We start from the raw sequence: 115,343 nt of genomic DNA, 5'->3' as shown, positions 1-115,343 counted from the left end.
GCATTCCGCCTGCGATGGTCGAGCACATGCAGAGGTGCACATGGCTTTGATCCACTCCATCCTGATGGGCGTCGTCGCCGGCATGCGGTCGATGACGCCGCTGGCGGCCGTCGCCAATGCTGCACGCACCGGCAAGCTGCCTGCCGACAATGGTGCGCCGGCACTGCTCGCCAACCCACTGGCATCGGCCGGCATGTTGGCATTGGCTGGCGGCGAGCTGGCCGGCGACAAGATGAAGACCGCGCCCGACCGCATCGTGCTGCCCGGCATGATTGCGCGCATCGCCACAGGTGTGATCGTCGGCACTGCATTGGCGCCACGCGAACAACGCGGCATCGCCGCGCTGCTCGGTGCGACGACCGCCGTTGCCGCCGCCTATCTCACCTTCAATGCACGCATGCGTGCGATCGAGCGCTATGGCCAAACCAGCACCGGCGTGGTCGAAGACGCAATCACGGTAGGCGCGGCGACGCTGATCATGCGCGATGCGGCCAAGCGATAACGCATCTCCACGGATCCATGCATGATGCTTGAAGGCCTGCCACGGGTTGTGCAGGCCGTGCTCGCATAGCGCTCCGTCGCCGCTATCAACTCAGCAAATTATGCCTGTGACAGACCGCGTAACAGACCTTGCTCACGCCGGGCGATAGATCGCACACAGCTTGTTTCCATCAGGGTCGCGCACGTACGCCAACCACGTCGGCCCCATGCTGCTCTCACGCAAACCGGGCGGTCTTTCGATGGAAATGCCGCCGGCAGCGACCGCGCTGTCATGAAAGTGCTGCACTTGCTCCGGCGAGTCGCACTTGAAGCCAACCGTTGCACCGTTACCCGGGCTGGCGGCTTCGTCGTTGATCGGCTCGCTCACACAAAAAGTGCTGCCTGCATGCCGGTAGAACAGGCGCGTGTGCCCGCTTGCTGCCTGATTGACGAACGACGCAGGCGCACCGAAGACACCTCCTAGCACTGCATCGTAGAACGCTCGCGCACGCGCGATATCGTTCGTTCCTACCATGACATGATTGAGCATGACGTCGCCTGTTGATCGCGCGGGTGCGCAGCATACGCCACCATACCCGCTGTGCCATGTCGACCATGCGAATCAGTCGCCACGCCCATGAGGCGCATCCAGATCCAGTAGCGGCCCCATCGGGACGATACCGGTGGGGTTGATGGTGTCGTGGCTCTGGTAGTAATGCCCCTTGATGTGCTGGAAGTTCACGGTGTCGGCAATCCCCGGCATCTGGTAGAGCTCGCGCAGGAATCCAGACAGCTGCGGGTAGTCGGCAATGCGCCGGAGATTGCATTTGAAGTGCCCCACGTACACCGCATCGAACCGCACCAGTGTGGTGAACAGGCGCCAGTCGGCTTCGGTGAGCCGGTCGCCGCAGAGATAGCGTTGTGCGCTCAGGCGCGCCTCCAGCCAGTCCAGGCTTTCGAACAACGGCAACACCGCTTCCTCATAGGCCGCCTGGGTGGTCGCAAAGCCCGCCTTGTAGACCCCGTTGTTGACGGTGTCATAGACACGCGCGTTCACCGCATCGATCTGCGCGCGCAGCGGCTCCGGATAAAAATCACCGTCTGCAGCGCCAATCGCGTCGAAGGCGCTATTGAACATGCGGATGATGTCTGCCGACTCGTTGCTGACCACGGTCTTGCGCTCGCGGTCCCACAACACCGGCACCGTGACCCGGCCCGAGTAATGCGGGTCGGCCTTGAGGTACACCTCGTACAGATATTGCGCGTGATTCTCGGTGTCGCCGACCACGCCTGGCCCATCGGCGAAGGTCCAGCCGTTTTCGCGCATCAGCCAGTGCACGATGGACACGTCGATCATCGACTCCAGCCCTTTCAGGCGCCGGAAGATCAGCGTGCGGTGCGCCCATGGGCAGGCGAGCGACACATACAGGTGATAACGCCCCGAAGCCGCCTTGAACCCGCCCTGGCCATGCGGCCCGGCGCTGCCATCGCGCGTGACCCAATTGCGAAACTGCGACTGCGAGCGCTCGAACCGCCCCTCGCTCTTGCTGGTGTCATACCACCTGTCCTGCCATTTCCCATCGACCAACAGACCCATCGTGCTTTCTCCCGCCGCGACGCTCACTGGCGACCGTAGCCCAGCGATGTTGCAGGCTGCGTGAGCAGCGCGATGGTGCGCGAGCGTGGCACGCGATCACCGTGGAAGAATGCAGGCAGGCGCATCGCCCGGTGCGTGCGCCTGGCGGCCGGCAAGACGCACCTATCTTGCAATCACCGCCGTTCCCGATGGCACCATGTAGCACGCCTGCGCTTTCTTGCAGGCCTCGGCATTGAGCTCGGGGATCTGGCTGGCCAGGTACTGCTCCGGCGTCAGCCCCATGCGGTTGCGGTACGCGTTGTCGGCGTCGGCCTTGGCCTCTTGCTCCTGCTCGCGCTGCCGTTCTGCGGTGGTCGCCTCCACCAGGGTCTTGACCCGCTGTTGCTGCGCGGCAGTCAGATTCATCTGTTGCAACACATCCGGATTCGGACGTGCGCGGCCCAAGGTGATGTTCTGGATCTGGATCGGCAGGCCTTGTTCCTTGACCAAGGCACTGACGTTTTGCGTCACCGAATCGTCGATCTTCCTGGCGGTGTCCGGGTCGCTCATCATCTTGGTCATGTCGTAGCGCTTGACCTGGTCGCGCACGATGGACGCGTACTGGCTGGCCACGTTGTTCTTGAACCAATCCTGCCCAAACCTGGACAACAGCAGCGCCGGCGCAGTAATCCTGTATTGGATCTGGGTGGAGAAGTCCAACAGGATGTTGTCGCTGGAGGAAAAATCGTCGAATGCCACCTGCACGGTTTGCGGCGTCACATCCACATAGCTGGCCGACGTGGTCAGCCAAGTGTAAGTGCGCCCGGGATCGCGCACATCGTCCAGGCGGATGCCGCCCTTGCCGAAGAACAAGGGCTTATCCACCAACACGGCCTGCTGCCCCGGATCGGGCGACACAACGGTGCACGCACACAGCAAGCCGGCCAGCCCGATGGCCAGCATGGAAGTCTTCATCGATGTCCCCTTGAATGCCCCGGGCGCCAATTCGCGCCGGTGTGGCGGAAGATTACCCAAACATCCGGCCAGTCGCATCCTGCCCGCAGCTGGGGGACGTTCACCGACAGCTCGTCGCTCATGGAGCGCCCAAGGCCGCCAGCCGAGCGCGCGGCAACAGCCTGGCTGACCCGCTCAGCCGCCCGTATTGGCGCCAGCCACCCACAATCGGCGAAAATGTCCGCCTGCCGACATCCCGCCCAGCGGCCAAGCGCAGCGGCGCCCTGCCCGCCTGCTCCTGTCATCGTCTTCGCCTGCTGGCTGCCGGCCATCGTGCCTGCGTTGCCAGCCGCCCATTCCGGATCTGCCTTGAACACCAACGCCCCACCCGTGCCCAACGACGAGCTGCCCCTGACCGACCGCCTGCGCGCGGCCCTGGACGTGCTGGAGGCCATCGACGCCGACCGCAGCGTACTGGACACCCTGCCCGAAGCCGACCGCGTGCGGCTGCATCAAGTGGTTGCCAAGGTCTATCACCCCGAGCCGAAGGCGCGGCGGCAGTTGCTCAAGCAGCGAGAGCGAGAGCGCCACCAGGAAAAGGTGCGCAAGGCCGAAGCGCTGCTGGAACAACGCGGTATCCGCGCACTACGACGCAAACCGGTGTTCAGCACGCCAAACTATTTCCCGCCGCATGCCGCCGGCCTGCACGACGCCCACAACGGCGAAAACGCCACTGCCGCGGCAGAGCCCACGCATTCGCCCGAGCTGCGCCATTGCTATGTCTGCAAGCAGAAGTTCACCGAGCTGCATCATTTCTACGACCAGATGTGCCCCACCTGTGCGGAGGTGAACTTCTTCAAGCGCACCGAAACCGCCGACCTGCGCGGGCGCGTCGCCCTGCTGACCGGCGGGCGCGTCAAGATCGGCTACCAGGCGGGGTTGAAGTTGCTGCGCGCCGGGGCAGAGTTGATCGTCACCACGCGCTTCCCGCGCGATTCGGCCGCGCGCTATGCGCAGGAACCGGACTTCGCGCAGTGGGGTCATCGCCTGCAGGTGTTCGGCTTGGACCTGCGCCATACCCCCAGCGTGGAAGCGTTCTGCAATGAACTGCTGGCCACGCGCGAGCGGCTGGACTTCATCATCAACAACGCCTGCCAGACCGTGCGTCGCCCGCCGCAGTTCTACGCCCACATGATGGCCGGCGAAACCGCCGCATTGCACGAACTGCCGGAGACCGTGCGGAATCTTGTCGGTCATTACGAAGGCCTGCGCACCCCGGAGTTGCTCCGCGATGCCTCGGCCACCGCGTTACCCGCGGTGCATGGCCGTGGGCTCGACAGCGCCGACGGCCTCACCCGTGCCGCCGAACTCTCGCAGATCGCGTTGCTGGACGACGAGCTGGTAGGCCAGCAGCATCTGTTTCCTGATGGGCGACTGGATCAGGACCTGCAGCAGGTCGATCTGCGCGGCCGCAATTCCTGGCGCATGCTGATGGCCGAAGTGCCGTCGGTGGAGCTGTTGGAAACGCAGCTGGTCAACGCCATCGCGCCCTTCATCATCAATGCGCGTCTCAAGCCGCTGATGCTGCGCACGCCCGAACGCGACAAGCACATCGTCAATGTCTCGGCGATGGAAGGCCAGTTCTATCGCAACTTCAAGACCACGCGCCACCCGCACACCAACATGGCCAAGGCCGCGTTGAACATGATGACGCGCACCTCGGCGGCCGATTACCAGAACGACGGCATCCATATGAACAGTGTGGACACCGGCTGGGTCACCGACGAAGACCCGGCAGAGATCGCCGCGCTCAAGGTGCAGCAAGAACGTTTCCACCCACCGCTGGATGTCGTCGACGGCGCCGCGCGTATCGTCGACCCGATCATCCACGGCTTCAACACCGGCGAACATGTGTGGGGGCAGTTCTTGAAGGATTACGCGCCGACCGATTGGTGAGGCGCGATGACGGGGCCTGGCGATCCATACCGGCATGCGCATTCCTCACCACCAGCAAAAACGGTGTTCGGTTGACGCTGTCGGGCATCCGGCGCTGTTGGCGCGATGCGCAGTGACACAGACTGCAAGTGCGTGCAAGAAACGCGTCGACCATATCGTCAGCATATCCGTGCAGAGGCGGCAGACAGCATCAACGACTCGTCGTCCATCTAGCCACGTCTGTCGTCAGGGATGCCATTCCTGCTTTTTTGCCCGCGTGCTGCAATCACGCAGGCCAACGTCTCGTCATTGGCCTGCATCATCGCTGGCCACATCCTGAGCTGATGCAACGCGAGAGATTATTTGCAGTCTTTGGAGACGGGCGCCACATCGACAGGAGTTACCTGTCCATCAACGGCAACCCGTTTGACCGCCAAGGTGCAGACCGAGTTGCGAAAGTCCAGGTCCAACGCAACCTCGTAATCGGCACCCGCCTCCGGAACAAAGGTGGATGCCAGCAACGGCCCGCATGTCCAACCGCTTTTGAAGCCCGGCGTGCTGGTCCAATGCGCCGGCGAACTGGCACCGGCTTCCACCACCACCGGCTTGCCAGCTTCGATCGCATATTCCTTGTAGAACGGCTTGGAACCGATCATCTTGCGCTCGTGCAGGTTGCGCGTGTTCTGGGTCTCCGGGATGCCGATCGCCTGGTTCTTCACCGATCCCATCAGCGAGCCGAACGCGCTCCCCAACGAACCGGACGCACGCACCTTCTCGCCATACGTGGCGGTACACACAGCGTCCTTGTACAACACGATTCCCACGCCGTTCTGACCAAACATCCGGATGCGCGCACCCGTGCCATCGATCTGCGCAGGCGCTTGTTCGGCAGCCAGTACGGGGGCGACACACGCAGCCGCCAAGGACACAACGAGCAATCGAATCATCACGTTCAACACAGCCTCCACAGTTCCATCGAACCTTCTGGTGAGCGTGGATTAACGGCAGGTTGCGTGAAGTCTTGAACTCCGGTGCAAGTGCCACGCCCAAAGTGAGGCACATATCACCGAAGGCATCACATCTGCCTGGCCGAGCGATGCGCTTTTGCCCGCGATGTGGCCGCAACGCTCTGCATCCTTCGACACAGAAACCGGCCATGTTCGCACCGTCTCCAGACAGCCCTCGCTGTTGAGCGGCATCTGACGATGTAAAGCGGGGACAGAGGTGTTCCGAACAGCCGGGCGCGCCTGCATTGGCATCTACGCAAGAAGGAAGAAGCTTCCTTCCAGTGGCAGAGCAGATGAACCCGCGCCTTGTGCAGTTTTTGCCGCGCGGTGGTTGGCCGACTCACGCTGCAATCGTCCCGGCAGGCGTCGCGGGCTCTGCGCTATCGCCGATCCGCATCCTTGATGGCTTGCGCGCGCGCAAGCGTGTTGGTCAAGGCCAAAACCTCCGGCAATTCGTGCCGAAAGGCATCTACCTGCCAGGCTGGCACGACACCTTCGAAGTTTGACTGGTCGAAGATGGGGCGGCCTTCCATGTAGAACCCATCGCGGCCCTGCACGACGAAGTGGAAGCACGATTGCCACCGCGGATCAGGGCGCGCCGACAATTCCACACTGACTTTACTGTGCGCGCGCCCGGTGTCGCCCGAGGTGACGGTCACGGTGCGCGCCGTGATCTGGTTCCCGATATTCATGCAGGCAATGATCGGCGCTAGGCCGTCGCCGCGCTGTGATCCACGAGGCTACGGATTCTTTCAAGAGCACGCAACCACGCACCCTTCACGTCATCACGACACACCGTTGAAGACGCGATTTCCAGCAGGTAAAGCCAATGCCTGTTAGCGGCCTTGCACAGAGCTAGCGACAACTCACATGGGCACCAGAGGCGGACTTAAGTGCACTCGCAAAATGCTGCAGGCCGGCGAAGTCGTTGATCGGTTGTCGCGAGCCGCTACGATGGTGCGTATTGTCGCGGCCCCCAGCAAGGACGTTGCCCATGTCACAGCACGCGATCGAGGACGTGATCGAACGCGCCATCCACCTGGTCGATCGCAGTACGCAAAACGCCGCGCACCAGGCCGCGCTCATCCACGCCTTGCTCCACCTGCAGGCACGCTACGACACCGGCCTGACCTGGCTGCGCATGCATGAGGTGCTGCTGCGCCACGACGTGCTGGTGCGCACGCCGGTGGAGGCCATCGACGATGCGGCGCTGCGCGCCCAAGCGAGGGCTGCCGAGACATCGTGCTGGTTGGAGAGCGATCGTGGCACGGGCTATCTACACCTGGAAGAAAACGCATCCGTGCTCTACCAGCAAACGGGAACCGGCCACGCCATGCCGGTTTCCGCCTTGTTCCGTGCCGTGCTGACGCTTGCCGATCAGGCCGACGATGGCGAGTTGTTCACCAACTTCTATGGCCTGCTGGTCAACGGCTGGCTCGACGCCACATTCACCGCCGAGGACGGCCTGGCGTCGTCGCTGGACGGTCTTGTCGCCTGCGACGACCTGCAGGCGATCCGTGGCATCGCCGCGCGGCGTGGACTCAAGCGCCGGCGCGGCGTGTCGGAAGATCTCGCGCTGCCTCACCTCAGCGAGAGCCAGGAGCCTGGCGAGATCGAGCAAAACGCCGGCTTGCGCTTCTTCCTGCAGCCCAAGCGCACGCCCACTGCCTTGCTGGCCGCACGCAACAGGACCCGGCGCCAGCTCGCACGCGTGCAGGAACTGATCCCGATGCTGGTGGAGCAGCGCCTGAGCGCCGCGCTGCAGCAGGCAGGTTGGTCGCCGGTTGCCGCGCCACCTGAGCATCCATGGTGCTGGACCCGCGACCGCGACGGCAGCCGCCAGTGTCTGTGGGCCACCCACGACGCGACGTGTGGGGAGTTGATTGTCCAGGCAGGCCTGCAGCACGCCCGGCTGCTGGACTGGCAGCAACGTTCGGCAACCACCGAGCTGTACGACCTGCACATATACGATCGCGCCGCACCGCTGCTCGGCAAGCATGCGCTCAACCCCAAGGACATCGGCACGTATGGCGGCGTGAGACTGGACCCGGCTCGCAGCGATGCGCAGCTGGGCAACGCCTTCGACCATCTGGCCGCTGCCCTCCCTGCCCTGGACGCGTACTACTTCGATGTGATCGCGCAGCAGTTGTCCGGGCCATTCTTCGATCGCGACCTCGAGATGGTCATGCGCATGATGGAGGAAGGCCACAGCACCGGGGCAATCGCCCAGGATGTACTGCTTGCCAGTCCCGACAGCACATTACTGGCGTTTGTGTTCCGCCATCTGGAACATGGGGACGACGTCGCTGCGGCAGCGGTGGTTGAGCGCGTGCGCGCACGCCATGCCGCGCGTACGCGTCTAAATGCCTGGAATCGTGCGTATCTGAGCCCATTCCTGCAGCAATGGGACCAGGGGCGGCGCGATATGCCGATGCCGCCAGTGCAGCACATCCTCCTGCTCACTCACCTGCGCGCATGTGAATCCGTCTGAACATGGTCGCCGCCACGACCGCGCTTGGCACCGTTCGAATTGGTGACCTCGGCCATGGCTCAGCCCTCCTGCTTCGCCTTTTGAAACTCGATACGCCCGTGATCGCCCGAGTATTTTCTCTTGACCAGGATGCGGTCGGCCGGCGTGATGCAGCTATTTTCCAGCGAATTGGCTACATGGGCTTCATCAACGAAGAACTCTTCGTAAGGCAACGACAGTACGGATGTCTCACCGCCCTGATCGAACGTGAGCAACAAACTGTCCTCGCGCTCGAAGCACAGCCTACTCCAGGCAAAATCGGCCAGTTTCCCGGCTTCGACAACAGCCGATTCCTTACCTGCAAGCAGTGCCGCAACATTCTGCGGAAACTGCTTTTTTGAAATCGGGGGCTTGGTCATGCCGCATCCTGAAATAGTGGCAACGGCAACGGCGGCCGCGAACGAAAGGTAACGACGGAAGATGGCCAATGGCATGGGGGCGCGGCTCCTTGCTGCGGGCTGGTAGACAGGTGGACCAGGATCAAGCGCTGCACGGCGCTCCATCAGCGAGCAGTCTGGCCCCAACTGGTGTATTGCGGCTCTGGTCGCATCTTGCCGCTGAGCCGGATCGACAGGACAGCCTCAGCGCAACCACTCAGCCGGCAGCGAGGACGGTGGCAAACGGGTCGTCGCCGGCATCTTCGTTCCAGACATACTCCGCGATGCTGGCGACTTCCTTGGCAGCGTCGTGGCCGAAGATCTTCGCAATGAGCGCCAGCGCCATGTCCGTTCCAGCGGACACGCCTGAGGACGTGAATAGATGTCCATCCTCCACCCAGCGCGCACGCTTCACCCACTCCGCCTTCGGGCCCTGCGACGTCACCCAGGCGAAGGCGCGCTTGTTGGTGGTGGCGCGCCGCCCATCCAGCAGGCCGGCGCGCGCAAGCAATGCTGCGCCAGTACAGATGCTGGCCACATGCGGCGCTGTATGCGCCAGGCGCGCAATGCCAGCAACCAACGCGGCGTTGTGCACCTCGCGGCGCGTGCCCATGCCGCCCGGCACCATCAGGATGTCGACTCGGGGCGCCGAATCCAGCGCGTATTCCACCGCAACCGTTGGGCCGGCGCTACTGGCGACTGCGCCGACACGTTCGCCGAGCATCACGATCCTCACCTTGCCTTCAAGATTGCCGAACATATCCAGCGGCCCGAACACATCCAGCAGTTGGAAGCCCTCGAACACCAACATGCCTAGCGTCAGTTGCGCTGTAGCTGAGGCCACCTTGTCGCGCCGCGCGCTTGCCGGACGCGCATCGTTGGCCGTTGCGCCGGCGCAGATCATCGCAGCGCTGCCCAGCAGTGCGGTGCGTAGCACCAGACGGCGCGAATGGTTGGCATGGGTCTGCTCCCGTTCGATAGACATGGCAGTTCCTCTGTATGAGACCAACAGTGTGTTGGCGTCGCGCATGGATGAGCCCGGGTAATCCCCCCGCCCATTAGCAGACGCCAGAAGTGGAATTTTCTCGTACCCTTTCCCGAGGAGGTTCCATGAAGAAGTCCCGCTTTACCGACAGCCAGATCATCGCCGTGCTCAAGCAGGCCCAGGCCGGTGCGCCCGTGCCGGAGCTGTGCCGCGAGCACGGCATCAGCTCGGCCACGTTCTACAAGTGGCGTAGCAAGTTCGGCGGCATGGACGTGTCCATGGTCGCACGCATGAAGGAGTTGGAGGAGGAGAACCGCCGGCTCAAGAAGATGTACGCCGAGGCGCAGCTCAGTACCGACCTGCTGAAGGAAGCGCTCGCAAAAAAATGGTGAGGCCATCTCAGCGACGCGAGATGGCCCAATCGGCAGTCACGAGCGGGCGCACGAACATCCGCCACGCCTGCCAGACCTTCGCGGTGAGCCAGACCTGCTTCCGCTACCAGGCCAAGGCCAGCGAGCAGAACGCCCGGATCGCCGACTGGCTGGTCCGCCTGACGACCGCCCATCGCGACTGGGGCTTTGGCCTGTGCTACCTGTACCTGCGCAACGTGAAGGGCTTTGGCTGGAATCACAAGCGGGTCTACCGGATCTACCGCGAGCTGGAGTTGAACCTGCGGATCAAGCCGAAGAAGCGGCTGGTGCGTGAGCGGCCCGAGCCTCTGGCGGTGCCGGAGGCCATCAACCAGGTCTGGTCGATGGACTTCATGCACGACCAGTTGGCCGACGGCCGCAGCTTCCGGCTGTTCAATGTGCTCGACGACTTCAATCGCGAGGGGCTGGGGATCGAGGTGGATCTGTCGCTGCCGTCAGCCCGGGTGATCCGATCGCTGGAGCAGATCATCGAGTGGCGCGGCAAGCCCGCCGTGATCCGCTGCGACAACGGCCCTGAATACATCAGTGGCGCGTTGCTGTCCTGGGCACAGCGGCTTGGCATCCGGGTCGAGCACATCCAGCCGGGCAAGCCACAGCAGAACGCCTACGTTGAACGCTACAACCGCACCATCCGCTACGCCTGGCTCGCCCGCACCCTGTTCGACACCATCGACCAGGTGCAGGACAAAGCCACCCGCTGGCTATGGACGTACAACCACGAGCGCCCGAATATGGCGCTCGGCGGCATCACGCCTGCCATGAAGTTGGCGATGGCCGCTTAGCTCCACTTCTGGCGACCGCTAGAAGTGGGGGGGTTACCCCCGCACTGCAGCGCGAGCGATTGCGGTGGTGCGCGGGCCACTGTATGCACCGCTGCGCAGTGCGGTGTGAGGACGCCCCGCATCAGCGTGGCGGCCGCCAGGCATGCTCCACGCGCATGCGTTGACGCGCGCAAGGCCTACTTCAACGGTCGCCTCTCCAGGCAGCGCCGCAGGACAGGCAAACAAGGCTCCGGATGATCGCCACAACCGGCTGCTTGCTGCGCTATCTCTCGCCCGGCCTCACCAAGCGCCTGGGTGCCGCCCCGAACATGCGCTTGAATGCATGGCTGAACGCGCTCGGCGACTGGTAACCGACCGTGAGCGACCCAACGCTGCGGCAAACCCTGCAGGCGCAGTCCGAGGCAAGCGGCCTGCCTGCCAAGGCCATCGCGCACGCCATCGCCGATGCGATCGATCAGCCAGAGGATGTCGAGGTCGGCAGCCTGGTGATTCGCCCTACGTCGCAAGCGTAGTGGGCGTCAATCCATTTACGCGCTGGCATGTCATTTTTTAGCAGCGCTTGAGGGTTTGAAGGCCAACCGGGCGCACTCAGCGCTGTAAGCATGCTCAGAGTCCCCGCCCTATGCGTGCACATGTGTCGGCTGGGATCTGCTGTAGCTGGGCAGCAGGACGCAATGCAACATCTCGTTAACCCCTACCAGCCGAATTTCTTGATTTCCCAGGAATCGATTCTAACGAAGACGGAATTTGCGCACCGTTACCCGCAAATGTGGCGCCAGTGACACATACGATTCCTAGACAAAAACTGCCATGCCAATGGCTGATCCCCAGATGCCGAAATTCGCTTGATCGGATGTGGGCGAACGGTCGCAGTGGTCCACGCTGACACTGAAGCAAAAGCATATCGGCCCGGCAAGCCGCGCCGTTGATCAATAAGTAGACAGAGTGCTGGAATGGCGGACTAGCCCCTGCACGTGGAGCTAATCCGCCAGATGACTACTTAACGAGATTTGTTACGAACCTTACAGTTCCGTTTTCTTCTACGACGGCGCCCAGCGGGCCGTTGCCATTATTGGCACCAGCACCGGTGCTGCTAAATTCAATCGGTACGTCCATCGCCCCAAGGGTTGCCTCAATGGCTTGAATCTTTGAGACGCTTGAGCGAGAGCTACTATCGCCTCCATGGATTGCTGCTTTAGCGGCATACCCCTGCAAACGAAGACTCTCAATATAGCTTTTAATTTCCCACTGCGCTCTGCGATTTTCGGGCATAACATGGAACACCCGCGCCTTGCCTGCATTCTGGGAGGGTTTTTCTCCCCCGACCGCAACCCCAACGCAAAGGTCCATCCCGTCAGTCATGCAGAGAACCCCAGGCTTAGAGGTCCCGGTTGAAGCTGTTACAGCAGGCTGGGTCGAGTAGCCAACGCCCTTGATCGGCTTATTTCGGTTCAATGCGAACTCCCGACCTGCTCCGGAGGATCTCTTTATCCGTGTAGATGCCAGGCGCACGGGAAACGCTTCTTCATGACTGCGATCCTTGAGCGGAGCGCTAGGATGGCTTCGCTCGGCCTGGTTCTGGCTGGCAGACAGTTGCTCAAACTGAGGGAAATTAGTTGGGTTATATGAGTAACGATTGATACTACTTGTCATGGAAATTACCTCTATCGATCCACAGAGAAATTCTTACAAAATACGCACTCGCCAGTGGACGTGGCCGCGAACTTATCTGCAATAATCCGAAAAACGCCGCATATTAAACGAGCGAGTTAAAACAGATGAGACAATCGAACCACCCGAATCTCTTACCCTAGGACACCCACGCAGACGACATGTACTTGGTCTGCCCAGCACACCTTCAAACCTACCCGGTGACCCAGATCGTGCGTGGCATTTTGGTGATGCCGGTGATCATCAGCCAAGAAGATCCACAACGATCCCCACCCTGCTGGATGACGCGCATCAGGTACGGAAAGGTCCGGACGCAGCTGACGCGACGTCGCCAACATCTCGCATTCAAGAAGAAATTATCGTGACGGAAGCGAAGCAGGCACGCTATTGCACAGCGTCGCACGGGCTTGCATGAGTCGCTCGCTTAATTACTTCCCTGCCGTTTAAGCAGCGTATCGATCGAAACCCAAGGAGTAAGTGCGTCGTCGGCGATCCATCTGTCCGGCATCGGCCAGCGTGGCGGCAACCGACGCGTGCAAGGCTGCAGTGGCAGTCACCCAAGTGCGATCTCCCAACCCGACGGAAGCGATGCAAGCCCACGACCAGAAGTCGCCGCGTGGCATGACGTTCAGCGCGTCATTGATGGACCGGTTTGGCTGACGGGTTGCTGCGATTGCTCCAGCGCCTGCTGTTGTTCGCGCGCCTGGGTCTGGTTGATTGCCTGCAGGCGATCAAATGACTGGATCTCTGGCGTCTGCACGGCTTCCACGGTCGGCATGTGTGCGCGCTGGTGTGCCGGGTCGTTGATGGCACCTTGGACAATGAAGACTTGCTGGTAGTTGATGACAGCCGGCTGCATCGACAGACGGTACACGCCATCCTCCTGAAGCGGCTGGTTATCTGCGCCTCGGAATCCCTCAGCATTCTATGTGCGCTGCACATGCCGCACGATGTCAGACGATTCGCCAATGCGGATGGTGCCATCGTCCACAATTGGCCTTGGCTCGATGCCACCACTCCGTGTCTGGGCATCAACCGATAGACGCCCGCTCGCGGGTCTTCCATGTAGTCTTCGGATTGCTGGTAGTAACGCTTGTCCATCTCCATATGGACATGCTTGCCGGCGTTAGGGAGCCCCTTGTTGCTCTGCGTACCGAGCAACTGACCGTATTCCACGCTGTCTCCTACCGAAACACCGACTGGATCCAGATGCAAGATGCGCGCGACCAATTCGCCGCCTTTGCGATCGTAGATATCTACGGCACCAAACCGGCCGGCATCAACACGGGCTACATAGCCTGCAACAGGCGAAGGCACATCAACGGCGCGAACGTTGGCACCACTTGGCGGGATCCGGCTATTTTCAAGCAAGAAATCCTTGGTCAAGAGCATCTGATCCGCGCCCAGAGCGCTGGAAGATCCGCCGTCAGTTCTACGTGTCTCCAGCTCCTGAATTTCCCCGCCAATCACACCCTAAGACCGGGTACGCGGGTTTTCGACATTGACAGGAATGCCGTCCACCACTTGAGCACGCGCATTTGCCCCTGGATGATGGGTGACCAAACCTTCGAAATCTTCGACACGCTGATTGCCGAGCCTGGGGCTATGAAACTGCTGCAGCCTGTACGGCGCAGGTTGAACGACATTCCCGTCTTCACCTGCCATGACGTCTCTCCTTGATCATGCGATAACTTTTTAAATTATTTACACCGACGATACTGCTTCACTGATTCACCGTCGGAAATCACTAGATGCTCGCCCTTCAAAATGTACAAGTCATCAGTTCTTATATCTGGCGCAATATCCGACTTGGCGGAAACAACCCAGGCGTGCGGGCCGGTGGAAACAAGCTTGATTGCTACCGGAACCTCCTCGTGCTCGTACCCACGCAGCCGGGTCTTCTCGATGCGTATGGGTGAATCAGAATCAGGATTCAAGGGTAGCTTGCACGATTGTGGCCCCAGATCCCACATCCCCTGGAGTTCTGTGGGATATGCAATGGAGTGCCGCGCCTTGGTGGCTGACACCGCACTGCAGCTAGGCAATAGAAGGGAAACTGAAAGGAACGCAGTCAACATCCGCATACTTACCTCTACTCAGTAGTCATGGTCGGCGCGCAAGCCTGATAGAAGGCGCGCGACCACTATAGCTAAGCACTAATCAGGCAGAGACATCATTACGCAGTACGTGTCTTATGCCTCTGGACGGATTGTCTTGCATGCTGCGTGGGCAACATCTAGCACCGCGGCTACAGCGGCACCTCCACCGGTGGCAACACCTCCATCAACAGCTGCCCCGCGCTGGCGGTGATACGCAGCTTGGTGCCGATGGCAAAGCCCAGTTGTTCCAGCCATAGGCCGCTGAGGCGGACGTGCGGTACGTGCTGGTCGCCGGCGTGGTCGTGGGCGCCGGGGTAATGGGTGTAGCTGACGGTGCATTGGCGCGGGCGGCGGGCACGGCGGGCTGCGCGTAGCGTGCCGGGGCCTTGCGGAGAGACGTCCGGGTCGGGCGGCAGCATCGGTGGCAGCTTGGTGCGGTCGGGTTCCACCACGACCCACTGCACGCGCTTGGGCGGCGTGGGGCGCGCACGCGTGCGGGTGGGCCGTGCGCTGGCAGATGCCGTGGGTGGGCGGCGGCGTGTCATGGCACCTCCGGCTGGTGGTTGGTGGATGCGGCAACGCGCTGCTGCACCCCCCAGCACTGCACGCGACCCGGCGGCGCAAGGTGTGCAGCAGCGCACCAAGCTGGCGACTCAGCGGATGCGCGGGATGGATGCTCGCCTGCTCAACAGCTGCGCGTGCGACGAGCCGGCGTAGCACCTCGGCTACATCCCAACGCAGGCGGTGAGCGGAAGCTGGCAACAGATCAACCGGTACAGATGCCGGCATGGATGGTGCGGTAGACATGGCAATGCCCTCCTGGAACAACCCAAGAACCGCCGCCAACGGCGACGGGATGTCGGGAGGTTCGAAACCGCAGAGAGCCGGCGGGCATATTTCCCCGAAGGGTGTTGTATTAGCCGCCCTCCCGACGCAGGCATTGCGTCGGCTTGTACCTGCAGGACGCAGGCACAAAAAACCCACCGGTTTGACGGAGGTGGGTACCGCTCTCTGAGGAGTTTCGACGCTCCTTGGTATTAGATTGCGAGCGCGGCGTGCGTGTGTCAATAGCCGCTGACGAGGATGTTTGACGCGTTTTAGTAGCCAGCTGGCGCACCACCTGCGGCTGAGGAATACTGATCGTCAAAGACGTTGGTTCGACGCGTAATCGCCGAGGGAAGCTAGATGAGTTCAATGGATGAAGTAGCAACGGAACGCAGCGCCGCCGTTGATGGAGAGGCAATCACGCTCACAGACCCTAGCTTTCCCTCGCTCTCTGCAGCAATTGCTCACTACACCCATATGACCGAACAGGGTCGCGCCGGTCCGGTCGAACGCTGGAGCTTGGCGATCGGCTTGATCGGTGCGGGCGTTGGGATCTTGGCCGGCACATTGCTGAGCGGCAAGGTAGGTGTGTACTTAGCCGCCACAGGCCTGGCGGTTGAGTTGGCAGGTTTTCTGGTCTACGGCGTGCTCTCGTTCAAACGCGAGTGGCCGAGCTTCCGCCGCCCATACGCGGATCACGCAGAGCTGATGGAGCGGGAGTTCCATCAGTATCAATCGATCGTTGCGTCGCTTCGCAGATTTCCGCTGGAACAACGCCGCCGGCGCGAGGCATTCATGCGTGACCGTCGCACCAACATGCACGACCGCTTGGGGCTGTTTACCGGTGGAATGGAGAAGCTTGGCTTCATGCCTGTCCTACTTGCCCTGTATCTTCAGCTGAAAGATTGGCGCATGGGAGACTGGACGGTGTTGAGCAAGATCACCCTGACGCAGGGCGTGCTGGCTTTCATACTGTTGTTTGCCTTTGCGATGTCCTGGCATCTTGTACGCTTACGTATACGCGTGCAGTCGTACGAGCAATTATTGACTGAGGCAAATCGTCAAGACAGCGCCCCCTAACAAGTAGGTTACCGTCAAGCGATGCGGCTCGAGTCTTGGCGTAGTGATGAGCTCACCCGCATGAAGACATCGGCTATTTATTGGCTTGCTGTTACACCCAAGCGTGGCTGCGAGCGAGTTTCGATAGCCTGACTTCTAGCTTGCCGAGGTAGCAGGTGCTAACGTACCTCGTCAGATCCCATGCTGGGCATGAACATGGATATGAAAATTAGACTGATGTTTGCTACGGGATTACTCGCACTCTCAACCTTGGCTGCTTGTGCAGGAGGAAACATGCGCTCTGATTACAAAAAGAATGATGTTCAGCCGGTCAAGATCGAAAAATCAGGCGATTCACTTCAAATCACGTACCACATGCCTGCAGAAAGCCTGTTTTATTCTCCCGGTATTGATTTCGTAAATGAGGGCGGCGTATTGCGTATCGCCATCCGCAGATGTGGCATCAAAGAGAAGTGTGATGCCATGGCGAAGGCTGCCTTGCCACCCGCTGAGCCTTGGACACCCAAGGTCACCGTACCGTACGCAGGCGAAAAGGTCGTACTGGTATACGCAGACACTGAAGAAACGTTGACTCCATAATTCCAGTCAAGGAGCGATGCAATGGGCACCGAACCGGCTAGTGAGCGCGTTGTGCTTGGAATACATAGCAGGGGTGGACAGGGTGGCCTGACCGATGGCCATGCCTGGATTACGGTCAAACGGGGCAATTCGCCCATAGAGTATTATGGATTGTGGCCCGACGATCATCCGATGGTGGAGGATAACGGGGCTGGCACCGATATTCGCTCCGGAATGGAAAAGACACAGCGTTCTGATGCAGACCGCTACTACGACCTGTCACCGGCTCAAACCAAAGCCCTCGACCAGTCGCTTCGCGAGAATGTCACCTGGGAGCTAAATAACAATTGTTCGTCGTGGGCTAGCGAAACGGTGTCTCGCGTCACCGGAAAGCAGATTGATGCAGGTACATGGTTGCCCACCGTGGAAACGCCCAACGCGTTGATTGACACTATTCGCGAGCTGGAGTCTCGACATCCGACGTCCCCGTCCACGCCAGAAGTGAATGAGCCCGCGCGCGAAGTACGATCAAGTAACTCACTTGGGCAGAATGACTCATCACAAGAACGTAGCAACCCTCCGACCAATGCGATGACTGATCCAGGGCACGCCGGAAATCGTCTTTTCGCTGGACTACGCGAAGGGTTGCCTCAGCACATCTCCGATGAACGAGTCGCCTTCGCTGCTCAGCGTGCGACGTCCCCCCGCCCTGAGTAGCGGTCGGGTTTAGAGTCCGGGGTTGATGATATCGGTGTTTGCCAGATGTTGGGCATAAGCGGACGGCGTCATGCCGCCAATTGCTTTCTTCGGTCGGTCCTCGTTGTATTCGCGTCGCCAGCGTTCGATCTCGGTGCGCGCGTGCAGCAACGTCGGGAACCAGTGCTCGTTGAGGCATTCGTCGCGTAGTCGGCCGTTGAACGATTCAACATAGGCGTTTTGATTTGGCTTGCCGGGTTGGATTAGCCGTAGTTGCACACCACGGGCATGTGCCCAGACGACCATCGCTTTGCCGCAAAACTCCTTGCCGTTGTCGGTGCGGATCACCTTCGGTAAACCGCGACTGTGTGCCAACCGATCCAGCACGCGCGCAACGCCGTGCCCGGAGATCGCGCGTTCCACCTCGATGGCGACCGCTTCGTGCGTTGCGTCGTCCACGATCACCAGACACTTGATCACTCGGCCGTCGGCGGAGCGGTCGAACACGAAGTCCATCGACCACACCTGGTTGGCCTGCGCTGGCCGCAGCAGCGGCTGACGCTCGCCAACCGGCACCTTCTTGCGCTTGCGGCGCCGCACTTGTAGCTGCTGCTCGCGATACAACCGCTCCACGCGCTTGTAGTTCACCAGGCGTCCTTCCTGTCGCAGCTTGAGATAGATCATCCCCACGCCGTAGCGGCGATGGCGATGCGCCAACGCAAGAATGCGCTCGCGCAGTTCGCCATTGCGGTCTTGGCGTGGGCAATAGCGCAGCGCGCTGGCGCTCATGCCGATCGCCGCCAAGGCGCGACGCTCGCTGGCACCACGCCCGATCCACTCGCGCACCAGCGCACGACGCGCCGGTGCGCTCACCACTTTTTTCGCAACGCATCCTTGATCAGGTCGTTCTCGAACAACTGCTCGGCCAGCAACTTCTTTAGCCGCGCGTTCTCGGCCTCAAGATCCTTGAGCCGCTTGGCGTCGGGCACGCTCATTCCGCCGAACTTGCTGCGCCACAGGTAATACGAGGCCTCGCTGAAGCCATGCCGCCGGCACAGATCCTTGATCGCCACACCGGCATCAGCTTCGCGCAGGAAGCCGATGATCTGTTCTTCAGAAAAACGCTTCTTCACGTCCAATCTCCTTGGGGTAGGGAATTGGACTCCAAACTGAGGTGCTACTCAAAATTGGGGGGACGTCGGGTTTGAAACGACGGGAACAAGTAATCAATCTGAATTTCTCCGGCGGGACGACCACGCGGACGGCCCGTCGTTGGCCTGCCCAATCACGCTCCACCATGGCCTGGAAGCGCGAGTCGCCCAAGGCGCGCTCCTGAATTGGCCGCTGAGCCGCATCGCCGAAGACACCGTGCCCGCCTTATCAGCCTAGACCATTAGGTGCACGAGATGGTCCATCAGCACAGACGCATGCGCTCGCAGGCCACGCGTAGTAGCAGGCAGTGGTAATGCCGATCCTCATCGTCCAGGAAGACCGCTCATCGGTTCACGTCGCTCTGGACGACATGCAGCGGAACCCCGGGCAGTTCCAGACGCGGCATGGCGGGGCCTCCTGCTCAAGAAGCAGACCTCAGCTTGACGGCGGTGACACAGCCCCTGCTATCAGACATCACCGGGCCGGCCTGTACGACCGGCTCGCTAAATTACCTCCGTCCCCTTTTGTCAACCTGACCCAATTACTTCATGATCACCGAATAAGTCAGTCCGACCACGCCGCCAATTCTCTTGCATCAATCGATGTAGTGTGCTATCCAAAGTTCAGTCGCAACCGGTGCGACTCATAGGTTGTTGTATAGGCCATCTCAGCAGTTGAATCACCTCATCCACGGAGAGCATGCTTGGCAACCGTTAGGGAGATAGAAATGATCCGGTCGTTTAGAATTGAATCCAGTGACCTTCCAGGAATCGAAGAGTCCGTAAGGGAATGCATTAATCGAGGGCAGTGGCTACTATTTAGATCAGGTAGAGCCGGTGTCGTAGACGGCTCTCCCTACTTCTTAAAGGCTGGCCGTGAAATATTTAAACTCGACAGCCGAGGCAGTCTTCTGGAAAAAATAGTGGACAGCGAATTTAACTTAGGAGTAGATGAGGTTTTTTATTTTTCGGATATTCCTCAACCAGATTCCCTAAGCAATGGCCGTCGCAGGTCGCTATAGCTCTCAGGAAAATTAATGGGATTACTTACTGAAAGGACTAACTGGGTACTATTCCTAGCTTCAAATGGAGAACCTGAAGACCGCCATATCAGGGACCTCGCCTTTGGAGTTTTCTGCTTAGAGATTTCAAGAATTTCCCCTTCCGATATTTCGATCTATATAGATGGCAGCAATCGCAGCCTGATCAGCCAAATATTTTCGAGCGGAACGGGTAATAATTATTTAATCAAAAAGTCCGCCGATTTCTTTGTAGATCTAGGTAAAAACACCCACACTAATATGGTTTTATTTGTAACCGGCCACGGGAGCATAGAAGGTTTAGATGCGCCTTCACCGATTACGCCATCTCCGTTATTGCAAGCAATCAGATCAGCACCCGGGCTTAGCAAAGCGGTGTTATACCTAGGCCAATGTGTTGCCGGCATCTTTAACTATGTTGGTGCAGGCACTAAAGTAGCCAAAGAGCCCGGAGCTGATGTAATTATCATTGGCGCGACCAACCTACATTCAAGCATTAGCGCACCTACCACTGAAAATATTCACTCAGGGCCTACGCCGTGGGTAGCGAATCTTTTCCTACTGCACGTTTTCAAGTGGATTTCAGCACCAATGGATGTCGATGGCGACGGTGCAATGACGGTGATGGATTCATATAAATATGCGGGCGTCATGTCCAATAATGCCAATAAAGACATAAAGGTCGTATCCTTCGTAACATCGATGGATTTACACCAAAAATGGCTGAACGCAAGAGCGACATTTGCAGCAAATCCAACACTGGCGAACAGCTTGGCGTATCAGGCAGCAACAGACCTACACCAGAGCAATTTAGACGTTAGATATACACACCAGGAATGTTGGATACTTAATGCCATTCCCGCCCAAAAATTAGAGTTCTGATTACATCAGACTGTATTAGCACCCTAGGTTCTTTTATCTGAACTCATCCCCGACATCAGCAACCTAAAATTAAGAAACAGACATAAAAATTAAAAATATAAATACTGTAAATACATGGGCGCGAAGTAAGAAGAGATAAACGCGCAAGGAGTAATTTTTTTAATGTTAACCCAACTTAACTATAGAGCGATTTAATTTAATCGTGCTACTAAGCAACCACTAGATATGGTCTATTCCATAATAAAAGACGGGTATAATCGCAATTATAAAGGGAAGTCTACATTCAAAAAATGGCGCGGACCTCATAATCATAGCAGTCTGCATCCGAATAAACAGGGCAGCGCCATGGAAATAGCCTACTCCCACTTTAGCGACCATCTCGAGAGGCATCTTACCCGCCCCCCCAAGACTTCTATCAGTTACTGTCCAGACAACAATTCGCCACGCGTCGCCTTCACCGTAAGACTCATACCGTGCCAGTCCAGAATAACGTAGCTTTGGCTTGCGCAAGAGATTTATACGCGACCTTTTTCGGTAATATTTCCGTCTTGCAAGATGCATAATGTACTTAAAATCAGAAACCACTCGCTCAAAAAGGAAATGCGGGCGGAAAACTAATTTGTACTTGTGAAACCTTTCCATCTCTTCATAGAGCGCCATTTCGTGCTCGTCCGGAATCCCTATACCCGCAACCGCCCTATGCATTAGAGGTGCAGAGAGTTTCTGAACTGAACGCTGATAATCCAACTTCAAATAATATGAGTAGTGTTGATATGCTCGCAAGAGGAAATACAGCCACAGGACCCACACAGCATGAATTATAGCCGCAGGATTTCCAATTTGTATTTTCAGAAATGATATATTTGCAGAACTATTTATTTCAGCATCTGCATATTTAATAAAAACCAGGAAGAATGAGACTAATATTAAGTTTCTTCGCTTGGCATCAAAACTTTTCTCATCCATCGCACCGTCCTTGCCTACTATTAATCGCAGACTCCCACCCCCCTTAAAATCGAGGCGGCCAGTGGCCGCCTCGATTAAAAAAGCAATTCCACTAAACCTCAAACCCCAACAGGATTCGCCTTCTCAGGATCAATCTTGTACTGCTTGATCGCCCGGGCCACATCCTTGCCCGTCATCTTGCCATCCTTCGCCAGCGCGGCAATCGCCGCATGCGCGATGTAGTAACGGTCGACCTCGAAGAACCGGCGCAGGTTGGCACGCGTATCCGAGCGGCCGAACCCATCCGTGCCGAGGACGGTGTAGGTCATCGGGACGAAGGCGCGGATCTGGTCGGCGAAGGCGCGCACGTAGTCGGTTGCGGCGATTGCCGGGCCCTGGCGGCTTTCCAGCAGCTGGGTGACGTAGGGCTTGCGCTGTTCGGCTTCCGGGTGCAGGCGGTTCCAGCGTTCTACGGCGTAGCCGTCGCGGCGCACTTCGTTGAGGCTGGGGCAGGACCAGATGTCGGCGGTGACGCCGAAGTCCTTGTCCAGCAGCTCGGCCGCGGCGATGGCCTCGCGCAGGATGGTGCCGCTGCCCAGCAGCTGCACGCGCAGCTCGCCCTTCTTGGGCTTGCCGGCGTCCTTGAGCAGGTACATGCCCTTGATGATGCCCTCGGCTGCGCCTTCCGGCATGCCGGGGTGGGCGTAGTTCTCGTTCATCAGGGTGATGTAGTAGTACTCGTCCACCTGGTCTTCCATCATCGCCTTCATGCCGTGCTGCATGATGACGGTGACTTCGAAACCGAAGGTCGGGTCGTAGCTACGCACGTTCGGGATGGAGCCGGCGATGACCTGGCTGAAGCCGTCTTCGTGCTGCAGACCTTCGCCATTGAGCGTGGTGCGGCCGGCGGTACCGCCGAGCAGGAAGCCACGCGTGCGCATGTCCGCTGCCTGCCAGGCGATGTCGCCCACGCGCTGGAAGCCGAACATGGAGTAGTAGATGTAGAACGGCAGCATCGGCACGTCGGAGACCGAATAGCTGGTGCCGGCAGCCATCCACGAGGCGATGGCGCCGGGCTCGCTGATGCCCTGCTGCAGCACCTGGCCGGTCTGGTCTTCGCGGTAGTACATCAGCTGGTCGGCATCGACCGGCTTGTACTTCTGGCCAAACGGGGCATAGATGCCGATCTGGCGGAACATGCCCTCCATGCCGAAGGTGCGCGCCTCATCGGCCACGATCGGCACGATGCGCGGGCCCAGTTCCTTGTCGCGCAGGGCGATGTTGAGGCTCTGCACGAAGGACATGGTGGTGGAATAGCTGCGCTCGCCGCTGTCCTTGAGCAGGCGCTCGAACTTGTCGAGCGTGGGCGCGACGAAGGACTTGCTGGCCTTGGGGCGGCGCGAGGGCAGGAAGCCGCCGAGCACGCTGCGGCGTTCTTTCAGGTACTGCACTTCCGGGGAATCTTCGCCGGGGTGGTAGAACGGCACCTGGCCGTCTTCCAGCTGGGCGTCGGTGACCGGGATGTTGAAGCGGTCGCGGAAGTGCTTGACCGCCGCATCGTCCAGCTTCTTGGTCTGGTGGGTGGGGTTGAGCGCCTCACCGGCCGAGCCCATGCCATAGCCCTTGACCGTCTTGGCCAGGATCACGGTGGGCATGCCGGTGGTGTTCACGGCCTGGTGGTAGGCGGCGTACACCTTGTGCGGGTCGTGGCCGCCACGGTTCAGGCGCCAGATGTCGTCGTCGGACAGGCCGGCCACCATGGCCGCGGTCTCCGGGTACTTGCCGAAGAAGTTGGCGCGCGTGTAGGCGCCGCCGAAGGCCTTGCAGTTCTGGTATTCGCCGTCGACGGTTTCCATCATCAGCTTGCGCAGCACGCCGTCGCTGTCCTTGGCCAGCAGGGCGTCCCAGTAGCCGCCCCAGAGCAGCTTGATGACGTTCCAGCCGCCGCCACGGAACACGCCTTCCAGCTCCTGGATGATCTTGCCGTTGCCGCGCACCGGGCCGTCCAGGCGCTGCAGGTTGCAGTTGACCACGAAGATCAGGTTGTCCAGGCCTTCGCGGCCGGCCAGCGCGATGGCGCCGAGGGTTTCGGGTTCGTCCGATTCGCCGTCGCCGATGAAGCACCACACCTTGCGGTCGGACTTCTCGATGAGGCCGCGGTTTTCCAGGTAGCGCATGAACTGCGCCTGGTAGATGGCGGCCAGCGGGCCCAGGCCCATCGACACGGTGGGGGTCTGCCAGAACTCGGGCATCAGCCACGGGTGCGGGTAGGAGGAGATGCCCTGGCCGTCCACTTCCATGCGGAAGTTGTCCAGCTGGGACTGGCTGATGCGGCCTTCGAGGAAGGCGCGGGCGTAGATCCCCGGGGCGCTGTGGCCCTGGATGAACAGCAGATCGCCCGGATGGTTGTCCGAAGGCGCACGCCAGAAGTGGTTGAAGCCCACGTCGTACAGCGTGGCGCTGGAGGCGAACGAGGCGATGTGGCCGCCCAGGTCGCCCGGCTTGCGGTTTGCGCGCACGACCGTGGCCATGGCGTTCCAGCGGATGATCGAGCGGATCTTCCACTCCAGCGCGGAGTCGCCGGGGTGCTTGGCCTCGTTTGCCGGGGAGATGGTGTTGACGTACTCGGTGGTGGGCGAGAACGGCAGGTAAGCGCCGGCGCGGCGGGTCTGTTCGACCATGCCTTCCAGCAGCTGATGGGCGCGCTCCGGGCCTTCGACGTCGATGACGGCCTTGATCGATTCGAGCCACTCCTGGGTCTCGAGCGGGTTCGGATCGTTGTGCAGCACTTCGTTCAACCAGTTCATTAGCGCTCCCGGGGGGACACACCCCGCGGGTGTGTCGACATCGTGAATTCGTGAACCCCCAAGTGTACCGCACGCACCTGTTGCCATTCCTCGCTACGGGTGCGTATGGAATGGGACGCTGTTGTGCGCTGCGTGGAGCCTCGGTGCCTGTTGGAACGCCGATGCGGCGCAGCGGGCGCGGCCGGTGTACGACCAAAGGATGAGGGCCAGCGGCAGGCGATGGCCGGGCGCTGCCGTATCGAGTGGGCCGCTGTGCATGCCCGCCCGTAGGAGCACCTGGGCGCGAGAGGCTTTCTCGGTGAAGCCCGTCGCGCCCGGGGGCGCTCCTACGCGATGGCGTGGTCTTTGGGTTTGCGCAGGACATCGCCCCGCGGCGGGCGCCGCCCCGTGGCAGCGTGCTGGTCAGAATGCTTGCAGCGCTTCGGTCAGTTGGCCGTTGTTGTTGACTGCGCCCATGGTGTAGCCCTGCCAGCCCGGGTAGGCGTTGGGCTCCCAATAGAACACGCCGAGGACGCGGGCGCCGATGCTGCTGCTGCGGCTGAGCAGGTTGCTGAGCATGGCGCGGGTGGTGGCCGCCTGCTGCCAATCCATGCCGACCTCGGAAATCACCACATCGCTGCCGTAGCGCGCAATCATGTCGCGCATGTTGGTGTCCAGGCGGCTGTTGTAATCCTGCCAGCTGCCGACGGGGGGGTAATGCGACATGCCAATGACGTCCCACTTGCCGCCGGCCGAGCGCAGGTTGTCGAAGAACCAGCGGAAGTTGGCGTTGTCGTAGCCGTTGGCCAGATGCACGACAACCTTGGCGTTGGGATACACCGCCTTGGTTGCGGTGTAGCCGCTGTTGATGAACTGACCCAGGGTGGCGAAGTTGGGCGTCTTGCCCTCGTTCCACAGCATGCCGCTGTTGATCTCGTTGCCCACCTGCACCCAGCTGACGGTGATGCCGTTGTCCTTGAGATATTTGAGGATGCCCTGGGTGTGGCTGTAGACATCGGTATTGAGCTGGGCAACGGAGTGGCCGGCCCACGCCGCCGGTTTGGTCTGTTTGCCCGGGTCGGCCCAGCTGTCGCTGTAGTGGAAGTCGATCATGATGCGCATGCCTTGCGCGGCGGCGCGCTTGGCCTTGTCCAGGGTGTCGCGGCCATCGTTCCAGCCGCCGGACGGGTTGACCCAGACGCGCAGGCGAATGGCGTTGCCGCCGACATCCTTGAACAGCTTGATGAAGTCGGTGGTGTTGCCGGCTGCATCGCGAAAGACCTGCGGCGGATTGTTGGCGGCCTGTTGATTGAGCCAGCTGACGTCCGCGCCTTTGGCGATGCCTTGCGCGCTGACGCCGGCGCTGCACAGACACAGCAGCACGATGAGCCATACACGGTGGTAGTGCCTGCAAAAGATGGTCATGAAACGCTCCCTCGATCGATGGATGTCGCGCCGGTTGGCGCCTTGCTTGATCCCCTGTCTTGCCTGGTGCGTGAGCGCGGCGTGGCATGTGCCTGGCCGTGCATTGCTGCAAATCCGTGGCGATTCAAGCACGGCCGTACAGCCCGGTTGAGGCCGCTATAGGTGCGGGGAGTTGTGGCATAGCTCGATGCAGGAAAACCTTGCATTTGCACGCCTCGCGCGGGCCGGTTGTTGTGCAGATGCAGCAGCAGTGGTGCGCATGACTGCGCGAATGAACGCAAAAACGCCGGGCAGGCCCGGCGTCTTGATGCAAGGTTCGATGGTGGCGATGTGCAGTCCGGACGGCGTGCGGCATGGGCCGCAGCGTGATGTGTCACTTCACACCTAAACGCGGCAGCGCCACACGCCCCTCAGCCCATGGCGCGTGCGCCCTGCTGCTGTTGCTGGGTCTGCGACTGTTGCTGCTCCAATGCCACCGACTGACGCGCCGCGTTTTCGGCGACGCGTTGGCTGCTTTGTTCCAGCGGGGTATTCATTGCCGTCATGGTGTCCACGCTCACGCGCAGCTGTGCCGGGTCGTCGACACGTCCTTGCACGGCGAAGGTGCGTGCGGCATCCGGGCTCATCATCACCGCATCGATGCGCTGGCCACCGGCGGCGTGCATTTCCGATGCGAGCGAACCGGATAACTGCGCGCTGTGCTGGTCGGGCGTGCGCCCAGCACGTGCGTCCTGCGCATGCACGCCGCGCTGGGCATCCTGGAACAGGCCATTGCCCACGTGCCCGGGTTGATCGATCCGCAGGGAGGTATGGCCGTTGCCATGCTCGCGTGCGTCGCGTTTGGCCGGCTCGCCCGGCGCGAGCGGGCCGCGGATGGCATCGATGGCATCCTGGCCGAGGCCGCGCGCGCTACGCGTAAGGATAGTGGTACCGGTGCGCAGCCCATCGATATCGCTGCGGTACTCCTCGATCATGCGCTTGTTCTGCTCGGCAAGTGGGCGCGCGTTGGGGTCCCTGAGCGCAGAATGTTCGCCCAGAAAGTTGCCCAGCTTGTGCGCTCCGAGCGACCCGCCGGCAGCAACCAGCGGGTAGTCCGGAATCAGAAAGTTTGCCTTGCTATTGCTGTAGCCGGCACCACTCAAGGTGGTAATCTTATCGGGCTTGGCGTACATGCGCACCTGCCCGAAGTGCGGCGATGCCGCGCTGACCGGGTCCGATGCCATGACGTGATTGATCACGCTATTGCCACCTTCCGGAATGCGATAACTCAGACTGGCCGCGCCATACGCGTTGAAGGTTTCGCCCTTGAGGTCGTAGTGGTGTGCGGAAACCTGCGCAAGCGCGCCGCCGAGCGAATGGCCGGTGACGGTCACTTCCGGTTGATGACCGGTTCGCTTGCCGACATCCTTGGCGATGTCCATCGCATGCTTGGTCAGCGCAAGCGCATCTGCAGCCTGTGGATTGGTCCGCGAGGTGACCATAGTGGCATCGGTGAGCACGTCATTGACCGCGCCCTCGGTGCCTCGATGCGCAACCACGATCTCGCCACTGGTTTCACGGCGGTAAACCGTGCCCTGGTAACCGTTGGATTGATTGTTGACGTGATCGAGAACGGCATAACGCTCTCCCTCGATCGTGACGATCTCTTCGTGCCCCGGTGCACGCCGACCGACGGCGCGATCCTTGTAGGCGTCCTCGGATAAACCGGCATATTGCGGTGACGGAATACTCATGGCGCAACTTCCTTGGCAGCCAGCGTGATGGTGAAGAGATTGTCGCGGATCTCAGGCTTGAAGTTCTCCGGGCTGCGCTCGCCGGTGTCCGGGAAACTCTTGGATTCCGAGCGCGGATAGCCGTCTTTCCAGTAGTACTTGGTCACCGCCTGCTGCGCGGTCACCGTCTTGGCTTCGATAAACGACAAGAACCGCGTGTCTTCTTCGGCACCGGTGGCCTTGAGCAACACGCTGGCGCCGCTGAATTCCCAATGGCACACGCCGCGACCGTAGTAGTCCTCGTCCTGCATCAGATCCAGATACACGGTGCCGCGGTATTCGGTCTCGGAAATCTTCTTGAGCGCGACATTTTCCTGACTGGTGATGCGGCCGGCTGTGCCGGTTTCGGGCTGGATCTTGCCGCATTCCTGCTCATTGCTGACGTCGTATTGCGCCGCAGCCTCCACCAGGCCAAACGCGCCAGGCGCCTTGTCCACGGTGAGCGTGACCTCGTAGGCCCTACGCGGACTCGGATTCACCTTGGCAAGACCGCGGCCGCCGGCCTGGACGTCGGCTGCTGCAGTTGCCTCGGTGGCGGGGGAATGGGTCTGGGTCATGCTGGTCTCCGGGGGGTGACAGGCCGTAAGCAAAAGGGCCAGCAGGCTTGGGGTCAACATCTGGCGCAAGGCCGGCCTCCGTGGCAGGTGGGCGGCCAATCTAGTCCGCTCGCGTTCGGCCGGTCAATCGAGACCTCGTGAGGATGAGGCTGCCAGGGAGAGTTGTGCGTGGCAGCAAAGCTGCCATGATCCAGCGCAGCCGCTGCCACGAAGAATGCGCCATGCGCAACCGCCCGCGATCACTGCCACCCCAGACATCGGTCGCCGCGCGCATGCCCTGGCGCCGCAGCTTGCGCATGCGTGTGCTGCTGGCGGCCACCGCAGTGCTGGTGGCCCTGCTGACGGTGCTGGGCACGGTGTTCTACCTGGGCGCACGCGCCGAGCTGGTGGAGGCGGCGCGTACCGAGGTGGATGGCCTGACCGAACAGACCGCGCGCAGCCTGGCGGCCTTGCTCGATTCGGTGCAGGTGAGCGGGCGCACGCTGGCCGCCAGCAGTAGCGGCGTGGGGCTGCAGCCGTTCAATCTGCGTGCGTTGCTGCTGGCCACGCTCACCGGCGACCCGGATATCGGGGCGGCGCGGCTGATCATCGCACCGCGTACGCAAAAGGCCGGCGACAGCGGGTTTGTGTGGTACGTGCACCGCAGCGGCACGCGCATCGCAGAAAAATCCGCGCTGGAACTGGGTTATGACTATCGCGCGATGCCCTGGTATCTGCGCACCCAGCGCGAGGGCCGCGCATGGTGGTCCGAGCCCTACCTGGATGCCAACGGCGGCGGCCTGTACACCAGCTACAACCTGCCGCTGCGCCGGCCTGGCGATGCACCGGATACGGCGCCGGTCGGCATGGTGAGCGTGGATCTGCCGCTGCAGCATCTGCGCGAGATCATCGATCAGCTGCCGCGCGATATCGGCATCCAGACGATGCTGCTGTCGCCGGAAGGCCTGCTGGTCTTCAGCCCCGACCCGGCACTGAATCTGCGCCATTCGCTCACGGCCTACGTGGCCCGGTCGCGCCCGGATCTGCGGCCATTGCAGCGCGCCGTCGCTGCCGGCCAGCCGATCTCGTTTTCGCATACCGCGCCCGATGGCGAGCGCTTTCTGACCCACAGCGCGGCGGTGGGGCGCAGCGGCTGGACCTTCGTGCTGTCGGCCTCCGAAGGCTACGTGCTGGCCGGCCTGAACTGGCTGGCGGCGTGGGTGGCGCTGGCCGCGCTGCTGGGCGCGTTGGTGTGGTGGTGGTTGATGCGGCGGATCACGCGCAAGTTGACGCGGCCGATCGAAGAACTGACGGACACCGCCGAGCACTTCCGGCGCGGCGAATTCGAATACCCGTTGCAGCACATCGAACGCGACGACGAGGTAGGCGTGATGGCACGCGCCTTCGACAGCGCACGCGATGCGATCCGCCACCACATCGCCGAGATCGGCGAGATGACCGCCGCGCGCGAACGCATGCACAGCGAGCTGCAGATTGCGCGCGAGATCCAGCAGGCAATGCTGCCGTCCGGGCGCACCTTCGACCGCGCCAGCTCGCATCTGGAAACCTGCGCATGGCTGGAGCCGGCCAAGGCGGTGGGCGGCGATTTCTACCACTTCGTGGAAACCGAACCGGGCCTGCTGTGGTTCGTGGTGGGCGATGTCTCCGACAAGGGCGTGCCGGCGGCCCTGTTCATGGCGCGCGCGGTGAGCGTGCTGGAGATTGCCGCACGGCGGTACACGCGCCCGGACGCGATTTTGATTGCCGCCTCCACGCGGTTGGCCGAAAACAACGAGACCTGCATGTTCGCCACCGTGCTGTGCGGCCTGATCAACGTGGTCAGTGGCGACTACTGGCTGGCCAGCGCCGGGCACGAGCCGCCGTTGTTGATCGATATCGATGGCAAGGCGCGCCCGTTGCCGCTGGAAACCGGTGCACCGCTGGGGATCGAGCCGCAGGAATCCTACCCGGTGCTGCAGGGCCGCATGAGCGCAGGGCAGACCTTGCTGGGCTACACCGATGGCGTAACCGAGGCGATGGACGAGCGCGGCGCCAGCTACGGACTGGAGCGGTTGCTGACGGCGCTGCACCCGCGCCGCAGCGCGGCGGCGCAGTGCAAGGCGGTGATCGCCAATATCGCCCGTTTCACCGGCACGGCCGATCCGTACGACGACATCACGCTGCTGGCGATCCGGCTGCGCCAGGAGCATGCTGGGCGGGTCGCACACGCTGGCCGGGACGCGCCCGGAAAGGCAACGACTGCATGAAGCTCGATTTGGCCATCGCGCCATCGCTGGCCCAGCTGGCGGGCGCCAACGATGCGCTGGAACAATCGCTCACGCTCGAGGGCCTGCACGCCGAGCGCATCGGCCAGGTACGGCTGATCGTGGAAGAGCTCGGCTGCAATGCGCTGACCCACGGCCAGTGCGCGGCACAGCCGCTGCGTTTGCAGCTGCAGCTGGACGCGCAGGCGCTGGTATTGGAAATGCACGATGCAGGCAGCGCTTTCGACCCCTGCGCCGCGCCCATGCCCGAGGTGACCGACGAGCTCGACGACCGCGCCATCGGCGGGCTGGGGTTGTTTCTGGTCCATCAGTTCGCCGATCACATCGACTACCGCCGCGATGGTGCATATAACGTCGTGCGCGTCACCCTGCTGCACCCGTACGCCCCTGTCCCCGAGGCCCTGTCATGACCACGCTCGCCATTCAGATCGACCCGCCGCAAGACACCCGTCAACGCGTCATTCTGACCGGGCGGCTGGACACCCACACCTAACAGGACCTGGACGCGGCACTGTCGCCGTTGCTGGGCACCCGCATCACCACGCTGGTGCTCGACCTGAGCGCACTGGAATACATTTCCAGCGCCGGCATCCGCTGCATCTTCAAGGCGCGCAAGGCGCTGGCCACGCGCCAGGGCAAGGTGCTGGTGAGCAACCCGCAACCGCAGATCCGCAAGGTCTTCGACATGGTCAAGGCGGTGCCGTTGAGCGACGTGTTCGCCTCCACCGAAGAGCTGGACGCGTACCTGGCGGCGATGCAGCGCAAGGTGATCGAACAGAGCGCGCAAAGCGATACGCCGATCGTGCCGCACTTCGCCGAAGCCTGAGCGCAGCTGTACTACCGACGGGGCCCACCGCCGGGCGCGGCAAGGCACGTTGCGGCTTGTACGCGCGCTGTGCGGTCGCTGCGGGCTTTCCATCGGGGCTGACGACTGCGCGCCACATCGATGTCGCCGCCGACGTCGCCTGCGCGCACATGTGGGGACCTGTGCGCGTGGGTGCCGGCACCACCTTGGTTAGGCTATGACGCCCTGCCCTGCGCGTTGCCATGCCCGCACTGATCATCTTCGATTTCGACGGCACGCTTGCCGATTCGTTTGGTTTTTTCCTGAGCACCCAGCGGCTGCTGGCCGAACGGCATGGCTTTCGCGCCGCGCAAGCGCATGAAGTCGACGATGCACGTCGCCTAAGCACGCGCGAATTGCTCAAGGCATCGGGCCTGAGCGCGTGGCGCGTGCCATGGGTGGCGGCCGACTTCATCCGGCTCATGCGCGCCGCGCCACCGGTGGCGTTGTTTCCCGGCATTGCCCACACCGTGGGCGCGTTGCATGCCGGCGGCAGCCGGCTGGCCGTGGTGTCGTCCAACTCCGTGGAGAACGTGCAACGCGCGCTAGGCGCAGAGCTGAGCGCCACATTTGCCGTCATCGAAGGCGGCGCGCATCTGCTGGGCAAACAACGCGCCTTGCGTCGTGTGCTGCGTGCCACCGGGCACACTGCGTCGCAAGCGGTCTACGTGGGCGACCAGGTCGCCGACTGGGAAGCCGCACAGCTCGTGGGTCTGCCGTTTGCCGCAGTGGCCTGGGGCTATGCGCATCCGGACGTGTTCGCCGGGTTGGCCGGAACGCGGTTGATCGAACGCGTGGAAGACTTGCTTGCGTTGAGCGGGGATTAGGCGGCGGAACTGCGCATTGGCAAGCGCTGGGCATTGCCGGTGATGCGTGTCGACATACCCTCATCCGCCCGTCGGGCACCTTCTTGCGATGGGAGGAAGGAAGGCGGGATCTCGGGGCGCCTGGCGCTGCGCCCGGACCGTGCCAATCTCTACACCCCACCTACCCGCGGCAACGGCGCCGGTACGTTCAGCATGCCACCGGCCGCGACATACGCTGCCAGGGCCTGGCCCTGGCTCAACAGGTGCCCGTGCATGGTGCGCTCGGCGCCTTCGGCATCGCCACGTCGCACGCAGTCCATCAGTTGGCGATGTTCCGCCAGCGATTGCGCCATGCGTCCGGGCGTGAGCAACTGACGGCCGCGGTGCATCTTCAAGATGCGGTGCAGATCGTGCGTCACCCGGATCAACCATGGATTGCCGGCGTACTGCTGCACGGTTTCGTGGATCAGGTAATTGTTGCGGTAATACTCGGCCACATCGCCGGCCGCCGATGCGGCTTCCATTGCCGCGTGCAGCTCTTCCAGGCGCTGCACGCCGGCCGCATCAATGCGCTTGACCGCATCGTGCGCGCAGCGGCCTTCCAGCATCGCCATCACAGGAAACAGCTGGTTGAGGTCTTCCAGCGTCAGCCGGGTGACCCGGCTGCCGCGGCCGGCATCCAGTTGCACCAGGCCTTCGGCCGCGAGCAGCTTGAGACTTTCGCGCAGCGGCGTGCGGCTGATGCCCAGCTCTTCGGCCAGGGCCGGCTCGTCGATCCACTCGCCCGGCGGCAGCGCGTAATCGTAGATCTTCTGACGCAGGCGCTCGGCCACTTCCTCGTACAGCGGCACGCGCTTTTTGGAGGCGCGCGAATCAGGAGCGAGGGTCATGGCGGGCAGGCTGTCGGCATCGGGTCGGGGCACCCATTCTACGTGGGCGCCCCGCTGCGCTGTGGCGCGCGGACCGCATCACAGCCAGCCCGGCACCACGAAGACCAGCCACGCCGCCAGCGGCCCCAGCAACACCACCAGGCCGCTATAGATCAGGAAGCGGCGGAACAGGCCGTCGCGCTCTTCCTTGGCCGCCGAGGCCACCACCAGCGCGCCGTTGGTGGAAAACGGGCTGACGTCGACGATGGTGGAGGACACGGCCAGCGCGCAAATCACCCCGGCCGCGCCCAACTGGCCCTGCATCAGGAATGGCACCGCCAACGGAATGGTGGCGCCCAGTACCGCTGCCGAGGAGGCGAATGCAGAGACGATACCGCCGACGTAGCAGACCAGCAGCGCGCCCAGCAGCGGCATGCCGATGTGCGACACGCCGGTGCCGATGTAGTCCACCGCACCGGATTTTTCCAGCACGGCGATATAGGTCACCACGCCGCTGATCAGCAGCACCGTCGACCAACTGATGCCGTCCACCGCGCCCTTCTGTGCGTTGGGCGAGATCAGCGCCAGGGCCACCGCCACCGTGATCGAGACCAGGCCGACGTTGAGGTTGTAGATCAGCGCAGCAACGCCCAGGCCCAGCAGGCCGATCAAGGTGATCACGCGGTCGCGGGTGATGAACACCGCCTCCAATGCCAGCGGGTCGGTGGACAGGGTGCCGCCGCCCGGCGCCACCAGCGCGCCATGCCCTTCGATCGCGAAGCCGCGGTGCGATGCCTGGTCGCCGGCAACCGCCACGTACTGCGCATCGGCCAGCGACAGCTCCTGCCGGCGCATCAGCTTCAACCCACCGAAGGCGCAGAAGCAGATGATCGCCATCATCAGGTTGAAGCCCAGGCTGGTGAGGAACACCGCCATCTCGCTGACGTCCAGCCCGGCCTTTTCGACCACCTTGTTGGTGATGCCGCCATACACGCTGATCGGCGAGAAGCCGCCGCCCTGTGCACCGTGGATCACCAGCAGGCCCATCATCAACGGGTTGATGCGGTACTGCTTGGCGAAGCGCAGCGCCACCGGCCCGATGATGGCCACCGCTGCCGGCCCCAGCGCACCGAATGCGGTCAGCAGCCCGGTGATGACGAACATCACCCAGGGGATGGCGACGATGCGCCCCCGCACCGCGCGCACTGCCCAGTGCACCAGCAAATCGATGGTGCCGTTTTTCTGCGCGATGGCGAACAGATAGGTAATGCCCACCAGGGTCAGGAACAGGTCGCCGGGAAAGCCGGCCAGCACTTCCTTGCCCTCCAGCCCCACCCACACGCCGCCAATGATGAAGGCCAGCGCGAACGCCACCGCCCCCATGTTGATGGGCAATGCGGTGGCGACGATGAACATGATCACCAAGCCAAGAATCGTTGCAATTTGCGGGGTCATGCGCCCTCCCAGACACCTGATACGCGTACAACACGGATGGCCGCCCGCCACCCTGGGGTCACACCGTGTGCAGCACCTGCCGGACCGTCATGCCGCGCGCTCGCACGCAGCCGTGACCCATTCGAGAACACCCTGAGTGCTGTGGAATTCGTCCACCGAGCGCGCTTCGCATGCCGGCAGCACCTCGCGCGCCATCCGCGCCAATGCGCTGCCGGGGCCGAGTTCGAGAAACACGCGTGCGCCGCGCTCAGCGGCTTGCACCAGCACGTCGTACCAACGCACGGTCTGCGCGATCTGCCTGGACAGCGTGTCGATCACCAGGGCGTGCGTACCGACCGCACGCGCATCGATGCCTGCCAAGACGCGCAACTTGGGCGCGACGAGGTCTGCGGTTGCCAGTTCAATGGCAAAGCCTTCGGCAGCCGCGCTCAACCACGGCGTGTGCGCCGGCACGCTGACCGGCAGCAGCGTGACGCGCGCACCTTGTGCGCTGGCAGCCTCGCCAAGCGCCTGCAATGCAGTGCGCGGGCCGCCGAGTACGGCATGATCGTCGCCGTTGACGATGGCGAGCGCTGCGCCGTGCGTCTGACACAGCGTTTCCAGGCCGCGCAAGGGCACACCGACTACCGCCATCAGCCCTGCCTGCTGCGGGCTGGCCGCATCCATCAACCGGGCGCGCGTCGCTGCCAGCTGCAGGCAGGTGTCGATGGACATGCTGCCGGCCACCGCATGGGCGGCAAGCTCGCCAACGCTATAGCCGAGCACCATCAGCGGCGTGGGAAGTTGCGCATGCAGCACCTGCCAGTGCGCCAGCGTACCGGCGCAGACCAGTGGCTGTGCGATGGCATTGGCGTAGCGGCCCGGATCTGCGGCCAGTGTTTGTGGTGCGGCGCCAAGCACGCGCTGTGCGCTGGCGAGGACGGCGGCTGCCGCAGGCGCATCGCCGACACGCGCGAACATCTCGGCATGTTGGCCGCCTTGGCCCGGGCAGAGCACGGCCAGGCTCATGCGGTAGCCTGACCGTGTTCGCAGAAATGCCTTGCGCGCACGCTGCCGTGTTCCGTATTGCAAGCAATGTGGCGAGACACCTGGATGCGAAGGTCGACTGAGGAGCAATGTGCGAGGTGTGTTGCGACGGCGGGCAGGCCAGCCGGCGTTGCGCCGCTGAGCAGAACGCCGCGGCAGTGCGCCTGCGCATGCACCACATGTTCTGCAGCCAGCGAGCAAACGCGGCTCATGCCAGCTCCTGCCGATGCAAGAACCATGCACAGGCCAGCAGATCCGCGCTGCCGCCAGGGCTCAGGCGACGCGCGACAAACTGCTGGCCGATGGCATGCAACTGCACGCGCCACTGCGGGTGCGCAACGCCGCCGTCGGCAAGGAAGGCTGCCGCCTGCGCCTTGGCGAATGCCAGGCCCTCCGCCCCGCCACGATGCAACAGATTGAGATCGTCCACCTGGGCGATGAGCTGCATCAAGGTCTGTGCCAGCGCCGCTTCACGCGTGGCGCCCCCCGCAAGCGCAGTACGCAACGCAGGCAGGGCGATCTCGCGCAGCACCGGATACCCTGCCGCGGCGTGTTCGCGCACGCCACTGATGCGGTACTGCGCACGCACCCGTTGGCCGTGGCTGTGCGGATCCAACGGTGCAGCCTGCAATGCATCGCGCCAGGCGCGTACGCTATTGCAGACCTGTTCTGCAGTGGGTCGCCGCCGCTGCGCAACCCACAGGCGTGCAGCCTGCGCAGTGAGCAGGCCAAGGCTGAAAACCGCGCCGCGATGCGTATTGATGCCACAGGTGGCGCGCAACATCGCGGACTCGGCCCCGATACCCAGGTCGCGGAGCCGCTCGAATGGCGCATGGTCGATGCCGGCCTGGGCAATGGCGACAAAATAGCCACGCAAGGCGAACAGGCTACGCATGAAGGTGGCGGCATCCATGTCGGTGTGGCTGCCGCTGTCGAACGGCGTCACCAAGCCAGGCTTGGGCGCGCAGGCCAGCTCTGCATGCAGGGCGCCAACCGCCAGACGTCCGAGCTGGTAGGCAGCATCGTGCGGTGGTGCAGGCGCACCGGCAACCCAGGTTTGCTGCAGCTGTGCGCTCATGCCGCACTCCGGACCGGAAACAGCGCAGCACGCGGCAATAACCGGCAGTCCTGGTTGGATTTCACCAACACCTGTTGCGCAGTGCCGGCGTACTCGCGCCAGTTCACCGCGTTGTCTTCGGGCAACAGCAGTTCGCCATCGGCACGCAGCCCGTGCTGCTGCTCGCAGCGCTGCAGCAGCGTGACCAGCGCGCACGCTTGCTCTGGCGTTTCGATGGGCCACAGCAGATCCAGATCCGATTGCGCGTGCACGTACGTCAGGCCGGTCAGGGCTTGCCAGGCAAAGCTGCCGAAGACGTGCGGGTGCAACGCATGCGTGTGCGCTTGAGCGAGCAGGGCCTGCAGTACCGGCTGCACCGTGACAGGCGCCTGTGGCGTCACCGCATCCAGTGTCAGCGGGGCAGTGCAGCGTGCGATATCGGCCACGTGCGCCTGCAGGGCCAAACGCTGCTTGCCTTCGCTGGGCGGCAGCGGCACGCCAAGCCGAACGCTGCCGGGTGCCTGACTGCCATCGCCACGCGCCACTACCGCTGGCAGGCCGGCCGCGAACCACTGCCGCAGCCGTGGCTGCGCGCCAGGCGTGACGGCCTGCCACTGCGCATCTTCGCGCAACCACACCAGAGCGTGGCGGCCGGCCACGCTCAGGCCTCGCCCGCAGCCACGGCGCTGGCGACATCGCGCGCCAGCGTGCGCCCGCCGCGTTGCGCGCCGCGTGCACGGCGCTGGTCGCCGTCGACCGGCGCGGCCAGTGCGTCGAGCAGCGCCTGCGCCAGATCGCCTTCCCACAGCGATTCCACCGCGCCCATGCGCACGTAGTTTTCCACACCCGGCGCAAACACCGGCGAGCTCTTGCTCAACGCCTGCAAGGTGTCGACCGATTGCTTGGTCACGCGTGCCATCGCACGCAGATCCATGACCCGGATCTGCGCATCGGGCAATGCATGGATATGGTCGGCCATCAGCCCGAACGACAGGAATCCACCGCTGACCGATTCGCCATAAACCAGTGTGACCAGCCGCGCACCGCGCGTGCGTGCCAACTCCAGCGCACGCGCCAGGTGCGCGAAATACCCGTTGATGCCGAGCAGCTCGTCGCGCCGTGCCAGCCGCTGCCCGGCGGTGTCGGCCAGCATCACGATCGGGCGCTGCGGGTATGCGCGGGTACTCGCCAAGACAGTGGCAGCCAGGGCCAAGGCGTGATCGACACCGACTTCGAGCTTGTTGGCGGTACCGATCACGGTGACATCGCCGGCGGCGGTGGTTGCGCTGCCGGTCAGCACATCGTCGTTGCGCGCGATGGCGTGACCGAGCGGAAACAGCTGATCGAGCAAGTGACTCAGGTCCATGGAAGGCTCCGATCTGCGGTCGCGGCAAGAAAGGCCTCGGTATCGAGCAGCGGCAGGCGCTGCGCATCGACGATGCCTTGGCGCTTCCAGATCTCCAGCCCGTCGCGGCAATCGCCGTAGGCATCGATGCGCGCCGTCAACTGCTGCTGCGCATGCTCCAGCGCCTGCAATGCGGCCTCACCCGTCGCTTCGGCGAGTGCATCGAGCGTGGCCAGCGCTGCATCGGCGAAGGCATCGATGCGATCGGCCACCAACGTGTGGGCTTCGCCAAGCAGGTAGCGGTGTTTGCCGCCGGTGATGCGCCACACCAGCGCACGGTCGCGCGCGTCGAACTCTTCCACCCCGCGCACGGTTTCGATCACGTCCGGGCCGGACAACGACAGGCGGCCTTCTTCGGACATGATCACCGCGCTGCAGCAGCGCGCCACGATGCCCATGCCGCCGAACGCACCGTTGCCGCTGCCGATCAAGGCCAGCACCGGCACACCGGCGGCACGCGCGCTCAAGGTGGCACGCATGATTTCGGAAATGGCGATGAGCCCTGCATTGGCTTCGTGCAGACGCACGCCGCCGGTGTCCAGCAGCAATAGCACCGCTGCCGGCTGCGTGTTTGCGGCGCGCTCCAGCAGGCCGGTGAGTTTGGCGCCATGCACTTCGCCCACGCCGCCGCCCATGAAGGCGCCTTGCTGCGCAGCGATCAACACGTTGCGGCCGCGCAAGGTGCCTTCGCCGACCACGATGCCGTCGTCGAAGGCGCCGGGTGTTTCCAGTTGTGCCAGGTGCGGGCTGATCAAGCGACGCCGCGGGCCAACAAATTCGCGAAAGCTGCCGGCATCCAGCAGACCCTCGAGACGTTCGCGGGCATCGGCTTCGTAGTAGCTGCGCTGGGCCATGGGAACGGTGGCACTCATCCCTGTCTCCAGACGGCATGCGTAGGAGCGCACCTGGGCGCGACCGGGGTATTACCGGCAATGCCCGTCGCGCCCGGGTGCGCTCCTACGCATTGGAGCGGGCGGCTCATGCGTCAGCTCCCTGCAGCACTTCCAGCGCTTGTTCCAGGCGCAGGCTCACCACCGCCGGCGTGGCGCCCACGTCGTTGATGCTGATGCGTACATCGCGCAGTGGATGGCGTGCAGCGAAATCGTCCAGCACTGCCTGCCAGATTGCGCCAAAGCCGCGTGCGGCGGTGAGGATCTCGATCTCCATGGCGCCCTCGAGCGGCACGCGCTCGACCAGCACTTCCAGATTGCCGGAGGCCACGACACCGACCAGCGCGTGTTCCAGCCCGGCGCGTGCACCGCGCTGTCCATCAAAGCGATATCGCAGGGTTTCCATGCTGTGCCCTTACCAATTGCGAAAACGTTTCGGCGGGTCGTACAGGCCGCCGGACCAGCGCACCAGGTCCTTGACCGTGCGCGCTGCAAGCAGGTCGCGCGTGGCATCGCGCGGGCGAATGCCCAAATCGTCCGGCCGCTTGATGACGCCGCGGTCGCGCAGGTTTTCGACCATGCGCTTGTCGCGGCCCAGGCCCACCGCGGTATAGCCGGACACGCCGCGGATTGCCTGTTCGCGTTCTTCCGGCGTGCGACACAACAGCAGGTTGGCGATGCCTTCTTCGGTCAATACGTGGCTGACATCGTCGCCGTAGATCATCACCGGCGGCAGCGGCATGTTGGCGCGCTCGGCCAGTTCCCAGGCGTCGAGTCTGTCGACGAATGCCGGCGCCATGTGTTCGCGGAAGGTCTCCACCATCTGCACCACCAGCTTGCGCCCGCGCGGCATCTCGCCCGGCGTTGCCGCTTCGCGCCCGGCCTTGAGCCAGGCAGCACTGGCATGCCGGCGACCGCGCGCATCCGAGCCCATGTTGGGCGCGCCGCCGAAGCCGGCGATGCGGTCACGCGTGGCGGTGGAGCTGTTGCCCTGCAGATCGATCTGCAAGGTGGAGCCGATGAACATGTCGCAGGCATACAGCCCGGCGGTCTGCGACAGCGCGCGGTTGGAGCGCATGCTGCCGTCGGCGCCGGTAAAGAAGATATCCGGACGCGCGGCGATGTAGTTCTCCATGCCCAACTCGGAGCCGAACGAATGCACCGATTGCACGAAGCCCGATTCGATGGCCGGGATCAACGCCGGATGCGGATTGAGCGCCCAATGGCGGCAGATCTTGCCCTTCAGCCCCAGCGATTGGGCGTAGGTGGGCAGCAACAGTTCGATCGCGGCGGTGTCGAAGCCGATGCCGTGATTGAGCCGGTCCACACCGTATTCGGCATAGATGCCCTTGATGGCCATCATCGCCATCAACACCTGGATCTCGGAAATCTGCGCCGGGTCGCGGGTGAACAACGGTTCGATGTAATTGGGCTTGGGCGCCTGGGTCACGAAATCCACCCAATCGGCGGGAATATCCACGCGCGGCAGGGTGTCGAGAATTTCGTTGACCTGCGCGATCACGATGCCGCCCTTGAACGCGGTGGCCTCCACGATCACCGGCGTGTCTTCGGTATTCGGGCCGGTATAGAGATTGCCGTGACGATCGGCCGCCTGCGCGGTGACCAATGCGATGCGCGGGGTCAGGTCGATGAAGTAGCGGCCGAACAATTCCAGGTAGGTGTGGATGGCGCCGATCTCGATGCGACCTTCGCTCACCAGCCCGGCCAGACGCGCGGCCTGCGGGCCGGAGAACGAAAAATCCAGGCGCTTGGCGATGCCGCGTTCGAATACGTCCAGATGCGCGGCAAGCGACAACACCGATTGCACCATGTGCAGGTCATGCACGCGCGCCGGATCCACCTCGGTAAGGCACCGCGCCAGGAAATCGGCCTGCTTCTGGTTGTTGCCCTCCAGGCACACACGGTCACCGGGCTCGATGACCGCTTCCAGCAACGCCACGACATCCTCGGCAGCCACCACGCGACCCTGCGGCGCCAGCGCGGCGGCCCGCTGCAGACGCTGACGCCGGCTTTCGGCCTGGGTGTCCCACTGTCGACTCATGCCTCTGCCTCGCCGGGGTCGAGCCCGTAATGTCAAAGTAATTATATCGTAATTATGAACTTCACGAGTGTCTAGACGCGTTGCAGCATCGGCGTTCGTCACCAGGCAGGCGTCAGCCGCCTGCAAGCCGCAGCGCTTGCGCATCAGCGCACTTCGATATATCGTTTCTCCATGCTTCGATATATCGAATGAAACAGCGCCCTCCCGTCAGCCCAACGGCCGATCTCGATGCGGCATCTGCCCGCGCGCGCGGTGCCGGCGCGCGCGTGCGCCCGCTGGAGCATGGCGATCTACGCCTGCTGCTGCTGGCGCTGATTGCCGAGCGCCCGTGCCATGGCTATGAGCTGATGCGGCAGATCGCCGCCCTCTTCAAAGGGCTGTACACGCCCAGCGCCGGGGCGATTTATCCGGCGCTGGCGCAACTGGAGGCCGCCGGCTGGGTGCACACCGATCTGGATGCCGGCCGCAAGCGCTATCAGGTCACTGCCGCTGGCAGCGACTACGTTGCACAGCAACGCGATGCGCTCGATGCCGCACTGGCCCGCACCCATCGACGCGCGCGTGAGCTGATCAAGTCGCAAACGCCGGCCCCGATTCGCGAGGCGATTCATCGCATCAAACATGGCTTGTTCGCGCGCCATGGGCAATGGAGCGAGACAGTAACCGCGCGAATTGCTGCATTACTCAACGCCGCCGCCGACGGCATGGAGCGCGACGACGACTGAGCGGGTGTGCGGTAACGCCTGGGCTCGGCCCGACAGCGATCTGCGAACCGCGCAGGGCGATACAACGCCCCCGCTGCCCCGATTCGAGGTGAAGCGATGCAATTGCATGCAGCTTCACACGCCCCCTCATCTGCCCCTGCGGGCACTTCTCCTGCAGAGCTGAAGACCACGCCGTTGCGCTGGATGACAGCACACCAGCATGGCCGATCGCCACTCACCACGTCATTGACTGATCACGCATTGATTTCGTAACGCTCCCTCTTCCCCCGCACCGCCGCGCATCCGTGCGGCACTCCAGGAATTGCATCCCATGGCTGCACACACCAATACCCAACTCCGTCGCGACCCACGCCTGCGTTCCGTGCAGGTGCTGCGTTGCGAAGCGATCACCCCGCACATGCGCCGTATCGTGTTCGGCGGCAGCGACCTGGCCGGCTTTCAAAGCGATGCGCCGGACGATCACGTCAAACTGTTCTTTCCCAACGCCGACGGCGCCTTCGTCCTGCCGACCATGACGCCGGAAGGCCCGCGCTACGAAGAAGGCGCGCTGCCTTCGCCGGCGCGCGACTACACGCCGCGCGATTTCGATCCGCAGAGCGGCGAGTTAAGCATCGACTTCGTGTTGCACGGCGAGGGCGTGGCGTCCAGTTGGGCCGCGCGCGCACAGCCCGGCGATCCACTGAAACTGGGCGGCCCGCGCGGCTCGTTCCTGGTTGCCGATGACTATGACCACTACGTGTTGATCGGCGACGAAACCGCGCTGCCGTCGATCGGCCGCTGGCTCGAAGCGATGCCCGCCGACATGCACGCGCAGGTATTCATCGAGATCGCCGATGCCGCCGAGCGGCAGGAACTGCTCAGCGCGGCCGAGGTGCGGGTGAACTGGCTGGAGCGCAATGGCTTCGATGCCGTCAGCAGCACCCTGCTGGAAGACAGCCTGCGCGACTACGAGCCAGAGGATGGCGACACGTTCTACTGGATCGGCGCCGAATCGATGCGCGCGCGCGCCATGCGCAAATTCCTCGAAGACCACCTGGGTGTGGACAAGGAATGGGTGCGCGCAAAAGGCTATTGGAAGGCGCGCGGCGAGCACGGCGAGGAGTGATTGCCCTGCGTGCACGCAAGGCGCGTCGGCTCTCAACGCGTCACTAAGCCGCTTCTTGCGCACTCGCCGCGCATGACATGCGCTACGGTGACGCCGGCCAGGACTGCATGGCCGGCAACGCCACTTGCACCTGGGCCGGATCGATGCGCGTGCGCAGCCAGGCCAACGCAACCGGCAATGGACACAAGGCCTGACCGTGGCAACCGGGCAATACCAGTGTGGACGAGGCCAGCGCATCGCCGTCGAAGCGCCCGCTGCGCAACGCCGCCAGGCTGGGCATCAAGGTCCGCACGCGCAGCAACGGCATGCCGTCGCGTTCGAACACATCCAGCACCAGCGCACCGCCGGGTGGATAGTCGTCGGGACGATCGCTGCGATGCCACTGCACGCCGAGCAGTCCACCGAGCGTGGCCAAGGTAGTGTCGTGTCCCACCAGCACCAGCAGCCGCGTGGAAGGCGGCGCCAATGCCGCTACCGACGGCGTCTGCCCGACCGCGGCCTGCACGGTGGCCAGAAGATGCGCGAGCAGGTTGGATGCCGCCGCCGTGGCAACCGGCAACGGACGCTTGCTCTGGGCGAACGAGGTGTTGTGCAGGGCAATCAATTGCGCCACTGCGGCGCGATCCACCCGGCCCCAGCCCAGCTGCGCCGCATCGAAGCCTTCGATGTCTTCCAGCATCAGGTTCTCGGCCAGTCCGCCGGCCAGCTTCAGGGTGCTGGCCGCGGCCGGCGAGCCATCGCGCGTAGCCGGCTCGTAGAGCAGGCGGGTAGGCGGCGGCGTGGCGCAGCGTCCGTGCTGGCAGGCACTCAACACCGCCTGCAAGTGCGCCAGCTGCGCGCGCGTCTCAGCTTCCAGCCGCACCGGCGGCGTGGGCGCCTTGCCGCCATCGAACAATACAGTGCGCTCGCCCTCCGGCAGGGCCTGGTAGTGCACTGCGCAGCCCGGCGCCATGCCCTGCAGCAGCGCCTGCGCGCTGGCGTGGTTGCGGGCGGTACTGTCGGCGATGGTGACGATCTGTTCGGTGCCCGCGCAGCCACTGGCCGCCAGTCCGAGCGGCGGCGCGAATAACGCGCGATAACGTGCGCCCAGCGCCTGCATGCCGGCTCGTCCGTGCGGCGTCAGCTGGCCCGCGGCCACCGGCCAGTGCGGCCATGGCTGCGCGCTGTAGCGATCCAGCTCGCTGCCGGGCTGGGTCGGTGCACGGATGCCATGCCGCACCAGCACGATGGTCAGGCGCAGGTGCGCGGTTGCAGCGGCGGTCTCTTTTGCCACGACCGGTTTTGCCATCGGCAGGCAGAGCGCCAGACCGAGCAGTGCGTGCCGCATCGTTCCGGCAAAAGAGCGATTGTGCATGGCTTGCCTCATAACGTTGCCGACAACGCGAGCACTCTCCCGCGTCCAGGCTGACCGGCATACCGCGGTGCATGGATGGAACGCGCGCCAACGGTGCGCGTGCCGCGAGGCCGGACATCGCGGTGGCGCAATGGCTGCCCTTGCCGGAACAGCGGCAACAATCTACCCAAGCGCACGACAGACATCACCGCTCCAGAAAAATGCGCCCAGCCTGCGTGGACCGGATGACGCGTGGATGACAGCCGCAACTCCGTTGCCGCGCGTTGCGCCCGGCCGTTGATTCGCGGCGATGGCGATGGCGCGATCTGTCGAGACAGTGCAGCGGCGCCAGGTTTGCCAAACGTCGCGACGGCCACCTGTTTGCCGATGCCACGGTCACGCAGTCCACGCTGCCGGCGATGCCGTGAGCGGCGGTGTTTCCCAGGATTCGCCCCGGCACGCAGGCCGCCCCAACATGACGTGACCACGCCCGACGGCATCTCACTTGGCCGTTACCCTCAACGACAAAGGCCCGCCGAAGCGGGCCTTTGCCTGGACAGCAGCCAGACCGCTTACTTGGCAGCGGCATCCTTCGCCGCAGCATCGCCCGCCTTGGCCTGCAGGGCTTCGGTGGTGATGCGGATCTTCACTTCGTCGCTGACGTTCGGGGCGTACTGGCCCAGGCCGAAATCGCTGCGCTTGATGGTGGTGGTGGCGTCGAAACCGGCGGCCGGCACCTTCTTCATCGGGTGCTCGCCGGCACCGTTGAGGGTGACGTCCAGCACGACCGGCTTGGTCTGACCCTTGATGGTCAGGTCGCCGGTGACGGTCAGCTTGTTGGTGCCGGCAGCTTCCACCTTGGTGCTCTTGAAGGTGGCGGTCGGGAACTTGGCCGCGTCGAAGAAATCACCGCTCTTGAGGTGTTCGTCGAACTTGGCGGTGAAGCTGTTCAAGCCGGACAGCGGCAGGGTGACCTGCACGGTGGACTTGGTCACGTCGGCCGCGTCGTACACCAGGGTGCCGTCGACATTACCGAAGTGCGCGCTCGGGTTGGAGAAACCGAAATGGCTCCACTGCGCCAGCACGTCGGTGTGCGATGGGTCCAGGGTGTAGGTGCCCGACGCCACTTCCACGGCCGGGGCGGTCGAGGCGGCAGCCGCCGGTGCAGGTGCCGGCGCAGCAGCGGCGTCGGCCGGTGCGGTGGCCGCCGCCGGGGTTTCAGCGGCCGGAGCGGCAGTGTTCTCGGCCGGCTTGGAGCAGGCGGCAATGGCCAGGGTCAGGGCGAGCGGCAGCAACAGCTTGTGGGTGGTCTTCATTGGAACTCCATGGGATGAGAGACGCGTTGGATCAACGCGGGTGGGACAGATGCAGACGGACGAGGACTGCAGGAAACGCAAGACACCATGTACGTCGACACGGCGAGCCAGATCAAGCGATCGTCAGGCGAACGGCCAACTGCGTCGCTTGACGCGGCAGGCACACGCGGTGTGCCGGGCCGACGCACGCCGTCCACGGCGCTGCGCGGCAGCCGGCACGCATGCATCGCCTTACTCGAAGCGCGCCGCTTCGTCGAAGCTCAGGCGTGGCGAACGCGGGAACAGCCCGGCCGGGTCGCCATAGCCAAGATTGACCAGGAAGTTGGACTTGATCGGCGTGCCGGCAAAGAACGCCGCATCCACCTTGGCGTTGTCGAAGCCGGACATCGGGCCGGCGTCCAGTCCCAGCGCACGCGCGGCCAGGATCAGGTAGGCGCCCTGCAGCGAGCCATTGCGGAACGCCGATTCGGTGCGGCCCTCGCGCGGGCCGTCGAACCAGCTCTTGGCGTCGGCATGCGGGAACAGGTACGGCAGCTTCTCGTGGAAGTCTTCGTCGTGCGCCACGATCACCGTCACCGGCGCGGCCAGGGTCTTGGCGGCATTGCCCTCCGACAGCGCCGGCTTGAGCTTGGCCTTGCCTTCGGCGCTGGTCACGAACACAAAGCGCGCCGGGCCGCTATTGGCCGCGGTGGGTCCCCACTTCACCAGCTCATACAGCTCACGCAGCACCTCGTGGCTGACCGGCGTGTCGGCAAACGCATTTTGCGTGCGGGCGGTGCGGAACAGCTGATCCAGTGCGGCGGCATTGAGCGAGTCGGACATGAGCACTCCAGAGGAAGGGGTGGTGCGACGGTAGGCTGCGGCGTCGGCGCCAGTGTGAAGACCCGCAGTGTAGAGTGGCGCGATTGCCGCCACACGCGTTCAATCTGAAACAAATCTATGTCGGATCTGAAACGATGGGGCTGACCTGGGCACTGAGCGACGGCCGTGCCGGCAATGCGCGCCAGGCCGAGGCGCTGGCGCGTGCATTGCACCCCGCTGCCTACCAGCCACTGCACCTGCAGACCAACGCGCCGTGGCGTTGGGCGGCGCCGCGGCGGCTCCCCGGCGCACGGCAGGCGTTTGGCGCGGCATTTGCCCGGCAACTGCAGCAGCCCCCGGCGCTGGCCATCGGCTGCGGCAGGCAGGCGGCGCTGGCCACCCGGTTGCTGCGTGCCCACGGCAGCCGCAGCGTGCAGATCCTGGATCCGCGGCTGGACCCGCGGCACTGGGACCTGCTGGTGGTGCCCGAGCACGATGCACTGCGCGGCAGCAACGTGCTCACCCTGCTCGGCAGCCTGCACCCGGTGGACGATGCGTGGCTGGCGGCCGGGCGGGCCGCCTTCCCCGCCCTGGGCGGCTTGCCGGGCCCGCGGCTGGCGCTGCTGGTCGGTGGCACCACCGCCCAGGTGCCGTGGACGCCACAGGCGCTGGCGGCGCTGTGCACGCGCGTGAGCGCCCAACTGCGCGCGCTGGGCGGCAGCCTGCTGGTGACCACCTCGCGCCGCACACCGGGCGATGCACTCGCTGCGTTGCGCGCGGCCTGCGCCGGCCTGCCGCATCTGCTGTGGTGCGATGAGCGCGATGGGCCGAACCCCTACGCTGGACTGCTCGGCTGGGCCGATGCCATCGTGGCCAGCGCCGATTCGGTCAATCTGCTCTCCGAAGCCTGTGCCACCCGCGTACCGGTCGCTGCCGCGTTCGGCGAGCAGGCACGTGGGCGCGTTGACACCTATTTGCAAGCGTTGCGGCAACGCCAGCGCTTGCACTTAGTCGATGAAGTTCTCGCCAGCGCTGTCGATATCGTTCCTGTGCGCGAAACCGAGCGCATCGCCATGCAGGTACGCGCGCGCCTGCTGCCATAACCCAACGCCCGCCAGCGGGCCAGCGAGACAAGGACGATGTGCATGACAGGGACGATCCACGCGCGATGGATGCGGCAAACCCGGCGCAAGGCAATTGCGCTGCTGGTACTGGCCGCATTACCGCTGGCGTCCAACGCAACAACACCGCGTTGCGTGCCGCGTTATCCCACGCCGCACGCCGCTGCCGCGATGTTCGACATGGCCACCTCCACCGCGCAGGCGCTGGATGCGTTGCCCGATGCCAAGGTGGTGCTGCTGGCGCGCGGCGGCCAGGATCTAAGCCGCTACGGCCTGAAACATAGCCACCTGGCATTTGCCGTGCGCGACGATGATGGCGGCTGGCGGGTGCGCCACCTGCTCAATCGCTGCAAGAGCGATGCGTCACAGCTTTACCAGGAAGGCCTGAGCAACTTCATCGGCGAAAGCGCGTTGAGCAGCGATCTGCGCGTGGGCATTCCCACCCAGGCACTGCAGCAACGTCTGTACGCGCGATTGACTGGCAGTGGCGATCTTGCGCACCGCCTGCATGAAACGCGTTACAGCATCGTGGCGTATCCGTTTTCCACCGACTATCAAAACTCCAACCAATGGGTGCTGGAAGTGCTGGCCGTCGCGCTGGCGGCCGACGCGCAACCGGCGGTCGCGATTGCCAACCGCCGTGATGCACAGGCATGGCTGCGCACCGCGCTATCACCCCAGCGCTCTGCATCTGGACCTGAGCCAGCGCATCGGCGCGCGCTTTGTCGCCGCCAATGCGGCGGTCACCGATCATCCTGTGAGCGAACGTGTGTCCGGTAACTATTCGGTGGTCACGGTCGAATCGGTATTCGACTTCCTGCATCAGCGCGACGCGGTGGACAAGGAACTGTCGATTGCACGCGCCGCCCCTACTCCTGGAGCAACACCATGATGCACGCCCGTTCCTTTCTCGCTGCCAGCGCATGCCTGTTCGCCGCCTTGACATTGCCCTGCGCACACGCCGGTGAAGCGACCACACCCGGCGAAAAATCCAAGTTCTATTCGGCGCTGTCGCTCGCCATGCCAGTGCTGATCGCGTCCGGTGTGGCGGGCTCTGTGTTTTCCGCACCCGTTGCTGTATCTAATGCAGTGGCCGAATCACGCCGCGAGGCACGTGCAGGCAAGCTGCCGCCAATGCGCGTGCAAGCCGTCGACACCCTGCCTGCGGGTGCACGCCAAGTGCGCCTGCAGGACCCGCAACATGCCGAGAACACCGCAGTGCTGCAATGGCAGGCACGCCAGGACGACCCCGTCGCAGGCTTCCACGTCGGCGAAATGGTGACGTTCCAACCTAGCCCCGCAGGCAGCGGCTGGACCGTGCATGCGGAACAAGGCCAGGCGTTGGCGTTCGTACCGACAGAAGCGGCCGCCGCATACGGCAGCAGCCAGACCTGGTGACGTGCACGCCCTGCGCCGCAGGCCGGGGCCACCTCTGATCGACCGCAGCGCGATCGTCGTTGCATCGGCGGCGTTGCCACGACGCCGATGCCTCCAACCGCGCTGCGTTTACGGATTGCTGGGAGAACGCGGAATGCCGGCAGGCGCCGCATCCAGCGCGCCGATCATCAGCCGCACGACCGGGGTTCCCAAGCCGGTGGTGTAGTTGTACTTGCCGGCGATCGGCACGTCGTTGCCGACGACCCCGTTGTTGCCGGGAATGCCGCGGTGATAGGCCTGCGGGCCGTTGGCGGCCAGGCGATACAGGTAATCGTTGAGATTGCCCTGCCGGCCCTGCTTCTGCACCAGCAACGCGGCCACGCTGGCGAACTCCGGCGCCGCCACGCTGGTGCCGATCACCTTGGTGATGGCACCGGCCACGTAGATGGACACCGAGCTTGTGCCCTGCTGACAGGGATGCACGGCGATTCCCGGGCAGCCGCCGACCAACATGCCGACATCGGGCAATGCGCGCATCGAGGTGCGCGTGCCGCCCAGCGCGCGCAGCTGATATGCCGGACGCTGGAACAGCGTGCTGACGCCGCCACCGGCACCCCAGTAGCCGCCGCTGAGCAGCGCGCCGACGCCATACGGGTCCTCGGCCTGCAACGGGTCGGCAAACGCGCTTTCGCTGAGGTAGCTCGAATCCAGGCTGCCCTTCTTGTAGGCAGTGAGCAGGTTGCCGCCACCGACCGCGGTGACATGCGCATCGGCGGCGGGCCAATGCACGCTGGGGACGTACCGGCCGTTCTTGCCTTCCACCAGGTATTGCGTGTCCGGGCAATCCAGGCCGGCATTGTCGCCGCTGGAGGCGACGAAGCTGATGCCCTGCGCATTGCCTTGCTTGAAGACCGAATCGAACAAGCCAAGGATGGAAGTGGCGTCCTTGCCGTTATAGGCCGCGGTGAAGATCTGTTCGCAGAACCCGAACGAGGAGCTGACCACGTCCGCCTCATTGTCCTGCACGATCTGCCGGTAGCCGGCCAGGATGGAATCGATGGACAGATCGGGGATCACGTACAGCAGCACGTGCGCGCCCGGTGCGCCGCCGAGTGCCATGTCCACATCGAGCGTTGCCTCGCGCACCGCAGCGCGATTGCCGTCCTGCACCCCGGGCTTGGCCCCGGCCACATAGCGGCGTGCATACAGTGTCGGGTTGGCATGGTTGCCGGCATAGCGGCTGAAGCGCTCGTGGTCGAACATCGCGGCAATGTCCGTATCCAGCACGTCGCTGCCGATCAGGACGGCGATCGTGCTGCCGCTACCGTCGAGCCGCTGTTGCTTGCCTGGCGCACCGATCATCGTCTGGTAGGAAGGATAGCCGTAGGCCTGCTTGAGATCGTTGTACCAATAGCTGGTGGTGCCATCACCGGTGCGGTTGCCGGGCGTGCCGGCCAGCATGCGCGAGTCCATGCGCGCCGCCGGCAGCCCGCGGCTCAGGCCGGTGACGGTGACACCGTTGGCACGCAGCGCGGCCGGCAGCTGCAGCGGAGCGGCAGCCGCCAGGCGTACCTGCTGGCCGGCGTTCAGATCAGCCACCAGCGGCGCGGCAAACAACCGCTCCACGCTGTCGGCATTCGCGCTGACATGCAGGGTTGGCCCTTGCTGCACCACGGTCATGTGTGCGGCCTGCAGGGCGGCGCGTACCTGCGCGAGCTGCGCAGGCGCCGGACCAAAACGCCGCTGGAATTCGGCCGCCGACAGCCACTTGTGGTACTGCGGCGACAGCGGGTCCTGGATGTCGGCCAGCAGGGCGTTCAGGGCCACCTGGTCGCGTGGTGGCAGATGCACGTCGAAGGACACGGGCGCTGTGCGCAAGCTGGCCGTGATCGCGTCAATCCGGGCATCGGGGACGGTGGTGGCAGCGTTGGCGCTACCGAAGGCCAACAGCGAAGCGGACAGCACGGCAGCCAGCAGCGGCCGACAGCGGATGCGAGTAAGCATGGATCTCTCCAGGGGGCACAGCAGTGAGCGAGGCCGAATGGCATCGCAGGGACGTGCACGAACGCTCGCGACCACCGGCGCGATCATGTCGACACGGAAAACAGGACACGGATGCCGGCTGCGATCGATGGCCGCGCGGGCCGGGATCCACGCGGCTGGCCGCTGCAGACCACGGCAAGGCCGAGCGCTGCCGGTGCACCATCGCGACACTGCACATTCGGCGGCTCTCTCCATCGGCATCGGCAGGTCGCGCGGCTTGCAAGGGCTGCCATCACTCAGACGGCGGGTCGGGAGCCGGGACGATACGTGCGATGTCTACCGCTGAAATGCCAGCGGGCGAGGTTGTGTCGCCATCAGCGAGGTGCGCGCGCCTGCGGCAGCAGGTGCCGCTGCGTGCCAGCTCGCCGCGCGTGGCTGCCTCAAGGTGCGCGCCGTTGCCGCGAGTACATGCAAGCGCCCATTGCGCGCACCTGCGCCCGCTCATCACCGCAGTTCCTGCGTCGAGGCTGCCGCCTGCTTTGCGATCACCGCGTACTGCCGATGCCGCCGGTCAGGCGTCATGTGCACGCGTCACCGATGACGACCCAATGTCGTGGCGCAGGCTTGCCCCGCTGCGCACATCGCATGCCGACGGTGCAGCCGAGCGTCGCCGCCGCCGCCGATACAGGCACGGTCCGGCGCCAGGCGGCTGCGCGATACGGGAAGGGGTCTTCGCGCAGCGGCGCCGTGGTCGAGGCGCGTATCGCTGCGCTGGTCCAGCTCTGCCGTCGAAGCGATAATTGCGCGCCCAATCAACCGTGTCGCCATGCGCCCTGCCTCGACACCTGTGTTCGCCCCGCTCACCGCCCATGCATCGCTCTGGGCGGTGCTGGCAATGGGCGCAGCGGTCCTGCTGTCCAACATCCTGGTGCAATACCCGATCAACGACTGGCTGACCTGGGGCGCGTTCTCCTACCCGCTGGCGTTCCTGAGGGTCGGCAGGGATCGTGTAAACAACAGCCAAAAGTGAGCTAACTCTCTGTCAGAGAGAGTATCAATACGAATCCCTGCCGACCCTCAATACATCGACCGCAGACCCCTAATTCTAGCTGGCATTGAATTGTGGAGAGTCGACAGGAGGGATGTACCCCATGTCCCCGACCACTGATTGCTACCCGGGATATTACGTCGATTACGGCTCAGGCGCGGGTTGGTGCGAAGTATTAGACACCGCCAGATCCTGATACGGAATACGTTTGTTCAAGGGAGTTTCGCCGTATCCAAGTTTACGGGCCAGCGCGGGAAGGACTTCGAAGCTTGCATTCATGCCCTTGACAATTGCGGTTCCTACATGGCGAAGGAACTCACTCCTGGGAGCCAAAATCTGATGCAATTCTTCTGCAGTAATTTCCCGTGCCCCGCTTTCCATTTGCTCGCTTGCTCGCGCCAGAATGGTTTGCACGACCCGCGCGTGCTTAGCATTGTCTGATTCAAATAGCCCAGGAACATGAATGCGTCCTCCAAGCGCCAGTGCATTCAAAGCGATGGCTTCAATCGGATTAAAGACGGTGCTCCGGAAGATACGCAGCACTTTTTCCGAGAGTAATCCTGTGGCTTTGCTGCCGGCGATCAGCGGGATCATCCCGACAATGGATGCCAGCCCCATAGACTTGACGGCGGTGCTCTCGCCGGGGGCAACATCGAGCGCATGACGTGCCATTTGCTCAATCGCCTCTTCCGGGCCCATCTTCTCGCTGGGGCACGCCAAGACACCGTCCTTAATGCTCTGGAACAATCCAGCACGCATCGTCTCTTCGCTTTCCTTGACTTCGGGTGGAATGCCAGAGGCGGCGCCAAAGATGGCCGCTTCGGTTGTCGCCATATTGGCCGCAAGATCACCTAATCCTGATTTAAAGCCTGTGTACTGCAAGACGTTATTGGGGAATGACACAATTGAGGAGATGGCACCGGCTTTCATTGCCTTGGGGAGCAGGTCGCGCATGGACCAGTCCTCACCCTTCATACCCTTGATGATTGCAAGCACACACATGGTGTCCATGGTCTCGATTAGCAAAGGCGGCACTGAATCGATTCCGGCCAATTGCAGAGCATACTGACTGGACGAGAAATTTTTCCCGAAGATGGCTTTTTTCAACAGTTCCGAAGCGCCGAGCTCCCATGCGGAGCCGAGTATGCTGCTGACACCAATACTACCAGCCAAGCCGCCGAGCTGAAACTCTTTCTTGGTCGCAACATGTAGCAATTCCTGTGCACCCAGACGAACCTGGAGGTCCTCGTCCCCTTTGAGTTTCTGGTTGATGAACGTCGACAGGACATCGTCATTGGACATGACATCTGGGGCACACGAGGCGAGGAATGCTTTCGCGCTGATCTGGCGGCCGTCTGCCATCTCGATCAAAGCGCTTGGGCCAAATGCTGCGGAGCCACGTTCAATCGCCTTAAGCAATAAGGGGATATGAATGTCAGCATCGATTTTCTCAGCTGTCCGCTCTGACGAGTCGGCGGCAGGCATCAATTGCGCCGTCTCAACCGTGAATGCGTCCTTGAACTCCTCAAGCGCTTTCTCCGGGTCTCGACGCGACACCAACTCTAGTCGGACACCGTCAGTGCTCGCGACCTGCGATGGAAATGGCTGGTCAAGCTGCGCGAAAGATAGCAGCGCGTGCACCACCGGATCGGCAGAAACAAGTCGGCCCGACTCCCGGCGCACCAATCCCATATGCCTGGGCTTTTGGAAGCCTGTTAACGAGATCAGTAGCGGAGTTTCTAATCCGCTGTTATCAGTATGACCGGAGCCTTGCCCAGTGGACCTGGGGCTAGTAGACCCGCTGCTCATGCCGCGTCGCCGGGGGGGCCTGGTGTTAGGCAATCTGCTATCTCCGGACTGACGGAAGACGCTATGGCTGGGCCGTTCGCCAGCTTCTAGATCACAGTCGTTGCCCATACCAGATTCGGGGTGACGTATGTGCTCGAGTGACGAAAGTGAATGGGATCGTGCGAACTCTGCCTTCATGTCTTCCTACCCTTTTTATGAATTACTTGAAAGTCAGGATCTTTACAGCGACTAACAAAACTCCTGCGCGGCCGTTAGGAGAGCGCGGTTGGTGATCGGGTCGGCATCTTCCACTCGTGAAATCCGGTTTTGCTCGCCGCCCGCAACCATCTGATGATCGCTGTCTACGTTGTATTAGCCGCATTTGGTGTTGGTGAGACCTCGAAACCTGTTTGAGAATTTTTTTCTAAAGATGGCCTGATCAATCTGCCCCGTGACATGAGCCACATAATGTCCAGGTGAGCCTGCACGGGGGCTTTGAAATACATAGCCTTATGTTGATCCCCTGCAGTGAGAAGAAAGTTTGGCGCAGAGCTCTCTGAATTTCGTGGTTTTACCGAAGTCATGGTCGGGACGGCGAAGCATTGCGGGGTGACCCAGCCCCGGCAAGTCGGAAGGCTCAACTCTTGAGAAGATAGGGCCATGAGCAAGACGAAGTATTCCTCGGAAGCGCAAGAGTGGGCGGTTCGGCTGGTGCGGGAGCACCAAGTAAAGTCAGCTCGCGATGGGCAATCGAATCGATTCCCGGGAAAATTGGCTGTCCGTCGCAGCCGCTGTACAACTGGGTGCGTCAAGCCGAGCGTGATGCCGGCAGCGTCAGGGGCTGACGGCTGACGGCTGACGGCTGACGGCTGACGGCTGACGGCTGACGACGGGCGAGCAGACACGGCTGAAAGCGCTGGAATGCGAAGTGCGCGAGCTGGGGCACGTCGGTGGAATATGCGCAAGGCCAGCGCATATTTCGCCCAGGCGTAGCGCGACCTAAGCTTCACGCCCTGACCTAGGTTCAGCAACCTGATCAACCGCCGCTTCGGTCCACGCGCTGCGCGCCACGTTGCCTGGTGCGGGTTCGCGCTGGCGGTGCTGCTGTCGATCTGGCTGGCGACGCCCCGCATCGCGGTGGCCTCGTGCAGCGCTTTCATCGCCGCGCAATTGCTGGACATCAGCGTGTTCGACCGCCTGCGCGACGGCAGCTGGTGGCGCGCGCCGATCGTGGCCACCACCTGCAGCGCCACCCTGGATACCACCATCTTCTGGAGCATTGCGTTTGCCGGCGCGAGCCTGCCGTGGGTCAGCTGGGCCGCAGGCGATCTGGCGGTAAAACTGGGCATGGGCGTGTTCCTGCTCGGCCCGTTTCGCGCCCTGCTGTGGCGGAGTGCGCCGCGTCGGTAGAACGCATGACGCGCATGGATGCGGGGCTTTCCGCCAGGACAGCCAGGCACCGTTGCCGCCGTTTGCCGCAGCTGCATCGAAAGCGGCGCACTCACCAGGGCCCTTACAGCGCTGTTTCATCCTTGCCCAGCGGAAACGTCAGGCCCTGCCCACGTGCTGCGTTGAAGATGATGCCGCGCGCCTGCTGGATGGCCGGCGTCGGTGCGAGCAGGCGTGGGCGGCGGTCCAGCGTGCAGCTCAGGCCGGCATCGACCAGCGTTGCGTGCGCCTGATGCAGTGGTGCGCCGCTCTCGTCCGGGAGCCAGTGCGTGCGCGCCAGTGCGTCGATCAACGCTGGCGTGTCGCAGGCGTCCAGCAGCTGCGGCTGCTGCGCTGCCAGCCCGAGCACGCCGGCCTGCAGCACGAATTCCAGATCCACCAGGCCGCCAGCGCCCTGCTTGAGATCCAGCCGGCCGGCATCGCTGCGATCCAGTTCGGCGCGCATGCGCGCCCGCATCTTGCGCACGTCTTCGTGCAACTGCGCGGTGTCGCGCACCCGCATCAGCGTGTCGCGACGCACGCGGGCAAACGCGTCGCAAAGCGCCGCGTCGCCGGCCACCGCGCGTGCACGCACCAGGGCCTGATGCTCCCAGGTCCAGGCGCGATCGCGCTGGTAGTCGCGGTAACTGGCCAGCGAGGACACCAGTGCGCCCTTGCCGCCATCCGGGCGCAGTCGCACATCGATGTCGTACAGCCGGCCGGCGCCGGTCTCGGCAGCCAGCAATGCCATCACTTTCTGCGCAAGCCGCGCAAACCAGCGCCCGGCTTCCAGCGGGCGCTTGCCGTCGGAGGCGTCCACCTCGGGCGGATGATCGTACAGAAACACCAGATCCAGATCCGATCCGAATCCCAGCTCCAGCCCGCCAAGACTGCCGTAGCCGACAATGGCGAAGCTGCCGCCGGGCACGTGTCCGTGCGCGGCCAGCATGTCGCTGCGCGCCAGGTGCAGCACGGTCTGCACGACCGCTTCGGCAAGCCAGGCCAGTTGCCGGGTGCTCTCCACCGCCTGCTGGCGGCCATCCAGCGTGGCCAGCGCAATACGGAAGCTCAGTGCAAGCCGGCGCTCGTTGAGTTCACGCAGCGCCGCTTCGGTGTCGTCGATCTGCAAGGTCTCGGCGCAGGCCGCGTGCAACGCTGCGCGATCCGGTAGCGGGCCGCTGATGCGGGTGTCGAGCAATTCGTCCAGCAGCAACGGATACGCCGCCAGCCGCTCGGCCAGCAGCGCGCTGCGCGAGAGCACATCGACCAGGCGGGCAAGCGCGCTGGGTTGCTCGTCGAGCAACGCCAGATAGCTGGTGCGGCGCAAGGTGGCCTGCAGCAGGCCGAGCATGCGACGCACTGCCGCATCCGACTGGCTGGCGCGGGTGGCCGCGTGCAGCAGTGCCGGCATCACCCGATCCAGCCGCGCACGCGCGCTATCGGACAGCGCGCGCACGCCGGAAGACTGCGCGAAATCGGCCAGCGCCTGATGCGCGCCATCGGGATCGTGCAAGCCAATCCCCGCCAACGGCGCAGCATCGCCTTCCGGCAGCGCGCGCCAGTAATCGGCAAGCGCGTCCGGTGCGGTGGCGCGCACGCGCGGGGCCAGCAGTTCGGCGAATTCCGCGGCCACGCGTGTGCGCTGCGGTGCCAGCGCGTCCAGCAATGCCGACCAATCCGCATACCCAAGGCCCAACGCAATGCGCTCGCGATCCAGCGGCGCCTGCGGCAATACGTGGGTCTGCGCATCGCGCAACATCTGCAGGCGATTTTCCAGCCGGCGTAGAAAACGATACGCCGTCGACAGCGCCTGGCCGTTCTCCTGGTCGATCTGGCCTGCGGCCACCAGCGCCTGGAGCGCGGGCAGCAGCCGGCGTTCGCGCAGACTCGGTTCGCGTCCACCACGAATCAGCTGCAGCGATTGGGCCAGGAACTCGATTTCGCGAATCCCGCCGGGCCCGCGCTTGATGTCGTCCAGACGATCGTGCCGCGCCACTTCGGCGGTGATGGCGGCCTTCATTTCGCGCAAGCCATCCAGTGCGGTGAAGTCCAGATACCGCCGGTAGACGAAGGGGCGCAGCGTTTCCAGCCAGGCTTCGCCGGCGTCGATATCGCCAGCCACCGCGCGCGCCTTGAGCCAGGCATAGCGCTCCCAATCGCGACCTTCGCGCTGGAAATACTGGTCCATGCCGGCGAACGACAACGCCACGCGGCCGGCGGTGCCGAATGGACGCAGGCGCAGATCCACGCGATGGCTGAAGCCGTCGGCCGTGGTTTCGTCCAGCAACCTGGCCAGCTGCTGGCCCAATCGCGCGAAATACTCTTCTGCTGCCAATGGACGCGCGCCATCGGATTGGCCGCCCTGCGGATAGGCGTACACCAGATCCACGTCCGAGGAAAAATTCAGCTCGCCACCGCCCAGCTTGCCCAGCCCGAACACCACCAGGCGCTGCACGCTGCCGTCTGCAGCAACGACCTTGCCGTGGCGGGTGTGGAACTGCTGCTCCAGCGCTTGCAGGCCGCATTGCAGGCAGTGCTCGGCCAGCCGGGTGGCGCCGGCCAGGGTGGCTTCGACGCTGTCCAGACCGAGCACATCGCGCCAGACCAGGCGCATGGACTCGGCGCTGCGATAGCGTCGCAATTGCGCAGGCCACAGCGGTGGCTGGGCCGGATCCAGCTGCGGCAGTGGCAGTGGCGGCGGATCGGGTTGGGCCAGGTGCTGCAGCAACGCCGGTTGCCGCGCCAAGGTATCGAGCGCGAACTCGCTGGCCAGTGCGACCTGCGCAAGCTGCCGATCGAACCCGCCGCCCGGCCACGCCTGCTCGGCAGGCAATGATTGACGGACACGCGCCACGGCCCGCTCGATCAGGGCGGTGAGCGCAGGAGACATGGAAACGGTCGGCATCGGCATGACCGGATTTTGGCATCCCCGCCACGCGGGGAGTACACGCATGCGCGACATCCCCCAGGGCGACTGCAACAGGGCGTGCAGCATTTCGCCGCCTTGAACATCTCGCTTACGCAGCCCTGACGACAGCCATGCTGCACTGCGGCTTTCGCACGAGGTCCCGCCATGTCGCCCACCACCTTGCCTGCTCACTTGCTGCCCTCGCAGATTCCGCTCCAGACCGATGGCAACGATCCTGCGCTGCCGCCCAGCCTGCCCTTTCTGCATCTATGGACCGGGCCGGATGGCAACAGCTGCCTCAACGCCTCGCAGCTGCCCGGCTTCGGTCGCAAGAGCGTGGGTGGCGGTGCCGCACCGCAGTGGTTGCGACCGTTTCCCGGCGAGGTGCTCGGCATCCAGTTCGCGGTGCTGCCGGTAGGCTGGGTCGGCGACTGGCATGAGAGCCCGCACCCGCAATGGGTGATTCCGTTGCGTGGCCGCTGGTTCATCGAAACCGGCGATGGCACACGCGTGGAAATGGGTCCTGGCGACATCCATTTCGGCCAGGACCAGGGCACCACCGATCAGCGCGGCCATCGCTCCGGCCAGTTGGGCGATGAACCTTGCCTGCAGATGATGGTGCAGTTTGCGCAATCGCCGGGCGCGGCCACCGCGCATCCGTTCGGCCATCCGGCGCCGCGCTGATGGACCGCCACTGCCGCCTGCGCGCGCCCGGCGCCGCCCGGCCGGCCGAGTGCCCGCCCCCCGCCACGCGCCACGCCGGGCTGGCGGCGCGCCTGGGCAACGCGCGCCTGCTGACCCTCTACGACCAGGCGACCTGGAGCGAGGGGCCAGCCTGGTGGGAGGCGCAGCGCACGCTGGTCTGGAGCGATGTGGTCGGCCGCCGCGTGCTTGGCTGGCGCGAGGACGGCGCGGTGGACGTGCTGCTGGATGCCACCGCCTTCACCAATGGCAATGCGGTGGATGCGCAACAGCGACTGGTGCACTGCGAACACGGGCGCCGCGCGATCACCCGTAGCGATGTCGATGGCCGGGAGCATCTGGTGGTCGGGCGGTTCGAGGGCAAACGGCTCAATTCGCCGAACGATCTGATCGTGGCGCACGACGGCGCGATCTGGTTCACCGACCCGCCGTTCGGGCTGCTCAAGCCCAGCCAGGGCTGCCCGGGCCCACAGGAGCTGGACCATCACGGCGTCTACCGGCTGCCGCCCGATGGCGGTGCCCTGCAGTGCATGGTCGGCCTGGATCACCCCAACGGGCTGGCGTTCTCCCCCGACGAACGCGTGCTGTACGTCTCGCAGACGCCCGAAGGTGGCCCGACCTCGCCGGAGATCACCGCCTTCGACTGGCGCGATGGCGCATTGCACAACCGGCGCCGCTTCGCGGTGGTGCCGGACGGCCTGCCGGATGGCTTTTGCGTGGACCGCCAGGGCTGGCTATGGAGCAGCTCCGGCGCGGGCGTGTGCGTCTTCGACACCGATGGCCAATACCTCGGGCTGGTGCCGACACCGGCCACGGCGTCCAACTGCAGCTTCGACCTGGAGCAAAAACGATTGTTCATCACTGGCGGCAGCACGCTGTGGCTGCTGGAGTTGCAGCAATAAGAACGGTTAACGAAAACCGCCAGGCGGACGCGGCCGCTGCCCGCGATGGCAGGGATCACGCGTACGAACGGTTGCACGCACGCCGTGCACATCCAGCAGCATGATCGCTCGCCAGGTTTTGGGCGCAGCGCCACGCCATGCAAGCCTGCTCGCCGCGATGCGCGCAGGCGGCAGCCACGGCATGAGGTGCTGCCTTCATTTGCAACGAATCTCGCGCGGATTGGCGCTTGACCCGGCAACCTGCAGGCATAAAAAAGCCCGCTTGCAGCGAACTGCCAGCGGGCTTTGCTCCCTCCCCCACGTCGGGATGCAGGATCATAGTGCGCGCCCCGAATCGGACTTGCACGCTGCACTGCAAAACAATACCAGGCAGTACAGAACTGGTGTTTTTTCTTCACGCCTGCGCGCGCGATGCAGGCGTCAGCGCAACAGGTCAGGTTGCGCGCGATACCACTCCGGCGCACCTCGCAGATGCCATTCGGGCGTGTCGCCGCGCAAGCCCACTGCCGCGCTCAGCAATCCCCAGCGGGCCAGCAGACTGCCGCGACGTTGATTGCCCTGCAGGCGCAGGCGCGCATCGACCTGAAAGCGTTCGTTGCGCGCCTGCAAGCGATCGACGATGACCGTGTCGCCTTGCCAGTGCGCGCGTGCGGTCAGCTGCGCCTGGCCTGCATCCACCAGCCGGAGCATCCAGTTCGGAATCGAGCGGTCGCGTGCATACAGCGCCACCAGAAATGCCAGATCGCGCACCTGGATGCGCACACGCCCATCCACGCCCACCGGTTGTCGCCATTGCATGCGCGCATCGTCCAGCACGATGCGCGCCCACCAGCCATCGCGGTGTTGTCCATCCGGGCCGGTGAATCCGACATTGCGCAGCTGGATGCTGCTGGCATCGAGACTGAACTGTTCGGCGCGTAGATCGCCGCGCTGCAGGCGCAGATCCGCATCCACATCGCCGCGCAACGCCAGGCCGGCGAACTGCAGCCGCGCTGCACGCGCCCCGATGCGCACACCGCCCTTGCCGATGCGCCCACCCGGCTCGATCTGCAGATCGCCGCTGAGCACGCCGTTACCGCCGTCAAAGCGCAGTTGCTGCTGCGGCAGATAGCGGTTGTAGGCACGCAGATCCGGCACGCGGGCATTGGCGAAGACCAGATGCGCGCGCGTGGCATCGCGCAGGCTGCTCAGGTTGCGCGCATCGGCGCGTGTGCGCAGATCCAGGCGCAGATCGCGGCCTTGCACGAACGGGCGCGCGGGTGCGTCGGTATGCGCGATCGAAAACTGCTGCATCTGCAGTGCAAGCGCCGGCAGCAACTGTCCACTGGCATCGGCGTCCACGCGCAGATCTGCACTGGCCTGTCCCGTGATCGCATGCCCCATCACGCCCACCTGCGCGTGCACGTGCGGCACCTGCAGGCGGCTGCCGGCAGCAAGCTGGCCGCGATCGATCCGCAGATCGGCATCGACCAGGCCCTCGCCCTCCAGGGTCAGCCAATCCACATCCGGAAACAGCGCAGCAATCCAGCGCAACGAAGACAGCTGCCAATGCAGCCGCGCATGCCCGGACGTGCGCGGCAACAGGCTGCGCATGGATTGCACCGGCAGTTGCCTGCCTTGCACGCGCAGGTCGGCGTCCAGCGTCAGCCCGGCATCGGCCGGCTCGGGCATGCTGACCTTGAGCCGCATGTCCTGGTCGACCTGTAACTGCGCCGTCAATTCGCCCAGCAATGCGGCCGGCGCGCGCGTGCTGTCGTGCAGCGGCGCGCGCCATTGCAGCTGGCTCCCGGGCTGCAACGCGCCACGTATCCAGCGCAGCTCGCCATCTGCACGCCCCTTGCCGGCACGGGTCGCCAGCGTGTGCCGGCCCTGCGCATGACGGGTGACATCCAGCGCTGCGGTGTCGCCATGCACGGCGATCAGCGCATCGGTGAGTTGCAGCACCGCCAGTCCGCTTGCCTGATCCGGTGCATGCCGTGCGATGCTGGCGTCGATACGCAGCTGCCCATTGCGCATCACTTCGTCCTGCCCCCACCGCACACGCGCCGATTCGAACACTGCATGGGAGGGGAAGATTTCCATCGGCCCGCCACGCAGTTGTTTGAACAGGCCCAGTTGCAGTTGGCCCTGCCCTTCGATGTGCAGCTGACGCAGCGACACGGCCTGCACCTGCTCGGCAACGATGCGGTCCAATTGCAGGGTCCAGGCGGTTGGCGAGGCGGGTGTACCGGCTTGCGTGTCGGCGCGCCTGGCTGATTGCGGTGTGCTGGTGATAGGCATTCCGGGCTTCGCGTCCGTCGTGGCCGTTGCAATCGTCACGCGCAGATCCTGCGCGGGCGTCTGCGTCGTCGCCGAGTGTTCGGCATTGGCCGTTGCTGTGGGCGCCCGCTCGTTTGCTAAAGCGGCCGGCGTATCCGCGGCCCCCTTCGCCGCAGCAACAGCAGCACGCGTCGCTTGCGCCGCCGCAGGGGATTGCATCGCCCCCGTCCCGGGCGTTGCGGCTGCAGCCTGCATACCGCCACGCACACCGCGCACATGCAACTGCGGCACCAGCAGCTGGCGGTGCAGCAATGGCAGCAGCCGAATCTGCCCACTCATCCGCTGCGCGCTGACATTCCAGTGCGTGCGTGCCGAATGGCCTTGCAGGTCGACATCCCACAGCACCACACGCCCCGGCCACCAGGTCAGCGCCGGGCCCCAGTGCATCGTGAACTTGTCGGGCGAGCGATTCAGCGCAGCCGGGCCAAGCGGCGTGTTGAGCAATAGGTTGCCCAGCAGCAAATAGCTTGCGTACAGCGCAATCAGTGCCGATAGCGGCCATCGCAGTAAGCGTGGCAAGGCGCGCCAGCGGGCGCGAACAGGCATCGTCATGACGGCAGGCTCCTGGAAACCGCGCACGCGGCTGGGCACAGTGTGCCAAGCCAGCCGTGAGCAGGGCGCAGCACGCTCACGCCAGCGGCCGCATCACTTGGTTTTGGAGACCGCCGGCAACAGTGCGGGCTGCGCGTCATACCACTGGCGCGCACCTGCCAGATGCCACTGCCGCTGCTTGCCATCGAGTTCGATGCCGGCACCCAGCACACCCCAGCGCAGATACAGATCGCCGCGCCGCTGCGCATCGTTCAAGGCCAGCCGCGCACGCAGCGACAGGCGCGCGTTTTCCGCATGCAGGTCGTCGATCAGCAGCTGCTGCTTGCGCCAACGCAGCCGGCCGGTCGCATCCACTTCGCCCGAATCCAGCAGACCCAGCACCCAGCGCGGATAGTCGGCGCGCTGGGCGAACACCGAGAGCAGTGGTGCGATATCGCGCATGCGAAGGGCTGCCTCGGCATCCACCTGGAACGGTGCCTCGGCCTGGATGGTACCGGCACCCACTTGCAACTCGCCCCACCAATCGGCGTCTTTGCCGTCGTCGCCCACGCGCATGTTGCGCAGGCGTATGCGTGTGCCACTGAGGTCGAAGAACTTGTTCTTGAAGTCGGCGCGCTGCAGCGTTGCCTGCAACTCGGCATCACCGCGCATCTGCACGCCAGCCAACGCCAGGTGCGCGCCCTGCCCGCGCAGGTGCGCATGCCCGTTACCGACATCGCCGGAGGCATTGAGCGCCACATCGCCGGTCAGGCTGCCGCTGCCGCCGAGCAGGCGCACGTTATTGCCCGGCAGATAGCGGTTGTAGGCGGTGAGATCGGGCACACGCGCATCGCTGAAACGCAGCTGCGCCTTGAGCGTGTCGCTCAGGCGGGCCAGCTCGGCATCGCCATGCATGGCCAGTTGCAGATCGCGGCCGTCCAGCAGGAGCTGTTTGGGCGCATCGCGCGGCGCCGCCTTGAAGGTGGGAATGCTGACATCCAGATGCGCCTGCGGGGTGGCGGCATCGTCGATGCGCCCGTGCGCCTTGGCCACGCCGGCCAGGCGCGTGTCGAATACCTGCGCCACGGCCTCCACGCGCGGAATGTCCAGCGTGCTGCCGGCACTCAACCGGCCCTGTGCAAGGCGCAGGTCCGCTTCGACCAGACCGCCGCCTTCCAGCTGGAACCACGGCTTGCGCACGAACAGCTCGGCGATCCAGTTCAACGATTCGAACTTCCAGCGCCCACGCACCTGCCCCGACAGGCGCGGCAACAGCTGCGCCGGCCGTTCGAACGGAACGTTGCGCCCGGCGATGCGCAGATCGGCGTGCAGCTCGCTGCCGGTCTTCTCATCGCGCGGCAGCCGCGCCTGCACGCGGATGTCCTGCGCCACGTCCAGTTGCAGCGCGAGCATGCCGCGGTCGGTGGCGCCAACGCCCGCAAGCAATGGCAGCCGCCACACCGCACGGCTGCCCGGCTGCAGCGCGCCGCTGGCCAGGCGGATATCGGCCTCCACGCGCGCGGCCGATGGTCCGCTGCCGATGTCCACATGCGGCGCGCCGGTGTCGATCTTCAGCGCCACGGAATTGGCTTTGAGCTGTAGCCGTGCGGCGGTGATGCCGAGCTTGCGCAAGCCCGGCGCCTGGTCGCGGTAATGGCGTGGAAACTGGAACCGCGCATCCAGCTGCGCACCGTTGAACACCTGCACTCCGTCGTAGCTGACCACCGCGTCGGTAAAGCCCGCTTCGGAAGGAAACAGTTCCGACGGCCCGCCCTTGAGTTGCTTCAGGAAACCGACCTTGCCGTGCCCTTGTCCGGCAATCAGCAATTTGCCCAGGCGGGCACTGCGAATGCTGTTGCTGGTGATTGCATCAAAGCGCAACGTCCAGCCCTGGTTGCCCCGCGGCGGTGGCGGAATCGGCGTATCGGAAGTTTCCACTTCCGCGCTCACGCCGGTGGCATGCAGCCACGGCAGGCGCACTTCGCGCCGAAACAAGGCCAGCAGTGCAATACGCGCATGTGCGCGGTCGGCGTGGAAGACGTACACGGTGCGGTTGGCCTGCCCGCGCATGCGCACGTTCCAGGCGATGACCTCGCCCGGGAACAGCGTCAGTGCCGGGCCGGTCTGCATGGTGAACTTGTGCGGCTGCCGATTGGTGCTGGCGTCGAACAGCGGGGTATTGAGATACAGGTTGCCGGCCAGCAGATACAGCGCGTACAGCGCCAACACCACGCCCACTGCACGACGCCACGGCCGTGGCCAGCGCTGGAAGCGGTCGCGAAGTGAGGGCATGGGCACAGGCAGGAAAGAGTCTGCCGCCACTATCCCGGTTGCGCTGACCGCGACGCGTGAACGAGGCTGGTGCCGTTGCGGGAATCGGGAATCGGCGGCGAGCCTGGAAGTTGGCGCGCGGCCGGTGACCGGTGCTGCGCCGGCGATGCGCTGAACCGCAGCAATCGCGCAATCCCGGCGTTTAACGCTTCTCGAACTTCATTGCTGCGCACGACATGCAGCGACATCGCAGGGTCACGTGCCGGGTGGATAACGGTCCTGCCCGCTCGCTTCCTGTGCCAGGAAGGCTCTCTCCCCCTTCTGTCACTGAGCGAAACGGGCCATCACTGGGTGGTGTCCAATCCGTCGGGCCGGCTCCCTGCGCCGGCCCGACGTTCCTGGCCTGCAGCGGCCTGCCAGACGCCTGCGCTCACTGCCAAAGCCGATCGATGCAGCGATTGGTCGTCGCTGAGCGTCGTCGCCGATGGCACCGCCGCGCGTCACCTTGAACGTGCTGCACCTGCACGAGATCGGCGCGCCAGCTGTGCCTTCTCTCCTCGGTGAGGCGTGGACGAGCGTTCGGCGCATCCACTTCATCGCCTGCGCAGTTGCCGACGCCCGCTGCACCGACGCGCGTGCCAGCCGCAAGACACTTTTCCCATCGGGAGAAGATGACCCCCAGCGCCGGATGAGGGGACGCGCGAGGCCTCACGCTCACCGCAGACCAGCCAACGCGCTGCCTGGCAATCATTGCGTGTTGGCGATGCCCCACGCAGCATCAGCACGTGTCCTGCCGATGCTGCTGCGTCGCCACTCACGCAGCCTCGGCAATCCGGCGCATGCGCCGTGCGCGCACTGCGCTCGCCAGGCGTTCCAGCACCTGCACCGAACTGTCCCAGCCGATGCAGCCGTCGGTAATGCTCTGGCCGTAGGTCAGTTCGCACCCCGGCAACAGGTCCTGACGCCCACCGACCAGGTGGCTTTCCACCATCACGCCGACGATGCGCGTTTCGCCGTTTTCCAGCTGATGGGCGATGTCCTCGACGACCTTGGGCTGGTTCTCGGGATTCTTGCTGCTGTTGGCGTGGCTGGCATCGATCATCAGGCGCGCAGGCAGGCCGGATGCGTTGAGCACCTGGCTGGCCGCTTCCACATGGGCCGCATCGAAGTTGGGCTGCTTGCCGCCGCGCAGGATCACATGGCAATCCGGGTTGCCCGCCGTCGCTGCCACGGCGGTGTGTCCGTCCTTGGTCACGGCCAGGAAATGATGCGGATGCGAGGCCGCGCCCACCGCGTCCACCGCAATCTTGACGTCGCCGCCGGTGCCGTTCTTGAAGCCCACCGGGCATGACAGCCCGGATGCCATTTCGCGATGCACCTGGCTCTCGGTGGTGCGTGCGCCGATCGCGCCCCAGGCCACCAGGTCGGCGATGTATTGCGGCGAAATGATGTCGAGAAATTCCACGCCGGCCGGCAGGCCGAGATTGTTGATATCGCGCAGCAGGCCACGCGCCACGCGCAGACCCTTGTTGATCTGGAAGCTGCCGTCCAGGTCCGGATCGTTGATCAGGCCCTTCCATCCGATGGTGGTGCGCGGCTTTTCGAAGTACACCCGCATCACGATCTCCAGCGCGTCGCCGAACTGGTCGCGCAACGGGCGCAGGCGCTGTGCGTACTCCATCGCCGCGACCGGGTCGTGGATCGAGCAGGGGCCGATCACCACGGCCAGGCGATCGTCGCGCCCGTGCAGGATGTCGTGCAGCGCGGCGCGCGCATTGGTGACGGTTTCGGAGGCGCGCTCATCGCAGGGCAGCAGCGACAGCAGTTGCGCAGGCGGTGCGAGGGCTTCGATCTTGCGGATACGCAGGTCATCGGTTACAGGCGGCATCACAGTGTCTCGGTGGGCGGTGTTGCATCGGGGAGCCAGGCGCGGCGGCAACAAAAAAGCCGCCAGGTGTGCGCTGGCGGCTTTTCGGGAATGCTGCTGAAGTTGCCTTCAGGGTGAGCGCAATCCTTCCTCCGCCAGCGGCATCGGAAAACCGTAGTACCAAAAATAAAACTGGCTGCGGGGTGCGTTCATGGGATGCATTGATACCACGCACTTTTGCGCGTTGCCACTGTTTCATCGGCAACGGACCGGGCACAGGTGGACGCGAACGCCCTTCCACGGGCTCCGGCACACCCCCGCGTTGAAATGCATGCGGCCGCAGCGGTGAAGTCGGCACAGGTTACCGCGGCGGCCGCCAATCCAACGGGTGACGATGGCGCTGCCGCCAATCGGCGCGATGCAAACAATCGATGACGCGCTGATCGAGCTGGTCGTCTCGCCAGGTCCTGCGGCCCTGCCGGAAGCAGTGCAGACACCAGACGCCCGCCGCACTCGCTCAGAACGTGAACACGTATTCGGCCGCCACTTCGCGGCCGATCGGGTTGAACAGCGTGGTGTTGTAGAAGCCGTACCCGTAGAAGCGTTCCTTGTGGTCGTAGCCCACTTCGTTGAAGACGTTGTTGACGTAGAAATTGACCTTGGCGTGGTCGGTGATCTTGTAGCCGGTGCTCAGGTTCCAGTAGATCGCCGGGCCCACGCGGCCGAAGTAACGCTTGCTGGTTTCGCCCAGATGCACGTTGGCGGTGTCGGTCACCAGGCACGCATCGGAGGCGCTGGGTTGATAGCCGTCGTCGAAGCGTTCGCAGGTGCCCCAGTTGACCGCGCGCATGGAGCCGATCCGGCGGAAATACACGGTCCAGTCCCAGGCGCCGCCGTTGTCCCAATGCACGCTGCCACGCACGCGGCTGCGCACGCGTTCGTCGCGGCGGTTTTCGTCGCTGTCGGTGCGGTAGATCTGCTCGCGGTAGGCGATCAGATTGTTGTAGTCCAGCGACAGCTGGAAGTTGCCCCAGCCTGCGGTGGCAAGGCGATACTTCAGCGACGCATCGATGCCGGAGGTTTCCATCTGCGCCAGGTTGATCGGGCCGCGCTCGATGCTGGCGATGGTGCCGTCGGCATTGCGCATCACGCGCGAGGTGATGGTGTCGCAATAGCCCGCGCCGCCGGGGTTATTCCACGTGCCGCCGCTGATGGTAGTGCCGGTACGGCAGCCGGCTTCGGCCGACAGGATCTCATCGCGGTCCAGGTCCTTGATCATTTCCTCCAGCTGGATGCGGTAGTAATCCACGCTCAACGACAGCCCTTGGGCGATGTCCCACACCACGCCACCGGTGAACGAGCGGCCGGTTTCCGAGCGCAGATCCGGGGTGCCGCGACGATTGACGTCCACCGTGTAGAAGATGTTGTTGTTCTCGTCGTTGCAGCCGCCGGTCAAATACGCGCCCGAGGAAATGCAGCGGTATTGATCGATCACCGTCTGGTTGGTGGAGCTGGGTTCGCCAAGCACGTAATGCATGTCGGGTGCGCGGAAGCTGGTGGCCACGGTGCTGCGCACCAGCAGGCTTTCCACCGGCCGCCATTCCAGGCCCGCGCTCCAGGTGGTGTCGCTCTGCGTGCCCACATCGGTGGGGATGGCGGCCGAAGAACGGTAATTGCCGTAGCGGTCGTAACGGCCGGCCACATTCGCGCTCAACGTGGAGAGCAATGGAATCTGGAATTCCAGACCGGCCGAACTGCGCATGCGTTCGCCACCGCCGCTGTCCACCACATCCACCGGGTAGCACTCGTTGGCGCAGGGGTCGGGCGAGAGTTGATAGCCTTGCTTTGCCACTTCGGCCACGGTGGCGAAGCGGATCGGCCCGGCCCAGCCCTGCACCACATCGCCGCTCACGCTGAAACTGGCTTGATTCACCCACGAATACGCCGAGTTATGCGACTTGGCGACCAGCGCGTCGTACTGGTCCGACGACAGCGGCGTGTACAGGCGCGCCTCGTTGATCGCATGGATCGGCGTGCCATCGGCGGCGGTGCCGAGGGAGCTGCCGAGGAAGTAGTCGGTGGCGCGCGCGGTGTCCACGGTGCGAATGTATTCGTCGACGGTGTAACGCGAGCGGCCCACGCTCAATTCCCAATCGAAACGGTCGGCCCAGACGCCGCGCAAGCCGGCACTCAGATCCCAGGACTGCTCCTTGTTGTAGTTGGCAAGCCGGTCCCAGCCGCCGGCTTCGCGCCGGGTGAGCTGGCGGATCAGGTTCAACGAACGCCCGGTGGCCGCGTCCTGGAACGGGCCCAGGTACGCGTACGGCGGGTCGTAGGTCCAGCGGCCGATGCTGCGGTTGGCAGACAGCGTGGCCCAAGCCTCGGTGTGCTCGCCGAATTTCCAGGTGCCGTAGAGATATGCCGAATAATCCTCGCTGCCGGTGACCAGACCCCAGTCGCCGTAATCGCGCGCAACGCCGCAGTAATCGCCGGCATTGGTGAGCGCGCCGGTGTTCTGGTTGTAGCTCAGCCGCTGCCCGTCGATGAACTCACCGCCAAAGCGCGCGCAGGTGCCGGCCGGCGGTGCCAGGCGCTCGTTGGTATTGGCGTCGATCAGGCTCAAGCCGGTGAACGGATTGAAGCCGTACAGGCGGTTCTGGCCGGTCCAGTTGGAATAGGACATGTCGTCCGAATCGTCCATTTCAGGGCGATCGCGCCCGCTCAACGGGTCGCGCTTGGTGGCCTGCAGCGCGTAGGTCAGGCTCCAGTTCTCGCCGGTGCGCCCGCCGGCCCAGGACACGTCGAAACTGTCGCGCCCACCTTCGGTGGCGGTGCCGCCGCGCAGGCGCACTTGGTCGCCCTGATAGTCGCGCTTGAGGATCACGTTGATCACGCCGGCCACCGCATCTGAGCCGTAGATCGCCGACGCACCGCCGGTGAGGATGTCGATGCGCTCCACCGCAGCGGAAGGAATATTGCTGTAGTTGGAGAAGTTGCTCTCGCCGCCGTAGGGCAGCGGGTAATCGGCCACGCGATGCCCGTTGACCAGCAACAGCGTCCGTCCCGGCCCGAGGTCGCGCAGATTGATCGGCGAGGCGTTGGGCGTATGCGAGCCCCACTGCGTATCGGCTTCCACCGAGCCCTGCTGATTCATGCTGTTGAGCACGTCGTAGACGGTGGCGAAGCCTTCCTGCTGGATCTGCTGCGCGCTGATGGTGACCACCGGTTGCGCACCTTCGACCTGCGCGCGCTTGATGCGCGAGCCGGTGACGCTGACCGCATCCAGCGTGGAGGTGGCGCGCGTGGCATCGGGTTCGGTTTGCTGGGCCATGAGCGGCGGCGCGTACGCGGCAGTCACGGCAAGGGAGACGGAAATCGACAAGGCAAGGCGATGACTGCGGCAGTTCATAAGATCCCCCGGGAGAGGCCGGACGTGGCCGGCGTGGCAATGCGCTGCAACGACGCCTGCCAGCGATGCGTGCACCGCTGCCCCTTGTCCGATGGCCCCCCGACCGCTCGGCGCAAACGCCTGCCCAGCGACGCTAAAGCTGCGATGACATCGGTGTCAACAGGTGGTCGCGGAGTGTGACGGCGATCGACTATCCGGCAGGCTGGGGCTGCCCTCACTGCGATGATTGCGCTCCCAGCGCACTCGACCCTGCGCAGCTGGCAACAGGTCATGCGATCACAAGTTGCCATCGTCCTGCCTGGTTGGTTCTTCCTGCAACGCAGTAGTTCGCATCGCGTTAGGCCGGCCGGGCAGGCTTGTTCGAATGATGCAGGCGCGCCAGCCAGTACGCGCTGGCCGCTCCCCCTCATCAAGGAAACCCACCATGGAGATCAAGAAACAGCAAACCGCAGGCCCCTCTTCTCTGGCGCCATTGCACGACATCCATACCGACAATGCCCCCGTCGCCGACGCCACATCGCCGACGCAAACCCCGCTCCACCCCAGCCTGGCTGCGCTCACTCCGCGCAGCCGTTCGCGCGCATCCAGCGCCGACTCCGAGCACGGCGCTTCGCCGGTGCCTTCGCACGACACCGAACCGCAGGCCGACTCACCCGAACGCGCCTCCGGCCCGTCCACCGCCGCAACACTTGCCGCACGCGCAAACGCCGCATTGGCAAGCGGCGTTCAGCAGGCTTACGCTGCGGTATCGAAGGGGGCGTCCAATCTCTGGTCGCTGGCGGACCTGCGCACCATGCTGCAGATCCATGCGGACGATCCCGCATTCCTGCAGATGGTGCGTCACACCGACCCGGAACAGAGCGCCCCGCACACTCTGGCCGCGTGCCGCCAACAGATCACGCAGCTGCGCGATGCCATCGAAGCGGCAACCGGCCTGGAAGCACGCTTCAGGCAGCAGTTGCTCGGCGACATCAAGGCCGTGGAAGACGCCCTGCAGCCGCTGGAGCACGGCACACCTGCGACCGGGCGGGCGCTCAAGTCGCTGGCCAACCTGGTCAATCTCTGGCCACTGATGGTCCCCAGTCCGTTGCTGGGCAACCAGGCCAAGACCTTCGCCTATTCCATCGCCGCGGCAACCAAGGGCGTGATGACGCTCTCGGCATCTGCACTGCGCCCCACCGCCGACGGGCTTCCGTTCCCGCTGATGGGCGGGCAGCTGGGGCGCGACGCCAACGAAATGCACTTCTATTCCGTTCTGCTCAACGGATTGTTTCTCACCACCGAACTGCCCAAGAAATTCGGCACCCCCTCCATGCGGCACCAAGCCGAAGCAGTGGAAAACAACCTGGGATTTGCCGCGGCCGCATCGACGGCATGCGCGGCGATGGTGCTGACGCCCTTCCTTTGGAACAGCCTCAACGTGCTTGGCAACCGGCTGCAGCACAAGCTGTCGCATCTGGGCGCCGGCATTGCAGAAAACGCCGGCTTTCAGAGCCAGGCGCAGCGGTTGCGTGCACGCCTGACGCCCGGCCAGGTCAGCGCGCAACTGCGCACGCAACTCAACGAGATCTGCGCCGCTCTGGAGCACGGCCGGGAAGCGTTTCAACAGGCACGTCGCGACTTCACCGACCCAAGCCAAGGGCGCGAGCTCACCCGCACGCTCAATGCCCAGTGCACGCACCTGCTGGAGACCCTGGACCGATGCAGCAAGCGACTGAGCGCTGCGCTACAAGTGGACCAGGACCAGCCAGCCACCCTCCCGCGCCAGGTGACCAACCACGACATCGCCCCCAAGTTGGCATTGGCATTGCTGGGAGCCGGAGTGACCGGGCTGACGGTCTACCTGATCCAGCCCGATCGCATCGGCACGGTGGATCTGTTGGCCGACTCGGTCGTGGTGACGGCGGTGATGATGCAATCGGCGGTCAACGCACATGCGACCCGTCAGGACGCCATGGAACGCTTCAAGGCCATGTGCTCCGGCAGCCTGGTCATGGCGCTGGCCCTGGGCGTGGAGAAATTGTCCAAGACCTTCGCAGACAAGAGCCTGATCGAAGCCTCGTCCTCATCGCCCTACTACGCCGGCGCGATCATGTCGCTGATGTCGATGACCATGCCCGGCCCCATGGCGCGTGGCGCAGAGCTGGCGATGAACTGGGGCGGCGGTCAGATCATGCGTGTCTTCAGGGGGCCCGACGGTACCGCGCTCGCAACCCGCATGCCGTCCTCGCCCGAGGAACTCATCCAGCACGTGCAGGACACCGCCAGATATGTGCAAAGCCTGTCGCCGGAACAGGCGCAGGAGTACGCGCAGACCGTTGCCGATAGCGCCCTGCAGGGGATCGAGGACGCCGGCGCGCAGACCAGGCCCGCCAGCAGCGTCACCATCACCGAGATCACCGAGGCAAACGAGGAGGAGGCGCTCGCCGCAGCCAGCGCATCGCCTGAGCAACGCTCGCCTGCGCGCACCCATCCGTCGCCGGATCAGGCCGCAGCCAGCACTGCGCCTTCGTCCTGACGGTACGGCCGCCGGTCATCGGCAACTGCCGCGTGCCTACGCAAGTGACGCGCATAAAAAAACCCCGCCGTTGGGCGGGGTTTTTTTGCTGCAACAGCCGAAGTGGCGTGGATCAGAAATCCATGCCGCCCATGCCGCCCATGCCGCCGCCGGCCGGCATCGCCGGCTCGTCCTTCTTCGGCGCATCGGCCACCATGGCTTCGGTGGTGATCATCAGGCCGGCGATCGAGGCGGCGTTCTGCAGTGCCGAACGGGTCACCTTGGTCGGGTCCAGGATGCCGAATTCGACCATGTCGCCGAACTCGCCATTGGCGGCGTTGTAGCCGTAGTTGCCGCTGCCTTCCTTGACCTTGTTCAGGATCACGGACGGCTCTTCGCCGGCATTGGCCACGATCTCGCGCAGCGGGGCTTCCATGGCGCGCAGGGCGATCTGGATGCCGTGGGTCTGGTCTTCGTTAGCGCCCTTGAGCTCGCCCACGGCCACCAGCGCACGCACCAGGGCCACGCCGCCGCCCGGGACCACGCCTTCTTCGACGGCTGCACGGGTGGCGTGCAGGGCGTCTTCGACGCGTGCCTTCTTTTCCTTCATTTCGATTTCGGTCGAGGCGCCGACCTTGATCACTGCAACGCCACCGGCCAGCTTGGCCACGCGCTCCTGCAGCTTCTCACGGTCGTAATCGGACGAGGTGTCTTCGATCTGGGTCTTGATCTGGCCCACGCGCGATTCGATCGCCGCGGTGTCGCCGGCGCCGTCGATGATGGTGGTGTTTTCCTTGGAGACCTGCACCTTCTTGGCGCGGCCCAGGTCCTTGATGGTCGCCTTCTCCAGCGCCAGGCCCACTTCCTCGGAGATCACGGTACCGCCGGTCAGCACGGCCATGTCTTCCAGCATCGCCTTGCGACGGTCGCCGAAGCCCGGTGCCTTGACGGCCACGACCTTGACGATGCCGCGGATGGTGTTGACCACCAGGGTCGCCAGCGCTTCGCCTTCGACTTCTTCGGCGACGATCAGCAGCGGCTTGCCGGCCTTGGCCACGCCTTCCAGCACGGGCAGCAGGTCACGCACGTTGGAGATCTTCTTGTCGTGCAGCAGGATGAACGGGTCGTCCAGGTCGGCCGACTGGCTCTGCTGGTTGTTGATGAAGTACGGAGAGAGGTAGCCGCGGTCGAACTGCATGCCCTCGACCACGTCCAGCTCGTTTTCCAGGCCCGAGCCTTCTTCAACGGTGATCACGCCTTCCTTGCCGACCTTCTTCATCGCTTCGGCAATGATGTTGCCGATCGACTCGTCCGAGTTGGCCGAAATGGTGCCGACCTGGGCAATCGCCTTGTCGTCGGTGGTGGGCTTGGAGATGTTCTTCAGCTCGACGACCGCAGCCTTGACGGCCTGGTCGATACCACGCTTGAGGTCCATCGGGTTCATGCCGGCGGCCACGGCCTTGGCGCCTTCGCGGATCAGGGCCTGGGCCAGCACGGTGGCGGTGGTGGTGCCGTCGCCGGCGTTGTCGTTGGTCTTGGAAGCGACTTCCTTGACCATCTGCGCGCCCATGTTCTCGAACTTGTCAGCCAGTTCGATTTCCTTGGCGACGGAAACGCCGTCCTTGGTGATGGTCGGCGCGCCGAAGCTCTTCTCGAGCACGACGTTGCGGCCCTTCGGGCCCAGGGTGGCCTTCACGGCATTGGCAAGCACGTTGACGCCACGAACCATGCGGGTACGTGCGTCTTCACCGAAACGAATGTCTTTAGCAGCCATTGGTTGTTACTCCGGGATTTGAGATTGGGGATTGGGGATTGGCTAGAGCGGGATCCGGAGGAGAGGCGGATTGGTGCGGCAAGCCGCGGTGACCAATCCCGAATCTCGACTCCCGAATCCCGCCGGCAACGGCTATCAGCCGATGACGGCCAGGATGTCGTCTTCGCGCAGCACCTTGTACTCGACGCCTTCGGACTTGTAGCTGCTGCCGGCGTACTGGCCGTAGATGACCTTGTCGCCAACCTTGACCACCGGCGCGCGCAGGCTGCCGTTGTCCAGCGGCTTGCCGGCGCCGATCGCGACGACTTCACCCTTGGTGGACTTTTCCTTGGCGGAGTCCGGAATCACGATGCCGCCGGCGGAGACTTCGTCGGCTTCGATCGGCTTGACTACAACGCGGTCGTGAAGCGGCTTGATGCTCATAGAGAGAAGACCTCTTAAGTGTTTGATTGGCCTGGAAATTATCGGCGATGTTAGCACTCGCACATGACGACTGCCAGCACAGCGCGCGGAAAAAACCCGACAAGCGGGTGCGGGCCAGAGATTGTGCTGCGCGGGCGGCTTTCAAGGGCTGGCGGCAAAAATTTTTCGCCGACCGCTTCTCTCCGAACCACCGGGGCGGCCGACAAAACGGAGCGAGCGGTTGTCAGGTGGGCGCGGACATCGCGGAGGAACCGGAATGGAGTGCATGCCCACGGGCACCGGGCGCGCCCACCTGGCAGGCGTATAGCGGTCTGGTCCAATGCTCTAGAAATGGAACCAGGTTCCATCGCCTGTCATGCGCGCGCCTTACAGTCGGGAACGCATTCCCCGATCACAAGGAGCTGTCGATGAGGTTGCCGTCCCGTTTCGTGTCCCTGCGTTGCACCCTTCCCCTGGCCTGCGCGTTCGCGCTCGGTGCCACCTCCGCCAATGCGGCGGTCTTCATCAACGAACTGCACTACGACGACGCGGGCGCCTCCGGCGACAGCGGCGAGGGTGTGGAAGTGGTGGCCACTGCTGGCGAATCGCTGAGCGGTTACCGCATCTACCTGTACAACGGCAACAGCCCCAGTGCGGCAGTGGTGTACGCCAATACGGCGGTGCCGGCCGGCACGGTGGTCAGCTGCGGCAGCCAGGTGCGTATGGCCACGGTGAGCTATGCCAGCAACGGCGTGCAGAACGGCCCCAACGACGGCGTGGCGCTGGTCGACCCCAACGGGCAGCTGGTGCAGTTCCTCAGTTATGAAGGCGCCATCACCGGCAGCGGCGGCCCGGCGGCCGGCGTGACCAGCCAGAACCTGCCGGTGAGCGAGAGCAACAGCACCGCGGTCGGCAGTTCGCTGCAATTGACCGGTACCGGCAGCAGCGCGGCCAACTTCAGCTGGGCCGGCTCGGCGGCACAGACCTTCGGCGCCTGCAACCGCGGCCAGACCTTCACCGGCAGCGACGGCGGTGGAAGTACCGGTGCTCCCACCATCAGCAGCACCACACCAACGCAAGGCGCCACCGGCTTTCCGGCTGCCGGCGATCTGGCCGTGGGTTTCAGCGAAGCGGTGACGCTGGGCAGCGGTGCGTTTGCGCTGAGCTGCGCCAGCTCCGGCAACGTGGCGCTGACGTACCCGACCAGCGGCACCCGCTTCACCCTGTCCACCAACACCGCCCTGGTCGGCGGCGAGCGCTGCACGCTGGCCATCACCGCCAGCGCCATCCGCGATGCCAGCGGCCTGAGCCCGGCCGCCAACCAGTCCATCGCCTTCACCGTGGCCACCGCCAGCGGCGGCGGTACCGGGTACTACGCGCGGGTCAATACCGCCAGCGCCAGCCAGCTGCGCTGCTCGTTGCACGCCACCATCAAGGGGCACACGGTCTACCCGTACAGCGGCAGCGGCACCAGCACCTGGACCATCCTGGAAATGGCCGACGAGGATCCCAACAACAGCGGCCGCATTTTGGACGCCTACCGCAACCGCAGCTACGCCAAGGTCAGCGACCGCGCCGGCACCGGCAGCGGGCTCACCTACAACCGCGAGCACACCTGGCCCAACTCGCTGGGCTTTGGCAGCGCCACCGGCGACCGCGGCCTGCCGTACGCGCCCTATACCGACACCCACATGCTGTACCTGACCGACACCAGCTTCAACGCAGACCGCGGCAACAAGCCCTATGCCACCTGCACCAGCAGCTGCGGCGAGCGGGTGACCGAGGTCAACGACGGCAGTGGCGGCGGCAGCGGACGATACCCGGGCAATTCCAACTGGGTCCGCACGCCCGACGGCAACAGCGGCACCTTCGAGGTGTGGGGCCGGCGCAAGGGCGACATGGCGCGCGCGGTGATGTACATGGCCATCCGCTATGAAGGCGGGCTGGATGCGGCCACCGGACAATCCGAGCCGGACCTGGAGCTGACCGACGACCGCAGCAAGATCGTGCAGACCGCGGCCTCGCCGGCCTACATGGGCCTGCTCTCCACCCTGCTGGCCTGGCATCAGGCCGACCCGCCGGACGATGCCGAGCGCGCCCGCAACGAGGTGATCTTCAGCTTCCAGGGCAACCGCAACCCGTTCGTGGATCACCCCGAATGGGCCACCGCCAGCCTGTTCGACTCGGCCAAGCCGGCCAGTTGCCAGCTGGCCAACTAAGACCGGCTCACACCCGTCGCGCGCAGTCGCCAGGCGGGGTGAACGGCACGCTCGGAACCGCACTGTACGCGTGTTACATGCCGATTCCGGGCCCGCCGCACCCGCCTGGCGGCAAGCGCAACCGTGTTGCCTGTTGGCCTGGGCTGCACCGGCCGGGCGGGTGAGGCGCGGGGCCCGGAGCAGATCGCGCCGGGCGCCTTGCCCCCCAACCGGTGACGCATGCCGTCTGTACAGACGGCATGCGTTGCCGGCAGGCGCCACGGCATTGATCCCCCATTGACCGAACCCGGGTAGCCGCCCTGCCGTGCACGGCAGGGCGCAAGCGAACACGGAACCATCCAAGGCGCCGCGTGCTGACCGCAGGATCGCTTGAGCACGCCATCTCACCGGGGCCACGAAGTTAACGTCTTGTTTTCCGGAATCGGCGGTCGATCCCCCGCAAACAGGGGATTACACTGCCGGGTCCAATGAGCGCACCTTCCCTCCATTTGTTAGTGAGCACCTGCCCGGATACCGACAGCGCCGAGCGCATTGCGCAGGCCTTGCTCGACGAACGGCTGGCCGCCTGCGTCACCCTATTGCCCGGCGTGCAATCGCTGTACCGCTGGAAGGGCGCGATCGAGCGCAGCACCGAGGTGCAGTTGCTGATCAAGACCTGGGACGACTGCCTGCCCGACGCCATCGCGCGGCTGCAGGCCTTGCATCCGTATGAACTGCCGGAGGCGGTCGCTGTCCAAGCCAGCGCCGGGCTGCCGGCATATCTCGATTGGGTCCGGGCCGAAACCCGCAAGGAATTCTGACGTCCATGAAGTCTCTGTCCCGCTGGATCGCCCGCTGCGCGCTCTTGGCCGCCCCCTTGCTCGCCGCGCCGCTGGCGGTACTGGCGCCCGCCCCCGCGCAGGCCGCCGTAACCGAAGCCGACCTGCTGCCGGTGGACCAGGCCTTCGCGCTGAGCGCCACCGCCGACAGCCGCGACCGCATCGCGCTGCACTGGAAGATCGCACCGGGCTACTACCTGTATCGCCACCGCATCAGCGTCAAGGCCGGAAAGGGGTTTGCCGCGGGCGAACTGGCGCTGCCGGAAGGCGAGAGCAAGCACGACGAGTTCTTCGGCCAGGTGCAGACCTACCGCAAGCAACTGCAGGCCACCCTGGCCGGCAAGGCCGACCCGGCAGTGCAGACCGCCGTCCTGCAGGTGCAGTACCAGGGCTGCGCCGATGCCGGCGTGTGCTATCCGCCGCAGCGGCGCGAAATCCGCCTCGACCTGCCCGCGGCCGATGCCACCGGGGCGCGGGCCACCGCTGCGCCACGCGAAAACCTGGGCGCGCTGGTGCCACGCAACGCCGCCGGCCCGCGCCTGTTCGGCGCCTCCGGCCAGACCGCCGGGGTGGACGCGCTGCCGCTGCCGGCCGAGCAGGCGTTCAATTTCGAAGCCATCGTCGGCGACGGCAACAGCCTGCTGCTGCGCTTCACCCCGGCGCCAGGCTATTACATCTACCGCGACCGCACCTCGCTGGCCCTGGAAGGCGCCAGCGGCGTGCGCACCGGGCTGCCGCGCTGGCCGCAAGGCAAGGCCCACCGCGACGAACACTTCGGCGATGTGGTGGTGTATTTCGACCAGGCCGAAGTGACCTTGCCGCTGCTGCGCGACCACCCTGACCCGGCCCACGTGACCCTGGTGGCCACCTTCCAGGGCTGCCAGACCGACGGGATCTGCTATCCGCCGATGACCCGCCGCGTCGCCCTGGATGTACCGGCCGGCACCGTGTCGCCGCAGAACCAGGCGCAGGCCGCGCCGTTGATGATTTCGCCGCTGGCCGCCGGTCAGGCACCGGTCGAGCCGGCGCCGGCCGCCAGCACGGCCGTCCCGGTCGCCGATGCCTCGGCCGGCAACCCGGAGCGCACGCCGCCGCCGCATGCCGACAAGGGCCTGCTGGGCATGCTGGTGCTGGCTCTGCTTGGCGGGTTGGTGCTGAACCTGATGCCCTGCGTGCTGCCGATCCTGTCGCTGAAGGTGCTGGGCCTGGCCCATAGCGGCGAGAGCCGCAGCCACGCGCGTCGCCATGCGATCTGGTACTCGCTGGGCGTGCTGGTGTCCTTTGCCGCCATCGGTGGGCTGGTGATCGGCTTGCGCGCCGCCGGGCAGGCCGCCGGCTGGGGCTTCCAGCTGCAGCAGCCGTGGTTCGTCGCGGCGCTGGCGTATCTGATGTTCGCGGTGGGGCTGAGCCTGTCGGGCGTGTTCACCTTGGGCACCAACCTGGGCGGCATCGGCCAGTCGCTGGCCGCGCGCAACGGGCCGCTGGGCGACTTCTTCACCGGCGTGCTGGCCTGCGTGGTCGCCAGCCCCTGCATCGCGCCGTTCATGGGCACGGCACTGGCCTACGCCTTCACCGCGCCCGCACTGCTGGCGATGCTGGTATTCCTGGTGCTGGGCCTGGGCCTGGCGCTGCCGTTCCTGCTGATCGGCTTCGTGCCTTCGCTGGCGCGGCGCCTGCCCACCCCCGGAGCGTGGATGGAAACGCTCAAGCAGGTGCTGGCGTTCCCCATGTATCTCACCGCGATCTGGCTGCTGTGGGTCTTGGGCAAGCAGCGCGGCGTGGATGCGCTGGCCTTGATGCTGGTGGGCGCCACCCTGCTGGCCCTGGGGCTGTGGTGCTTCGAGCGCAGCCGCTGGAAGAGCCACCGCCTGGGCATGGGCCTGGCCACGACGATGCTGGTGCTGGCCCTGGTGCCGGTGGTCGCGGTCACGCGCCTGAGCCTGCCGGCGGCCACCGCGGCCGAGGGCGTGGTGGCGTTCTCGCCGCAGTTGCTGGACCGCCTGCGTGCCGACAACCGCGTGGTCTTCGTCAACATGACCGCCGATTGGTGCGTGACCTGCAAGGCCAACGAAAAGAACGTGCTGAGCAGCGCCGAATTCCGCGACGCGTTGCGCCGCGTCGATGCGGTCTACATGAAGGGCGACTGGACCAATGTCGACCCCGCCATCAGCACCTTCCTGGACCAGCACCAGGCCGTCGGCGTGCCGCTGTACGTGGTCTACGGCCCCGGCGCCCCACCGGCGATCCTGCCGACCGTGCTGACCGGCGCGATTACCGAAGACGCCTTGCTGCGCGCTGCGCGGTAAGGCGCGCCTTCGCTGCGGCCGGTGGTCTGGGCGGCCATCTGTTGGCGCGGCCAGGCCGAAGATTTTGCGAACCGTGTAGGCCGACACCCGCGCCACAGGCGTGTTGCGACAGGTCCAAGCACGGGTTCGGCCCCTCCTGGCCGGGGTCTGCACGCCCCGCGCTGCCGGCGCCCTGCAGACCTGACCGGCCGATGTTGGCATGCGCATAGGTGGCGTCAGGCTGCGCGCGGCCTCGCCTGTTCGGTGCCCCTGGCACCTCCAACGCTTGATGCATGCGATGCGCAGCAGGCGACCGTGGCCGCGGCCTGCACGGCGGGAAGCTGCGGGAAGCTGCGGGAAGCGAGGCAGCAGAGGGGGTCGATCGCGCTGGTCGCCCTTCATCTGGCACGCCGGCCGGTCCGGCCCGACGCCACGTTGTTGGGAGCCTGCATCTGCGCGCAAAACGCAGATCGCGGCCCTGCTGCAACTCACCTCCTGCGCGCTTGCCATGAACAAGCCGGGCACTCACCGAATTGCTGCCGCCGGCACAACATTCCGACGCCCGACAGGAGAGGATGCCGCCAGCAGTTGTTGCCGCGTAACCGGCCGGGACGGCTGTCTCCATCGCGTCAGGCGCAAACGCTGCGCTCCGGATGCGCACGGCCGGCTGCCGGTTCCGCTCGCAGCGGTCCGGGCGATTCAAGGCCGGCACGATGACCTCCGACACGCCATTGCCCGCCGCCATTAGCCACCGCCCAAACCATTCGAAATTTAAAACAATCGTTTTAAACAGACCTAAGTTCGTCGAACTGGACAGCATCGGCGACATCGCGCAGACTTCCGGCCTTTCCGCTCTTCCGGATCCCATGGCCCATCTGCTGCTGTTGCATGGCCCCAACCTCAACCTGCTCGGCACCCGCGAGCCGGAGGTCTACGGGCGTACCACGCTGGCGCAGATCGACGCGGCCCTGGTGGACCGCGCGCAGGCGGCCGGGCACGTGCTGCACTGCCTGCAGTCCAATGCCGAGCACGTGCTGGTGGAGCGCATCCACGCCGCGCGCGAGGACGGCACCGCCTACATCCTGATCAACCCGGCCGCCTTCACCCATACCTCGGTGGCGCTGCGCGATGCGCTGCTGGGCGTGGGGCTGCCGTTCGTGGAAATTCATCTGTCCAACCCGCACGCGCGCGAGCCGTTCCGGCACCACAGCTATCTCAGCGACAAGGCCGACGGGGTGATCTGCGGCTTCGGCGCCGACAGCTACCGGCTGGCGCTGGAAGCGGTGATCGCGCGCCTGGAGCGCGACGCATGACCCCTGCCGCATGACCTCGGCCAGCGCGCCGGCGTCCTGATCCCATTCCGCCGGCATCCGCCGGCACTCCCCACCGTTTCACTTCCAGAGGCCCTTATGGATCTCCGCAAAATCAAGAAACTGATCGACCTGCTCGAAGAATCCAATCTCGCCGAAATCGAGATCAAGGAAGGCGAAGAAAGCGTGCGCCTGGCACGCGTACCCAAGGGCGCGGCCATGCTGAGCGCCCCGGTGCAGCAGCAGTACGCGCCGGCCCCCGTCCAGGCGCCGGCCGCCGCGGCCACCATGCCGATGCAATCGCCCACCGAAGCCTCCACCGGCGGCGCCAAGCAGGCCGCCGCACTGCCGGAAGGCCACGTGCTGCGCGCCCCGATGGTCGGCACGTTCTACACCTCGCCCTCGCCGGACAAGCCGGCGTTCGTCACCGTCGGTCAGCAGGTCAAGGTCGGCGATACCCTGGCGATCATCGAGGCAATGAAGATGTTCAACCCCATCGAAGCCGACGCCTCCGGCACCATCGTCGCCATCCTCGGCGAAACCGGCCAGCCGGTGGAATTCGACCAGCCGTTGTTTGTGATTGGCTGAAGCGCCGGGATTCGGGAATCGTGATTCGGGATTCGCAAGAGCGACCACACGAGCGCCTGACGGTGTGGCGCGACGCGATGTCGCTCGTCGAAGCGATCTATCGCCTGAGCCACGACTTTCCTGATTCCGAACGCTTTGGGCTGACGGCACAGATGCGCCGCGCCGCGATCAGCATTCCATCCAACATTGCCGAAGGAGCTGCACATCGCTCCACGGCCGAGTACCTGCGCTATCTCTCGATGGCGCGTGGCTCGTTGGCGGAGCTGGACACGCAGCTGCAGATCGCAACACGACTGCAGTTCGCATCGCCCGATGCGGCAATTGCCGACTTGCTGAATCGCACGTTTGCCAAGCTCAACGCATTGATCCGCTCGTTGGACAAGTCGCGACATCTCCGCGAACCCAGCGCCTTTTACGAATCCCCAATCCCGAATCCCCAATCCCATGCTCGATAAAGTCGTCATCGCCAACCGAGGTGAAATCGCGCTGCGCATCCTGCGCGCGTGCCACACGCTCGGCATCCGCACGGTCGCGGTGCATTCCACGGTCGACCGTAACCTCAAGCACGTGGCCATGGCCGATGAGTCGGTGTGTATCGGCCCGGCCGCCTCCAGCGACAGTTACCTCAACATTCCGGCATTGATCGCCGCGGCCGAGGTCACCGATGCGCAGGCCATCCACCCCGGCTACGGTTTCCTGTCGGAAAACGCCGATTTCGCCGAGCGCGTGGAGCAATCCGGCTTCATCTTCATCGGCCCCAAGGCCGACACCATTCGCCTGATGGGCGACAAGGTGGAAGCGATCCGCGCCATGAAGGCCGCCGGCGTACCGTGCGTGCCCGGCTCGGGTGGCCCGCTGGGCGATGACATCGTCGCCAACACCAAGGTCGCGCGCGAAATCGGCTACCCGGTGATCATCAAGGCGGCCGGCGGCGGCGGCGGACGCGGCATGCGCGTGGTGCATTCGGAGGCTGCGCTGAAGGCTGCCATCGAAACCACCAAGTCCGAAGCCAAGGCCGCCTTCAGCAACGATCAGGTCTACATGGAGAAGTTCCTGGAAAATCCGCGCCACGTGGAAATCCAAGTGCTTGCCGACGGCCAGGGCGGTGCGATCCATCTGGGCGAACGCGATTGCTCGATGCAGCGTCGCCACCAGAAGGTGGTGGAAGAAGCGCCGGCGCCGGGCATCACCGAAGAACTGCGCAACGAGATCGGCAAGGTCTGCGTGGACGCCTGCATCCGCATCGGCTACCGCGGCGCGGGCACCTTCGAATTCCTGTTCGAGAACGGGCGTTTTTACTTCATCGAAATGAACACGCGTATCCAGGTGGAGCATCCGGTCACCGAGCGCATCACCGGCATCGACCTGGTGTGCGAGCAGCTGCGCATCGCCGCCGGCCACAAGCTGAGCATCAAGCAAAGCGACATCGTGCTGCGCGGGCATGCGATCGAATGCCGCATCAACGCCGAGGATCCGGAAACCTTCATGCCCAACCCGGGCCTGATCACCGCCTTCCATCCGCCAGGCGGCCCTGGCGTGCGTGTGGATACGCACATCTACAGCGGCTACAAGGTGCCGCCGAACTACGACTCGATGATCGGCAAGCTGATCGTGCATGGCCCCGATCGCGAAACCGCGATTGCGCGCATGCGCGTGGCGCTGAGCGAGATGGTGGTGGACGGCATCAAGACCAACATCCCGCTGCAGCAGCGCATCATGCGCGACAAGGGCTTCCAGGCCGGTGGGCAGAACATCCACTACCTGGAAAAGCGTCTGGCCGAGCGCAAGAACAAGTCGATCGCGCTGACCTGATCGCACTTGCCGCGGTATCGATGAAGCAAAAAAGCCCGGGAAACCGGGCTTTTTCGTTGTTCCCCGGTGCATCGCGCCGACACTGCGTCGCGCCGCCAACCCTGTAGCCGGCCAGTCTATGCGTAGGAGCGCACCTGGGCGCGACCGGGCTTACCGATAAAGCCCTGTCGCGCCCGGGTGCGCTCCTACAGAGCCCGAGGGTTCGACGCCCGGATGGCGCAAGCCAGCGCCGGATCCGATCTGCAGACCCTCGGTCGTCTGCACACATGAGAATGACTGAAGCTGCAGCCGCACCTAGCCGCCTTCGCCGCCTGCGCTACCGGAGACGCAGCGGCTGCGGCCGTGTCGATATGTAACGCGCCGCACCCCTCACCGCCGCGGCGCAGGCGCCTGCTGGCTGCCGGGCACCGGCACGATGCCGCTGGCCGATGACGGGTCGACCACGGTCATGGTTTCGGTGGAGCCGTCCGGCCACACCACCTGGAAGGTGGAGCCGGCCGGCAAGGTGGAAAACGGCATGGCACTGCCGGCGCGGTAGACCGCGGCGACCTGGCTTGCGCCATGCCGTCGCTGCTGTTCGTCGGCGGTGACGCTGGTGGATTTGACCGACAGCGGCTGGTACCGGTGATCGGCGGTATCGATCATCACGATGCTCACTGCCGCCGCCGAATACGCCACGAACAACGCCACCCATAACCAGAACTTGGCGCCGTGCGCCAACCGACGGTAATTCATGACTGCGCTCCCGCATCGGAGACCAATGTATCGACCATCTCATCCACCCTGCCTGCTCCCTGCCGCGGCACCGCGGCATCGAATACGAAGGACACGAAATCCTGTGCGCTGTCGCGCGAGCAGATGCCCGCGTTGGCGCAATAACTGGTGACCAAGGTGCTGCTGGCACTGCAATCGAGCCCCAGCCGGCACGCAGCCACTTGCCAGGCCAGCTCGGCGAACTGATCGCCGGCCACATAGCCTTGCAGGCTGTCATCGCCGCTGGCCCGCGCGCCCATCGCCGGGGCCAGGGCCAGATAGGCCTCGGGATCGCGCGAGGCCAGCACGCGTTGCACCAGCGCGCGCTTGTAGCCGGGCGATGCGTGCAACGGTTCGCCCAACGCCAGCATGGCGGCCTCGGCGGCCAGGCTGCCGGCGCGCGCCGCGGCCAGGCGTTGCTGCGCAACCATGCGCGGACTCAGCCCGTCGGTGGGGGCGAAGCCGGCGCAACGCTGCGCCAGGCGCTCGCGTGCGGCATGCATCGCTGCCACTCCCGGCGTGCGTTGCGCGGCGATCCATGCGCTATCGGCGGCATAGCCGGACGGGCTGGCCGCATAGGGCGCGCAGTAATCGTAGACACGGCTCAACCGCCACCCGGCCTGTGCGTCGCCGGCACGCACCTGCTGCTGCAATTGCTGCGCGTAGCGATACAGATCCGGCTGCGCTTCCACCGCATCGCGATGCGGCAGCTGCAACGCGGCGCCGTGCTCGGCCGCCGCGTGCAGCTGCGGTGTGGCAGCGCTGACCGGCGGCGCCTGTGCAGCAACCGGCGCTGCGCGGTCAACATCACGCTCGACCGGTTGCGCGCGGACATACCACCACGCGGCCGCCGCAAGCGCAGCGGGAGCGAGCAGCAGCCAGAGATGGCGGGCACGAGCAAGCGGCATGGATGGCGGCGACCCTGCTGCGGAACCACCCGCAGCGACGGCGCGGAGTCTAGCACCCACCCACGCGCACAGCCGCCGCCAAGCAGACGCTGCCAGTGGAGGTGGCGGGAAGGGGGCGACATGCGTCACGGCCTGAACGGACTGCACGTGAGTGGCGCGCTGCATGCGTTCGGTTGTGCGGTGTGCTGCGCTGTGGTGCTTGCTCTGCCGTGCTGCGTGTTGGGTGTTGGTGTGGTGTCGGTGTTGCTCAGCTGCGTGTGGCTTGCGGTTGAGTTGATCGGTTGCCGATTGCCGGATGCGGCATCGATCTTCGCCGGTTGGGCATCCGATAGCAGCGCATGTTGGAGAGCGCCGCTTCGAGCGAGCCTGTCCTCTGGCAACATCACTCGCCGACGCTGCGATGCCCAGCTGCAGCGCTGTTGCGTCATCGGTGGACGCAGCGTGCCGCACACATCGCGCTGCACGGCGGTACGCAACACGGCAGCACATCACGCAGCTGTCTGCGCACGCGTTTGCGCGTGTTCGCAAAGACGCAGCGCCTCTTCCTGGTTGCTCGACGCGGCCGTCGACCAAGCCCGTGCCCGATTGCGCAGCAGCATCATCGGTTCAGTCCCAGGCGTGGCGGCATCGGCCTACAGCCATCCGCCGGGCACCACATCCAGCCGCAGATGCGCTGTTTGGCAGCGTCGCACCGGGCAGTCGTCCATTCGCCAGCAGCAGCCGTCTGCCTGGCGGCGGACGCATCTTGATCAGCAAGGCAGTTTTCACCGCACGCATGGGCAAGACACCGCCGAAGCGACGGCGCCTGCGAACGCCGTCGCCTGCAGCGCGGCAGGCACGCCGGCACGAATGGTCTAGGATGCGTGCTTTCGAATTGCCCGACCGCCACGATGCCGTTTCTTGAACTGACGCTTTCCTGTTCCGAGGTCACCCTGCCCCGTTTCCAGAACGCCCTGGACGATGTGGGCGCACTGGCGGTGACCATGCTCGACGCCGATGCCGATACCAGCAACGAGCGCGCCATTCTCGAACCGGGCGTGGGCGAAATGCCGCTGTGGGACCGGCTGACGATGACCGCGCTGTTCGATGGCGACAGCGACGCGCTGGTGGTGCTGGCAGCGCTGGAAGCCTTCGATCCGGGCCTGGACTGGAGCCAGGTGGCGTTTCGCATGGTCGAAGACAGCGACTGGGAACGCGCCTGGATGGACCTGTTCAAGCCGATGCAGTTTGGCGAACGCACCTTCATCGTGCCGTGGAATCACGCGCTGCCCGAAGCCGCCGACACCCCGGGGGCTGCCGTGGTGCGGCTGGACCCGGGCCTGGCGTTCGGCTCGGGCACCCATCAAACCACCGCGCTGTGCCTGCGCTGGCTGGACAGCCTGGCCGGCCGCGGCGAGCTGCAGGGCCGCAGCGTGCTCGATTTCGGTTGCGGCTCGGGCATCCTGGCGGTCGCCGCGCTGAAGCTGGGCGCCGCCGGCGCGGTCGGCGTGGACAACGACCCGCAGGCGCTGCTGGCGACCGCCGACAATGCACAACGCAACGGTGTGGACGCGCAGCTGACGGTCTACAGGCCGCAGGACGAACCGGTGCAGACCTACCAGGTGGTCGTGGCCAACATCCTGGCCTCGGCACTGGACGCCCTGGCCGACACCCTGGCCGCGCGCGTAGCACCGGGCGGACGGATCGCGCTGTCGGGCATCCTGCACGGCCAGGAAGACGACTTGCTCAAACGCTACGCCCCCTGGTTCGAACAGTTGCGCTGCGAACGCGACGAAGACTGGATGCGGATCGACGGCGTGCGCCGCGGCTGATCCGGCTGATCGTCCACGCCGGCTAGCGCCGTGGCCGGCCGGCGCGAATCTGCGCGGTGGTCACTGCATCGGCCACGCTGATCGCCCGCAACCGGGTCACCGGTTGCCAGCCGTCGCGTTGCAGCGCCGCCGTGCGCCACGGCCCGGCCTGCCGGGCCACCCAGACCCGCAGCAGCACCTCAGCCACCAGCAGCGCCGTCCAGGCCACCGGCGACCACGCCCGCACACCTGCAAGCGCCACTGCGCCGGCAACCACAAGCATCGGCGCACTCACCGCCAGCAGCGGCCAGTGCCGCTGACCTAGCGCCCAGACCCGCGGTGCCAGCGCCGCTGACCACTGCGGACCATCGGCCACGGCCGTCCACTCGTGGCCACGCCGCCAGATCGCGTACCGGGCCGCGCCCCGAAAACGTCTCACCGCAGGGTCCAGCGGCGAATGGGCCGGCCACGGCGCGTCAGCGGGCGCGGCGTGCGGGGGCGGGCTGCGCCGCTGGGGGTCGGGTTTTCGACCGGCAGGCTCGACCATGAACATCCTCCTTGAGTTCGCTGTGATGTAGCGATCATTGATCCACCGACAGTATCGCAAACATATGGCGATATGAAAGTTATACGAACTATCTCCAGGCGCTGCTAGGGCTATATCTCCCGCCCCTGCCTGCCCTCCAACGGTGCCGTGTGAGCAAGCTGTACGAACGAGTACGCGAAGCCCGCAGCCTCACCAAGCTGACCCAGGAAGCCCTGGCCGGCGAGCTGGGTGTCACCCGCAGCGCGGTGGCGCAATGGGAGATGGCCGAAGGCACCGCACCGTCGGTGGAAAACCTGATCGGCCTGGCCAGGCGCAGCGGCATGGCGTTCGAATACCTGGCCACCGGCCGCGGCGACCGCGTGTTCGGCCCGCCGGTGTCGGCCATCGCCGAAGAACCGGCGCAGTACCGCCGGCTGGATGACCAGCAACGCGTGCTGCTGACGCGCTTCGATACCCTGACGCCGCGCCAGCGCGCCGGCCTGTTGGATCTGTTGCTGGCTGAAGGGAAGACGCGGCGCAGGCGGTGAATCGGGAATCGGGAATCGACGAGCCGACGCAACCGGCACGAGATTTCAAGGCGATATTCCGCTGGCTGTGGCCTCCTGATCCTGGATGCGCCCGGGCGTCTTCGTCGGCTTGCATGGGCGTGGCGGCGGCCCTTTTTCGGAGAAGGCATGCGCTGCGTGCGTTGCGTGGGCATCGACGCAGACGCCGCCATGACCACCTGGGCCGGAGACGAACACCTGCAGGCATGCGCGTGGCGGCTTGACCGCATCGCCGTCGGCACAGGTTCGCCCCTGGACGTGCGCGTGGTTGAATAGGGGTCTTCCCGCTGCACGCCTGCCGATGTCCGAGACTCCGCCACCGCGCCGCCCCCTGGCCACGTTCCTGCGTGCGACGCCGGCTGCTCCGCCGCTGGTTCCGACCCCGGTGGTTCCACCTGCGGAGCCGGCCGAGCAGGCCACATCGGCCCCGGGCTCTGCGTTGCCGCCGGCGCCAGCGCCAGAGGTGGATGCGCAGCCGGCACCGCGTGTGCCATTGCCTGCTGCCGCGGTGGCTTCGTCGCCGCAGCGCGCAACGGGCATGTCCGGGCACGATGGTCTCCAGGCGCCGGTGTCCGGCCAGACGCCACTGCCCGCGCCCGGCACCGCGACGCCGTCCGCTTCGGCGAGCGCGCCCGCGGCCGGAGACGTTCCTGATGCGATGCTCGATCCACCTCGCTCGGCGTCGGCCGCCACCGATACCCGGGCCGACGACGAGCTGGCCGCGACCGATGCTGACGAGCTCGGGCACCCAACCGCGCGGGCTGCACCTGGCCCATCGAATTCAGCGCAGCAACGGGCACTACGCGCCTCGGCGGATGCAGATCTGGCATTTCAGAATGCGCCGGGCACGCCGAAGGCGCTGGCAGAAACGCCCGCGCGCCAGGCTTCAGTCGCAACGCCAGCAGCGTCTGCGGGATCTACCCCAGCTGTGGCAACGGCGGCAGCCGCAACGCAGGCCGACACCAGCGCCAGCGAGCGGACGGCGGGCACAGCCGACGGCCAGTCGCACCCGGGCCGCTCCTCCAGCCATCCCGACCCGGCAACCACCGAGTCCGGCGCAGCCAGCGCATTGGCAGGCGAGCACGCGCAGTCCGATGCCGGCATCGCGCAGCCCCGTACCACTGCCGTGCAAATGCAGCCCCTGCCCGCGCCCGCCTTGGCCGCCCCCGCCTTCGCGCGGCGTGGCGTCACCCGCCCGCGGCTACGCGCCAGCGGGCGCCAGTGGGCGCTGCTGGTCGGGCTGGTCGGCGTGCTCGGGTTGCAGATCGTCATCGCCGACCGCGCGCACCTGGCCGCCAACGCGCGCTTGCGGCCGCTGGTCGGCGCGGCCTGCACGCTGGCGCGCTGCAGCTTGCCGGCCTGGCGCGAGCCGGAGGCGCTGACCCTGCTCAACCGCGAGGTGCGGCCGCTGCCCGGTGTGGCCGGGGTGCTGCAGATCCAGGCCAGCTTCCGCAACGACGCGCGCTGGGCACAGGCCTGGCCGTGGCTGCAGCTGTCGCTGTCCGATGCCGACGGCCGGGTGATCGGTACCCGCATCCTGTCGCCGCAGGAGTATCTGGGACCATCGCCGCCGGCGCAGGACACGCTGGCGCCGGGTCAGGCGGTGCAGGTCGCGTTCCGGGTACGCGAACCGGCCGCGAGCACCGCCGCCTTCAGTTTCGACTTCCGGTGAACGGGCGCGACCGCCACATGGGCGTGGCGAGCGATGAGGTCACGCGCTAGACTCACTCCCCCTCGCCGGCCACGCGTCCCGGCTTCGTGACACTGGGAACCTCCTTTGAACGCAGCCCCCTCTCGTCCTGACACCAGTCGTGGCGCCCCGAAGTCGCCCCTGCGCGAACACGTGGCCCAGTCCGTTCGCCGTTATCTGCGCGACCTGGACGGCAGCGACGCGGACGATGTTTACGAAATCGTGCTGCGCGAGATGGAGATCCCGTTGTTCGTCGAAGTGCTCAACCACTGCGAAGGCAACCAGAGCCGCGCCGCGGCGATGCTGGGCATTCACCGGGCAACCTTGCGCAAGAAGCTCAAAGAGTACGGGCTGACGTAGGCCCGGGAATCGGGAATCGGGAATCGGGAATCGGGAATCGGGAATCGTAAAAGCGTGCTTCTGCCAGACGGTGCGCGCACGGGTTACCGGTCACAGCGTGGTTTCGTGCGGGTCAGCTTTCCGGTTGGCCAGATGCGGCGGCCGACCGACGCGCGCTGCGCCGATCCGATGCTGCAGATTGCCAACGGCACGCGATGCACGTGTTGCGATTTCATGACGAGCGATGTGACAAGCGGTCACGCCCATCCATAGCGGATCAGGTGGAAGAACACCGGCGCGGCGAAGCACACCGAATCCAGGCGGTCGAGCACGCCGCCGTGGCCTTCGATCATATGGCCCCAGTCCTTGATGCCGCGATCGCGCTTGATCGCCGACATCACCAGCCCGCCGAAAAATCCCATCAGGTTGGCCACCAACGCCAGGCCGAAGGCATGCCACGGCGCGAACGGGGTGATCCACCACAGCGCCATCCCGAGCAGGCTGGCCGACAACACGCCGCCGATGAATCCTTCCACCGTTTTGGACGGCGACAATTTCGGCGCGATCAAATGGCGGCCGGCCAGTTTGCCCCACACGTACTGCAGCACATCCGAAGACTGCACCACGATCACCAGGAAGGCGATCAACAGCAGATTGCGCCCGGCATAGCCGGGAATGTCCAGGTTCAACAGCGCCGGCACATGCGAAATGCAGAACACGCAGATCATCAGACCCCACTGCACTTTGGCGGTGCGTTCCAGATAGCGCGTGGTGTCGCCGCCGATGGTGGCCAGGATGGGCAACACCAAGAACGCGTAGACCGGAATCAGCAAGGTGTACATGCCGTACCAGCCGGTCCACACCAGGCCGTATTGCCACGGCAGCACGATGTAGAACGCGGCCAACAACGCGTAGTAATCGCCGCGCCGGGTCGGGGTCAAGGTGATGAACTCGCGCAGCGCAAACAACGACACCAGCGCGAACAAGCCGATGACGCCGGCGCGGCCAAACACGAACGCAAGGCCGACCACCGCAGCCATCACCCACCACGCACGGATACGGGCGACTAGGTTGTCCAGCACTGCGCTGGGGCGTTCGCGTGCGCGCCAACGCAGGGTTTCGGAAATCAGCGTGGCGATGACCAGCACCAGCGCGATACCGCTGAACAGCCACAGCGTCTGCTGATGCATCGAAGACTGCTGCAGCTGCCCGCTGTACACATATAGGCTCATGCGCGCGCCTCCAACTGATCGGGCGACAACGCCAGCAACGCCGCACGTGCACGCGCCAGAAACGCATCCTTGGTTTCGTCCGCATCCAGGCGTAATGGCGCACCAAAGGTGGTGGTGCACAGCAGCGGCAACGGCAACCACTTGCCCTTGGGCATCACGCGCTTGAGGTTATCGATCCACACCGGCACGAACTCCAGTTCCGGGCGTTGCCGTGCCAGGTGATACAGCCCGCTCTTGAACGGCAGCACGCCGTCGTCCGGGTTGCGCGTGCCTTCGGGAAACAGGATCAACGAATCGCCGGCGTCCACCGCATCGCACAGGCATTGGATCGGGTCGCGCGTGCGCTGCGCCGGGTCGCGTTCGATCAACACGCCGTTGAAGACCGCGTGGATCAGGTAGCGCCGCAGGGCGGTACGCTGCCAGTAGTCGGCCGCCGCCACCGGGCGCACTTCATGCCGCAGGCTGGCTGGCAGCGATGACCAGATCAGCACGAAATCGCCGTGGCTTGCATGGTTGCCGTAATACACGCGACGCTCGTTGGAGGGCGCGCAACCGCGCCATAGCGCACGCGCGCCGGTCAAGGTACGAATGGCGCCGCTGCAAGCGCGCGCGATCAAACGGGCAATCATTTCTGCTCCAGGGTGCGCACGATCGTGCGCAGTCGTACTGCCACCGTCAGCAAGGCACCGGCGATCAACACCGCCAGTGCTCCGATCAGCAGCCAGGCCGCAAGACGCGGCTGGCCCATCCATTGCAGCGGCAAGGCCAGCGCGCCTGCCAGCGACAACCACTGCATGCGTTGCACGCGGCTCATCGGCCCCTGCCGCGGCTCTGGCGTGCCGCAGGCCAGGCCCAGCATGCGCACGTATGCGGTGGTCACGCAGCACAGCGCCGCCGCCCACCCCAGTTGCGCAGCCCACGGCAAACCGGCCTGCAGTCCATAGCCCAGGCCCACGCAGACCAGCACATCGGACAACCGATCGGGCGCGTCGTTGTAGACCTCACCGGCGCGCGCGACCATGCGCGCCTGGCGCGCCAGCACGCCATCCATGCGGTTGCACCACAGCCGCCCCTGCATCCCGAGCACCGCCAGCAGCAGCGGCATGGCCCCTTCGCGCGCAGGCGCGCTCAACCCGATGTAGAACATCAGCCCGGCCAACGCCGCACATGCGATGCCCACCCACGACACGCCATTGGGCGTGGCGCCACGTCCGCGCAGCACGCGCGCCCAAAGCAACTGCCGCTGTCGCTGTCCGTGTTGCATCAGTCGCCTCCTCCGCCGCAGCCGCCACAGCCGCCGCCACCATCGCTGCTACCACCATCGCCGCCGCAGTCGCCGCCACCCCCGCCGCAGCTGCTGCCACTGCCACCGGCGTGACCATACGGCGCACGCAGGCTGTGGTAGTCGGCCCAAGCGGTTCCGATCAGTGCCGCAGTGCCGTACAGCGCCACCGCCTCGCCTGGATCACCGCCGTTGCGCGCCGCATCGCGTCGCCGCGTCTGACGCAGTGTCGCAAGGCGGGCCTCGCCGCCGAGCGTGCGCCGCACGGGCACCAGCGCAAAGCCCAGCACCAGCAATGTGGTCAGCACCATCAGACACAGCAGGTAGCCCACCGGATGGTTGCCCTGCACGCCGATGACCAGCTTGCACAGGCCAAGCCCCCATACCAGCGCCACCGGCACGGTACATGCCAGGCGCACCGCGCGTGCCTGCGCCTGGCTCAGCCACAGGCCTTTGTCGATCAAGCGCTGCTCCAGCGGTGCGGCCAGCGCGCGCAACGCGCGTAAGGCCCACACCGGGTCTTCGGTGGTGCGCACCGCTTCCAGTGCCGGCTCCAGCGCAGGCGGGACTGCAATCTGCCGGTGGCAACGTACCCAGCGACGTGCCGGTTCGGTTGCGTCGCGCTCCAGATACACCGCATTGCGCACCAGCAATTCGGTGAACCACAGGTCGGCCACGCGATCGGCACCGCCGCCCAGATATGCAAGCTCGCTGGCATCCACTGCTGCTGCGGTGCGACCGCGTCGCAGCACCCGTCGCAACCATGCCGCCATCGACCAGGCCAGACCGATCAGCGCGATGAACAGCGGCAGGAAATAGACACCGCGCCAGTGCAGCGGCGACAGCGCCCCGCCATTGGCTGAGTGACAGACCATGCCCACTGCCACCGCGATGATTGCCCACACAACCACGGCATGTGGCACACCGCGCTGCGGCCCAGCTGACCGCGGCGCTCCACGCAAGGCTTGCAAGGTCTGTTCGGCAGTGTGGCCGTGCAGCGGATCCAGCGTCGATTGCGGCGGTCGCGCCACAGGCCACCATTGCGCCGGCGGCTCGCCGAACTGCGTGCGGTAACGCTCCAGCGTCTGGCGGTACTGCGCCTGGAAACGCGCCTCTTCGCCGGCATCGCCGCGTCCGGGTTGATGATGCAGCGTGGTCTGCAGCACGTGCGGGCAGAACTGCTGCCAGTACTCGCGGGTGTCGGTCAGATGCGTGTGCCAGACCTGGTCGACCAACGGGCTGGGGGTGACGTCGACGGTGTCGGTGCAGGCAAGAAAACAGAACCGGCGGTACTCCTCCACCAACGCCTGCGCTTGTTCGGTGCTGCACTGTGCCTGCTTGGCCACGCGCCGAACGAAGGCGGCAAACGCTGCTTCGTCCTGGCCAAAACGATAGCCCTGCAGCCGTTGCCACAGCGCCCGCTGCGCTGGCGTGGCATGGCGCGGTTCGCGCCGAGCAAAATCGGGTTGGTTGCTCATCCGAATATCCTGAGAGCGAGCGCGGCAGCCACCAACAGCAGTTGCACCACCACGCTTGCCAGCTGCCAACGCAGCAGGCGGCGCATGCCGGTCCAGCGCGATGCCCAGTCGCGGGTGGGCGAAAGCTTTGGTATCAGGCCAATCGCATGCATCGCCGCATCGAGCTGGTGCGCGGCGTCTTGCCCGGTGCCACCGCAGCGTTCGAGATGCGCGATGGAGGCTGCCAGCAGGTCGGCATCCAGGCCCACGCGAAACGCCCAATAGCGCTGCAGCACGCCCGCAAGCATGCTGATGGCATAGCTCAACTGCATCAACGGCGGCGCCTGCGCAACACCAAGCAAGCCGATGGCCGCTGCCAGCAGCAGGAGTGAGAGGCGGTCCAATGCTGCACCTTGCCGCAGCACTGCGCGCATGGCCGCCAAGGTCAGCGGGGCGATATTCATTGCGCTCTCCGTTCGGGGATGTCGTCGCCACCGTCATGACCGTCGCATGCCGTCAGGATCGCCGCGCGATGCGCATGCCCGAGCACGATCGACGGCCGCACGGCGCGTAACTGTGCGATGGCCGCATCCACGTCCTGGGCGCGACCGCTGCGCACCAGCCAGGTGGCCACACTGGCAGCACTGCGCGAATAGCCCAATGCACAACACACCAGCACCGGCCCGATCGCCTGCGCCTGCGCGATCGCCTGCGCGGCCTCGCGCAGCTGCGCCGGCGACGGCGCGACCAGATCGAGCATCGGCACCACACGGTCCTGCGCCTGCGCGGCGTACAACGAGAGCTCTGCAGACACGTCCACCACGGCGGCACGCTTGTCGCGCTGGCCGGGCAACGGAATCCGCCCCAGCCACACGCCATCGCACACCGCGCGCGGCAACGGCGCACGCCGTGTCCAGAGCCGGGAGTTGCACCATGCCGCCAACAGATACGGCGCATACAACCAATGGGCTGCAAGACTCAGGCGCCCATCGCTGCGCTTCTGGAATCCGCCCGGCCCGAGCAGCGCGTAATTCAAGGCAACCAGCAGCAAGGCCAGGGTGATCCACAGCAACCACAGTGCTGCACCGCCGCTCCACAGCGCCAGCGCAGCGCTGACCAGCGCGCCGGCCAGATACATCGCGGCCAGGCGCCAACGGCGCAGGTCGCGTGCAAACCGTGCCTGCGCAAATGGTGCGGCGACCCGCTCCGGCCATAGCCACACGCAGAGCCAGCCCACCGCGAGTCCGGTAGGAATATCGAGAAAGTGATGCTGATACGTGGTCAGCACCGACACACCGATCAATGCGAACCAGGCATGCAGCAACCAGCGCCACACCCCGCAAAGATGCTGCCCATAGCGCACCCACAGCACCACCAGCAGCACGATGTGCAGCGACGGCGCCTGATTGAAGGGTTTGTCGAAGCCCAGCAGCACCGCGAACAACCAGCCGAACACGCCCTCGGTCTGCGGCCGTACGAAGCTGTAGCGCAGCGGCCACAACACGAAACACGCCACGCAGATCAGCTGGGCGCTGAGCAAGCGCAGTGCATGCGTGTCCAGCTCGCGGCGGTTGCGGCAGACAAAGAACGAGACCGCGTAGAACACATCGATCGACCAGTACGGCACGATGGTCCACGGCCAGAACGGCATGCCGTGTTCCCAGCCAAACACCACCGATGGCACATGCGTCGCCCGCCCGGCCAGCGTGTTGGCCAGGCCGTAGCTGAGGAAGAAAAACGGTCCCAGCAACGCCAGCCACAGCGCGGCACGGCCGGATGGGCGGGCAACGTGGCTCATGCGTCGATTCGCTGCGCCATCGAGACGGTGAAGATGCCGAACGCATCGATGCGTTGCGCCACCTTGCGAAAGCCCGCCGCTTCCACCAGGCCATCCATCTCCTGCTGGCTCCGCCGGCGCATCACCCAGGCCACGCCATCGCGGTGACTGGTCAGCGCGCGCGCAATGAATTCCAGTTGCGGATGCCAGGGCTGGCCGGTGTAAAGCAGATAACCGCCCGGCTGCACCGCCGCGGCCAGGCCGGCCAGCGAACGCGCGACCTGGTCGTTGTCGGCAAACAGCTCGTACAGGCCCGACACCACCGCCAGCGTCGGTGCCGGTTGCACTGTGGCCAGCGCTGCCGGGTCGAACGCATCGCCTTGTTCGAAGCGGGCGATATCGCCTGCGCCCAACGTCTGGATCAGCGCCGTGCCCTGGGTCACGTTGAGCGGGCTGAAGTCGCGCAGCACGATCGCATCGGCACGCTGTGCGCCGCTGCCCAGCGCTTGGAGCACATAGCGGCCGTGCCCGGCAGCGACATCCAGCACGCGCACCGGCTTGCCGGCGCCACGCAAGCGCGCCGCCGCATCGCGCAGCAATTCGCCCAGATGGCTGCCGCGGATGCGGATGCCACGCCAGCCGATCGCGTTGAGATACGTGCGGTCGATCATGCGCCCCAACGGCCCGCGACCACGCGCCTGATTGCGGTAGATGTAATCCAATGTGCTGCCGGAATCGAAACCGGTCTGCAGACCAAGCGCGATGCCCTCGGAGAGCCTGCCACCCAGGCGCAGGCCGGCACGCACGCCACGCCAGCGCAGGTCCTGCAGGCTATTGCGCTGCGGCGGCCAGGCCAGCCGTTCGGCCTCTTCGAAACTGGGCCCGGCACGGTGTGCATCGCCCAGCGCGGCGCGCACCGGCGGTTGCGCAAAACGCGCCTGGACGAACTGGCGAATGTGCGCGATGGCCATCGCGCGATCGCGCTCGCCCAAAGTGTCGTGGAAGAACCCCGGCAACCAGTGGCGCTGCTTGATCGGCGAGCGCAGGTTTTCGTAGAAGCGGTCCTGCGGGCCGCGATGCACCACAAAATCCTCACCGGAGACCAGCAACTGGGTCGGCACGGTAATGGCCTGTGCATCGTCCACCACGCGATCGGCTGCCGCATACAGACCGAGCAATACGCGCACCGAAATCGGACGGGTGATCAACGGATCGGTGCGATAGCTTTCCACGCGCGCCGGATCATGCGTCAGCCATTGCGGCTTGACGTAGCTGTTGACGAAAAAGTTGCCGCGCAGCGCATGCAGCAACGCCAACCCGGGGCGTGCAAACGGCACATACAACTTCACCTTGAACGCCGGCGATGCCAGCACCAGCGCGCGCAGCGGCGGGGCGTAATCGTGCACCCAGGTGGCGGCCACCACCGCGCCCACACTCTGCGCAATCACCACGATGTCCTGCACCGCAATGCCGTGGGTGGCGCGAAGATGCGCGATGAAGCTGTCCAGATCGCGCACCAGCGCTTCGAAGCCCGGCGCATCGCCACGCACGCCCGGCGAGCGGCCGTTGCCGCGTGCGTCCCAGGCGAAGAACTGGGCGTCGGGCATGTCGAGTTCTTCGGCCAGATGCATCACACGGCCAGAGTGCTCATGGCCGCGATGCAGCAGCACCACCGCCTTCGGCGTGCCGGTGGCAGCGGCATCGTGCAACGGCCAGTGCCGGTAGAACAGCGGCACACCATCGAAACTGACGAACTCGCGCTCTAGCACTGTGCGCATCGAAGCATCCTGAAAAGTCGAAAGGTTGAATCGCAGAGATCACCACAGCGCAGCGGCCAGCGGCGTTGCTGCGGGAATGGATCGCTAGGTGCCTGCGGGCGCCTGCGCCAGGCCGGCGCGCACCCGCCGCCACACCGTGACCGCGCAGGCCAGGCTCACGGCAATGGCGACCCAGGTGACGCCGCGCGCACCCAGCCAGCCACAAGCCAGGCCCACGCCCAGCACGCCGATGACGAAGGCGCGGTCGCTCTTGCCCATCGGCCCGTCGTAGCGGCGGCTGGCGCCGACCATCAGGCCGAGCACGCCGGCGTACTCGGTCAGCGCGGCCAGCAGCGCGAAGATCCACAGCCAGGGCGCACTCACACCGGGCACGCCAAGCAGACTCAAGTACAAGGCCGCATCGGCCACCACATCGCACAGCTCGTTGAGGTAGGCGCCCAGCCGCGACTGCTGGCCGAATTCGCGCGCCAGCATGCCGTCCACCGCATTGAGCGCCATGCGCAGCAGCATCCACACCGGCAGCAGCAGATACAGCAGCGGCCAGCTGGGGCCGCCGCGCAACACCACCGCCGCCACCATCAGCGACACCGCCGCTGCGCCCAGCGTGACCTGATTGGCGGTGATGCCACCGCGATACAGCGCGCCCACCATCGGCCGCAGCAGCGCCTGGAAGCGTCCCTTCAATGCATAGATCGAGGCCATACGGGGTGTTGAGTCCATTCGAGCGCTGGCGCAGCCTACAATATCGGCTGCTCCGCAACGACATCCCCCACCGATGGCCTCTGATTTCCTGCCCGTGCGCCGGGCCCTGCTCTCCGTTTCCGACAAGACCGGCCTGATCGACCTGGCCCGCGCGCTGGTGGCGCGCAACGTCGAGCTGCTGTCCACCGGCGGCACCGCCAAGGCGATCCGCGAGGCCGGCCTGCCGGTGAAGGACGTTGCCGAGCTGACCGGTTTCCCGGAAATGATGGATGGCCGCGTCAAGACCCTGCACCCGCTGGTGCATGGCGGCCTGCTCGGGCGCGCCGGTGTCGACGAAGCGGTGATGGCCGAGCACGGCATCGTGCCGATCGACCTGCTGGTATTGAACCTGTATCCATTCGAGTCGGTCACGGTGAAAGCCGATTGCACCCTGGCCGATGCGGTGGAAAACATCGACATCGGCGGCCCGGCGATGTTGCGCAGTGCGGCCAAGAATTTCGCGCGCGTGGCCGTGGCCACCGACCCGGCGCAGTACGCCGACCTGCTGGCGGAGCTGGAAGCCAACGACGGGCAGCTGTCGGCGGCCAAGCGCTTTGCGCTGTCGGTGGCTGCGTTCAATCGCGTGGCCCAGTACGACGCGGCGATCAGTAACTATCTCTCGGCAGTGGCCGACAGCAGCGAGGCGGTGCCCACGCGCAGCCCGTTCCCGGCGCAGATCAATTCCAACTTCGTCAAGGTGATGGACCTGCGTTACGGTGAGAACCCGCACCAGTCCGGCGCGTTCTACCGCGACCTGTATCCGGTGCCGGGCACGTTGGCCACCTTCCAGCAGTTGCAGGGCAAGGAACTGAGCTACAACAACCTGGCCGATGCCGATGCAGCGTGGGAATGCGTGCGCCAGTTCGACGCGCCGGCCTGCGTGATCGTCAAGCACGCCAACCCCTGCGGCGTGGCGGTGGGCGCGGGCTGCGGCGATGCCTATGAACTGGCCTACGCCACCGACCCCACCAGCGCGTTCGGCGGCATCCTGGCGTTCAACAAGACCCTGGACGCAGCGACGGCAAAGGCCATTCTGGACCGCCAGTTCGTCGAAGTGCTGATCGCGCCCGACTACGAGGCCGGCGCGCTGGAATACGCCACCAGGAAGGCCAACGTGCGCGTGCTCAAGATTCCGCACGGCAATGGCTTGAACAACTACGACACCAAGCGGATCGGCTCGGGCCTGCTGATGCAGTCGGCCGACAACCGTAGCATGTCGCTGGGCGAGTTGAGCGTGGTCACCCAACGTGCGCCCAACGAGGCAGAACTGGGCGATTTGCTGTTTGCCTGGCGCGTGGCCAAGTACGTCAAATCCAACGCGATCGTCTATGCCAAGGACAGCCGCACCATTGGCGTGGGCGCCGGGCAGATGAGCCGCGTGGTCAGCGCCAAGATTGCCGCGCTCAAGGCCGAAGAAGCCAAGCTCACCGTGGCCGGCTCGGTGATGGCGTCCGATGCGTTCTTCCCGTTCCGCGACGGCATCGATGCGGCGGCTGCGGCCGGCATCAAGGCGGTGATCCAGCCGGGCGGTTCGATGCGCGATGGCGAGGTGATCGCCGCCGCCGACGAACACGGCATCGCGATGGTGTTCACCGGCGTGCGCCATTTCCGGCATTGATGTCACCGACACAGGGATAGGTCGATGCAGCGTCTGCGTTGTTTTGCCGCGTTTCTTGCCACCGCCGCGCTGTTGAGCGCGTGCAGGCAGGCGCCTGCGCCCGCTGCGGCGCCGGGCGCCGCAGCACCTGCCGCGCCCAGCGACGGCCCCCGTCTGAGCCGCACCGAGCGGCTGGATGGGTTCTTGCGCACGCGCTACGGCGCCAAGGCCGGCCTGGCCGCGCAGTGGAGCGGCGAAGCCGACGGCTTCAAGGCCGACAGCGCAGTCTGCGCCGAACAGCCGGTGGTGGTGGGCGACCAGGTACAGCAACTGCTGGCGGTCTGCCACAGCCTCAGCGATGCCGGCCACGGCAATCCGGGGCTGATCGATTTCTTCGTGCTGCGCGGCGATGGCGACGGTTTCAAGGTCGTGGCCGAACGGCTCGCCGACGGCTACGGCAGCGCCGGCCAACCCGGCAGCGTGGACGTCCTGCGTCTGGGCAGCGATTTCTACGGCTTTGCCGTGCACAGTTTCTGGATGGGCCAGGGCCTGATCCTCGAATCGCAGGATCTGGTCGTGCCCGGGCCAAAGGGCCTGGTCAATGCCGGCTCGCTGCGGGCGCACATCGACAACAGCGGCGCACTGGCCTGCGACGACGACGCGCGCGAGCCGGACCAGACCCAGGCGCAATGCCTTGCCGAGGCCTTCGACGTGGATTTCGCGCTGGAGGTGGACAACAGCGCGCCGCAGGCGCGCACCTGGCCGCTGCGCATCCGCGAGCACGGCAGCGATTGCGGGGTGGCCCTGGACAAGACCCACGTGTTCGCGCTCGACACCAAGACCTGGACCTACCCGTTTCCCAATGCACTGCAGCGCGAAGGCTGCAGGTAGCGCCCCTTCCCCCGTACTAGCGAGCAACTGCCTTGAAAATCCTCGTCATCGGCTCCGGCGGCCGTGAACATGCCCTGGCCTGGAAGATCGCGCAGTCCGCGCGCGTGCGCGAGGTGCTGGTGGCACCGGGCAATGCCGGCACCGCCACCGAAGCCAAATGCCGCAATGTCGCGATCAAGGTCAATGATCTGGACGGCCTGCTCGCGCTGGCGCAGCGCGAAGCCGTCGCGCTGACCGTGGTCGGCCCGGAAGTGCCGCTGGTGCTGGGCGTGGTCGACCGCTTCCATGCCGCCGGCCTGCGCATCTTCGGCCCCACCGCCAAGGCCGCGCAGCTGGAAGGCAGCAAGGCCTTCGCCAAGGATTTCCTCGCCCGCCACGGCATTCCCACCGCGTATTACGCCGTGCACACCGAAGTCGACGCCGCGCTGGCGTATGTGCGCGAGAAAGGCGCGCCGATCGTGGTCAAGGCCGATGGCCTGGCTGCCGGCAAGGGCGTGATCGTGGCGATGACCCTGGCCGAGGCCGAAGACGCGGTGCGCGACATGCTCTCGGGCAATGCGTTCGGCGATGCCGGCGCACGCGTGGTCATCGAAGAATTCCTCGACGGCGAAGAGGCCAGCTTCATCTCCATGGTCGATGGCAAACACGCCTTGCCGATGGCCACCAGCCAGGACCACAAGCGCGTCGGCGACGGCGACACCGGCCCCAATACCGGCGGCATGGGCGCCTACTCGCCGGCGCCGGTGGTCACGCCCCAGGTGCATGCGCGGGTCATGCGCGAGGTGGTCGAGCCGACCGTGCAGGGCATGATCGCCGATGGCGTGCCGTTCACCGGCTTTCTGTATGCCGGGCTGATGATCGACGCGCACGGCGCGCCGAAGGTGATCGAATTCAACGTGCGTTTCGGCGACCCGGAAACCCAGCCGGTGATGCTGCGCCTGCAGTCGGATCTGGTCGATCTGCTCGACGCGGCCATCGACGGCAGGCTCGATGGCGCGCACGCGCAGTGGGACCCGCGCCCGTCGCTGGGCGTGGTCATCGCCGCCAAGCCTTACCCGGACACCCCGGTCACCGGTGAGGTCATCACCGGGCTGGACGCGGTGCCGGCCAGCGCCAAGGTTTTCCACGCCGGCACTGCGCTGAATGCTGCCGGCGAGGTCATCAGCGCCGGTGGCCGCGTGCTGTGCGTTGCGGCGCTCGGCGACAGCGTGCAGGACGCCCAGCGCAACGCCTATGCTGGCCTCGAGCCGATCCACTGGCCCAACGCCTTCCAGCGCAGCGACATCGGCTGGCGGGCCATCGCCCGCGAGCAGGCGGCGCAGGGCTAAGCGCCTCGCGCCTGCAACCACCGCGTTGCGCGCTGTCGCCACGCGGTGGTTGCAGGTTCCTGCGCACCACCAGGCATCCTGCCGATACCGGCGCGGGCCACCTGCGGCGCCTGGCACCGTGCGGCTACTGACAAAGAACTAGCCGCCATCCACACCGGCGGCGCGTGGCTGCGGCAATAATGCCCGGGCTCCCTGCCTTGTAGAGACTGTGGCCACTCCCTCCTTCGAAACCCGCTTAAGCCGCTTGTGGGCCCATGAAAAGGCCAGCTATGGCCTGCGTGTGTTCATCGCGCTGGCGGTGGCGATGGGCGTGTGCTGGCACTGGCAACAGCTCACTGCGGTGCCGGCGCTGTTTCTGGGCGCGATCGCCAGCGCCATTGCCGAAACCGACGACAACTGGCTGGGCCGCATCAAATCGGTGCTGCTCTCGCTGCTGTGTTTCGCCGCCGCCGCCGCCGCAGTGGTGGTGCTGTTTCCGTATCCGCTGCCGTTCGTGCTGGGCATGGCGTTGGCTACGTTCTCGCTGACCCTGCTCGGCGCGCTGGGCGAGCGCTATGCCTCGATCGCGCAGGCCACGGTGGCCTTGTCGATTTACGCCATGATCGGCATGGACCAGCATGGCAGCCGCGATCCGCTGGTCGCCTGGCACGGCGCGGCGCTGCTGCTGATCGGCGCCACCTGGTACGGCGTGCTGTCGATCCTGTGGACCATCCTGTTCGCCAATCGCCCGGTGCGCGAGCGGCTGTCGCGGCTGTTTTTCGAATTGGGCCGCTACCTCAAGCTCAAGGCCGATCTGTTCGAACCGGTGCGCCAGAGCGACCTGCATGCACGCCGGCTGGCCTTGGCCGAACAGAACGCCAAGGTGGTCGGCGCGCTCAATGCGGCCAAGACCGCCATCATGAGCCGCTTCGGCCGCTCGGGGCGGCCGGGCGTGCAGTCGGGCCTGTATTTCCGGCTGTATTACATGGCGCAGGACTTCCACGAGCGCGCCAGCTCCTCGCACTATCCCTACGAGGCGCTCACCGACGCGTTCTTCCACAGCGACGTGCTGTATCGCTGCCAGCGCCTGCTCGCCCTGCAAGGCAAGGCGTGCGCGGCGTTGGGCGAGGCGATTCGCCTGCGCCAACCGTTCGATTACGGCGACAGCAGCCGCCTTGCCACCGAAGACCTGCGCCAATCGCTGGATTATCTGCACGCGCGCGCCGACCCCGCACTGGCCCGCCTGCTTGGCGCGCTGGAGCTGCTGGTGACCAATCTGCAGAGCATCGAACGCAGGTTGTCGGAAGCGGCGCAATCCGATTCCACCAGCGACAACCTCGACACCCGGCTACGCGATTCCTCGCCGCACACCTTGCGCGAAATGGGCGCGCGGCTGGCGCAACAACTCACGCCCGGCTCGGTGCTGTTCCGCCATGGCCTGCGCATGGCCATCGCGCTGCTGGTGGGCTACGCCATCATGCAATCCATCCACGCCGACAACGGGTACTGGATCCTGCTCACCACCGCATTCGTGTGCCGGCCCAACTACGGCGCCACGCGCCTGCGGCTGGTGCAGCGCATTGCCGGCACCTTGATCGGCCTGGTCGCCACCTGGGCGCTGATGCAGCTGTTCCCCACCACCGAAGTGCAGCTGCTGCTGGCGCTGGCCGGCGCGCTGGTGTTCTTCATCACCCGCACCGATCGCTACATGCTGGCCACCGCCGGCATCACGGTGATGGCGCTGTTCTGCTTCAACCTGCTGGGCGATGGCTTCGTGCTGATCTGGCCGCGCCTGATCGACACCCTGATCGGTTGCGCGATTGCCGCGGCCGCCTCGTTCCTGATCCTGCCGGACTGGCAGGGCCGCCGGCTGAACCAGGTGATGGCCACGGTGCTGGCCAGCTGCGCGCGTTATCTGGCCCAGGTGCTGGAGCAGTACGCCAGCGGCAAGCGCGACGACCTGCCCTACCGCATTGCGCGCCGCGACATGCACAACGCCGATGCTGCGTTGTCGGTGGCCTTATCCAACATGCTGCGCGAACCCGGCCGCTATCGGCGCAATCTAGATGCGGGCTTTCGCTTCCTGGCGCTGTCCAACACCTTGCTCGGCTATCTGTCGGCACTGGGCGCGCACCGCGCCGCACTGGAGGGCGAACACGACGCCACCATCGCGCAAGCCGGCGAATATCTGCAGCGCGCACTGAGCGAGATCGCCAGCGCCCTTGGCCAACGCCAACCGCTGCCGGCGCACGACGAAAGCGAAGAACTGGCCACCGCCGAAGCGCTGGAACACCATCCGGTGCAACTACCGCCCAAGCAACGCCTGGTGCGCGACCAACTGGCATTGACGCTGCGCCTGCTGCCCAAGCTCCGCGCTGCAGCGCTGGCGGTGACAACGGCGCCGGCGGAGAACACGCCGCGTCTGGCGGCCAGCAAGACCTAGCCGCCAGCGGTCGACAGGCATGGGCGCCGCGCCGTACATGCAGCCTCGATGCGGTAAGCGATGTCGAACACGGCCATGCCGCGTATTCGCCACTGCGTGCAACCGCTGCGTCGTCGCCCCACCGGCCACGCTCACTTCCACTGCCTGCGCGCCACGCTCAGCCCCACCCAACCCAGTGCCGCTGCAGCCAGTACCGCGCCGCCGATCACCACACCCATCCACCCGGCCTGCGCATACGCGGCCGTGCCCAACGTCGACCCCACGGCACCACCGATGAAATAGCAGGTGATGTAGGCCGAGGTGATGCGATTGCGCGCCGCCGGGTTGCGCTGATAGATCACGCTCTGGTTGGCGATATGCACGCCCTGCACTGCGATATCCAGCAGCAGCACGCCGACGATCAGCAGCCCGATCGACTGCGGCGCAAACGCGAGCAAGCCCCACGACAGCAGCAACATCGCCAGCCCGCCCCAGCTCACGCGGTCGCCATGGCCGTGATCGGACCAATACCCGGAACGATTGGCCGCCAGTGCACCGGCCGCACCGATCAGGCCGAACAAGCCGATCACCGCAGTGCCATAGCCATAACTCGGCCCGGACAACAAAAACGCCAGCGTGGTCCAGAACATGCTGAATCCTGCAAAGATCAGCCCGCCCAGCACCGCGCGCGAACGCAGCACCGCATCGTCGCGCAGCAGCGCCAGCACCGAGCCCACCAACTGCGGATACGCCAGTTGCGCGTTGCCGGGATGGCGCGGCAGCCCGCGCCACAACAGCCCGGCGGTGAGCAACAACGCGACCGAGGCGATCCAGTACACCGTATGCTAGCCGCCGACACCGGCCAGCACGCCGGCCGCGGTGCGCGCCAGCAAGATCCCCAGCAGCAACCCGCTCATCACCGTGCCGATCACCCGGCCACGCTCGTGGGGCGCCGCCAGCGTGGCGGCGAACGGCACCAGGATCTGCGCCGCCACCGAGCTGGCGCCGGTCACGATGGTGCCGACCAGCAACATCGCAAAACTGTGCGAACTGGCGCTCACCAGCAGCCCGAGCGCGCTCAGCACGAACAGGCCCACGATCAGGCCGCGGCGCTCCAGCCGGTCGCCAAGCGGCACCAGCAACAGCAACCCTGCCGCGTAAGCCAGCTGCGCCGCGGTGACCACCGCACCGGCACTGCGCACCTGGATGCCGAACGCCTGCGCCAGCGTTTCCAGCAGAGGCTGGGCGTAGTAATTGCTCGCCACCGCCAACCCGGTGGCGGCAGCCATCAGCAGCACCAGGCGACGGGGCAAGGGCGGGTGGGAGGTGGGCTCGGTCTGCATGGCTGCTGCCTGGTCAAGGAATGTGCACAGTGTGGGCAGCCGACACGCATCTTTCCAATGTATTGTTTTCACCGTCGCCATCTTTTTTCGAGATTGCATGCTGACCTTGCGCCAACTGGAATTTGCCATTGCCGTGGCCGAAGAAGGCGGCTTCACCGCTGCTGCGCGCCGCTGCAACACCGTGCAATCGGCGCTCAGCCACCAGGTCGCCAAGATCGAAGAGACCTTCGGCGCACGCCTGTTCGAACGCGGCACCCGCCAGGTGCGGCCCACCGCCGCCGGCGAGGTGTTCCTGCACAACGCCCGCCAGACCCTGCGCGCTGCCGAGCGCCTGCACGAGGAAATGGCGCAGGCCCTGGGTACCGTGCGCGGGCGGCTGGCGTTGGGGCAGATTTCCTCGCTCACCACCGTGCAACTGCCGGCGTTGCTGCAGCAGTTCCGCAGCGCGCATGCGCGGGTGGACGTGCATCTGCGCACCGCCATGAGCGAGGCCTTGCTGCACGATCTGGGCGAAGGCCGGCTGGATGTCGCCCTGGTGGGGGTCGGCCCGCAGCTTGCGGTGCCGGCGCAGCGCCTGCTGCTGCATGAAGAGGCCTTGGCCTTGATCGTGGCACCGGGCCACCGCTTTGCCGCACGCAAACGGGTGGCACTGGCCGAGCTTGACGACGAACCGATGGCCGGGCTGGTTCCCGGTGCCGGCGTGCGCGGCATCATCGATGCTGCGTTTGCGCACGGGGGCCTGCGGCAACGCCAGCAGTACGAAGTCACCCACGCCGATCTGGTGCGCGAACTGGTCGCCGCCAACCTGGGCGTGGGCATCGTCCCGCAGACCATGGCCGGGGCCATGCACGGCGTGGTCACGGTGGCCTTGAAGGAGCGTTACCGCTTTCTGACCTACGCGGTGTGGCGGCCCGATCCCAGCCCGGCCGCACGCGCCTTCGTGGCCTTGCTGCGCGCCCAGCTCGCGCAACGCAGGCCGCCGGCACGTAGAAGCCGCTGAACGCAGCCGCCATCCACCAGCACGCCGTGGAAGCCTGCTAGGCTGCGCGCGTTCGCAAAGGAAACTGCATGTCCGGTCACAGTCAGTTCGCCCTGCTCAGGCAGCGCCGCTTCTTGCCGTTCTTCGCTGTCCAGGCGCTGGGCGCGTTCAACGACAATGTCTATCGGCAGGCCATCATCGGCCTGCTGTTCTATCTCGGCATCGATGCCGCCCAGCGCACGCTGTATACCAACCTGGCGCCGGCATTGTTCATCCTGCCGTACTTCCTGTTCTCCGCGCTGGCCGGGCAGATCGCCGAGAAGCTGGAAAAGCAGAAGCTCATCGTGATCACCACCACGATGGAGATTGCGATCATGTCGCTGGCTGCCGTCGGCTTCATCACCGAGAACATGGTGATCCTGCTGATTGCGCTGTTCTGCACCGGCCTGCAGTCCACGCTGTTCGGGCCAGTGAAATATTCGATCCTGCCGTCGGTGCTGAAGCCGGAAGAACTCACCGGCGGCAACGGCCTGGTCGAGATGGGCACCTCGATCTCGATCCTGTGCGGCATGATCTTCGGCGGGCTGATCTTCCAGATCGCCGGCAGTCATGGGCCGGAGGCTGCCGCCACAGCGGTGATCGCAATTGCCGTTACCGGCAACCTGGTGGCGCGGCTGGTACCGCGCGTCGACGCCGGCGCGCCCGAGCTGAAAATCAACTGGAACCCCATCCCCGAATCGCGCGCCATCATGCGCTTGACCCGGCGCACGTTGGCGGTGCGCAACGCGGTGTTGGGCGTGTCCTGGTTCTGGTTCATCGGCACCGTGCTGACCGCGCAGCTGCCCACCTATGCGCAGCTCAACCTGGGCGGCCAGCAGGACCTGTACGTGTTCGCGCTGGCGCTGTTTTCGATCGGCACCGGCGCCGGCTCGCTGCTGTGCGAACGCCTGTCTGGCCGCACCGTGGAAATCGGCCTGGTGCCGCTGGGCGCGTTCGGCATCAGCGCCTTCCTGCTGGACCTGTACTTCGCCCGGCCTGGCGCGGCGCCGGCCACCGGCCTGTCGATCGGCCAGTTCGTGCAGCAGCCCGGCAGCGTGCGGCTGATCATCGACCTGGTCGGCATCGGCCTGTTCACCGGCCTGTTCGTGGTGCCGTTGTTTGCGCTGATCCAGAGCCGCACGCCCAAGGCCGAGCTCTCGCGCGTGATCGCCGGGCTCAATATCCAGAACTCGTTGTTCATCGTGGCTGCGGCGGTCATCGGTATCGCGCTGCAGTTGCCGCAGGTGGTGCTGTTCGGGGTGCGGATTCCGCTGCCGGGCCTGAGCATTCCGCAAGTGTTCCTGGCGCTGGCGATCGCCAACACGCTGGTGGCACTGTGGATCTTCACCCTGGTGCCCGAATTCCTGATGCGCTTCCTCAGCTGGGTGCTGGTGAGCGTGTTGTACCGCCTGCGCGCGCGCAACATCGACGCGCACGTGCCCGACGAGGGTGCCGCCCTGCTGGTGTGCAACCACGTCAGCTACATGGACGCGCTGATCCTGTCGGCGGTGATCCCGCGTCCGGTGCGCTTTGTCATGTACTACAAGATCTTCCGCATCCCGGTCATGCGCTGGATCTTCCGCACCGCCAAGGCCATCCCGATCGCCGGCGCGCGCGAAGACCCCGCATTGATGCAGCAGGCCTTCGACCGCATCGATGCCGCATTGGCCGATGGCGAGCTGGTGTGCATCTTCCCCGAGGGCGCGTTGACCAAGGATGGCGAAATCGCCCCCTTCAAATCCGGCGTGGAAAAGATTCTGCAGCGCCGCAACGTGCCGGTCATTCCGATGGCGCTGCGCGGCATGTGGTCGAGCATGTGGAGCCGGCGCGACACGCGCCTGGGCCGCATGCGGGTGCCGCGGCGGATGCGCGCGCAGATCGACGTGGTGGCAGGGGCAGCGGTTGCCGGCGATCAGGCCAGTGCCGCGCTGCTCGAACAACAGGTGCGCGCGCTGCGGCAGGATCAGCCCTGAGCCCGGCCGTTGCAGGCTTTGCGTCCATGGCGCGCCGCGAGTAGCCTGTGCGCCATTGCACGCTTTGCCGTCGCAGCCGCCAAGCGGACGCGGCCGGTCGTACCGGGGGGACGTCGTTGTGCTCAACATCATCGCGCCTGAGGCGTCTGCCGTGACCGGCGGGCGTCATGCATTCCAGCGGCTGGCTGTGCCGGCAGCGATGGGCATGCCACCGCGTTCGTTCGCTGCGCAGGCGTGGAGCGCCCGTTCGCTTGCGCGAGCAGCCCTCCGGCACCGCGCAACGCTACTCGCCGCTGCCGCGACCGACACGCCGGCCCCGGCTCACACGCGCGCCAAAGCGCGCATGAGAGTCATCCGGCCGTCGTCAGCGCACACCGGGCGCATCGCCGCCGCGCATGGCGCCCGATAATCCACCCCACTCACCCATCAGTTCGCTGTTGTTTACCACCCAAGGAGCTTCACCATGAGTGCCATGCCACCGCCGATCCATCCCTCGTCCAGCGCCGCGCCCGGCCCGGTACCGAATCACCTGATCTGGGCGATCGTTTCCACCGTGCTGGGCTTTTGCCTGTGCTGCCCGGCGCTGATCTCCGGCATCGTGGCGATCGTGTTTTCCAGCAAGGTCAACGGCCTGCTCAACCAGGGCGACATCGACGGCGCACGTCGCGCCTCCAACACCGCCAAGACCTGGTGCATCGTGACCAGCGTGCTGGCCGCGATCGGCCTGCTGATCAACATCGGCATGGTGGCCACCGGCGGCATGCAGGGCTACATGGACTACATGCAGCAGTTGCAGCACATGCAGTAATGGAACTGCGTCCACGCCACTGGCTTGGACTGGGGGCGGCCACCAGCGTGGCCGCCCTTGGCGTGTCGTTGCTGTATCGCTTCGATCCGAATGCGGGCAACAGCCCGTTCCCGCCCTGCGTGTTCCGCGCCGTCACCGGCTGCTATTGCCCCGGCTGCGGCATGACCCGCGCACTGTATGCGCTGGTCCACTTTGACCTGCCCGGCGCCTTCGCAATGAATCCGGCCGCCGTGCTCGGCCTGTTCACCCTGCCCGGCCTGATCGCCTGGAAAGCCGGCTGGCGCGCACGCTGGTTTGCCCGTGGTGGCCGTGATGTCCGAACCGAAGTTCTGGTTATGGGCATTGCCGATGTACTGGATCGCAAGGAATCTGCCGTGGTACCCGTTTACGCTGCTGGCGCCGGGTTAGACCGCAAACAAGCGCGATGCGCCGAGGTTCCCAGGCGGACGCGCGCTACACATTTTTTCGCACGACATCATGCGCGGCGCTAACGCACCCACCCCGCAATCACCAACAACGCCAGCACCACCAACCACAGCAGCAGCACGCGCCAGACCAGGCTCATTGCATCACGGACTTCCGGCAGGCGGCGCCAAACGGGTACCAGGCCCGAATCTGTGTAGTCGTGCGCTTCCTCGCGCAGCTCGGCGCTGACGCTGGCGCGCGCCACCGCGCCGAGAAAATGCGGCTCCAGCGACCAGCGATTGCCGTGCGCCTCGCGCCAGGCGCGGAACACCGTATCGAAGTTACCCACCAGCGCCATCGACATCGTCATCAACTGCGCTACCGGCCATTCCAGCACCGCCAGCAACCAGCGCGCGCCAGCCAGATTGCGGGGCGGCAGCAACACGGCCAGCGGGCTTTCCACCGCCAGCGCAGTGAGCCGGTACAGCACCGCGCCGAACGGCCCCAGCAGCAAAAACCACCACAGCACCGCGAACCAGCGCCGCAGGCCGTTGACCACCACCGCTTCCACCAGCGATGGCGCATCTTCATGCACACTGCCGCCGGCGGCCTGCAGGTGCGAAATCGCTTCGCGTCGCGTGTGCGGCTCGTCGGCGTCGATGACCGCTTCCACATCGCGATCCAGATCGCGCGGGCCCCAGGTCCAGGCCAGCACCGCCACGCCGAACAGCAAGTCCAGAAAACCGTGCCAGACATCGTCCAGCAGCCACTGCACCAGCAGCACCACCAGCGCCGGCAGCACCGCCAGCAGCACGCCATAGCGCCCTTGCCACGCACCGCGCCCGGCCGCGTAACCGTCCAGCCGGCGCAGCCATTGGCCGAACCAGGCGAAATTGCGCAGCCTGGCTACCTGCGCCGGTACCAGATGGCCCAGCGTGAGCGCGACGACGACGGCAACCAAGGTGGTGAACATGGGCAGGCCTCCTCAGCCGAGTCTAGCCGAGCGGACGCGAGCGCCGCTGCAACACTGCAAAAGCCGGCCTGGCTCAGCCATGCGCACGATGCCAATGCTCGATCAACGCACGCGCAATGGAAATGCGCGGCGGCAACCCGATGTCGCCCTCGCCGGCCAGCGCAGCGCTGACCTGCGCATGGCTGACCCAGCGCGCGTCTTCCAGCTCACCGGTGACCTGCGGCACCTCGGTCGCTGCGGCACGCGCGGTGAAGCCCAGCATCAGCGCGCCCGGGAAGGGCCACGGCTGCGCGCCCAGGTAGCGGCAGTCCTGTACATGCACGCGGGTTTCCTCGAACACCTCGCGCGCCACGGTCTGCTCCAGCGACTCGCCCGGTTCGACAAACCCGGCAATCACCGAATAACGTCCTGGGGCCCAGCTAGCCTGGCGACCAAGCAGCAAGCGCGCTCCATCGCTGACCGCCACGATGATGGCCGGGTCCACGCGCGGGTAATGCTCGGTCTGGCATTGCGTGCAGTGCGCGATGAAGCCGGCGCGCCGGAACGCGATCGCACCGCCGCAGACACCGCAAAAGCGCGTGCGCGATTGCCAGTGCAACATGGCGCGTGCATAGGCGAAGGCGGTAGCGATCTCGGCAGGCCAGTCGGCGGCGGCCTGGCGCAGATCGATCCGCTGCGGCGCCTGCACCACGACAATGTCGGCCGGCACACAAAACCAGCCCACCGCATCGCGCAGACCCAGGAAGATCGCAGCCTCCGGCCCGTCGCCCAGTTCGGCGCCATCCAGCAACAATGGCTGGCCATCGGCATCGGCCAGCGCCGCGCCTTTGGCGTCGATCAACAGCACACGGCCCTGCGGCCACAGACGCGCCAGGGCGTCGGGATCGTCACGCAACATATCGCCGCGATCGAGCGGCGCGTGGGTGAAGGCAAAACCGGAAGATGAAAAAAGAGACTCTGACATCGGCGCAAGCCTGCCGATAATCGGCAGCGCCTGCAACCATCGTACGCACTCGACCGAGCGTGCCTGCGGTGCGTGTTCAGACGCGGGCGCCGCCCGCGCTGGCCACCGGCTTGGGACGCGGTTCACGCCTGGTCGCGCGGCCCCCATCACGGGACCGCGCGCAGGCGCGGCCATGCAAGCGCACGCACGTTCGCCAGTGGTCACGGCAGTGCACTGCACCGGCTGCAGTGAAGAACGGTGCAGGTGCGGGCTTGGGATACGCCCGCACCTGCAAACCCTTCGGCAGGGTCAAGCAACGAGCGCTGTATCAGCGCTGCTTGTCCAACAGCTGATACCGCACCGCCACGATGCACGGCTCGTTCGTCAACAGATGGGCGAAGGCCGAGTTGTCGCTGGAGTTGCCGGTGCCGATATCCACCAACGCCACCTGGTTGCTGCCACGCCGCTTGAAGCTGGCGATGGCGGTCTGCGCGTTCTTGAGCGGAATGGTGGCATCGTTGGACGAACCGCACAGCAAGGTCGGAGTTTGCGGCGTCCACGCCAGCAGATCGTTGCGCGCCAGATCCTGGCGGAACGGGTTGGCGGGGTTGCTGGCAAAGTCGCGGTAGAAGCCAGGCTGGAAATACGCCTTGATTTGATCGATGCCTGGCAAGGTGTCGCCGAGAAACAGATCGGTCAGGCTTTGCTTGCCCGGGAACAACGGCTCCACCTTGGCAGTCCACGGCTCCTGAAACACCTGTCCGGGCTCCAGATAGATGTTCTTGTAGGTGTGCTGCATCGCGACGATGGCATAGCTGCCCAGAATGATGCCGAAGCTGCTTTCGCCTACCGCATTGCTGCCGCTCCAGCTGTCCAAAAATGTCTGCTGCAGCGCGTAAGGCCCGGAGATCGGCGCACTGGCCACCAGATGGAATTCCTTGGACAGATGCGTCTCTATCTCACGCTGGGTGGCCATCGCCGTGTGGCCGCCCTGCGAATAACCCGACAGCATCACCTTGCCGGACAGCGGCGTGTTCAAGCGCTGCAACACACTGCGCGCCGCACGCATCGCATCGATGGTCGCACTCGCCTCGGTCGCGCTGTGCAAATACGGGTGATAACCGTAGTTGGACTTCCCGAGCCCCAGATAATCACTGCTGACCACGACATACCCCTGGCTGGCCAGGCGCGTGACCAGTGGGTCGTTGCCCTTGGCATCGCGGATGTCCTTGGCCTGCTCCTCAGTGCGAACCGTTCCGGTCGGACGTCCCCAGCCGAGCAACGGATACGGCCCTACGCACCGCTCGCCATCTGGAACCAGCAGCACGCCAGATGCGGTTGCAGGTTCGCCTTCGACACCGACGGTTGCATAGGTGAATTCGGCGACACGGACATTGCATTTGGGCTGTTCGGCCTGCGGCTCGGAGGCCAGCATCGCGCCGATCGCGTCACGGCTGTAGCTGGTCAGGAAATTGCTGGCAAGCAAGGTACCGCGCGCGGGCGCGGCCTGCGCGGCGGGTGCAAGCACTGCGCTGGCGATGCCCAACATGGCCGCCAGGCCAAACGCCGATCGGGAGTTGATCTGCAACATGAAGTAATGCTCTCTTGGGGAAGGACGGAACAGACGCGCAGCAATCAGCCGACACCGGATCGGTGCCGGTGCCCGATCCAGGTGCGGAACGAGCGGGAACGCTCACTGCACCAAGGCGTGGAATCGACACAAGGCATGGCATGCGCATCAGCACGGTGTCGCACACGACTGCGGTGGATCAGCGTGGACAAGCGGCAATGCCTGGAGAAAACGCGCATATCGTGGCGCCAGCGGTAAGCACGCACGCAGTATGGTCATCCGGATCTGCGCACCATCGCGCACGCACGAAGCTGGCGCGCGCGCCGCGAAACCTGCAGCGCAGAAAGTGGCGTGGCGCGTTACGCGCGCGTGCAGATCGCCCGCCTTGCGGGCGCAGCCCAAGCAATCGGGTGCGTGCCCGGCGATCGACCGCCAGCGACTCGCTGCATTCCTGCCGTCGTGCTGAAGCACCCTGCAGCGCCGCGCAGGACGCAGGCATTTTCAACTACGCACGTGGCTCGCAACGACGCGCGCGGTTCGCTCGTCTCCACGTGGCGCACAGCGCTGTCATCGTCTTGAAGCATTGCCGCAGTCATTGGGCAACGTGGAAGCACTCACACGCATGCCTGACCAGTGGCGGCCATGTACGCACTGCGCAGCTCGGGTTGGCCGCCTCATCGTGATGGCGGCCGGCGGTCGCCGACGAACTGCAGCCGCACAACAAGCGATGCACCACCCTCATCACAGCGCGCACTGCAAGGCGAGCGAGGCATACCGGCCAGTCCCGCCACCTGCAACGCCCACCTCAGCGCGAGCCGGGTCAACATCTCACGCAAACAGCGCGCAGCCCTGCCGCGATCGATCACACGTTCGGCAATCGCCTTGGCATCAACGCAGGTGCCTGCAGGAATAGGCGCTAAGCGCCAGCAATTCGCATTTGCCCAGATACGTCGAACAATCCGCATCTATCCAGAGGCAATCAGACGCTGAAGCTGCTTCCGCACCCGCAGGTGGTCTTCGCATTGGGATTGCGGATGACGAACTGCGCGCCGGTCAGGCTTTCGGTGTAATCCACCTCGGCGCCCATCAGGTATTGCAGGCTCAGGGGATCCACCAGCAGCGTCACGCCATCGGTGGCCACGGCCAGATCGTCCTCGGCGCGGTTCTCGTCGAACTCGAAACCGTACTGGAAACCGGAACACCCTCCGCCCTGGATGTACACGCGCAATGCCAGGTCGGCGTTGCCTTCTTCCTGGATCAGCTCGCGCACCTTGGCGGCAGCGGCCACGGAGAAGTTCAGTGGCCGGTCGATGGACTGGTAGTCCGGCGCCGGGGCGACAGTAGGAAGCGAAACGAGCGTACTCATGGCGCCAGCATGGGGGCCAGACGGTCC

At 65.2% G+C, this 115,343-nt stretch carries 86 protein-coding genes, 3 other RNA genes and 13 pseudogenes; 44 read left to right on the top strand and 58 right to left on the bottom strand.

Going from position 1 to position 115,343, the window contains the following annotated elements:
- The first annotated feature begins 40 nt into the window (after nt 1–40).
- On the top strand, nt 41–502 hold the full coding sequence (locus ACCQ15_RS03050) for a membrane protein (RefSeq protein ID WP_014089269.1): 462 nt from the start codon (nt 41–43) through the stop codon (nt 500–502).
- Between the two features lie 132 nt (nt 503–634).
- Here ACCQ15_RS03050 and ACCQ15_RS03045 read toward each other — a convergent pair whose 3' ends face one another.
- From ACCQ15_RS03045 to ACCQ15_RS03035, 3 genes are all read right to left on the bottom strand, one after another.
- Entirely contained in the window at nt 635–1,030 is a 396-nt protein-coding gene (locus ACCQ15_RS03045) for a VOC family protein (protein ID WP_008577582.1), read from the bottom strand.
- 72 nt (nt 1,031–1,102) lie between these two features.
- Nucleotides 1,103–2,077, bottom strand: a complete 975-nt coding sequence (locus ACCQ15_RS03040) for a glutathione S-transferase family protein (RefSeq protein WP_372381202.1) — start codon at nt 2,075–2,077, stop codon at nt 1,103–1,105.
- A 162-nt stretch (nt 2,078–2,239) separates the two neighbouring features.
- Nucleotides 2,240–3,019, bottom strand: coding sequence for an SPFH domain-containing protein (locus tag ACCQ15_RS03035; protein WP_372358446.1), 780 nt, complete (start codon nt 3,017–3,019; stop codon nt 2,240–2,242).
- A 360-nt stretch (nt 3,020–3,379) separates the two neighbouring features.
- On the opposite strand from ACCQ15_RS03035, the gene ACCQ15_RS03030 reads away from it, so the two are divergent.
- A complete protein-coding gene (locus ACCQ15_RS03030) occupies nt 3,380–4,966 on the top strand; it encodes an SDR family NAD(P)-dependent oxidoreductase (protein WP_372381201.1) in 1,587 nt (528 codons plus the stop codon).
- A gap of 338 nt (nt 4,967–5,304) precedes the next feature.
- On the opposite strand, the gene ACCQ15_RS03025 is transcribed toward ACCQ15_RS03030, so the two are convergent.
- Both ACCQ15_RS03025 and ACCQ15_RS03020 read right to left on the bottom strand, forming a co-directional pair.
- Entirely contained in the window at nt 5,305–5,892 is a 588-nt protein-coding gene (locus tag ACCQ15_RS03025) for a hypothetical protein (RefSeq protein WP_175393189.1), read from the bottom strand.
- 440 nt (nt 5,893–6,332) lie between these two features.
- Nucleotides 6,333–6,644: a hypothetical protein gene (locus ACCQ15_RS03020; protein ID WP_372381200.1), complete on the bottom strand. Its 312-nt coding sequence runs from the start codon at nt 6,642–6,644 to the stop codon at nt 6,333–6,335.
- 302 nt (nt 6,645–6,946) lie between these two features.
- On the opposite strand from ACCQ15_RS03020, the pseudogene ACCQ15_RS03015 reads away from it, so the two are divergent.
- Both ACCQ15_RS03015 and ACCQ15_RS03010 read left to right on the top strand, forming a co-directional pair.
- Nucleotides 6,947–8,056, top strand: a pseudogene (locus tag ACCQ15_RS03015) (hypothetical protein); the annotation flags it as partial.
- A gap of 42 nt (nt 8,057–8,098) precedes the next feature.
- Nucleotides 8,099–8,443, top strand: coding sequence for a hypothetical protein (locus tag ACCQ15_RS03010; protein ID WP_372381534.1), 345 nt, complete (start codon nt 8,099–8,101; stop codon nt 8,441–8,443).
- A gap of 59 nt (nt 8,444–8,502) precedes the next feature.
- On the opposite strand, the gene ACCQ15_RS03005 is transcribed toward ACCQ15_RS03010, so the two are convergent.
- The 3 genes and pseudogenes from ACCQ15_RS03005 to ACCQ15_RS02995 all read right to left on the bottom strand — a co-directional run.
- Nucleotides 8,503–8,916 (bottom strand): hypothetical protein, encoded by a 414-nt coding sequence (locus ACCQ15_RS03005; protein WP_372381199.1) that lies wholly within the window; start codon nt 8,914–8,916, stop codon nt 8,503–8,505.
- A 160-nt stretch (nt 8,917–9,076) separates the two neighbouring features.
- Nucleotides 9,077–9,610 (bottom strand): annotated as a pseudogene (locus ACCQ15_RS03000) (DJ-1/PfpI family protein); the annotation flags it as partial.
- Nucleotides 9,601–9,844 (bottom strand): annotated as a pseudogene (locus tag ACCQ15_RS02995) (DJ-1/PfpI family protein); the annotation flags it as partial. The pseudogenes ACCQ15_RS02995 and ACCQ15_RS03000, both read right to left, overlap by 10 nt.
- A gap of 125 nt (nt 9,845–9,969) precedes the next feature.
- Here ACCQ15_RS02995 and ACCQ15_RS02990 point away from each other — a divergent pair.
- Both ACCQ15_RS02990 and ACCQ15_RS02985 read left to right on the top strand, forming a co-directional pair.
- Nucleotides 9,970–11,057 (top strand): IS3-like element ISXac2 family transposase gene (locus tag ACCQ15_RS02990; RefSeq protein ID WP_089504397.1). Its coding sequence is split into 2 segments (ribosomal slippage): nt 9,970–10,222 and nt 10,222–11,057, totalling 1,089 coding nucleotides; the frame shifts between segments, so codons are not numbered across the junction.
- Nucleotides 11,058–11,410: 353 nt separating this feature from the next.
- A pseudogene (locus ACCQ15_RS02985) lies at nt 11,411–11,569 on the top strand (oxidoreductase); the annotation flags it as partial.
- Between the two features lie 484 nt (nt 11,570–12,053).
- Here the strand turns inward: ACCQ15_RS02985 and xopAF are convergent.
- The 4 genes and pseudogenes from xopAF to ACCQ15_RS02965 form a co-directional block, all read right to left on the bottom strand.
- The gene (gene xopAF, locus ACCQ15_RS02980) at nt 12,054–12,710 is read right to left on the bottom strand and encodes a XopAF/AvrXv3 family type III secretion system effector (protein WP_372381198.1); all 657 of its coding nucleotides are present in this window, start codon (nt 12,708–12,710) and stop codon (nt 12,054–12,056) included.
- A gap of 646 nt (nt 12,711–13,356) precedes the next feature.
- Nucleotides 13,357–13,560: pseudogene (locus tag ACCQ15_RS02975) on the bottom strand (XVIPCD domain-containing protein); the annotation flags it as partial.
- Between the two features lie 317 nt (nt 13,561–13,877).
- A pseudogene (locus ACCQ15_RS02970) lies at nt 13,878–14,120 on the bottom strand (XVIPCD domain-containing protein); the annotation flags it as partial.
- Nucleotides 14,121–14,976: 856 nt separating this feature from the next.
- Complete coding sequence (locus ACCQ15_RS02965; RefSeq protein WP_029818555.1) at nt 14,977–15,372, bottom strand: SymE family type I addiction module toxin; 396 nt, start codon at nt 15,370–15,372, stop codon at nt 14,977–14,979.
- Nucleotides 15,373–16,021: 649 nt separating this feature from the next.
- Here ACCQ15_RS02965 and ACCQ15_RS02960 point away from each other — a divergent pair.
- The 3 genes from ACCQ15_RS02960 to ACCQ15_RS02950 all read left to right on the top strand — a co-directional run bounded on the left by ACCQ15_RS02960 (nt 16,022) and on the right by ACCQ15_RS02950 (nt 18,007).
- Entirely contained in the window at nt 16,022–16,732 is a 711-nt protein-coding gene (locus ACCQ15_RS02960; protein ID WP_506187851.1) for a hypothetical protein, read from the top strand.
- Between the two features lie 195 nt (nt 16,733–16,927).
- On the top strand, nt 16,928–17,311 hold the full coding sequence (locus ACCQ15_RS02955; RefSeq protein ID WP_506187850.1) for a hypothetical protein: 384 nt from the start codon (nt 16,928–16,930) through the stop codon (nt 17,309–17,311).
- 21 nt (nt 17,312–17,332) lie between these two features.
- Nucleotides 17,333–18,007: a hypothetical protein gene (locus tag ACCQ15_RS02950; protein ID WP_372381197.1), complete on the top strand. Its 675-nt coding sequence runs from the start codon at nt 17,333–17,335 to the stop codon at nt 18,005–18,007.
- Nucleotides 18,008–18,016: 9 nt separating this feature from the next.
- Here ACCQ15_RS02950 and ACCQ15_RS02945 read toward each other — a convergent pair.
- A protein-coding gene (locus ACCQ15_RS02945; protein WP_372166127.1) for an IS3 family transposase occupies nt 18,017–19,119 on the bottom strand; the annotation gives its coding sequence in 2 pieces (ribosomal slippage) (nt 18,017–18,861 and nt 18,861–19,119; 1,104 coding nt in all).
- Nucleotides 19,120–20,174: 1,055 nt separating this feature from the next.
- Between ACCQ15_RS02945 and ACCQ15_RS02940 the strand changes: the two genes are divergently transcribed.
- Nucleotides 20,175–21,059 carry a hypothetical protein gene (locus ACCQ15_RS02940; RefSeq protein WP_372381196.1) on the top strand — a complete coding sequence of 295 codons (885 nt, stop codon included), beginning with the start codon at nt 20,175–20,177 and terminating at the stop codon, nt 21,057–21,059.
- A 219-nt stretch (nt 21,060–21,278) separates the two neighbouring features.
- Here ACCQ15_RS02940 and ACCQ15_RS02935 read toward each other — a convergent pair whose 3' ends face one another.
- From ACCQ15_RS02935 to ACCQ15_RS02915, 5 genes are all read right to left on the bottom strand, one after another.
- Nucleotides 21,279–22,025, bottom strand: a complete 747-nt coding sequence (locus ACCQ15_RS02935; RefSeq protein ID WP_143030792.1) for a hypothetical protein — start codon at nt 22,023–22,025, stop codon at nt 21,279–21,281.
- A gap of 98 nt (nt 22,026–22,123) precedes the next feature.
- Nucleotides 22,124–24,811 (bottom strand): pyruvate dehydrogenase (acetyl-transferring), homodimeric type, encoded by a 2,688-nt coding sequence (aceE, locus tag ACCQ15_RS02930; RefSeq protein WP_372381195.1) that lies wholly within the window; start codon nt 24,809–24,811, stop codon nt 22,124–22,126.
- Between the two features lie 402 nt (nt 24,812–25,213).
- Nucleotides 25,214–26,215: a glycosyl hydrolase 53 family protein gene (locus ACCQ15_RS02925; protein WP_014089250.1), complete on the bottom strand. Its 1,002-nt coding sequence runs from the start codon at nt 26,213–26,215 to the stop codon at nt 25,214–25,216.
- Nucleotides 26,216–26,625: 410 nt separating this feature from the next.
- On the bottom strand, nt 26,626–27,948 hold the full coding sequence (locus ACCQ15_RS02920; protein WP_372381194.1) for an XVIPCD domain-containing protein: 1,323 nt from the start codon (nt 27,946–27,948) through the stop codon (nt 26,626–26,628).
- Nucleotides 27,945–28,544 carry a hypothetical protein gene (locus tag ACCQ15_RS02915; protein ID WP_372381193.1) on the bottom strand — a complete coding sequence of 200 codons (600 nt, stop codon included), beginning with the start codon at nt 28,542–28,544 and terminating at the stop codon, nt 27,945–27,947. Before ACCQ15_RS02915 ends, ACCQ15_RS02920 begins: the two co-directional genes overlap by 4 nt.
- A gap of 137 nt (nt 28,545–28,681) precedes the next feature.
- Here ACCQ15_RS02915 and ACCQ15_RS02910 point away from each other — a divergent pair, with 137 nt between their 5' ends.
- From ACCQ15_RS02910 to ACCQ15_RS02895, 4 genes and pseudogenes are all read left to right on the top strand, one after another.
- A complete protein-coding gene (locus ACCQ15_RS02910; RefSeq protein WP_011346239.1) occupies nt 28,682–30,790 on the top strand; it encodes a SpoIIE family protein phosphatase in 2,109 nt (702 codons plus the stop codon).
- Nucleotides 30,787–31,218: an ATP-binding protein gene (locus ACCQ15_RS02905; protein WP_007969522.1), complete on the top strand. Its 432-nt coding sequence runs from the start codon at nt 30,787–30,789 to the stop codon at nt 31,216–31,218. Before ACCQ15_RS02910 ends, ACCQ15_RS02905 begins: the two co-directional genes overlap by 4 nt.
- Nucleotides 31,215–31,634: pseudogene (locus tag ACCQ15_RS02900) on the top strand (STAS domain-containing protein). The gene ACCQ15_RS02905 and the pseudogene ACCQ15_RS02900 overlap by 4 nt, the downstream one beginning before the upstream one ends.
- A gap of 221 nt (nt 31,635–31,855) precedes the next feature.
- A complete protein-coding gene (locus ACCQ15_RS02895; protein WP_008576610.1) occupies nt 31,856–32,479 on the top strand; it encodes an HAD hydrolase-like protein in 624 nt (207 codons plus the stop codon).
- A gap of 149 nt (nt 32,480–32,628) precedes the next feature.
- Here the strand turns inward: ACCQ15_RS02895 and ACCQ15_RS02890 are convergent, their stop codons facing one another.
- From ACCQ15_RS02890 to mdcA, 9 genes are all read right to left on the bottom strand, one after another.
- On the bottom strand, nt 32,629–33,348 hold the full coding sequence (locus tag ACCQ15_RS02890; RefSeq protein WP_008576608.1) for a GntR family transcriptional regulator: 720 nt from the start codon (nt 33,346–33,348) through the stop codon (nt 32,629–32,631).
- A gap of 78 nt (nt 33,349–33,426) precedes the next feature.
- On the bottom strand, nt 33,427–34,782 hold the full coding sequence (locus ACCQ15_RS02885) for an SLC13 family permease (protein ID WP_011346235.1): 1,356 nt from the start codon (nt 34,780–34,782) through the stop codon (nt 33,427–33,429).
- Nucleotides 34,783–34,869: 87 nt separating this feature from the next.
- A complete protein-coding gene (gene mdcH, locus ACCQ15_RS02880) occupies nt 34,870–35,790 on the bottom strand; it encodes a malonate decarboxylase subunit epsilon (protein ID WP_218489069.1) in 921 nt (306 codons plus the stop codon).
- Between the two features lie 226 nt (nt 35,791–36,016).
- Complete coding sequence (gene mdcB / locus ACCQ15_RS02875) at nt 36,017–36,886, bottom strand: triphosphoribosyl-dephospho-CoA synthase MdcB (protein WP_122273342.1); 870 nt, start codon at nt 36,884–36,886, stop codon at nt 36,017–36,019.
- Entirely contained in the window at nt 36,883–37,524 is a 642-nt protein-coding gene (gene mdcG / locus ACCQ15_RS02870) for a malonate decarboxylase holo-[acyl-carrier-protein] synthase (RefSeq protein WP_372381191.1), read from the bottom strand. Before mdcG ends, mdcB begins: the two co-directional genes overlap by 4 nt.
- 2 nt (nt 37,525–37,526) lie before the next feature.
- Nucleotides 37,527–38,231, bottom strand: coding sequence for a biotin-independent malonate decarboxylase subunit gamma (mdcE, locus tag ACCQ15_RS02865; protein WP_008577480.1), 705 nt, complete (start codon nt 38,229–38,231; stop codon nt 37,527–37,529).
- Nucleotides 38,222–39,124, bottom strand: a complete 903-nt coding sequence (locus tag ACCQ15_RS02860; RefSeq protein ID WP_372381533.1) for a biotin-independent malonate decarboxylase subunit beta — start codon at nt 39,122–39,124, stop codon at nt 38,222–38,224. The genes mdcE and ACCQ15_RS02860 overlap by 10 nt, the downstream gene beginning before the upstream one ends.
- Before the next feature lie 124 nt (nt 39,125–39,248).
- Nucleotides 39,249–39,566 (bottom strand): malonate decarboxylase acyl carrier protein, encoded by a 318-nt coding sequence (mdcC, locus tag ACCQ15_RS02855; RefSeq protein ID WP_008577475.1) that lies wholly within the window; start codon nt 39,564–39,566, stop codon nt 39,249–39,251.
- A gap of 9 nt (nt 39,567–39,575) precedes the next feature.
- Nucleotides 39,576–41,222 (bottom strand): malonate decarboxylase subunit alpha, encoded by a 1,647-nt coding sequence (gene mdcA / locus ACCQ15_RS02850; RefSeq protein WP_071118551.1) that lies wholly within the window; start codon nt 41,220–41,222, stop codon nt 39,576–39,578.
- Between the two features lie 188 nt (nt 41,223–41,410).
- Between mdcA and ACCQ15_RS02845 the strand changes: the two genes are divergently transcribed.
- Both ACCQ15_RS02845 and ACCQ15_RS02840 read left to right on the top strand, forming a co-directional pair.
- Entirely contained in the window at nt 41,411–41,947 is a 537-nt protein-coding gene (locus tag ACCQ15_RS02845) for a PadR family transcriptional regulator (protein ID WP_372381189.1), read from the top strand.
- A 310-nt stretch (nt 41,948–42,257) separates the two neighbouring features.
- The gene (locus tag ACCQ15_RS02840) at nt 42,258–43,052 is read left to right on the top strand and encodes a siderophore-interacting protein (protein WP_372381188.1); all 795 of its coding nucleotides are present in this window, start codon (nt 42,258–42,260) and stop codon (nt 43,050–43,052) included.
- An 82-nt stretch (nt 43,053–43,134) separates the two neighbouring features.
- On the opposite strand, the gene ACCQ15_RS02835 is transcribed toward ACCQ15_RS02840, so the two are convergent.
- From ACCQ15_RS02835 to ACCQ15_RS02820, 4 genes and pseudogenes are all read right to left on the bottom strand, one after another.
- Entirely contained in the window at nt 43,135–44,406 is a 1,272-nt protein-coding gene (locus ACCQ15_RS02835) for a histidine-type phosphatase (protein ID WP_033479319.1), read from the bottom strand.
- Between the two features lie 184 nt (nt 44,407–44,590).
- A pseudogene (locus ACCQ15_RS02830) lies at nt 44,591–44,830 on the bottom strand (hypothetical protein).
- A 127-nt stretch (nt 44,831–44,957) separates the two neighbouring features.
- Nucleotides 44,958–45,701 carry a YceI family protein gene (locus ACCQ15_RS02825; RefSeq protein WP_005920166.1) on the bottom strand — a complete coding sequence of 248 codons (744 nt, stop codon included), beginning with the start codon at nt 45,699–45,701 and terminating at the stop codon, nt 44,958–44,960.
- A 231-nt stretch (nt 45,702–45,932) separates the two neighbouring features.
- Nucleotides 45,933–46,523, bottom strand: coding sequence for a malonic semialdehyde reductase (locus ACCQ15_RS02820; protein ID WP_008571724.1), 591 nt, complete (start codon nt 46,521–46,523; stop codon nt 45,933–45,935).
- A 134-nt stretch (nt 46,524–46,657) separates the two neighbouring features.
- Here ACCQ15_RS02820 and ACCQ15_RS02815 point away from each other — a divergent pair, with 134 nt between their 5' ends.
- The 3 genes and pseudogenes from ACCQ15_RS02815 to ACCQ15_RS02805 all read left to right on the top strand — a co-directional run bounded on the left by ACCQ15_RS02815 (nt 46,658) and on the right by ACCQ15_RS02805 (nt 49,021).
- A complete protein-coding gene (locus ACCQ15_RS02815; RefSeq protein WP_372381187.1) occupies nt 46,658–47,605 on the top strand; it encodes a mitochondrial fission ELM1 family protein in 948 nt (315 codons plus the stop codon).
- Between the two features lie 42 nt (nt 47,606–47,647).
- A pseudogene (locus ACCQ15_RS02810) lies at nt 47,648–48,515 on the top strand (DUF2145 domain-containing protein).
- Nucleotides 48,512–49,021, top strand: coding sequence for a hypothetical protein (locus ACCQ15_RS02805; RefSeq protein ID WP_372381186.1), 510 nt, complete (start codon nt 48,512–48,514; stop codon nt 49,019–49,021). The pseudogene ACCQ15_RS02810 and the gene ACCQ15_RS02805 overlap by 4 nt, the downstream one beginning before the upstream one ends.
- A gap of 108 nt (nt 49,022–49,129) precedes the next feature.
- Here ACCQ15_RS02805 and ACCQ15_RS02800 read toward each other — a convergent pair whose 3' ends face one another.
- Nucleotides 49,130–51,091 (bottom strand): S53 family peptidase, encoded by a 1,962-nt coding sequence (locus ACCQ15_RS02800; RefSeq protein WP_372381185.1) that lies wholly within the window; start codon nt 51,089–51,091, stop codon nt 49,130–49,132.
- Between the two features lie 718 nt (nt 51,092–51,809).
- Here ACCQ15_RS02800 and ACCQ15_RS02795 point away from each other — a divergent pair.
- A pseudogene (locus ACCQ15_RS02795) lies at nt 51,810–51,974 on the top strand (VUT family protein); the annotation flags it as partial.
- A 201-nt stretch (nt 51,975–52,175) separates the two neighbouring features.
- On the opposite strand, the gene xopB reads toward ACCQ15_RS02795, so the two are convergent.
- Nucleotides 52,176–53,723 carry a XopB/HopD1 family type III secretion system effector gene (gene xopB, locus ACCQ15_RS02790; RefSeq protein WP_372381184.1) on the bottom strand — a complete coding sequence of 516 codons (1,548 nt, stop codon included), beginning with the start codon at nt 53,721–53,723 and terminating at the stop codon, nt 52,176–52,178.
- A 399-nt stretch (nt 53,724–54,122) separates the two neighbouring features.
- Between xopB and ACCQ15_RS02785 the strand changes: the two genes are divergently transcribed.
- Together ACCQ15_RS02785 and ACCQ15_RS02780 are read left to right on the top strand one after the other, a co-directional pair.
- A non-coding RNA gene (locus ACCQ15_RS02785) (sX9 sRNA) lies at nt 54,123–54,197 on the top strand.
- A gap of 648 nt (nt 54,198–54,845) precedes the next feature.
- Nucleotides 54,846–55,229 (top strand): annotated as a pseudogene (locus tag ACCQ15_RS02780) (VUT family protein); the annotation flags it as partial.
- A gap of 103 nt (nt 55,230–55,332) precedes the next feature.
- Here the strand turns inward: ACCQ15_RS02780 and glnE are convergent.
- Complete coding sequence (glnE, locus tag ACCQ15_RS02775; protein WP_372381183.1) at nt 55,333–58,158, bottom strand: bifunctional [glutamate--ammonia ligase]-adenylyl-L-tyrosine phosphorylase/[glutamate--ammonia-ligase] adenylyltransferase; 2,826 nt, start codon at nt 58,156–58,158, stop codon at nt 55,333–55,335.
- A 162-nt stretch (nt 58,159–58,320) separates the two neighbouring features.
- Here glnE and ACCQ15_RS02770 point away from each other — a divergent pair, with 162 nt between their 5' ends.
- Both ACCQ15_RS02770 and ACCQ15_RS02765 read left to right on the top strand, forming a co-directional pair.
- Nucleotides 58,321–58,839, top strand: a complete 519-nt coding sequence (locus tag ACCQ15_RS02770; RefSeq protein WP_008577083.1) for a cupin domain-containing protein — start codon at nt 58,321–58,323, stop codon at nt 58,837–58,839.
- Complete coding sequence (locus ACCQ15_RS02765) at nt 58,839–59,759, top strand: SMP-30/gluconolactonase/LRE family protein (RefSeq protein WP_372381182.1); 921 nt, start codon at nt 58,839–58,841, stop codon at nt 59,757–59,759. Before ACCQ15_RS02770 ends, ACCQ15_RS02765 begins: the two co-directional genes overlap by 1 nt.
- A gap of 420 nt (nt 59,760–60,179) precedes the next feature.
- On the opposite strand, the gene ACCQ15_RS02760 is transcribed toward ACCQ15_RS02765, so the two are convergent.
- The 4 genes from ACCQ15_RS02760 to ACCQ15_RS02745 form a co-directional block, all read right to left on the bottom strand.
- Nucleotides 60,180–62,630, bottom strand: coding sequence for a hypothetical protein (locus ACCQ15_RS02760; protein WP_372381181.1), 2,451 nt, complete (start codon nt 62,628–62,630; stop codon nt 60,180–60,182).
- Between the two features lie 93 nt (nt 62,631–62,723).
- Complete coding sequence (locus tag ACCQ15_RS02755) at nt 62,724–64,901, bottom strand: translocation/assembly module TamB domain-containing protein (protein ID WP_372381180.1); 2,178 nt, start codon at nt 64,899–64,901, stop codon at nt 62,724–62,726.
- A 793-nt stretch (nt 64,902–65,694) separates the two neighbouring features.
- Entirely contained in the window at nt 65,695–66,768 is a 1,074-nt protein-coding gene (locus ACCQ15_RS02750) for a 3-deoxy-7-phosphoheptulonate synthase (protein ID WP_008572849.1), read from the bottom strand.
- A 496-nt stretch (nt 66,769–67,264) separates the two neighbouring features.
- A complete protein-coding gene (locus ACCQ15_RS02745; protein WP_029818524.1) occupies nt 67,265–70,078 on the bottom strand; it encodes a TonB-dependent receptor plug domain-containing protein in 2,814 nt (937 codons plus the stop codon).
- Between the two features lie 502 nt (nt 70,079–70,580).
- Here ACCQ15_RS02745 and xopX point away from each other — a divergent pair.
- On the top strand, nt 70,581–72,674 hold the full coding sequence (gene xopX / locus ACCQ15_RS02740; RefSeq protein ID WP_014089226.1) for a XopX family type III secretion system effector: 2,094 nt from the start codon (nt 70,581–70,583) through the stop codon (nt 72,672–72,674).
- 112 nt (nt 72,675–72,786) lie between these two features.
- Here xopX and groL read toward each other — a convergent pair whose 3' ends face one another.
- The 3 genes from groL to ACCQ15_RS02725 all read right to left on the bottom strand — a co-directional run bounded on the left by groL (nt 72,787) and on the right by ACCQ15_RS02725 (nt 75,117).
- A complete protein-coding gene (gene groL, locus ACCQ15_RS02735) occupies nt 72,787–74,427 on the bottom strand; it encodes a chaperonin GroEL (RefSeq protein WP_011346211.1) in 1,641 nt (546 codons plus the stop codon).
- Between the two features lie 135 nt (nt 74,428–74,562).
- Nucleotides 74,563–74,850, bottom strand: coding sequence for a co-chaperone GroES (locus ACCQ15_RS02730; protein WP_003483210.1), 288 nt, complete (start codon nt 74,848–74,850; stop codon nt 74,563–74,565).
- Nucleotides 74,851–75,047: 197 nt separating this feature from the next.
- Nucleotides 75,048–75,117, bottom strand: a non-coding RNA gene (locus tag ACCQ15_RS02725) — sX9 sRNA.
- A gap of 140 nt (nt 75,118–75,257) precedes the next feature.
- On the opposite strand from ACCQ15_RS02725, the gene ACCQ15_RS02720 reads away from it, so the two are divergent.
- The gene (locus ACCQ15_RS02720; RefSeq protein WP_372381179.1) at nt 75,258–77,048 is read left to right on the top strand and encodes an endonuclease; all 1,791 of its coding nucleotides are present in this window, start codon (nt 75,258–75,260) and stop codon (nt 77,046–77,048) included.
- Between the two features lie 4 nt (nt 77,049–77,052).
- On the opposite strand, the gene ACCQ15_RS02715 is transcribed toward ACCQ15_RS02720, so the two are convergent.
- Nucleotides 77,053–77,127, bottom strand: a non-coding RNA gene (locus ACCQ15_RS02715) — sX9 sRNA.
- Between the two features lie 388 nt (nt 77,128–77,515).
- Between ACCQ15_RS02715 and cutA the strand changes: the two genes are divergently transcribed.
- From cutA to accC, 6 genes are all read left to right on the top strand, one after another.
- Complete coding sequence (gene cutA / locus ACCQ15_RS02710; protein ID WP_008571855.1) at nt 77,516–77,848, top strand: divalent-cation tolerance protein CutA; 333 nt, start codon at nt 77,516–77,518, stop codon at nt 77,846–77,848.
- 5 nt (nt 77,849–77,853) lie between these two features.
- Nucleotides 77,854–80,172 carry a protein-disulfide reductase DsbD family protein gene (locus tag ACCQ15_RS02705; protein ID WP_218502322.1) on the top strand — a complete coding sequence of 773 codons (2,319 nt, stop codon included), beginning with the start codon at nt 77,854–77,856 and terminating at the stop codon, nt 80,170–80,172.
- 845 nt (nt 80,173–81,017) lie between these two features.
- Nucleotides 81,018–81,464 (top strand): type II 3-dehydroquinate dehydratase, encoded by a 447-nt coding sequence (aroQ, locus tag ACCQ15_RS02700; RefSeq protein WP_003483185.1) that lies wholly within the window; start codon nt 81,018–81,020, stop codon nt 81,462–81,464.
- A gap of 96 nt (nt 81,465–81,560) precedes the next feature.
- Nucleotides 81,561–82,049: an acetyl-CoA carboxylase biotin carboxyl carrier protein gene (gene accB / locus ACCQ15_RS02695; RefSeq protein ID WP_008571858.1), complete on the top strand. Its 489-nt coding sequence runs from the start codon at nt 81,561–81,563 to the stop codon at nt 82,047–82,049.
- A 77-nt stretch (nt 82,050–82,126) separates the two neighbouring features.
- Nucleotides 82,127–82,504 (top strand): four helix bundle protein, encoded by a 378-nt coding sequence (locus tag ACCQ15_RS02690; protein WP_235658053.1) that lies wholly within the window; start codon nt 82,127–82,129, stop codon nt 82,502–82,504.
- A complete protein-coding gene (accC, locus tag ACCQ15_RS02685; RefSeq protein ID WP_008571860.1) occupies nt 82,494–83,861 on the top strand; it encodes an acetyl-CoA carboxylase biotin carboxylase subunit in 1,368 nt (455 codons plus the stop codon). Before ACCQ15_RS02690 ends, accC begins: the two co-directional genes overlap by 11 nt.
- Nucleotides 83,862–84,230: 369 nt before the next feature.
- Here accC and ACCQ15_RS02680 read toward each other — a convergent pair whose 3' ends face one another.
- Both ACCQ15_RS02680 and ACCQ15_RS02675 read right to left on the bottom strand, forming a co-directional pair.
- A complete protein-coding gene (locus ACCQ15_RS02680) occupies nt 84,231–84,596 on the bottom strand; it encodes a hypothetical protein (RefSeq protein WP_372184064.1) in 366 nt (121 codons plus the stop codon).
- Nucleotides 84,593–85,522, bottom strand: a complete 930-nt coding sequence (locus ACCQ15_RS02675; protein ID WP_372381178.1) for a hypothetical protein — start codon at nt 85,520–85,522, stop codon at nt 84,593–84,595. The genes ACCQ15_RS02680 and ACCQ15_RS02675 overlap by 4 nt, the downstream gene beginning before the upstream one ends.
- 890 nt (nt 85,523–86,412) lie before the next feature.
- On the opposite strand from ACCQ15_RS02675, the gene prmA reads away from it, so the two are divergent.
- Nucleotides 86,413–87,333, top strand: a complete 921-nt coding sequence (gene prmA / locus ACCQ15_RS02670; protein ID WP_218195942.1) for a 50S ribosomal protein L11 methyltransferase — start codon at nt 86,413–86,415, stop codon at nt 87,331–87,333.
- Nucleotides 87,334–87,355: 22 nt separating this feature from the next.
- Here the strand turns inward: prmA and ACCQ15_RS02665 are convergent, their stop codons facing one another.
- Nucleotides 87,356–87,865 (bottom strand): hypothetical protein, encoded by a 510-nt coding sequence (locus ACCQ15_RS02665; RefSeq protein ID WP_277574495.1) that lies wholly within the window; start codon nt 87,863–87,865, stop codon nt 87,356–87,358.
- A 143-nt stretch (nt 87,866–88,008) separates the two neighbouring features.
- On the opposite strand from ACCQ15_RS02665, the gene ACCQ15_RS02660 reads away from it, so the two are divergent.
- The 3 genes from ACCQ15_RS02660 (at nt 88,009) to fis (ending at nt 90,454) form a co-directional block, all read left to right on the top strand.
- Entirely contained in the window at nt 88,009–88,386 is a 378-nt protein-coding gene (locus tag ACCQ15_RS02660; RefSeq protein WP_008571865.1) for a helix-turn-helix domain-containing protein, read from the top strand.
- Nucleotides 88,387–88,705: 319 nt separating this feature from the next.
- Nucleotides 88,706–90,076 carry a DUF3426 domain-containing protein gene (locus ACCQ15_RS02655; protein WP_372381177.1) on the top strand — a complete coding sequence of 457 codons (1,371 nt, stop codon included), beginning with the start codon at nt 88,706–88,708 and terminating at the stop codon, nt 90,074–90,076.
- A 105-nt stretch (nt 90,077–90,181) separates the two neighbouring features.
- Nucleotides 90,182–90,454 (top strand): DNA-binding transcriptional regulator Fis, encoded by a 273-nt coding sequence (gene fis / locus ACCQ15_RS02650; protein ID WP_002804983.1) that lies wholly within the window; start codon nt 90,182–90,184, stop codon nt 90,452–90,454.
- 236 nt (nt 90,455–90,690) lie between these two features.
- On the opposite strand, the gene ACCQ15_RS02645 is transcribed toward fis, so the two are convergent.
- The 8 genes from ACCQ15_RS02645 to ACCQ15_RS02610 all read right to left on the bottom strand — a co-directional run bounded on the left by ACCQ15_RS02645 (nt 90,691) and on the right by ACCQ15_RS02610 (nt 98,661).
- A complete protein-coding gene (locus ACCQ15_RS02645) occupies nt 90,691–91,665 on the bottom strand; it encodes a phosphatidate cytidylyltransferase (protein ID WP_008571202.1) in 975 nt (324 codons plus the stop codon).
- Nucleotides 91,662–92,294, bottom strand: coding sequence for a lysophospholipid acyltransferase family protein (locus tag ACCQ15_RS02640; RefSeq protein WP_008571203.1), 633 nt, complete (start codon nt 92,292–92,294; stop codon nt 91,662–91,664). Before ACCQ15_RS02640 ends, ACCQ15_RS02645 begins: the two co-directional genes overlap by 4 nt.
- Nucleotides 92,291–92,929: a CDP-alcohol phosphatidyltransferase family protein gene (locus tag ACCQ15_RS02635; RefSeq protein ID WP_008571205.1), complete on the bottom strand. Its 639-nt coding sequence runs from the start codon at nt 92,927–92,929 to the stop codon at nt 92,291–92,293. The genes ACCQ15_RS02640 and ACCQ15_RS02635 overlap by 4 nt, the downstream gene beginning before the upstream one ends.
- Nucleotides 92,929–94,425, bottom strand: coding sequence for a TIGR04222 domain-containing membrane protein (locus ACCQ15_RS02630; RefSeq protein ID WP_372381176.1), 1,497 nt, complete (start codon nt 94,423–94,425; stop codon nt 92,929–92,931). Before ACCQ15_RS02630 ends, ACCQ15_RS02635 begins: the two co-directional genes overlap by 1 nt.
- Complete coding sequence (locus ACCQ15_RS02625; RefSeq protein ID WP_008571207.1) at nt 94,422–94,868, bottom strand: hypothetical protein; 447 nt, start codon at nt 94,866–94,868, stop codon at nt 94,422–94,424. The genes ACCQ15_RS02630 and ACCQ15_RS02625 overlap by 4 nt, the downstream gene beginning before the upstream one ends.
- A complete protein-coding gene (locus ACCQ15_RS02620; protein ID WP_372173270.1) occupies nt 94,865–96,202 on the bottom strand; it encodes a phosphatase PAP2/dual specificity phosphatase family protein in 1,338 nt (445 codons plus the stop codon). Before ACCQ15_RS02620 ends, ACCQ15_RS02625 begins: the two co-directional genes overlap by 4 nt.
- Nucleotides 96,199–97,959 (bottom strand): bifunctional alpha/beta hydrolase/class I SAM-dependent methyltransferase, encoded by a 1,761-nt coding sequence (locus ACCQ15_RS02615; RefSeq protein WP_008571209.1) that lies wholly within the window; start codon nt 97,957–97,959, stop codon nt 96,199–96,201. Before ACCQ15_RS02615 ends, ACCQ15_RS02620 begins: the two co-directional genes overlap by 4 nt.
- A gap of 84 nt (nt 97,960–98,043) precedes the next feature.
- Nucleotides 98,044–98,661, bottom strand: coding sequence for a CDP-alcohol phosphatidyltransferase family protein (locus tag ACCQ15_RS02610; protein ID WP_008571211.1), 618 nt, complete (start codon nt 98,659–98,661; stop codon nt 98,044–98,046).
- A 73-nt stretch (nt 98,662–98,734) separates the two neighbouring features.
- Between ACCQ15_RS02610 and purH the strand changes: the two genes are divergently transcribed.
- From purH to yccS, 4 genes are all read left to right on the top strand, one after another.
- Nucleotides 98,735–100,318 carry a bifunctional phosphoribosylaminoimidazolecarboxamide formyltransferase/IMP cyclohydrolase gene (purH, locus tag ACCQ15_RS02605; protein WP_008571212.1) on the top strand — a complete coding sequence of 528 codons (1,584 nt, stop codon included), beginning with the start codon at nt 98,735–98,737 and terminating at the stop codon, nt 100,316–100,318.
- Between the two features lie 24 nt (nt 100,319–100,342).
- Complete coding sequence (locus tag ACCQ15_RS02600) at nt 100,343–101,188, top strand: hypothetical protein (protein ID WP_277574500.1); 846 nt, start codon at nt 100,343–100,345, stop codon at nt 101,186–101,188.
- A 32-nt stretch (nt 101,189–101,220) separates the two neighbouring features.
- Complete coding sequence (gene purD / locus ACCQ15_RS02595) at nt 101,221–102,516, top strand: phosphoribosylamine--glycine ligase (protein WP_277574501.1); 1,296 nt, start codon at nt 101,221–101,223, stop codon at nt 102,514–102,516.
- A 208-nt stretch (nt 102,517–102,724) separates the two neighbouring features.
- Nucleotides 102,725–104,938: a YccS family putative transporter gene (gene yccS, locus ACCQ15_RS02590; RefSeq protein ID WP_122273363.1), complete on the top strand. Its 2,214-nt coding sequence runs from the start codon at nt 102,725–102,727 to the stop codon at nt 104,936–104,938.
- A 131-nt stretch (nt 104,939–105,069) separates the two neighbouring features.
- Here the strand turns inward: yccS and ACCQ15_RS02585 are convergent.
- Nucleotides 105,070–106,260: pseudogene (locus tag ACCQ15_RS02585) on the bottom strand (MFS transporter).
- 97 nt (nt 106,261–106,357) lie between these two features.
- On the opposite strand from ACCQ15_RS02585, the gene ACCQ15_RS02580 reads away from it, so the two are divergent.
- The 4 genes and pseudogenes from ACCQ15_RS02580 (at nt 106,358) to ACCQ15_RS02565 (ending at nt 110,467) form a co-directional block, all read left to right on the top strand.
- On the top strand, nt 106,358–107,260 hold the full coding sequence (locus tag ACCQ15_RS02580) for a LysR family transcriptional regulator (protein WP_218489639.1): 903 nt from the start codon (nt 106,358–106,360) through the stop codon (nt 107,258–107,260).
- A gap of 68 nt (nt 107,261–107,328) precedes the next feature.
- On the top strand, nt 107,329–109,251 hold the full coding sequence (locus ACCQ15_RS02575) for an MFS transporter (protein WP_078538382.1): 1,923 nt from the start codon (nt 107,329–107,331) through the stop codon (nt 109,249–109,251).
- Nucleotides 109,252–109,714: 463 nt separating this feature from the next.
- Nucleotides 109,715–110,059 carry a CD225/dispanin family protein gene (locus ACCQ15_RS02570; protein WP_005920117.1) on the top strand — a complete coding sequence of 115 codons (345 nt, stop codon included), beginning with the start codon at nt 109,715–109,717 and terminating at the stop codon, nt 110,057–110,059.
- Nucleotides 110,059–110,467, top strand: a pseudogene (locus tag ACCQ15_RS02565) (DUF2752 domain-containing protein). The gene ACCQ15_RS02570 and the pseudogene ACCQ15_RS02565 overlap by 1 nt, the downstream one beginning before the upstream one ends.
- A gap of 79 nt (nt 110,468–110,546) precedes the next feature.
- Here the strand turns inward: ACCQ15_RS02565 and ampE are convergent.
- The 4 genes from ampE to erpA form a co-directional block, all read right to left on the bottom strand.
- Entirely contained in the window at nt 110,547–111,437 is an 891-nt protein-coding gene (ampE, locus tag ACCQ15_RS02560; RefSeq protein WP_011346190.1) for a regulatory signaling modulator protein AmpE, read from the bottom strand.
- Nucleotides 111,438–111,510: 73 nt separating this feature from the next.
- A complete protein-coding gene (gene nudC / locus ACCQ15_RS02555; protein ID WP_372381175.1) occupies nt 111,511–112,401 on the bottom strand; it encodes an NAD(+) diphosphatase in 891 nt (296 codons plus the stop codon).
- A gap of 307 nt (nt 112,402–112,708) precedes the next feature.
- Complete coding sequence (locus ACCQ15_RS02550) at nt 112,709–113,971, bottom strand: lipase family protein (RefSeq protein ID WP_372381174.1); 1,263 nt, start codon at nt 113,969–113,971, stop codon at nt 112,709–112,711.
- Nucleotides 113,972–114,929: 958 nt separating this feature from the next.
- Complete coding sequence (gene erpA / locus ACCQ15_RS02545; protein ID WP_008574005.1) at nt 114,930–115,316, bottom strand: iron-sulfur cluster insertion protein ErpA; 387 nt, start codon at nt 115,314–115,316, stop codon at nt 114,930–114,932.
- Nucleotides 115,317–115,343: the final 27 nt, after the last annotated feature.

This window comes from Xanthomonas sp. NCPPB 1754 (genome assembly GCF_041475725.2).
GTDB classification, from domain to species: Bacteria; Pseudomonadota; Gammaproteobacteria; order Xanthomonadales; family Xanthomonadaceae; genus Xanthomonas; species Xanthomonas euvesicatoria.
This window is presented reverse-complemented; position numbering and strand designations above follow the sequence as displayed.

Bases quoted from the DNA above. Each gene is read 5' to 3' on its own strand.
- ACCQ15_RS03050 (WP_014089269.1), top strand. From the start codon at position 41: ATGGCTTTGATCCACTCCATCCTGATGGGCGTCGTCGCCGGCATGCGG.
- ACCQ15_RS03045 (WP_008577582.1), bottom strand. From the start codon at position 1,030: ATGCTCAATCATGTCATGGTAGGAACGAACGATATCGCGCGTGCGCGA.
- ACCQ15_RS03040 (WP_372381202.1), bottom strand. From the start codon at position 2,077: ATGGGTCTGTTGGTCGATGGGAAATGGCAGGACAGGTGGTATGACACC.
- ACCQ15_RS03035 (WP_372358446.1), bottom strand. From the start codon at position 3,019: ATGCTGGCCATCGGGCTGGCCGGCTTGCTGTGTGCGTGCACCGTTGTG.
- ACCQ15_RS03025 (WP_175393189.1), bottom strand. From the start codon at position 5,892: ATGATTCGATTGCTCGTTGTGTCCTTGGCGGCTGCGTGTGTCGCCCCC.
- ACCQ15_RS03020 (WP_372381200.1), bottom strand. From the start codon at position 6,644: ATGAATATCGGGAACCAGATCACGGCGCGCACCGTGACCGTCACCTCG.
- ACCQ15_RS03005 (WP_372381199.1), bottom strand. From the start codon at position 8,916: ATGCCATTGGCCATCTTCCGTCGTTACCTTTCGTTCGCGGCCGCCGTT.
- xopAF (WP_372381198.1), bottom strand. From the start codon at position 12,710: ATGACAAGTAGTATCAATCGTTACTCATATAACCCAACTAATTTCCCT.
- ACCQ15_RS02965 (WP_029818555.1), bottom strand. From the start codon at position 15,372: ATGACACGCCGCCGCCCACCCACGGCATCTGCCAGCGCACGGCCCACC.
- ACCQ15_RS02960 (WP_506187851.1), top strand. From the start codon at position 16,022: ATGGATGAAGTAGCAACGGAACGCAGCGCCGCCGTTGATGGAGAGGCA.
- ACCQ15_RS02955 (WP_506187850.1), top strand. From the start codon at position 16,928: ATGGATATGAAAATTAGACTGATGTTTGCTACGGGATTACTCGCACTC.
- ACCQ15_RS02950 (WP_372381197.1), top strand. From the start codon at position 17,333: ATGGGCACCGAACCGGCTAGTGAGCGCGTTGTGCTTGGAATACATAGC.
- ACCQ15_RS02940 (WP_372381196.1), top strand. From the start codon at position 20,175: ATGGGATTACTTACTGAAAGGACTAACTGGGTACTATTCCTAGCTTCA.
- ACCQ15_RS02935 (WP_143030792.1), bottom strand. From the start codon at position 22,025: ATGGATGAGAAAAGTTTTGATGCCAAGCGAAGAAACTTAATATTAGTC.
- aceE (WP_372381195.1), bottom strand. From the start codon at position 24,811: ATGAACTGGTTGAACGAAGTGCTGCACAACGATCCGAACCCGCTCGAG.
- ACCQ15_RS02925 (WP_014089250.1), bottom strand. From the start codon at position 26,215: ATGACCATCTTTTGCAGGCACTACCACCGTGTATGGCTCATCGTGCTG.
- ACCQ15_RS02920 (WP_372381194.1), bottom strand. From the start codon at position 27,948: ATGAGTATTCCGTCACCGCAATATGCCGGTTTATCCGAGGACGCCTAC.
- ACCQ15_RS02915 (WP_372381193.1), bottom strand. From the start codon at position 28,544: ATGACCCAGACCCATTCCCCCGCCACCGAGGCAACTGCAGCAGCCGAC.
- ACCQ15_RS02905 (WP_007969522.1), top strand. From the start codon at position 30,787: ATGAAGCTCGATTTGGCCATCGCGCCATCGCTGGCCCAGCTGGCGGGC.
- ACCQ15_RS02895 (WP_008576610.1), top strand. From the start codon at position 31,856: ATGCCCGCACTGATCATCTTCGATTTCGACGGCACGCTTGCCGATTCG.
- ACCQ15_RS02890 (WP_008576608.1), bottom strand. From the start codon at position 33,348: ATGACCCTCGCTCCTGATTCGCGCGCCTCCAAAAAGCGCGTGCCGCTG.
- ACCQ15_RS02885 (WP_011346235.1), bottom strand. From the start codon at position 34,782: ATGACCCCGCAAATTGCAACGATTCTTGGCTTGGTGATCATGTTCATC.
- mdcH (WP_218489069.1), bottom strand. From the start codon at position 35,790: ATGAGCCTGGCCGTGCTCTGCCCGGGCCAAGGCGGCCAACATGCCGAG.
- mdcB (WP_122273342.1), bottom strand. From the start codon at position 36,886: ATGAGCGCACAGCTGCAGCAAACCTGGGTTGCCGGTGCGCCTGCACCA.
- mdcE (WP_008577480.1), bottom strand. From the start codon at position 38,231: ATGGACCTGAGTCACTTGCTCGATCAGCTGTTTCCGCTCGGTCACGCC.
- ACCQ15_RS02860 (WP_372381533.1), bottom strand. From the start codon at position 39,124: ATGGCCCAGCGCAGCTACTACGAAGCCGATGCCCGCGAACGTCTCGAG.
- mdcC (WP_008577475.1), bottom strand. From the start codon at position 39,566: ATGGAAACCCTGCGATATCGCTTTGATGGACAGCGCGGTGCACGCGCC.
- mdcA (WP_071118551.1), bottom strand. From the start codon at position 41,222: ATGAGTCGACAGTGGGACACCCAGGCCGAAAGCCGGCGTCAGCGTCTG.
- ACCQ15_RS02845 (WP_372381189.1), top strand. From the start codon at position 41,411: ATGAAACAGCGCCCTCCCGTCAGCCCAACGGCCGATCTCGATGCGGCA.
- ACCQ15_RS02840 (WP_372381188.1), top strand. From the start codon at position 42,258: ATGGCTGCACACACCAATACCCAACTCCGTCGCGACCCACGCCTGCGT.
- ACCQ15_RS02835 (WP_033479319.1), bottom strand. From the start codon at position 44,406: ATGCACAATCGCTCTTTTGCCGGAACGATGCGGCACGCACTGCTCGGT.
- ACCQ15_RS02825 (WP_005920166.1), bottom strand. From the start codon at position 45,701: ATGAAGACCACCCACAAGCTGTTGCTGCCGCTCGCCCTGACCCTGGCC.
- ACCQ15_RS02820 (WP_008571724.1), bottom strand. From the start codon at position 46,523: ATGTCCGACTCGCTCAATGCCGCCGCACTGGATCAGCTGTTCCGCACC.
- ACCQ15_RS02815 (WP_372381187.1), top strand. From the start codon at position 46,658: ATGGGGCTGACCTGGGCACTGAGCGACGGCCGTGCCGGCAATGCGCGC.
- ACCQ15_RS02805 (WP_372381186.1), top strand. From the start codon at position 48,512: ATGATGCACGCCCGTTCCTTTCTCGCTGCCAGCGCATGCCTGTTCGCC.
- ACCQ15_RS02800 (WP_372381185.1), bottom strand. From the start codon at position 51,091: ATGATCGCGCCGGTGGTCGCGAGCGTTCGTGCACGTCCCTGCGATGCC.
- xopB (WP_372381184.1), bottom strand. From the start codon at position 53,723: ATGGGATTGGTGCGCCGGGAGTCGGGCCGACTTGTTTCTGCCGATCCG.
- glnE (WP_372381183.1), bottom strand. From the start codon at position 58,158: ATGCCGATGCCGACCGTTTCCATGTCTCCTGCGCTCACCGCCCTGATC.
- ACCQ15_RS02770 (WP_008577083.1), top strand. From the start codon at position 58,321: ATGTCGCCCACCACCTTGCCTGCTCACTTGCTGCCCTCGCAGATTCCG.
- ACCQ15_RS02765 (WP_372381182.1), top strand. From the start codon at position 58,839: ATGGACCGCCACTGCCGCCTGCGCGCGCCCGGCGCCGCCCGGCCGGCC.
- ACCQ15_RS02760 (WP_372381181.1), bottom strand. From the start codon at position 62,630: ATGACGATGCCTGTTCGCGCCCGCTGGCGCGCCTTGCCACGCTTACTG.
- ACCQ15_RS02755 (WP_372381180.1), bottom strand. From the start codon at position 64,901: ATGCCCTCACTTCGCGACCGCTTCCAGCGCTGGCCACGGCCGTGGCGT.
- ACCQ15_RS02750 (WP_008572849.1), bottom strand. From the start codon at position 66,768: ATGCCGCCTGTAACCGATGACCTGCGTATCCGCAAGATCGAAGCCCTC.
- ACCQ15_RS02745 (WP_029818524.1), bottom strand. From the start codon at position 70,078: ATGGCCCAGCAAACCGAACCCGATGCCACGCGCGCCACCTCCACGCTG.
- xopX (WP_014089226.1), top strand. From the start codon at position 70,581: ATGGAGATCAAGAAACAGCAAACCGCAGGCCCCTCTTCTCTGGCGCCA.
- groL (WP_011346211.1), bottom strand. From the start codon at position 74,427: ATGGCTGCTAAAGACATTCGTTTCGGTGAAGACGCACGTACCCGCATG.
- ACCQ15_RS02730 (WP_003483210.1), bottom strand. From the start codon at position 74,850: ATGAGCATCAAGCCGCTTCACGACCGCGTTGTAGTCAAGCCGATCGAA.
- ACCQ15_RS02720 (WP_372381179.1), top strand. From the start codon at position 75,258: ATGAGGTTGCCGTCCCGTTTCGTGTCCCTGCGTTGCACCCTTCCCCTG.
- cutA (WP_008571855.1), top strand. From the start codon at position 77,516: ATGAGCGCACCTTCCCTCCATTTGTTAGTGAGCACCTGCCCGGATACC.
- ACCQ15_RS02705 (WP_218502322.1), top strand. From the start codon at position 77,854: ATGAAGTCTCTGTCCCGCTGGATCGCCCGCTGCGCGCTCTTGGCCGCC.
- aroQ (WP_003483185.1), top strand. From the start codon at position 81,018: ATGGCCCATCTGCTGCTGTTGCATGGCCCCAACCTCAACCTGCTCGGC.
- accB (WP_008571858.1), top strand. From the start codon at position 81,561: ATGGATCTCCGCAAAATCAAGAAACTGATCGACCTGCTCGAAGAATCC.
- ACCQ15_RS02690 (WP_235658053.1), top strand. From the start codon at position 82,127: ATGTCGCTCGTCGAAGCGATCTATCGCCTGAGCCACGACTTTCCTGAT.
- accC (WP_008571860.1), top strand. From the start codon at position 82,494: ATGCTCGATAAAGTCGTCATCGCCAACCGAGGTGAAATCGCGCTGCGC.
- ACCQ15_RS02680 (WP_372184064.1), bottom strand. From the start codon at position 84,596: ATGAATTACCGTCGGTTGGCGCACGGCGCCAAGTTCTGGTTATGGGTG.
- ACCQ15_RS02675 (WP_372381178.1), bottom strand. From the start codon at position 85,522: ATGCCGCTTGCTCGTGCCCGCCATCTCTGGCTGCTGCTCGCTCCCGCT.
- prmA (WP_218195942.1), top strand. From the start codon at position 86,413: ATGCCGTTTCTTGAACTGACGCTTTCCTGTTCCGAGGTCACCCTGCCC.
- ACCQ15_RS02665 (WP_277574495.1), bottom strand. From the start codon at position 87,865: ATGTTCATGGTCGAGCCTGCCGGTCGAAAACCCGACCCCCAGCGGCGC.
- ACCQ15_RS02655 (WP_372381177.1), top strand. From the start codon at position 88,706: ATGTCCGAGACTCCGCCACCGCGCCGCCCCCTGGCCACGTTCCTGCGT.
- ACCQ15_RS02645 (WP_008571202.1), bottom strand. From the start codon at position 91,665: ATGAGCCTATATGTGTACAGCGGGCAGCTGCAGCAGTCTTCGATGCAT.
- ACCQ15_RS02640 (WP_008571203.1), bottom strand. From the start codon at position 92,294: ATGATTGCCCGTTTGATCGCGCGCGCTTGCAGCGGCGCCATTCGTACC.
- ACCQ15_RS02635 (WP_008571205.1), bottom strand. From the start codon at position 92,929: ATGCAACACGGACAGCGACAGCGGCAGTTGCTTTGGGCGCGCGTGCTG.
- ACCQ15_RS02630 (WP_372381176.1), bottom strand. From the start codon at position 94,425: ATGAGCAACCAACCCGATTTTGCTCGGCGCGAACCGCGCCATGCCACG.
- ACCQ15_RS02625 (WP_008571207.1), bottom strand. From the start codon at position 94,868: ATGAATATCGCCCCGCTGACCTTGGCGGCCATGCGCGCAGTGCTGCGG.
- ACCQ15_RS02620 (WP_372173270.1), bottom strand. From the start codon at position 96,202: ATGAGCCACGTTGCCCGCCCATCCGGCCGTGCCGCGCTGTGGCTGGCG.
- ACCQ15_RS02615 (WP_008571209.1), bottom strand. From the start codon at position 97,959: ATGCGCACAGTGCTAGAGCGCGAGTTCGTCAGTTTCGATGGTGTGCCG.
- ACCQ15_RS02610 (WP_008571211.1), bottom strand. From the start codon at position 98,661: ATGGCCTCGATCTATGCATTGAAGGGACGCTTCCAGGCGCTGCTGCGG.
- purH (WP_008571212.1), top strand. From the start codon at position 98,735: ATGGCCTCTGATTTCCTGCCCGTGCGCCGGGCCCTGCTCTCCGTTTCC.
- ACCQ15_RS02600 (WP_277574500.1), top strand. From the start codon at position 100,343: ATGCAGCGTCTGCGTTGTTTTGCCGCGTTTCTTGCCACCGCCGCGCTG.
- ACCQ15_RS02580 (WP_218489639.1), top strand. From the start codon at position 106,358: ATGCTGACCTTGCGCCAACTGGAATTTGCCATTGCCGTGGCCGAAGAA.
- ACCQ15_RS02575 (WP_078538382.1), top strand. From the start codon at position 107,329: ATGTCCGGTCACAGTCAGTTCGCCCTGCTCAGGCAGCGCCGCTTCTTG.
- ACCQ15_RS02570 (WP_005920117.1), top strand. From the start codon at position 109,715: ATGAGTGCCATGCCACCGCCGATCCATCCCTCGTCCAGCGCCGCGCCC.
- ampE (WP_011346190.1), bottom strand. From the start codon at position 111,437: ATGTTCACCACCTTGGTTGCCGTCGTCGTCGCGCTCACGCTGGGCCAT.
- nudC (WP_372381175.1), bottom strand. From the start codon at position 112,401: ATGTCAGAGTCTCTTTTTTCATCTTCCGGTTTTGCCTTCACCCACGCG.
- ACCQ15_RS02550 (WP_372381174.1), bottom strand. From the start codon at position 113,971: ATGTTGCAGATCAACTCCCGATCGGCGTTTGGCCTGGCGGCCATGTTG.
- erpA (WP_008574005.1), bottom strand. From the start codon at position 115,316: ATGAGTACGCTCGTTTCGCTTCCTACTGTCGCCCCGGCGCCGGACTAC.